Source organism: Streptomyces sp. NPDC107654, from assembly GCF_055639035.1.
In genome coordinates this window covers 56,032-168,602 of sequence record NZ_JBVKBI010000004.1, presented here as the reverse complement: position 1 = coordinate 168,602, position 112,571 = coordinate 56,032, and the positions used below count along the sequence as shown (strand labels likewise).

Annotated in this window: 98 protein-coding genes, 1 pseudogene and 2 riboswitches (2 of these 101 only partly in view); of the genes and pseudogenes, 40 read left to right on the top strand and 59 right to left on the bottom strand. The window is 73.2% G+C overall.

Annotated features, from left to right (window positions below; translation table 11 throughout):
* The 3 genes in view from ACZ7N4_RS09025 to ACZ7N4_RS09015 are tightly spaced (at most 23 nt apart) and all read right to left on the bottom strand, a layout consistent with a single transcriptional unit that may run on beyond the window.
* On the bottom strand, positions 1-335 hold the start of the coding sequence (locus ACZ7N4_RS09025) for an N-acetylneuraminate synthase family protein (protein WP_471355446.1). Its footprint begins 604 nt before the window's first position; only the first 335 of its 939 coding nucleotides appear in the window; the start codon lies at positions 333-335; its stop codon lies beyond the left edge, outside the window.
* Positions 336-347: 12 nt separating this feature from the next.
* On the bottom strand, positions 348-1,571 hold the full coding sequence (locus tag ACZ7N4_RS09020) for a cytidylyltransferase domain-containing protein (protein ID WP_471355443.1): 1,224 nt from the start codon (positions 1,569-1,571) through the stop codon (positions 348-350).
* A gap of 23 nt (positions 1,572-1,594) precedes the next feature.
* Positions 1,595-2,932, bottom strand: a complete 1,338-nt coding sequence (locus tag ACZ7N4_RS09015; protein ID WP_471355440.1) for a DUF6716 putative glycosyltransferase — start codon at positions 2,930-2,932, stop codon at positions 1,595-1,597.
* Positions 2,933-3,130: 198 nt separating this feature from the next.
* On the opposite strand from ACZ7N4_RS09015, the gene ACZ7N4_RS09010 reads away from it, so the two are divergent.
* The 3 genes from ACZ7N4_RS09010 (at position 3,131) to ACZ7N4_RS09000 (ending at position 6,874) form a co-directional block, all read left to right on the top strand.
* Positions 3,131-4,108, top strand: a complete 978-nt coding sequence (locus tag ACZ7N4_RS09010) for a glycosyltransferase family 2 protein (RefSeq protein WP_471355438.1) — start codon at positions 3,131-3,133, stop codon at positions 4,106-4,108.
* Positions 4,105-5,439, top strand: a complete 1,335-nt coding sequence (locus ACZ7N4_RS09005) for an alpha-2,8-polysialyltransferase family protein (RefSeq protein ID WP_471355436.1) — start codon at positions 4,105-4,107, stop codon at positions 5,437-5,439. Before ACZ7N4_RS09010 ends, ACZ7N4_RS09005 begins: the two co-directional genes overlap by 4 nt.
* 379 nt (positions 5,440-5,818) lie before the next feature.
* A complete protein-coding gene (locus ACZ7N4_RS09000; protein ID WP_471356156.1) occupies positions 5,819-6,874 on the top strand; it encodes an acyltransferase family protein in 1,056 nt (351 codons plus the stop codon).
* On the opposite strand, the gene ACZ7N4_RS08995 is transcribed toward ACZ7N4_RS09000, so the two are convergent.
* On the bottom strand, positions 6,867-7,517 hold the full coding sequence (locus ACZ7N4_RS08995) for a TetR/AcrR family transcriptional regulator C-terminal domain-containing protein (protein WP_471355434.1): 651 nt from the start codon (positions 7,515-7,517) through the stop codon (positions 6,867-6,869). The genes ACZ7N4_RS09000 and ACZ7N4_RS08995 overlap by 8 nt on opposite strands.
* A 78-nt stretch (positions 7,518-7,595) precedes the next feature.
* Here ACZ7N4_RS08995 and ACZ7N4_RS08990 point away from each other — a divergent pair, with 78 nt between their 5' ends.
* The gene (locus tag ACZ7N4_RS08990; RefSeq protein WP_471355431.1) at positions 7,596-8,987 is read left to right on the top strand and encodes an FAD-dependent oxidoreductase; all 1,392 of its coding nucleotides are present in this window, start codon (positions 7,596-7,598) and stop codon (positions 8,985-8,987) included.
* 28 nt (positions 8,988-9,015) lie between these two features.
* Here the strand turns inward: ACZ7N4_RS08990 and leuE are convergent, their stop codons facing one another.
* Entirely contained in the window at positions 9,016-9,666 is a 651-nt protein-coding gene (leuE, locus tag ACZ7N4_RS08985; RefSeq protein WP_471355428.1) for a leucine efflux protein LeuE, read from the bottom strand.
* Positions 9,667-9,708: 42 nt separating this feature from the next.
* Positions 9,709-11,301, bottom strand: a complete 1,593-nt coding sequence (locus ACZ7N4_RS08980; protein ID WP_471355426.1) for an acyl-CoA mutase large subunit family protein — start codon at positions 11,299-11,301, stop codon at positions 9,709-9,711.
* A gap of 94 nt (positions 11,302-11,395) precedes the next feature.
* Between ACZ7N4_RS08980 and ACZ7N4_RS08975 the strand changes: the two genes are divergently transcribed.
* Positions 11,396-12,223, top strand: a complete 828-nt coding sequence (locus ACZ7N4_RS08975; RefSeq protein ID WP_471355424.1) for a L,D-transpeptidase family protein — start codon at positions 11,396-11,398, stop codon at positions 12,221-12,223.
* Between the two features lie 253 nt (positions 12,224-12,476).
* On the opposite strand, the gene ACZ7N4_RS08970 is transcribed toward ACZ7N4_RS08975, so the two are convergent.
* From ACZ7N4_RS08970 to ACZ7N4_RS08935, 8 genes are all read right to left on the bottom strand, one after another.
* Complete coding sequence (locus tag ACZ7N4_RS08970; protein ID WP_471355421.1) at positions 12,477-13,766, bottom strand: hypothetical protein; 1,290 nt, start codon at positions 13,764-13,766, stop codon at positions 12,477-12,479.
* Positions 13,766-14,428: an RNA polymerase sigma factor gene (locus ACZ7N4_RS08965; RefSeq protein WP_471355419.1), complete on the bottom strand. Its 663-nt coding sequence runs from the start codon at positions 14,426-14,428 to the stop codon at positions 13,766-13,768. The genes ACZ7N4_RS08970 and ACZ7N4_RS08965 overlap by 1 nt, the downstream gene beginning before the upstream one ends.
* 258 nt (positions 14,429-14,686) lie before the next feature.
* Positions 14,687-15,505 (bottom strand): hypothetical protein, encoded by an 819-nt coding sequence (locus tag ACZ7N4_RS08960; protein WP_471355416.1) that lies wholly within the window; start codon positions 15,503-15,505, stop codon positions 14,687-14,689.
* 169 nt (positions 15,506-15,674) lie between these two features.
* On the bottom strand, positions 15,675-16,298 hold the full coding sequence (locus tag ACZ7N4_RS08955; protein WP_471355414.1) for an RNA polymerase sigma factor: 624 nt from the start codon (positions 16,296-16,298) through the stop codon (positions 15,675-15,677).
* Positions 16,299-16,447: 149 nt separating this feature from the next.
* A complete protein-coding gene (locus ACZ7N4_RS08950) occupies positions 16,448-16,789 on the bottom strand; it encodes a hypothetical protein (protein ID WP_471356153.1) in 342 nt (113 codons plus the stop codon).
* A gap of 203 nt (positions 16,790-16,992) precedes the next feature.
* Positions 16,993-17,610 carry a hypothetical protein gene (locus tag ACZ7N4_RS08945; protein ID WP_471355411.1) on the bottom strand — a complete coding sequence of 206 codons (618 nt, stop codon included), beginning with the start codon at positions 17,608-17,610 and terminating at the stop codon, positions 16,993-16,995.
* A gap of 92 nt (positions 17,611-17,702) precedes the next feature.
* Entirely contained in the window at positions 17,703-18,410 is a 708-nt protein-coding gene (locus ACZ7N4_RS08940) for a DUF4328 domain-containing protein (protein WP_471355408.1), read from the bottom strand.
* Positions 18,411-18,556: 146 nt separating this feature from the next.
* Positions 18,557-20,227: a beta-N-acetylhexosaminidase gene (locus ACZ7N4_RS08935; protein WP_471355406.1), complete on the bottom strand. Its 1,671-nt coding sequence runs from the start codon at positions 20,225-20,227 to the stop codon at positions 18,557-18,559.
* 154 nt (positions 20,228-20,381) lie between these two features.
* Between ACZ7N4_RS08935 and ACZ7N4_RS08930 the strand changes: the two genes are divergently transcribed.
* From ACZ7N4_RS08930 to ACZ7N4_RS08880, 11 genes are all read left to right on the top strand, one after another.
* The gene (locus tag ACZ7N4_RS08930) at positions 20,382-20,930 is read left to right on the top strand and encodes a 2-oxo-4-hydroxy-4-carboxy-5-ureidoimidazoline decarboxylase (protein WP_471355403.1); all 549 of its coding nucleotides are present in this window, start codon (positions 20,382-20,384) and stop codon (positions 20,928-20,930) included.
* Positions 20,931-21,121: 191 nt separating this feature from the next.
* Complete coding sequence (gene sdhC, locus ACZ7N4_RS08925; RefSeq protein WP_467926951.1) at positions 21,122-21,502, top strand: succinate dehydrogenase, cytochrome b556 subunit; 381 nt, start codon at positions 21,122-21,124, stop codon at positions 21,500-21,502.
* Between the two features lie 5 nt (positions 21,503-21,507).
* On the top strand, positions 21,508-21,990 hold the full coding sequence (locus ACZ7N4_RS08920; RefSeq protein ID WP_467926953.1) for a succinate dehydrogenase hydrophobic membrane anchor subunit: 483 nt from the start codon (positions 21,508-21,510) through the stop codon (positions 21,988-21,990).
* A gap of 19 nt (positions 21,991-22,009) precedes the next feature.
* Entirely contained in the window at positions 22,010-23,764 is a 1,755-nt protein-coding gene (sdhA, locus tag ACZ7N4_RS08915) for a succinate dehydrogenase flavoprotein subunit (protein ID WP_471355399.1), read from the top strand.
* Positions 23,764-24,543, top strand: a complete 780-nt coding sequence (locus ACZ7N4_RS08910) for a succinate dehydrogenase iron-sulfur subunit (protein ID WP_471355397.1) — start codon at positions 23,764-23,766, stop codon at positions 24,541-24,543. Before sdhA ends, ACZ7N4_RS08910 begins: the two co-directional genes overlap by 1 nt.
* A gap of 118 nt (positions 24,544-24,661) precedes the next feature.
* A complete protein-coding gene (locus tag ACZ7N4_RS08905; RefSeq protein ID WP_471355393.1) occupies positions 24,662-26,029 on the top strand; it encodes an FG-GAP and VCBS repeat-containing protein in 1,368 nt (455 codons plus the stop codon).
* 90 nt (positions 26,030-26,119) lie between these two features.
* On the top strand, positions 26,120-26,530 hold the full coding sequence (locus ACZ7N4_RS08900; protein ID WP_471355391.1) for a VOC family protein: 411 nt from the start codon (positions 26,120-26,122) through the stop codon (positions 26,528-26,530).
* 80 nt (positions 26,531-26,610) lie between these two features.
* Positions 26,611-27,018, top strand: coding sequence for a hypothetical protein (locus tag ACZ7N4_RS08895; protein WP_471355389.1), 408 nt, complete (start codon positions 26,611-26,613; stop codon positions 27,016-27,018).
* A 5-nt stretch (positions 27,019-27,023) separates the two neighbouring features.
* A complete protein-coding gene (locus ACZ7N4_RS08890; protein WP_471356151.1) occupies positions 27,024-27,590 on the top strand; it encodes a thiol-disulfide oxidoreductase DCC family protein in 567 nt (188 codons plus the stop codon).
* Between the two features lie 11 nt (positions 27,591-27,601).
* Positions 27,602-28,342 (top strand): TetR/AcrR family transcriptional regulator, encoded by a 741-nt coding sequence (locus ACZ7N4_RS08885; protein WP_471355386.1) that lies wholly within the window; start codon positions 27,602-27,604, stop codon positions 28,340-28,342.
* Positions 28,343-28,432: 90 nt separating this feature from the next.
* Positions 28,433-29,050 (top strand): Uma2 family endonuclease, encoded by a 618-nt coding sequence (locus ACZ7N4_RS08880; protein ID WP_471355383.1) that lies wholly within the window; start codon positions 28,433-28,435, stop codon positions 29,048-29,050.
* Here ACZ7N4_RS08880 and ACZ7N4_RS08875 read toward each other — a convergent pair whose 3' ends face one another.
* Both ACZ7N4_RS08875 and ACZ7N4_RS08870 read right to left on the bottom strand, forming a co-directional pair.
* Positions 29,051-30,595: an ABC transporter substrate-binding protein gene (locus ACZ7N4_RS08875; RefSeq protein WP_471355380.1), complete on the bottom strand. Its 1,545-nt coding sequence runs from the start codon at positions 30,593-30,595 to the stop codon at positions 29,051-29,053.
* Positions 30,596-30,776: 181 nt separating this feature from the next.
* The gene (locus tag ACZ7N4_RS08870; RefSeq protein ID WP_471355378.1) at positions 30,777-31,016 is read right to left on the bottom strand and encodes an SCO4848 family membrane protein; all 240 of its coding nucleotides are present in this window, start codon (positions 31,014-31,016) and stop codon (positions 30,777-30,779) included.
* A 91-nt stretch (positions 31,017-31,107) separates the two neighbouring features.
* Between ACZ7N4_RS08870 and ACZ7N4_RS08865 the strand changes: the two genes are divergently transcribed.
* Positions 31,108-32,346: a D-alanyl-D-alanine carboxypeptidase family protein gene (locus ACZ7N4_RS08865; RefSeq protein ID WP_471355375.1), complete on the top strand. Its 1,239-nt coding sequence runs from the start codon at positions 31,108-31,110 to the stop codon at positions 32,344-32,346.
* On the opposite strand, the gene ACZ7N4_RS08860 is transcribed toward ACZ7N4_RS08865, so the two are convergent.
* A complete protein-coding gene (locus tag ACZ7N4_RS08860) occupies positions 32,294-33,217 on the bottom strand; it encodes a YihY/virulence factor BrkB family protein (RefSeq protein ID WP_471355372.1) in 924 nt (307 codons plus the stop codon). The two genes, ACZ7N4_RS08865 and ACZ7N4_RS08860, sit on opposite strands and share 53 nt — an antisense overlap.
* An 85-nt stretch (positions 33,218-33,302) precedes the next feature.
* On the opposite strand from ACZ7N4_RS08860, the gene ACZ7N4_RS08855 reads away from it, so the two are divergent.
* On the top strand, positions 33,303-34,058 hold the full coding sequence (locus ACZ7N4_RS08855; protein ID WP_471355369.1) for a decaprenylphospho-beta-D-erythro-pentofuranosid-2-ulose 2-reductase: 756 nt from the start codon (positions 33,303-33,305) through the stop codon (positions 34,056-34,058).
* A gap of 37 nt (positions 34,059-34,095) precedes the next feature.
* Here the strand turns inward: ACZ7N4_RS08855 and ACZ7N4_RS08850 are convergent, their stop codons facing one another.
* The 3 genes from ACZ7N4_RS08850 to ACZ7N4_RS08840 all read right to left on the bottom strand — a co-directional run bounded on the left by ACZ7N4_RS08850 (position 34,096) and on the right by ACZ7N4_RS08840 (position 37,414).
* Positions 34,096-34,680, bottom strand: a complete 585-nt coding sequence (locus ACZ7N4_RS08850; protein WP_471355367.1) for a 2'-5' RNA ligase family protein — start codon at positions 34,678-34,680, stop codon at positions 34,096-34,098.
* A 134-nt stretch (positions 34,681-34,814) separates the two neighbouring features.
* Positions 34,815-35,825, bottom strand: coding sequence for a tryptophan--tRNA ligase (trpS, locus tag ACZ7N4_RS08845; protein WP_471355365.1), 1,011 nt, complete (start codon positions 35,823-35,825; stop codon positions 34,815-34,817).
* A gap of 134 nt (positions 35,826-35,959) precedes the next feature.
* Positions 35,960-37,414 (bottom strand): glycine hydroxymethyltransferase, encoded by a 1,455-nt coding sequence (locus tag ACZ7N4_RS08840; RefSeq protein ID WP_471355363.1) that lies wholly within the window; start codon positions 37,412-37,414, stop codon positions 35,960-35,962.
* A 33-nt stretch (positions 37,415-37,447) separates the two neighbouring features.
* A riboswitch (ZMP/ZTP riboswitch) is annotated at positions 37,448-37,536 on the bottom strand.
* Positions 37,537-37,639: 103 nt separating this feature from the next.
* Between ACZ7N4_RS08840 and rocD the strand changes: the two genes are divergently transcribed.
* Complete coding sequence (gene rocD / locus ACZ7N4_RS08835; RefSeq protein ID WP_471355360.1) at positions 37,640-38,848, top strand: ornithine--oxo-acid transaminase; 1,209 nt, start codon at positions 37,640-37,642, stop codon at positions 38,846-38,848.
* Here rocD and ACZ7N4_RS08830 read toward each other — a convergent pair.
* A pseudogene (locus ACZ7N4_RS08830) lies at positions 38,849-39,061 on the bottom strand (DUF1348 family protein); the annotation flags it as partial.
* A 31-nt stretch (positions 39,062-39,092) separates the two neighbouring features.
* On the opposite strand from ACZ7N4_RS08830, the gene ACZ7N4_RS08825 reads away from it, so the two are divergent.
* Positions 39,093-39,656, top strand: a complete 564-nt coding sequence (locus ACZ7N4_RS08825) for a TetR/AcrR family transcriptional regulator (protein ID WP_471355358.1) — start codon at positions 39,093-39,095, stop codon at positions 39,654-39,656.
* Here the strand turns inward: ACZ7N4_RS08825 and ACZ7N4_RS08820 are convergent.
* Together ACZ7N4_RS08820 and ACZ7N4_RS08815 are read right to left on the bottom strand one after the other, a co-directional pair.
* Complete coding sequence (locus tag ACZ7N4_RS08820; protein WP_471355355.1) at positions 39,653-40,837, bottom strand: glutathionylspermidine synthase family protein; 1,185 nt, start codon at positions 40,835-40,837, stop codon at positions 39,653-39,655. The two genes, ACZ7N4_RS08825 and ACZ7N4_RS08820, sit on opposite strands and share 4 nt — an antisense overlap.
* Before the next feature lie 13 nt (positions 40,838-40,850).
* Positions 40,851-41,282 carry a hypothetical protein gene (locus tag ACZ7N4_RS08815; RefSeq protein ID WP_471355352.1) on the bottom strand — a complete coding sequence of 144 codons (432 nt, stop codon included), beginning with the start codon at positions 41,280-41,282 and terminating at the stop codon, positions 40,851-40,853.
* A 118-nt stretch (positions 41,283-41,400) separates the two neighbouring features.
* Between ACZ7N4_RS08815 and ACZ7N4_RS08810 the strand changes: the two genes are divergently transcribed.
* Positions 41,401-42,222 carry a DMT family transporter gene (locus ACZ7N4_RS08810; protein ID WP_471356149.1) on the top strand — a complete coding sequence of 274 codons (822 nt, stop codon included), beginning with the start codon at positions 41,401-41,403 and terminating at the stop codon, positions 42,220-42,222.
* Positions 42,223-42,228: 6 nt separating this feature from the next.
* Here ACZ7N4_RS08810 and pdxR read toward each other — a convergent pair whose 3' ends face one another.
* Positions 42,229-43,620: a MocR-like pyridoxine biosynthesis transcription factor PdxR gene (pdxR, locus tag ACZ7N4_RS08805; protein WP_471355349.1), complete on the bottom strand. Its 1,392-nt coding sequence runs from the start codon at positions 43,618-43,620 to the stop codon at positions 42,229-42,231.
* A gap of 46 nt (positions 43,621-43,666) precedes the next feature.
* On the opposite strand from pdxR, the gene ACZ7N4_RS08800 reads away from it, so the two are divergent.
* Positions 43,667-44,167, top strand: a complete 501-nt coding sequence (locus tag ACZ7N4_RS08800) for a carboxymuconolactone decarboxylase family protein (RefSeq protein WP_471355346.1) — start codon at positions 43,667-43,669, stop codon at positions 44,165-44,167.
* Positions 44,164-44,889: an isocitrate lyase/PEP mutase family protein gene (locus tag ACZ7N4_RS08795; protein ID WP_471355342.1), complete on the top strand. Its 726-nt coding sequence runs from the start codon at positions 44,164-44,166 to the stop codon at positions 44,887-44,889. The genes ACZ7N4_RS08800 and ACZ7N4_RS08795 overlap by 4 nt, the downstream gene beginning before the upstream one ends.
* Before the next feature lie 6 nt (positions 44,890-44,895).
* Here the strand turns inward: ACZ7N4_RS08795 and ACZ7N4_RS08790 are convergent, their stop codons facing one another.
* From ACZ7N4_RS08790 to ACZ7N4_RS08770, 5 genes are all read right to left on the bottom strand, one after another.
* Complete coding sequence (locus ACZ7N4_RS08790) at positions 44,896-45,849, bottom strand: ABC transporter substrate-binding protein (RefSeq protein ID WP_471355340.1); 954 nt, start codon at positions 45,847-45,849, stop codon at positions 44,896-44,898.
* A gap of 1 nt (position 45,850) precedes the next feature.
* The gene (locus tag ACZ7N4_RS08785) at positions 45,851-47,788 is read right to left on the bottom strand and encodes an ABC transporter permease (RefSeq protein ID WP_471355337.1); all 1,938 of its coding nucleotides are present in this window, start codon (positions 47,786-47,788) and stop codon (positions 45,851-45,853) included.
* Positions 47,788-49,029, bottom strand: a complete 1,242-nt coding sequence (locus tag ACZ7N4_RS08780) for a quaternary amine ABC transporter ATP-binding protein (RefSeq protein ID WP_471355335.1) — start codon at positions 49,027-49,029, stop codon at positions 47,788-47,790. Before ACZ7N4_RS08780 ends, ACZ7N4_RS08785 begins: the two co-directional genes overlap by 1 nt.
* Complete coding sequence (locus tag ACZ7N4_RS08775; protein WP_471355332.1) at positions 49,026-50,564, bottom strand: GMC family oxidoreductase; 1,539 nt, start codon at positions 50,562-50,564, stop codon at positions 49,026-49,028. Before ACZ7N4_RS08775 ends, ACZ7N4_RS08780 begins: the two co-directional genes overlap by 4 nt.
* Before the next feature lie 99 nt (positions 50,565-50,663).
* Positions 50,664-52,184 carry an aldehyde dehydrogenase family protein gene (locus ACZ7N4_RS08770; RefSeq protein ID WP_471355330.1) on the bottom strand — a complete coding sequence of 507 codons (1,521 nt, stop codon included), beginning with the start codon at positions 52,182-52,184 and terminating at the stop codon, positions 50,664-50,666.
* A 200-nt stretch (positions 52,185-52,384) separates the two neighbouring features.
* Here ACZ7N4_RS08770 and ACZ7N4_RS08765 point away from each other — a divergent pair, with 200 nt between their 5' ends.
* Positions 52,385-53,125, top strand: coding sequence for a hypothetical protein (locus ACZ7N4_RS08765; RefSeq protein ID WP_471355328.1), 741 nt, complete (start codon positions 52,385-52,387; stop codon positions 53,123-53,125).
* Here the strand turns inward: ACZ7N4_RS08765 and ACZ7N4_RS08760 are convergent.
* Complete coding sequence (locus ACZ7N4_RS08760; RefSeq protein WP_471355326.1) at positions 53,108-54,028, bottom strand: LysR family transcriptional regulator; 921 nt, start codon at positions 54,026-54,028, stop codon at positions 53,108-53,110. The genes ACZ7N4_RS08765 and ACZ7N4_RS08760 overlap by 18 nt on opposite strands.
* Positions 54,029-54,129: 101 nt before the next feature.
* Between ACZ7N4_RS08760 and ACZ7N4_RS08755 the strand changes: the two genes are divergently transcribed.
* A complete protein-coding gene (locus ACZ7N4_RS08755; RefSeq protein WP_471355324.1) occupies positions 54,130-55,530 on the top strand; it encodes an MFS transporter in 1,401 nt (466 codons plus the stop codon).
* 62 nt (positions 55,531-55,592) lie between these two features.
* Entirely contained in the window at positions 55,593-56,411 is an 819-nt protein-coding gene (locus ACZ7N4_RS08750; protein WP_471355322.1) for a serine hydrolase domain-containing protein, read from the top strand.
* Positions 56,412-56,659: 248 nt separating this feature from the next.
* On the opposite strand, the gene ACZ7N4_RS08745 is transcribed toward ACZ7N4_RS08750, so the two are convergent.
* The 6 genes from ACZ7N4_RS08745 to ACZ7N4_RS08720 form a co-directional block, all read right to left on the bottom strand.
* Positions 56,660-57,649, bottom strand: a complete 990-nt coding sequence (locus ACZ7N4_RS08745; protein WP_471355320.1) for a malate dehydrogenase — start codon at positions 57,647-57,649, stop codon at positions 56,660-56,662.
* Positions 57,650-58,051: 402 nt separating this feature from the next.
* Positions 58,052-59,593 carry a helix-turn-helix domain-containing protein gene (locus ACZ7N4_RS08740; protein WP_471355318.1) on the bottom strand — a complete coding sequence of 514 codons (1,542 nt, stop codon included), beginning with the start codon at positions 59,591-59,593 and terminating at the stop codon, positions 58,052-58,054.
* A gap of 102 nt (positions 59,594-59,695) precedes the next feature.
* Positions 59,696-60,361 (bottom strand): response regulator, encoded by a 666-nt coding sequence (locus ACZ7N4_RS08735; protein WP_471355316.1) that lies wholly within the window; start codon positions 60,359-60,361, stop codon positions 59,696-59,698.
* 36 nt (positions 60,362-60,397) lie between these two features.
* Positions 60,398-61,567 (bottom strand): sensor histidine kinase, encoded by a 1,170-nt coding sequence (locus ACZ7N4_RS08730; RefSeq protein ID WP_471355314.1) that lies wholly within the window; start codon positions 61,565-61,567, stop codon positions 60,398-60,400.
* A 214-nt stretch (positions 61,568-61,781) separates the two neighbouring features.
* Entirely contained in the window at positions 61,782-62,285 is a 504-nt protein-coding gene (locus tag ACZ7N4_RS08725; RefSeq protein WP_471355312.1) for a DUF3017 domain-containing protein, read from the bottom strand.
* Entirely contained in the window at positions 62,275-63,129 is an 855-nt protein-coding gene (locus ACZ7N4_RS08720) for a bifunctional methylenetetrahydrofolate dehydrogenase/methenyltetrahydrofolate cyclohydrolase (RefSeq protein WP_189298337.1), read from the bottom strand. Before ACZ7N4_RS08720 ends, ACZ7N4_RS08725 begins: the two co-directional genes overlap by 11 nt.
* Before the next feature lie 270 nt (positions 63,130-63,399).
* Here ACZ7N4_RS08720 and ACZ7N4_RS08715 point away from each other — a divergent pair, with 270 nt between their 5' ends.
* Positions 63,400-64,005: a hypothetical protein gene (locus tag ACZ7N4_RS08715; RefSeq protein ID WP_471355310.1), complete on the top strand. Its 606-nt coding sequence runs from the start codon at positions 63,400-63,402 to the stop codon at positions 64,003-64,005.
* A gap of 230 nt (positions 64,006-64,235) precedes the next feature.
* Here the strand turns inward: ACZ7N4_RS08715 and purH are convergent, their stop codons facing one another.
* Both purH and purN read right to left on the bottom strand, forming a co-directional pair.
* The gene (purH, locus tag ACZ7N4_RS08710; RefSeq protein WP_471355308.1) at positions 64,236-65,798 is read right to left on the bottom strand and encodes a bifunctional phosphoribosylaminoimidazolecarboxamide formyltransferase/IMP cyclohydrolase; all 1,563 of its coding nucleotides are present in this window, start codon (positions 65,796-65,798) and stop codon (positions 64,236-64,238) included.
* Positions 65,795-66,433 carry a phosphoribosylglycinamide formyltransferase gene (purN, locus tag ACZ7N4_RS08705; RefSeq protein WP_471355306.1) on the bottom strand — a complete coding sequence of 213 codons (639 nt, stop codon included), beginning with the start codon at positions 66,431-66,433 and terminating at the stop codon, positions 65,795-65,797. The genes purH and purN overlap by 4 nt, the downstream gene beginning before the upstream one ends.
* 295 nt (positions 66,434-66,728) lie before the next feature.
* Here purN and ACZ7N4_RS08700 point away from each other — a divergent pair, with 295 nt between their 5' ends.
* The gene (locus ACZ7N4_RS08700; RefSeq protein WP_471355304.1) at positions 66,729-67,826 is read left to right on the top strand and encodes a hypothetical protein; all 1,098 of its coding nucleotides are present in this window, start codon (positions 66,729-66,731) and stop codon (positions 67,824-67,826) included.
* 6 nt (positions 67,827-67,832) lie between these two features.
* Here ACZ7N4_RS08700 and ACZ7N4_RS08695 read toward each other — a convergent pair whose 3' ends face one another.
* Positions 67,833-69,719, bottom strand: coding sequence for a cell division protein PerM (locus tag ACZ7N4_RS08695; protein ID WP_471356146.1), 1,887 nt, complete (start codon positions 69,717-69,719; stop codon positions 67,833-67,835).
* On the opposite strand from ACZ7N4_RS08695, the gene ACZ7N4_RS08690 reads away from it, so the two are divergent.
* A complete protein-coding gene (locus tag ACZ7N4_RS08690) occupies positions 69,666-70,823 on the top strand; it encodes an RNA polymerase sigma factor (RefSeq protein ID WP_471355302.1) in 1,158 nt (385 codons plus the stop codon). The genes ACZ7N4_RS08695 and ACZ7N4_RS08690 overlap by 54 nt on opposite strands.
* Positions 70,824-71,103: 280 nt before the next feature.
* Here ACZ7N4_RS08690 and sucD read toward each other — a convergent pair whose 3' ends face one another.
* The 5 genes from sucD to ACZ7N4_RS08665 all read right to left on the bottom strand — a co-directional run bounded on the left by sucD (position 71,104) and on the right by ACZ7N4_RS08665 (position 78,901).
* The gene (sucD, locus tag ACZ7N4_RS08685) at positions 71,104-71,988 is read right to left on the bottom strand and encodes a succinate--CoA ligase subunit alpha (protein WP_361481037.1); all 885 of its coding nucleotides are present in this window, start codon (positions 71,986-71,988) and stop codon (positions 71,104-71,106) included.
* Positions 71,989-72,015: 27 nt separating this feature from the next.
* Entirely contained in the window at positions 72,016-73,197 is a 1,182-nt protein-coding gene (gene sucC, locus ACZ7N4_RS08680; protein WP_471355299.1) for an ADP-forming succinate--CoA ligase subunit beta, read from the bottom strand.
* 483 nt (positions 73,198-73,680) lie between these two features.
* Positions 73,681-74,913, bottom strand: a complete 1,233-nt coding sequence (locus ACZ7N4_RS08675; protein ID WP_471355297.1) for a VWA domain-containing protein — start codon at positions 74,911-74,913, stop codon at positions 73,681-73,683.
* Positions 74,910-77,774 (bottom strand): DUF5682 family protein, encoded by a 2,865-nt coding sequence (locus tag ACZ7N4_RS08670; protein ID WP_471355295.1) that lies wholly within the window; start codon positions 77,772-77,774, stop codon positions 74,910-74,912. Before ACZ7N4_RS08670 ends, ACZ7N4_RS08675 begins: the two co-directional genes overlap by 4 nt.
* Positions 77,771-78,901, bottom strand: a complete 1,131-nt coding sequence (locus ACZ7N4_RS08665; RefSeq protein ID WP_471355293.1) for an ATP-binding protein — start codon at positions 78,899-78,901, stop codon at positions 77,771-77,773. The genes ACZ7N4_RS08670 and ACZ7N4_RS08665 overlap by 4 nt, the downstream gene beginning before the upstream one ends.
* Before the next feature lie 132 nt (positions 78,902-79,033).
* Here ACZ7N4_RS08665 and ACZ7N4_RS08660 point away from each other — a divergent pair, with 132 nt between their 5' ends.
* Positions 79,034-80,389 carry an SWIM zinc finger family protein gene (locus ACZ7N4_RS08660; protein WP_471355291.1) on the top strand — a complete coding sequence of 452 codons (1,356 nt, stop codon included), beginning with the start codon at positions 79,034-79,036 and terminating at the stop codon, positions 80,387-80,389.
* A gap of 88 nt (positions 80,390-80,477) precedes the next feature.
* Positions 80,478-82,154, top strand: coding sequence for a DUF5691 domain-containing protein (locus ACZ7N4_RS08655; RefSeq protein WP_471355289.1), 1,677 nt, complete (start codon positions 80,478-80,480; stop codon positions 82,152-82,154).
* Here ACZ7N4_RS08655 and ACZ7N4_RS08650 read toward each other — a convergent pair.
* A complete protein-coding gene (locus tag ACZ7N4_RS08650; protein WP_467927022.1) occupies positions 82,130-82,552 on the bottom strand; it encodes a cobalamin B12-binding domain-containing protein in 423 nt (140 codons plus the stop codon). The two genes, ACZ7N4_RS08655 and ACZ7N4_RS08650, sit on opposite strands and share 25 nt — an antisense overlap.
* Before the next feature lie 222 nt (positions 82,553-82,774).
* On the opposite strand from ACZ7N4_RS08650, the gene ACZ7N4_RS08645 reads away from it, so the two are divergent.
* Positions 82,775-83,626, top strand: coding sequence for an esterase/lipase family protein (locus ACZ7N4_RS08645; protein WP_471355287.1), 852 nt, complete (start codon positions 82,775-82,777; stop codon positions 83,624-83,626).
* 403 nt (positions 83,627-84,029) lie between these two features.
* Complete coding sequence (locus tag ACZ7N4_RS08640; RefSeq protein ID WP_471355285.1) at positions 84,030-85,499, top strand: M23 family metallopeptidase; 1,470 nt, start codon at positions 84,030-84,032, stop codon at positions 85,497-85,499.
* A 40-nt stretch (positions 85,500-85,539) separates the two neighbouring features.
* On the opposite strand, the gene pcrA is transcribed toward ACZ7N4_RS08640, so the two are convergent.
* Positions 85,540-88,029: a DNA helicase PcrA gene (gene pcrA, locus ACZ7N4_RS08635; protein ID WP_471355283.1), complete on the bottom strand. Its 2,490-nt coding sequence runs from the start codon at positions 88,027-88,029 to the stop codon at positions 85,540-85,542.
* A gap of 262 nt (positions 88,030-88,291) precedes the next feature.
* Positions 88,292-88,461, top strand: a riboswitch (cyclic di-AMP (ydaO/yuaA leader).
* A gap of 10 nt (positions 88,462-88,471) precedes the next feature.
* Between pcrA and ACZ7N4_RS08630 the strand changes: the two genes are divergently transcribed.
* Complete coding sequence (locus ACZ7N4_RS08630) at positions 88,472-89,854, top strand: C40 family peptidase (RefSeq protein ID WP_471355281.1); 1,383 nt, start codon at positions 88,472-88,474, stop codon at positions 89,852-89,854.
* A gap of 19 nt (positions 89,855-89,873) precedes the next feature.
* On the opposite strand, the gene ACZ7N4_RS08625 is transcribed toward ACZ7N4_RS08630, so the two are convergent.
* A complete protein-coding gene (locus tag ACZ7N4_RS08625) occupies positions 89,874-90,227 on the bottom strand; it encodes a hypothetical protein (protein WP_471355279.1) in 354 nt (117 codons plus the stop codon).
* A 400-nt stretch (positions 90,228-90,627) separates the two neighbouring features.
* On the opposite strand from ACZ7N4_RS08625, the gene ACZ7N4_RS08620 reads away from it, so the two are divergent.
* Complete coding sequence (locus ACZ7N4_RS08620; RefSeq protein WP_471356143.1) at positions 90,628-91,695, top strand: C40 family peptidase; 1,068 nt, start codon at positions 90,628-90,630, stop codon at positions 91,693-91,695.
* 39 nt (positions 91,696-91,734) lie between these two features.
* On the opposite strand, the gene ACZ7N4_RS08615 is transcribed toward ACZ7N4_RS08620, so the two are convergent.
* Entirely contained in the window at positions 91,735-92,487 is a 753-nt protein-coding gene (locus tag ACZ7N4_RS08615) for a LuxR C-terminal-related transcriptional regulator (protein ID WP_471355277.1), read from the bottom strand.
* A complete protein-coding gene (locus tag ACZ7N4_RS08610; RefSeq protein WP_471355275.1) occupies positions 92,484-93,773 on the bottom strand; it encodes an ATP-binding protein in 1,290 nt (429 codons plus the stop codon). The genes ACZ7N4_RS08615 and ACZ7N4_RS08610 overlap by 4 nt, the downstream gene beginning before the upstream one ends.
* A gap of 221 nt (positions 93,774-93,994) precedes the next feature.
* Between ACZ7N4_RS08610 and ACZ7N4_RS08605 the strand changes: the two genes are divergently transcribed.
* Together ACZ7N4_RS08605 and ACZ7N4_RS08600 are read left to right on the top strand one after the other, a co-directional pair.
* Positions 93,995-95,437, top strand: a complete 1,443-nt coding sequence (locus tag ACZ7N4_RS08605) for a PspC domain-containing protein (protein WP_471355273.1) — start codon at positions 93,995-93,997, stop codon at positions 95,435-95,437.
* Positions 95,424-95,639, top strand: a complete 216-nt coding sequence (locus ACZ7N4_RS08600) for a hypothetical protein (RefSeq protein WP_471355271.1) — start codon at positions 95,424-95,426, stop codon at positions 95,637-95,639. The genes ACZ7N4_RS08605 and ACZ7N4_RS08600 overlap by 14 nt, the downstream gene beginning before the upstream one ends.
* Here the strand turns inward: ACZ7N4_RS08600 and ACZ7N4_RS08595 are convergent.
* The 3 genes from ACZ7N4_RS08595 to ACZ7N4_RS08585 form a co-directional block, all read right to left on the bottom strand.
* Entirely contained in the window at positions 95,630-96,157 is a 528-nt protein-coding gene (locus ACZ7N4_RS08595; RefSeq protein WP_471355269.1) for a DoxX family membrane protein, read from the bottom strand. The genes ACZ7N4_RS08600 and ACZ7N4_RS08595 overlap by 10 nt on opposite strands.
* Positions 96,158-96,703: 546 nt before the next feature.
* Positions 96,704-97,984, bottom strand: a complete 1,281-nt coding sequence (locus tag ACZ7N4_RS08590) for a hypothetical protein (protein ID WP_471355267.1) — start codon at positions 97,982-97,984, stop codon at positions 96,704-96,706.
* A 374-nt stretch (positions 97,985-98,358) separates the two neighbouring features.
* Positions 98,359-99,153: a class II aldolase/adducin family protein gene (locus tag ACZ7N4_RS08585; protein WP_471355265.1), complete on the bottom strand. Its 795-nt coding sequence runs from the start codon at positions 99,151-99,153 to the stop codon at positions 98,359-98,361.
* Positions 99,154-99,292: 139 nt separating this feature from the next.
* Here ACZ7N4_RS08585 and ACZ7N4_RS08580 point away from each other — a divergent pair, with 139 nt between their 5' ends.
* Positions 99,293-99,769, top strand: coding sequence for a pyridoxamine 5'-phosphate oxidase family protein (locus ACZ7N4_RS08580; RefSeq protein ID WP_471355263.1), 477 nt, complete (start codon positions 99,293-99,295; stop codon positions 99,767-99,769).
* A gap of 19 nt (positions 99,770-99,788) precedes the next feature.
* Here the strand turns inward: ACZ7N4_RS08580 and guaA are convergent, their stop codons facing one another.
* Positions 99,789-101,369 carry a glutamine-hydrolyzing GMP synthase gene (gene guaA / locus ACZ7N4_RS08575; protein ID WP_471355261.1) on the bottom strand — a complete coding sequence of 527 codons (1,581 nt, stop codon included), beginning with the start codon at positions 101,367-101,369 and terminating at the stop codon, positions 99,789-99,791.
* Between the two features lie 277 nt (positions 101,370-101,646).
* Here guaA and ACZ7N4_RS08570 point away from each other — a divergent pair, with 277 nt between their 5' ends.
* The gene (locus ACZ7N4_RS08570) at positions 101,647-102,012 is read left to right on the top strand and encodes a chorismate mutase (RefSeq protein ID WP_471355259.1); all 366 of its coding nucleotides are present in this window, start codon (positions 101,647-101,649) and stop codon (positions 102,010-102,012) included.
* A gap of 761 nt (positions 102,013-102,773) precedes the next feature.
* On the opposite strand, the gene ACZ7N4_RS08565 is transcribed toward ACZ7N4_RS08570, so the two are convergent.
* The 4 genes from ACZ7N4_RS08565 to ACZ7N4_RS08550 all read right to left on the bottom strand — a co-directional run bounded on the left by ACZ7N4_RS08565 (position 102,774) and on the right by ACZ7N4_RS08550 (position 108,340).
* Positions 102,774-104,579, bottom strand: a complete 1,806-nt coding sequence (locus ACZ7N4_RS08565) for a GMC oxidoreductase (RefSeq protein WP_471355257.1) — start codon at positions 104,577-104,579, stop codon at positions 102,774-102,776.
* A gap of 69 nt (positions 104,580-104,648) precedes the next feature.
* Positions 104,649-106,262: a succinic semialdehyde dehydrogenase gene (locus ACZ7N4_RS08560; protein ID WP_471355255.1), complete on the bottom strand. Its 1,614-nt coding sequence runs from the start codon at positions 106,260-106,262 to the stop codon at positions 104,649-104,651.
* Positions 106,263-106,411: 149 nt separating this feature from the next.
* Positions 106,412-107,368 (bottom strand): serine/threonine-protein kinase, encoded by a 957-nt coding sequence (locus ACZ7N4_RS08555; RefSeq protein ID WP_471355253.1) that lies wholly within the window; start codon positions 107,366-107,368, stop codon positions 106,412-106,414.
* Between the two features lie 69 nt (positions 107,369-107,437).
* Positions 107,438-108,340 (bottom strand): MBL fold metallo-hydrolase, encoded by a 903-nt coding sequence (locus ACZ7N4_RS08550; RefSeq protein ID WP_471355251.1) that lies wholly within the window; start codon positions 108,338-108,340, stop codon positions 107,438-107,440.
* A gap of 71 nt (positions 108,341-108,411) precedes the next feature.
* Between ACZ7N4_RS08550 and ACZ7N4_RS08545 the strand changes: the two genes are divergently transcribed.
* Positions 108,412-109,323: an AraC family transcriptional regulator gene (locus tag ACZ7N4_RS08545; RefSeq protein WP_471355249.1), complete on the top strand. Its 912-nt coding sequence runs from the start codon at positions 108,412-108,414 to the stop codon at positions 109,321-109,323.
* Here ACZ7N4_RS08545 and ACZ7N4_RS08540 read toward each other — a convergent pair.
* Together ACZ7N4_RS08540 and ACZ7N4_RS08535 are read right to left on the bottom strand one after the other, a co-directional pair.
* Positions 109,310-111,112 (bottom strand): serine/threonine-protein kinase, encoded by a 1,803-nt coding sequence (locus tag ACZ7N4_RS08540; protein WP_471355247.1) that lies wholly within the window; start codon positions 111,110-111,112, stop codon positions 109,310-109,312. The genes ACZ7N4_RS08545 and ACZ7N4_RS08540 overlap by 14 nt on opposite strands.
* 53 nt (positions 111,113-111,165) lie before the next feature.
* On the bottom strand, positions 111,166-112,571 hold the 3' portion of the coding sequence (locus tag ACZ7N4_RS08535; protein ID WP_471355245.1) for a serine/threonine-protein kinase. It continues 331 nt past the right edge of the window; 1,406 of the gene's 1,737 nt are visible here — the last part of the coding sequence; its start codon lies off the right edge, out of view; the stop codon is at positions 111,166-111,168.

Sequence of the window (112,571 nt, the reverse complement as noted above, 5' to 3'; positions counted from 1 at the left end):
GCGAACCAGTCGATCCCCTTCTCCTTGCAGTACGCGTCGATCCGGCGGTACTCGTTCTCGCCGAACTCCACCCGGTGGCGGTAGTCGATGTAGGTCATCCGGCCCCAGGGGGTGTCGCGCTCGATGTCCCACTGGTCGCGCGGGGTGCAGATCTCGGGGGTGCGCTTCTGGAACTTGACGGCGTCGCAGCCGGCCTCGGCGGCGACGTCGATCAGCTTGAATGCGTTCTCCAGCTCACCGTTGTGGTTGATGCCGATCTCGCCGCAGATGTAGACGGGCCTGCCCGGGCCGACCTCGCGGGAACCGAACGTGCGCAGACGGGAGTTGGTGCTCATCAGGGGGTGTCCTTACTTGGGGAGGGAATCGAGAGAGGGGCCGAGGATCCAGCTGGCGATCTCTCGGATCGCGCCGTCACCGCCGGGGACGGTGGTGACCGCGCGTGCGGCGCCGCGTACGACGTCGTGAGCGCTCGCGACCGCCACGGGCCAGCCGACGAGGGCGAAGCACGGGAGGTCGTTGACGTCGTTGCCGACGTAGAGCACGCGCTCCGGCGCGATGCCCTGCTCCTCGCACCACTGCTTCAGCGCGAGGTCTTTCCGGTCGATGCCGTGCAGCACGGGGATTCGCAGCTTCCGTGCGCGGGCGGCGACGACCGGGTTCTGTTCCGTGGACAGGATCAGCAGCTTCAGGCCGCTCCTGCGGAGGGCCGCGATGCCGAGCCCGTCGCCGCGGTGCACGGCGACGAACTCCCGTCCGTCGGAGTCGACCAGCACCCGGTCGTCGGTCTGGGTGCCGTCGAAGTCCAGTACTACGGCGTCGATGTCGTCGTAGGAGGGCAGCGAGCCGGGGCGGTCCGCGTCGAAGAGCGGGGCCAGGGCCCGGGCCCGTGCGAGGTCGTGCGGGTCGTCGATCTCCAGCACCCGGGCCGGGTCGGTGCGGACCAGCTCGGTGTGGCCGAAGAAGCGGTGGTGGTGCTCGCGGAAGCCGGCCGCGTCCATGGCGTAGGCGGCGCCGGTCTCCAGGAAGTCCTGGGGGCGGTCCTGGCGGCGCGGGCGGTAGGACTTGTCGTGGTTGACGCCCGCCCCGCCCTCGCCGTCGGCCTCCCGCCAGACGAAACCGTGGAAGGGGGCCACGGTGACGGCGGTGTCGGCGCCGTTCTCGGCGACCGCGGCGGCCACCGCGTCGATGTCCTCGCGGACCAGGAAGGGGCTGGTGCACTGCACCAGCAGGACGACGTCGACGCAGGTGCCGTGCAGCGTCTCGTGGGTGTCCATGGCGTGCAGGACGGCCGCCTCGGAGGTGGCGGTGTCCCCGGCGATGGCGGCGGGCCGCAGCACGACCTCGGCGCCGGCCTCCCGGGCGGCGGCGGCGATGGCCTGGTCGTCGGTGGAGACGACGACGTCGGTCACCAGCCGGGTCGCCCGGCACTCGCGGACCGCGCGGACGACCAGCGGGACACCGCCCACGGGGGCGAGGTTCTTCGCGGGGACGCCCTTGGAGCCGCCGCGCGCGGGGATCACCGCGAGCACCCGGCGCAGCGATGTGCCCGGGCCCGCTTCCGAGTGGGACATGGGGTGTACTCCTTGGAGTGAGGTCACAGCTCGCCCATCCGCCGGATCACGGGGGCGACGCGCTGGACGCCGTGCCGGTAGGCGCCGCGCGCTGCCCGGCGCACGATCTGCCGGACGGGGCCGGGCGCCTTGTCGGCGGCGGGTGCGCCGGGCAGCGGGACGCCGTCGGGGCCGAGGTGGTGGCGGGCGAGGATGCCGGGCAGGTAGCCGGGCGCGGTCTCGGGGGTGTAGTAGGGCATGAGGGGCGGCAGTCCGCCGGGCCGGTCCAACAGCTTGGCGATGCGCTCGCGGGCCGCGTCGAACGCGGTGGCGTACGAGCCTCCCCCAGAGGGGGTACCCCCAGCGGCGACGCCCTGCCGGGCCACCCACTCCTCGTCCGGCACCGGCCGGTGCCCGGCGTCGAGCTGGTCCCAGGAGGCGAGGCAGCCGGAGCCGGTGAAGTGGTGGTTGCCGAGCGCCTCGCGGACACCCAGGTCGGTGAGGACGGCCGTGGGGACACGGCGGTGCAGGGCTTCCAGGGCGGCCGTGGAGCTGACCGTGACGAGCAGGTCGGTGCGGTCCAGCACCTCGCCCATGTGCCCGTACACCAGGCGGAAGTTGGCCGGCAGGCCGGTGCCCTGGGCCAGCTTCTGGTACGGCAGCTCCTCGATGTGGGTGGTGTGCTCGCCGGGCTTGGAGCGCAGCTTGAGCAGCACCTCCCGCTCGGGGTGCTTGCGGGCGTGCTCGATGAGGCGGTTCAGCAGGTAGGTACGGTCCCGGCGGTTGTCCGGCACGGACGGCTGGGCCGCGAACACCACCGTGTAGGGCTCGTGTTCACCGGTGTAGGGCGCCCCGCCCAGGAAGGGCAGCGCGACCTCGGTGACCGAGGAGGCGTCGGCGCCGACCCCCTCGTACACGGCCCGGAACCGGTCCGCGTCGTGACGGGAGTTGGCGAGGACGAGGTCCGCGCCGTGGCGCAGCAGCAGGCCGTCGGTGAGCTTCTCGTAGACGACACCGACGTAGCCGGTGACGACCACGGGACGCCTCCCGGACCCCCAGGCGGCGCGCAGTCCGTGCAGCATCGCCTGGACGCCGCCGCCGACGAGGGCGAGGACGAGCACGTCGTACGGGCCGTCGGGGGCCTCGCTCATCGCGCGCAGGAACTCGAGGCCGGTGACCTCGCGCAGGGAGTCGGCCCGGACGCCCACTTCCTGGAGCTGGCGGGTGGTCGGGGTGGCGCGTCCGCGCAGGAGGTAGCCGTCGAGCCGGACCTCGGCAGCCGCGGGAGTGAGTCGCCGCGCGGTGAGCGCGCCCCACTTCCAGCGGGTGTCGGAGTCCGCGAGGACGGCGACCCGCAGGGAGTTCGTAGCACTTGCTGGCACGTCGAAGACGCTAGGAAGCGAGGGAGAGGTTCCGCCCAACCCGAATCCAACAAACGGTTAACAGCACACCGCCGAATGGCGAATCGGGCCGTGAACGCGCCGGAATCCAGCCTGGTTCACGGCTTCGCCACGTGTCGTTCACCGGGTGTCAAGCAGACCGTCAAGACGAATGACGGGCCGCGCCCTAACGTCCCTGACGTGGTCAAGCTCTCCGTCATCGTGCCGTTCTACAACGTGCAGCAATACGCGCCCGACACGCTCAGGAGCCTCAGGTCGAACGCGCGTGAGGACTTCGAATTCATTCTCGTCGACGACTGTTCCCGCGACGGGACGCCAGAGATTCTCGCGCGCGCGGAGCGCGAGTTGCCGGGCGCGGTGCTCGTCCGGCACGAGCAGAACGGAGGGCTGGCGACCGCGCGCAACACCGGGATCGACCGGGCGCGCGGCGAGTACCTGACCTTCCTGGACGGCGACGACTGGCTCGCCCCCGGCTACCTCCCGCGGCTGCTCGCCGCCGCCGAGGAGCTGGGCTGCGACTTCCTGCGCACCGACCATGTGCAGTGCACGGCGCGCTCGCGCAGTGTGCACCGGGTGCCGGTGGGCCGGCGGAACACGGTGCTGGACCCGCGCGGGGCGATCCTGCCCGCCGACCGGTCCACCTCGGTGGACTACGCGTACGCGTGGGCCGGCATCTACCACCGCCGGCTGCTGGACCGGGGGGTGCTGCACTTCACCGACGGGCTGCGCACGGCCGAGGACCGGCCGTGGATCTGGAAGCTGCACCGGGAGGCGGAGTCCTTCGCCGCGGTGAGCCTGCTCGGCGTGTTCTACCGGCGCGGGGTCGCCTCCTCGCTCACCCAGATCGGTGATGTGCGGCAGCTGGACTTCATCCGGGCGTTCGACCAGGTCGTCGCGGAGACCGCCGCCGACCGGGACGCCGGGGTGCTGCTGCCGAAGGCCGTCCGCACCTACTGCGCGATCATCTCCCATCATCTGGGATCCATCGAAAGGTTCGAGCCGGCGGTGGCGAGGAAACTGAAATCCCTGAGTGCCGCGGCCCTGCGGCGCATGCCGCAGGACGTGCTGGACGAGGCACTGGACTCCATGGACCTCCAGCGCGCCACCCGGCTGCGCCGGCTGCGCCGCCGTCCCGCCGCCACGGGGGCCGCCGCGTGACGACCCAGATCTTCCAGGCGTCGACGCTGTACGGCACGGCCACGCTCGCCGCCGCCCTGGACTCCGGCTGCTTCCGCCCCGCCGACCGGCGGATCCTGCTGGTCTGCAACAACGCGGCCACGCCCGAGACCACGCCCTCGCTGGACGGGATGCCGGGCTTCGAGCGGCTGCGCGACCGGTTCGACGACGTGGTGTCGTACAACGAGGCCGTCTTCCCGTTCCACCCCGGCGGCTGGTCGCCCCGCGGAGACGACCTGCCGCTGTGGGAGCGGTACTTGCGGCACGAGTGGGCCCTCGGCGCCGACGACGTCGAGCTGGCCGTCGAGTCGATCCAGGTGAACCCGTCGCTCGCGCTCGCCCAGATCTTCACCGGCGCTCCGGTCACCGTCTACGCCGACGGCCTGATGAGCTACGGCCCCACCCGCAACAAGATCGATCCGCTGGTCGGCACCCGCGTGGACCGGGTCCTCCACCTGGACCTGGTGCCGGGTCTGGAGCCGCTGCTGCTCACCGAGTTCGGGGTGCCCGGCGAGATCGTGCCGACGCACGCCTTCACGAAGGTCCTCGCCTCACTCGCCCCGCTCGGCGACGAGCCGCCGGCCGTCGAGGAGCCCGCGCTGCTGCTCGGCCAGTACCTGTCCGCGCTGGACATCCTCACCCCCGAGCAGGAGGAGGACCTGTATGTGCGGATGCTGAGGGGCGCGGTCGCCCTCGGTCACACGAAGGTGGTGTTCAAGCCGCACCCGTCCGCGCCGGCCCGCTTCGCCCGCTCACTGGAGCGGGAGGCGGAGAAGCTGAAGGCCGAGCTGACCGTGCTGGACACGCCGGTGCTCGCGGAGGTGCTGTACCAGCGGATGCGTCCCGCGCTGGTCGTCGGCTGCTTCTCCACCGCCCTGCTCACCGCGTCCGCGCTGTACGGCCTGCCCGTCGCCCGGGTGGGCACCGAGCTGCTGCTGGAGCGGCTGACGCCGTACGAGAACAGCAACCGCGTCCCGGTCACCCTCGTGGACGGGCTGCTGCCCGAGCTGACCGACCGGGCGGCCGTCACCGAGCAGCGGCGGGGCATGGACGTGGAGGCGCTGGGCGCGCTGGTGCGTGCGGTGGGCTTCGCGATGCAGCCGAGGATCCTGCCGGGGCTGCGCGGGGAGGCCGAGGCGTGGCTGGCGGAGAACCTGAACGACCGCACCCAGCGCTACTTCAAGCGCCGGCGGCTGACGTCGCTGGCGCTGCCCGGCGGGGTGCCGGCCCAGCTGGGGTTCATCCCGCGCAACGCGACGGTCCGCCGGGTGGCGCGCAAGGCGCGCAGCCTGCGCAGGGCGGTGCGGGGCTGAGTGGGCCTCACGGCGGGGCGGCCCGGGTCCGGGGCCGCCCCGCCGGGCATGGTCGCGCCCGGTGGCCGGCGGCCGTGTCCTGTGTTTCTCCGAAGCGGGGGACGGTCGGAGAAATCGGAAAGAGAAAAGGAATCGCAGGTGAACGGGCAGGGGTGGACGGGTGAATTGTCGGCTCGCCGGCCATGCCATTTCCTGCATTTACGCAGGTGGCGCGGGAACAGCCGTTCCGCGCAATGACTTTCACACAATACGGCGAGATGATCGACGCCACTTCGGGTAGGCACCGGGCACCATGTCTGCTTCCTCCCCTCCTCTTGCCGCCGTGCCCGCTCCCCTCATCCGCGGGACGGCCATCGAGCGCCGGGGCCGCCTGCTCGCCCTGGACGGCCTGCGGCTCGTGGCCGCGCTGATGGTCTGCCTCTACCACTACGCCGGACGCGGCGGCCCGGTCTCCACCTCCTGGCACCAGACCCCGGCCACGGTCTTCCCGTCCCTGTCCCAGGCGGCCGTCTACGGCTGTCTGGGGGTGCAGTTCTTCTTCGTCATCAGCGGCTTCGTCATCTGCATGAGCAGTTGGGGCCGTACCCTGGGCGACTTCTTCCGCTCCCGGGTGGCCCGCCTCTACCCCGCCTACTGGGTCGCCCTGGTGCTGGTCACCGCGGCGGCCGTCGCCCTGCCCGCGGTCGTCCACCCGGTCCGCCCCGACGAGTTCCTGGTCAACCTGACGATGCTGCAACAGCCCATGGGCGCCACCCGGGTGCTGGGGGTGTGCTGGACGCTCTGGGTGGAGGTCCGCTTCTACGCCCTGTTCGCCCTGTGCGTCGTCCTGTGGGGTGTCACCTACCGCCGGGTGGTCCTCTTCTGCTGCGTGTGGACGCTGGCGGCGGTGGTGTGCCGCACCTCCGGCAACGCCCTCACCGACCAGCTGGTCATGCCCGAGTACGCGCCCTTCTTCGTCGGCGGCCTGGCCCTGTACCTGATCCACCGCTTCGGCAGTGACCTGCTGCTGTGGGGCATCGTCGCGGTGTCCTGGCTGCTCGGGCAGAGCACCGCCACACAGGCCCTGTGGCACGCGGGCGCGCGGGGCGACTTCCACCGCGACCCGTACGTCATCATCGCCGTCGTCACCCTCGCCTTCGCCGCCGTGGCCGCGGTCGCGGTGGGCTGGACCCGCTGGGCCTCCTGGCCCTGGCTGGCCACGGCCGGCGCGCTGACGTACCCGTTCTACCTGGTGCACGAGCACCTGGGCTGGTTCGTCATCCGGGTCCTGCACCGGGGGCTCGGCCTGCCGCCGTGGCCCACGCTGGCCGCGACCGTGCTCGGCATGCTGCTGCTGGCCGGGCTGATCCACCGGTACGCGGAGAAACGGTTCGGCCCCCGTCTGAAGAGGGCCCTGAAGACGGCGCGTACGCCGGGGAGGTCCGCCCTCAGCTGATCCCGTACCGCGCCCCGACGCCGGCGACCACGACCGCCAGCCCCTCCTCGAACTGCCGGTCGTAGTCGTCGAAGAGCAGCGTGCCGGCCTCGGCGGCGAGCGGGAAGCCGGCCAGGCGGCGAGCGCGTTCCTCCACGTCGAACCCCTCCCGGTGCTCACCGCCGTGGGGGCGCACGCCCTGCTCCTCGGTGACGAAGCCGAGGGTGTACATGGTCGCCGTCCGGCCCGCGTCGACGGCCTGGGCGAGCGTGAACCCCGCCGCTGTCAGCAGCCGCAGGTTCGCCTCCAGGGCGGGCGCGTGGTCCGTGCCCGTGAAGCGCGAGCCGCTGAAGACCTTGGCGCCGTCGCGGTAGCCGAGCAGAGCGGCCCGCAGTCCGCGGTTGGTCTTCAGCAGCCGTTCCTGCCAGGTGTCGGCGGGGTCGAGCGCCGCGCCGGCGAGCATCCGCCGGTACATCTCGGTCGCCATCTCGTCCAGCAGCGCCTGCTTGTCCTTGAAGTGCCAGTAGAGGGCGGGCGCCTTGACGCCCAGCTCCCTGGCGATGGCGCGCAGGGTCAGTCCCTCCAGGCCGGCCTCGTTCAGCAGCCGCAGCGCCGTGTCGGCGACCCGCTTGCGGTCCAGCGGCGCCCTTCGTTCCGTGCTCACGCCGACAGCTTGACACCTTAACGCCGTTAAGGAGATGCTCGGGAGCGACAGGACTTAACAACGTTAAGGGGAATTGTCATGGATGTTCTGATCGTGGGCGCCGGCCCCACGGGTCTCACCCTCGGTATCGACCTGGCCCGGCGGGGCGTGGACGCCCTGGTGGTGGAGGGCGCCGACGGCCTCTTCCCCGGATCGCGCGGCAAGGGCCTCCAGCCGCGCACCCTGGAGATCTTCGACGACCTCGGGGTGGTGGACGCGGTCCTGGCGGCTAGCGGGCCCTACCCGCTCCGCATGGTGTGGAAGGACGGCGTGCGGCAGGGCGAGCAGTCGATGTTCGAGAAGGTGGAGGGGGACGAGGGCACGCCGTACCCCGATCCGCGGATGATTCCGCAGTGGCGGACGCAGGAGGTGCTGTACGCGCGGCTCACGGAACTGGGCGGGCGGGTCGCCTTCGGGCGGCAGGCGACGGCCCTGTCGCAGGACGCGGACGGCGTGACCGTGGAGTTCGCCGACGGTACGACGCTCCGCGCGCGGTACGTGGTCGCCGCCGACGGCGGACGCTCGGCGGTCCGGCGCGCCCTGGGCATCCGCCTGCGGGGCGAGACGGTCGACCCGGCGGCGTTCGTGGTGGCGGACCTGCGGCTGACGGGTCTGGACCGGGACCACTGGCACGCGTTCCCGGGGGAGGACGGCGACGCCCTCGGACTGTGCCCGCTGGCCGGCACGGAGGACTTCCAGCTCCAGGCGCGCCTCGCGCAGGACGCGGAACCCGACCTGTCCCCCGACGGCATCCGCGAACTGGTCGCCCGCTGCACGCACCTGACCGCCGAAGACGTGACGGAGGTGCGCTGGGCCTCCGGTTTCCGGCCGCGAGCCGCCCTGGCGGACCGGTTCCGCGCGGGCCGGGTCCTCCTCGCCGGCGACGCCGCGCACGTGCACTCGCCGGCCGGCGCCCAGGGCCTGAACACCAGCGTGCAGGACGCCTACAACCTCGGCTGGAAGCTGGACGCGGTCCTGCGGGGCGGCGCGCCGGACGCCCTGCTGGACACCTACGAGGAGGAGCGGCGGGCGAACGCGGCAGCCGTGCTGGAGCTGTCGACGGGCGTCCACCGGGGACGGGTGCGGCGCGGCAGGGCGACGGTGCAGCTCGGCCTCGGGTACCCGGAGTCCTCCCTGAGCGAGGAGACCCGCACGGTCACCGGCCCGGTGCGGGCGGGCGACCGCGCCCCCGACGGCACGGTGGGCCGGGTACGGCTCTTCGACGTGTTCCGGGGGCCGCACTGGACGGTGCTCGGCGCGACGGTGGCGGGCGTCCGCTCACTCCCGGCGGCCCCGGAGTCGTACGGCGAGGGCGTGTTCCTGATCCGCCCGGACGGTTACGTGGGCTGGGCGGGGGCGACGACAGCGGGACTGCGGGAGTACGCGGAACGAACGGGAGCCGTAGCGAGCCCTTGGGGCGAAACCCCCTGAGGGGCGCGCGGCCGGAGGCGGCGAGGCGTCACGCGCCGGCCAGCGACAGCTTCACCGCGAACCCCAGGAACAGCACCCCCGCCGCCGACGTGGCCGTCGCCGACAGCCGCTTGCGCCGGCGGAAGGCGGCCGCCAGCCGCGTGCCGCCGAATATCAGGGCGGTGAGGTACAGACAGCTGGCCGCCTGCGCCAGGGCGCCGAGGACGACGAAGGAGAGGGCCGGGTAGGCGTAGTCCGGGTCCACGAACTGCACGAAGAAGGCGACGAAGAACAGGATCGCCTTGGGGTTGAAGAGACTGACGACGAGGGCACGGCGGAAGGGCCGCTCGTCGGCGCCCTGGGCGGGCGCGGCGTCCTCGACGGCCCGCTCACGCCGGGTCCGCCACATCCGCCGGGCGCTGCGCAGCATCCCGACCGCCAGCCAGCTCAGGTATCCGGCGCCGGCGTACTTCACGATCCCGAAGAGCAGGGCGTTCCCCTGGAGCAGCGAGGCGACGCCGGCGGCGGACAGCGTCATCAGCACGGTGTCCCCGCACCACACGCCGGCGGCGGCGGTGTAACCGGCGCGCACACCGCGGCGGGCGGCCACGGAGAGGACGTAGAGGGAGTTGGGGCCGGGCAGCAGGACGATGAGGACCAGGCCCGCGAGGTAGGTGGGGAGATCGATGACGCCGAACATGGGAGGAGTGTCGCACGGGGGTCCTCGCGACGGTCACCGGCCTCAGAACACCTCCGACGGCTCGTACGCGCCCCACACCTCCCGCAGCGCGCCGCACACCTCCCCCACCGTCGCCCGCGCCCGCAGCGCCTCCTTCATCGGATACAGCACGTTGTCCTCCCCCCGCGCCGCCTTGCGCAACGCGTCCAGTGCCGCGTCCACCGCGCCCCGGTCCCGCCCGGCCCGCAGCTCGGCCAGGCGGCGCGCCTGGCGTTCCTCGATGGCCGGGTCCACGCGGAGCGGCTCGTACGGCTCCTCCTCGTCCAGCCGGAAGCGGTTGACGCCCACCACGACCCGGTCCCCGGCGTCCGTCTCCCGTGCGATCCGGTAGGCGTTCCGCTCGATCTCGCCCTTCTGGAAACCCCGCTCGATCGCCGCGACCGCCCCGCCCAGGTCCTCCACCCTGCGCATGAGGCCGGCCGCGGCCTCCTCCACCTCGTCCGTCATCCGCTCGACCGCGTAGGAGCCGGCGAAGGGGTCCACGGTCGCCGTGACGTCGGTCTCGTGCGCGAGCACCTGCTGCGTGCGCAGCGCCAGCCGCGCGCTCTTGTCCGTCGGCAGCGCGATGGCCTCGTCGAAGGAGTTGGTGTGCAGGGACTGGGTGCCGCCGAGGACCGCTGCCAGGGCCTGGACGGCGACCCGGACCAGGTTCACCTCCGGCTGCTGTGCCGTCAGCTGCACGCCCGCCGTCTGGGTGTGGAAGCGGAGCATCAGCGACCTGGGGTCGCGGGCGCCGAACTCCTCCCGCATCACCCGCGCCCAGATCCTGCGGGCGGCGCGGAACTTGGCGACCTCCTCCAGCAGGGTCGTACGGGCCACGAAGAAGAACGACAGGCGGGGCGCGAAGTCGTCCACGTCCATCCCCGCCGCCACCGCCGTACGGACGTACTCGATGCCGTCGGCGAGGGTGAAGGCGATCTCCTGGACGGGCGACGCGCCCGCCTCGGCCATGTGGTAGCCCGAGATGGAGATCGTGTTCCACTTCGGGATCTCGGCGGTGCAGTACCGGAAGATGTCCGCGGTCAGCCGCAGGGAGGGCTTGGGCGGGAAGATGTACGTGCCCCGGGCGATGTACTCCTTCAGCACGTCGTTCTGGATGGTGCCGGTCAGCCGGTCCGCCGGTACGCCCTGTTCCTCCGCGACCAGCTGGTACAGCAGGAGCAGGAGGGCAGCGGGCGCGTTGATCGTCATGGACGTCGAGACCCGGTCCAGCGGGATGCCGTCGAACAGCACCCGCATGTCCTCGACCGAGTCGATCGCCACGCCCACCTTGCCGACCTCGCCGTGCGCGAGGGGCGCGTCGGAGTCGTGGCCCATCTGGGTGGGGAGGTCGAAGGCGACGGACAGGCCGGTGGTGCCGTGCGCGATGAGCCGGCGGTAGCGGGCGTTGGACTCCGCCGCCGTGCCGAAGCCCGCGTACTGGCGCATGGTCCAGGGCCGGCCGGTGTACATGGTCGGGTACACCCCGCGCGTGAACGGGTACGCGCCCGGCTCTCCGAGCTTGCGGTCCGGGTCCCAGCCGGTCAGGTCGGCCGGCCCGTAGACCGGCTCGATGGGCAGGCCCGACTCCGACCGGCGTGCCGACTCCTGTGCCATGACTGCCTCCGCCGTACGACCGACTCCGCTGTTCCCGGCTCTCCTCACCATGCCCCGTAGTTCGGCGCCGGTCACGCGGGGGAAGCATCCGGGCATGAGGATCGCGGGGAGAACCGCCGTACTGCTGCTCGCCTCGGCCGTCACGCTCGCCGCGCTCTGCGGGTGCACCGTGCGGCCGGCCGGCCCCGACGGCAAGCGCGGCCTGCCGGTGCGGGTCCAGGCGCCGGGCAGCACCGGCACCGCCCGGCCGGCACCGGCCGCCCCGCCGGCGACGTCCGCGGTCCCCGCGCCGCGGGTGCTGTGGTCACGCGGGGACAGCGGGCCCGCCGTACGGGAACTCCAGGCGCGGCTGCGCCAGCTGGCCTGGCTGACCGTCGCGCCGACCGGGTCGTACGGCGAGCTGACCGAGCGGGCGGTCCGGGGCTTCCAGGGCAGGCGAGGGCTCCCGCGGACCGGCGCGGCCGACGCCGTCACCTGGCAGCGGCTGGTGACGATGACGCGTACGCCGGACAAGTGGGAGCTGTACGTGATGGGCGGCCAGCCGGCCGACGCGCCCGATGCACGCTGTCTGACCGGGCGGGTGCTGTGCATCAGCAAGAGCAGCCGGACGCTGCGCTGGATGGTCGACGGACGGACCCTGTCCACGATGGCGGTGCGCTTCGGCGCGCAGTACACCCCGACCCGCGAGGGTGTGTTCCGCGTCTACTGGAAGTCACGGCACCATGTGTCGACCCTCTATGACGCGCCGATGCCGTACGCAATGTTCTTCAGTGGCGGCCAGGCGGTGCACTACTCGTACGACTTCGCGGCGCGCGGGTACGCGGGCGGTTCGCACGGCTGTGTGAACGTGCGGGACGAGACGGCGATCGCCCGGCTGTTCGCCCAGGTGAGGGTCGGCGACAAGGTCGTCGTCCACTGGTGAGGTCGCGGGGGGAGCGGGTGCGCTCGCGGTGGGCTCTGCGGGGCGCGGGCGGGACCGGGGGAACGTGTCCCGCCCGCGCCAGGTGCACGAGCCGCGGGTACGGGGGGAACCCCGGCTCAGTGCTACGGCCGATGACCAGTCGGCTCACTCATTACTGCGTCACGGGCTCCAGAAACGTCACACCTCGCGCCGAAAATTTTTGGGCGACTTCAAAACCGCAGGTCACACGGGGTGTCGCCGGTGATGCTGCCGGTCAGTGCGCGGGGTGGGCCGCGGACGGCGACGGGGCCGCGAGGGCGCCTGCCGGTGCGCCGGAGTGCGCCGGGGCGGAAGCCGAGGACGCCGAGGAAGCGGAGGCAGGGGTGGCGGCGGAGGCGGGGGCTGCGCCGTCGCGGTGCCGGCCGCCGCCCTTGCCGCCGCCCTTGCCGCCGCCCGTACCACCGTCCTTGCCGCCGCCCTTGCCGCTGCCGGGGTGGGAGCCGGAGCCGACGGACCCGTGGCCGCCCTTGCCCTTGCCCCGCCCCGTGCCGGCGTGCCCGTGGCCGTGTCCGCGCCCGTGACCGCCCCCGTCGTGGTCCCCGCCCTTGTCCCCGTCCTGGTCGCCGCCCTTGTCCTTGCCCCCGCCCTTGTCCTGGCCCTTGCCCTGGTCCCTGCCCTGTCCGCCGCCGGTGGCGCCCCCGGCCTTGCCGCCCGTGCCGCCGTTCTCCTTGCCGGAGCCGGAGTCACCGGGGGCCAGCAGGACCTTGCAATAGGTGGTCACGCGGGTGGAGCCGCCCGCCAGGTGCTCCAGCGCGCGCCGGCGGCCGGCGTCCAGCTCCTTGCCGTCCCGCAGGGCACGGCAGGCGGAGGCGGCACCGGCCCAGCCGGTGCCGGACGTCGCGGAGGGGGTTGCGGAGCCGGGGGCGGTGGTACGGCCCTTGCCGTGGTCCGCGCCGGAGGCCTCTTCGTCGGTGCCGCCGCGGCGACCGTCCGGGCCGCCGTCCGACGGACCGGTGCCCGTCCCCTGCCCCGGTGTGGCCGGCGCGGAGCCGGAGCCGAGCGACTGTCCGGTGGACGTGCCGGCGGGGACCGAGGCGGTGGGGCGGGAGGGCTCGTCGTCGAACGGCGTGGGCAGCACCCCGGTGCCCGCGGCCATGGCGGCACCGCCGAGCGTGCCCACGGCCGCCGCGGCGGCGAGCGCCAGGCGCACCGGGCGGGCCCAGCGGGGGCGCCCGACGCGGATTCCGGTACGGGCCCGGGCGGCGATGCGGACCAGACCGGCGTCGGTGCCGGGTGCCGGGGTGCGGTCGGCGGCGGGGGTGTGGGCCGCTGCGGTGCGCTCCGTGTCGGCGGCCTCGCGGGCCTTGCGGAACGCGGCCAGGGCGGCCTGTTCGCCGGGGAGTTCACCGGGTGCGGGGGCCGCCTCCGCGGACAGCGCGCCGAGCGCCTGGGAGAGGCGTTCTGCCTGGTCACGAGCGGAGGCGTCGACGGCTTCCAGTGACTCACCGCGCAACAGGCGTTCCGCCGTCTCCCGGTTCAGCCACTTGTACTGCTCGTCGGCCATCACATGTCCTTCTGCGTCCGCGCACGCGTATGCGTCACAGTTGCGGACGTCACCGCACGGCGGCGCGGTTCTCTCTGCGGCGGGAGTGCGTCGAGTCCGCCCGCGGATTCCGGATCGTCCCCGATCAGCTCCGCGAGCCGCTTCAGACCTCGATGCGCGGCGGTACGGACGGCGCCCGCGCGTTTGCCGAGGGTCTCGGCGGCGGTCTTGGCGTCCAGGCCGACCACCACCCGAAGGACGACCGCCTCGGCCTGGTCCTGCGGGAGCCGGGCGATCAGGGAGAGGGTGCTGTCGGTGGCCAGGGCCTCGATGGCCTCGCCCGCCGTGTCGGACTCGGCGGCCCGGCCGGTCAGCTCCGTCTCGTCACCGCCTATCGCGGGACGGCGACCGCGCATGCGTATGTGGTCCAGGGCGCGGTTGCGGGCGATCCGGGCGGCCCAGCCGCGGAACCGGTCGGCGTCACCGCTGAACCGGTCCAGGTCGCGGGCGATCTGCAGCCAGGCCTCGGACGCGACGTCCTCGGCGTCCGCCTCACCGACCAGCGTGCGGACGTATCCGAGCAGCCGCGGGTGCACCGAGCGGTACACCGTACGGAACGCGGTCTCGTTCCCGTCCTGTGCCGCACGCACCGCGGCGGTCAGCTCCGCGTCGTCCCCCAGCACCGTACTCCCTTTACGCCTGTCTTCGGTCGGCGCGAAAGGCACGTTACGGCGTGAAAGCGGTGCTCGTCCATGTCTGTAGAAGATGCAACTAACTCGTGACCGGGTCCGGGTGTGCGCAGGGTGAGATCCGGTGGTGGCCGGGTGTGACAGAAACCGCACTCACGGCGCTGAAGAGAGTACGGGCCGCGCGCGGCCCGCCCGCGCGACGGCCGGGGCCTCTCCTGTGGGGGGTGGCGGCCCCGGCCGTTGCCTCGGGCGTCACGGCTTGCCGCCGGCCGGCTTGCGCTTCCCGCCGCCCCTGCTCTCGCTCCGGCCGTTGCCGGGCCCAGCCGTCTCCTTCGTGTTCCCGCTCTTCGCGCGGGCCGCCTGGGCGGTGCAGTAGGCCGCTACCGCGTCCGGACCGCCCGCCGCCGTGACGAGTCGCCGCCAGGCCGTCGAGTCCAGGGCGCCGCCGCGCTTCCCGGCCTGTGCGTAGGCGTGGCAGTGGGCCAGGGTGTCGCCGGCGGGGGCCGGGTGTGGGGGACGTCCGGAGGCGGACGATGCGGAGGAGGCGGCGGGCGAAGGCGTGTCCGCGTGTCGGGCTTCCGGGGGTGCGGGGTCCGCGGAGGTGGAGAGGGCGGACGGGACGGACGGGGCACTCGGCGAGGAGACGCGCGCGGGTCCGGGGGCGTGCCGGCCGTTGTCGTCCGGCCCGGACCGGGCCGAGCCGATCGCCGCGACGGCGGCTCCGCCCAGCGTGAGACTCGCCAGCGCCAGCGAGAGGGTGGTGCGCAGGGAGCGGCGGACGCGGCGGGGGCGGCCCGGCCGCCAGTCGTCCCGGGACCGGGTCCGGGCGTCGTGGGCGCCCGCCGCGCGGGCGGCCCGGAAGGCCGCCACGGCGCCGCGCTCGGCCACGGGGTCGACGCCGTCGGCGCGCAGCGCGGCTGCGAACCAGGTCTCCGGCTCCCAGGCCTCCGGGGACGTGCCGGTCTCCGGCTCCCACGCCTCCGCGAGCCTGTCGGCCGGCGCGGCCACGGTGCCGTCAGGGTGCCCGCGCCGACGGCCGGCCTGACCGCCGCCGCCGTGCCGTTCACCCATGCCCGTTCCCGTCCTCATCCGTCCCGCCCGGCCCTCCGCACACCGACTCACTCCTCACGCCCGCCCGTGCCCGTCCCCCCAGACCCGCGCATCCGGCGGCACGCTCCCCCCGCCGCCGGGCTCCGGGCTCCGGTGTACGCGGGTTCATACGTGCCGCGCCCGGTGGTGTTCATCCCGGCTCGCCGGGCGTCGGCATACCGGTGTCCGTCGCGCCGTCGGCGGTGGGGCCCAGTTGGCGGGCCAGGCGGCGCAGGCCCCGGTGCGCGGCGGTGCGGACGGCGCCGGGGCGTTTGCCGAGGACCCGGGCGGCGGCCGGGCCGTCGAGGCCGACGACCACCCGGAGCAGCACCGCCTCGGCCTGGTCCCGCGGCAGCGCCCGCACCAGTTCCAGCGCGCGTTCCGTGGAGAGCGTCTCCAGGGCCTGGTCGGGCGTGTTGTGCCGGCCGGGAAGTTCCAGCGCGTCCTGTTCCAGCCGCGTCGCCCGGGGACGGCTCCGCTGCCGGCGCAGATGGTCCAGCGCGCGGTGCCGGGCGATGGTCGCGGTCCAGCCGCGGAACCCGGCGCCGTCGCCCCGGAACCGCCCGAGGTCGCGGGCGATCTCCAGCCAGGTGTCGGAGGCGACGTCCTCCGCCTCCTCGCCGACCAGGCCCCGCAGATAGCCGAGCAGGCCGGGCTGCACGATCCGGTACGCCACCGCGAAGGCGGTCTCGTCACCCTCCTGGGCCCGCGCCACGGCCGCGCCCAGCTCCCCGTCCCGCGGCTGCGGGCGGCGGGGTACCCCTCCCTGGCCCAAGACCGTCCTCGTTCGTGCCGAGTTGCTGGCCACTGCGTGGCGCTTCCCTCACGGTGCGACACGCTCCGGCCGTGTCTCCGCCCTCCACGATCATCAGCGTCGGCCCCGACGGAAGTGTCACAGCCGGGGGGCGGCTCCGGGCGGCCCGCTCAGCCGGAGGCGGTCGCGTCCCGGCACAGCAGGCGCAGCGAGCCGTGGCCGCCGTAGCAGCGGCGGGCCTCGTCGATGGGGTCCCACAGCCGGCCGTCGGGCGTACGCAGCCAGTGCTCGCCGCCGGTCGCCCACCACTCGGCGCCGGTCTGCCGGGCGATCACCTCCCCGGCGTACGCGCCGAAGCCGCGCAGCACGCTCTCGACGGCCGCGTACGGCGGGCCCTCGCGGCGTATCTCCTGGATCATCCGGTCCACCCGCCACAGACTCTGCGCCGAGTAGTCGAGCCGCACCCGCGCGCCCTCGCGCATGGTCGCGACCGCGTCCGCCGCCCACCGCACGGGTTTCGCGGCGGCCTGCGGCCTGGTCTCCTGCCGTGCTGTCCCGTACCGGGCCGTCACATGAGCTGTCAGATCGGCTGTCACATAGGGGAGAGCGAGCGGGGGCGCCGTTCCGTCACTGGGTTCCGGAACGTTTCCCCAAACGTCCCGCCAACCGTCGCAGGACCACCCCACCCCCACCGCACGACGGTCACACGGCCGGGTCAGGCCCCCGGTTCCGCGGCGCTGCGGGCCCGGCGTGAGACCACGGCGCGCAGCACCCGGCGGCCCTCCACCGACACGTCCAGCGCCCGGCGCAGCCCCTGCGCGCCATGGCCCGCGAGGAGGTCCAGCACCGCGGACTGGCGGCGCAGCTCGGCGGCGACGAGCGGCGGCAGGTCCGCGGTGTCGCCCGCCCGCCCGGCCTCCGGATCGGCCGGCCCCGGACCACCGGCCGGGCCGGCCGATCCGGGGCGACCGCCGACGGGGGCCGGACCGTCGTCGGCGGCGGGGTCGAGGAGCCGGTGGACGCGGAGGGAGGCGACCGAGCAGGCGTCGGCCCAGGGCCGTAGCGCGTCGGCGGTGCGCTCGGCCGGGGCCGACTCCAGCATCCGGCGGGTGAGCCGCGCGGCCTCGTCGTCGGCGGGGTCGGCGGGGCCGAGCGCCTCCCGCACCCGGGACAGGTCCCCGGCCCAGTCGGAGCCGTCGGCGAGGCGCGCCCACAGCGGGCGCAGCAGCTCGTCGTCGCCGCCGAGCAGCGGCAGACACCGATCCAAACAAGCCAACCCGCCGGCGGCCAGTCCGCGTTCGTCGGCCTGCGCGATCTGTTCCACCAGGCTCATGAATGTCTCCCTCGCCAGGGCACCGACCGATACGGAGCCCGCACTTCCCCTTACTGCGTGCGACGGGGCGGGAGTGTCACAGTCAGGTGTTTTCAGCCAACCGCGGGGATCGGCAGCAGCTCGCCGGAGAGCACCTTGCGCTCCTGCATCCGGGTCAGCCGGACGACCACCACGACGGCGAGGACGGCGGACACGATGTCGAAGGCGTCGGAGAAGAGCATCACGTGCGCGGCCTGGCGCAGTTCCTCCGCCGTCTCGGCGTGCCGTGAGGTGGTGTCCGCGTACCGGCCCACGACGATGCCGACGATCCACAGCGTCCACCAGGCGTTGACCGGTGTGTGCCCGGACCGCGAGCCCCAGGGCGCGCTGGCGTCCCAGCTGTCCGCGACGATCCGGCGCGGGAACCACAGGTTCACGACCGGGCAGAACCAGGCGCCGATCGTCCAGCCGCGCTTCATGCTGTGCCGGGAGGCGTCGAACACCTCGGCGTTCACCCGGATCCGCCACAGCCAGCACAGGTAGACGACGGCCGTGGCCACCAGGGCCACGCCCTGCGAGACGCCGGCGGCGCTGTAGAGCGTGTCCGCGTGGTCCGCCCGGTCGATCACCCCGGCACCGGTGGCGCCGCCGGCGATGTCACCGGTGACGCTCGCCTCCAGCAGGTCGGCGTAGCAGGCGAACAGGTCGGTGGCGATGACCAGCCCGAACAGCACGGTGGTGGCCCGGCCGAGCGCGGCCGGCGAGCGCAGCCAGGCACCGGGCGGGGCGGGATACGGCGGCGCGGGCATGGGTGTGGTCATGAAGGAGGTCCCCCGAGTGAGATCTGAGACGGCGTACGGCTCTCCCCGAACCGGACGCGCGGACACCGGAACATACGATCGGACGCCATCGCGCGTCCACTCGGTTCTCGGCGCTCCCCGGGGGTCCTCGGGGTGCGCCGCGGTTCTCAGCCCAGCCGGTCCGCCAGCTTTTTGAAGTCCGCCCAGCTCAGCGCCGGTTTGCCCGGGTCCCACAGCTTTTGCACGGTGGCCCGCAGCGGCATCCGGATGCCCGCGGCGACCTGCGCCTCCGTCTGCGCGTGCGGGAAGTCGCACCAGACCGCGAACGACCCGCCGGGGATCTGCCCGTCGTAGCGGGCCGGAACGGCGGTCGTGCCGCGCAGCACCCGGGGTGTCCACTGCTCGTAGATCCGCTGCCCGGTCGGGTAGACGAAGGTCTGCGGCTGCCCGAGGACGTAGTAGAGGAACTCGTCGTTGTAGTTGAGGACCTTCCGCCCGGCGGCCAGGTACTCCGCCGGCGGCCGGGCGCCGATCTCCTTGCCGGTCCAGTAGGCCACCCGGATGTCCTGGTCGGGCTGGACGGAGGTGCCGCGGAAGAAGCCGTCGTTCCAGGCCCGGACGGTCCGGTCGTGGGCGCGGACGGTGGCGGCACGGTCGTTGAGCCAGCCGGTGGCCAGGTCGGCCACGGTCCCGCCGGAGCCGAAGCGCTGCCGGGCGGCGGCGGCCAGCTGCGGGTACGAGGCCTGCGGGTCCCGCACGGTGAGCGCCTGGTACTCGTCCCCGCCCAGGTGCCACTGGCTGCCGGGGAAGAGGCCGGCGTACTCGTTCAGCAGGTCGTCGACGATCTGCGCGGAGGCCGGCTTGGAGATGTCGACGGCGCCCCGGATGGCCGCCCCGTTGACGTTGCGCAGCTGCAGATCGGGGTGGGCGGCGATGACGGCGCCCAGGTGCCCCGGCGAGTCGATCTCGGGTACGACGGTGATGTGGCGGCTCTCGGCCAGCGCCACGATCCGCCGGACCTGCGCCTTGGTCAGGTGATCCTTGGAGACGATCTCCGGGTGGCTGGCGGACTCGATCCGGAAGGCCTGGTCGTCGGAGAAGTGCAGGCCCAGCTCGTTGTACTTCAGGTCCCCCAGCTCGCGTATCCGGTCCTCGATCCAGGACTCGCCGAACGGTTTGCGCGCGATGTCCAGCATGAAGCCGCGCACCGGCTTGGCCGGCTCGTCGCGGACGACGCCCTCCGGGGCCGTACCGCCCCCGTGGACCTCCTGCTTCAGGGTGCGGGTGCCGTAGAAGACGCCCGCCTCGCCGGGCCCGCTGATGTCGACCCGCCCGCCCCGGACGGTCATGGTGTACGACTCCTGGTTCCCGCCCCCGCCGCCGAGCGCGAGCCGTACGTCACCCGCCCGCACGTCGCTCTTCCGGCCCGCGTAGGTCAGCCCCAGCTCCCCGGCTATCAGCCGCCCCTCGTCGGCCAGCCCGGCGTCGTTCACCACGACCCGCCCGCCGTGCCGCGGCTTCCAGCCGGGGCCGCGCGCCGGGGTGTGGGAGCGGACCGCCGGTATCGTGCGCGGGGTCCGCGAGAGCGGATACGACCTGCTCGGGCTGGGGCTCGCCGCCGACGGCGTGCCGGGTTCCTCCGGGTCGGCGCCGGTCCCGGCCACCCTCCCGGACGACGACTGCCGCGCGCTGCCCCCGGGCGACCCGCCGCCGCCGTCCGACGAGGCCCACACGCCGACGCCCGTGCCGAGCGCGACCGTCCCGACGAACGCGGCGGTCACGACCGCCCGCTTCCGTATCACCTGCCGCGCCGAGTCCCGGCGCCTGTGCTGGGTCACCCTGCCAACGTACGACCGTTCCGCGGTTCGTCCGTCACCCAGGCGGTCCCAAACTCTCCCGTCCGAGTGAATTTCAGGTATCCCTCGGACACAGCGTGACCACTCTCGATAATCTGGCGACACACCTTTCACAGCATCCCCTGCCACACCACATGTGACGCGAGGACCCACGCTGCCCGCCCACCGTCTGCCGTATCTCCCCACACCTCTCGACGCCTTCAACACCGCCCGCGCCGACGAGGCCCGCACCCTTCTCCTGCACTGCCTGCGCAGCGTGCGCTGGGCCCACCGGCTGGCCGACCACCGGCCCTACCCCGACCTGGACGCCCTGCTGGCCGCGGCGGACGAGGCGGCGTACGACCTCTCCCCCGCCGATCTGGCCGAGGCCCTGGCCGGCGAGTCCCTGCCGGAACTGCCCGAGGGCACCTACTCGGCGGCCCACATGGCCCTCGGTGCCGCCCACGCGGCCTACGAGGCCAGATTCGGACACGCGTTCGTCATCTACCTGGGTGACGTGCCCCCGGACGAGGTCATCGACCACCTCCTGGAAGCGATCCGGTCACGATTGGCGAACGATCCGGAGGAAGAACGGGTGGTGGCGGCCGAAGAGGTGCGGCGCCTGGCGCGGGGACGACTGGTGGCCCTGCTGAGGGGTGCGGGAAGCTGCGCGAACAGCACAAACACCCCCGCACCGGGCAAATAACCCGACATTCCACCCCGGTAGCCGCACCGCGATAGCCCATCCGATGCCACTTTGATCACACCGGTAGGCCCCCCGTAAAGCACGGCGCGGCGCCTCGCTACGATGCAGAGGGCCGGTGGACCGTACCCGGCCGGGCCCGACCGACAGTGAAGCCGGCGCGGCCCTAGTCCCCGCTCCCGGAGGGTTCTTCCGTGCCGGCTGGAACGCTGTACCGCGGCCGGGAAGGAATGTGGTCCTGGGTGGCTCACCGAGTCACCGGCGTCCTCATTTTCTTCTTCCTGTTCGTTCATGTGCTGGACACCGCTCTCGTGCGTGTCTCCCCCGAGGACTACGACAAGGTCGTAGCCACGTACAAGACGCCGATCGTCGCGCTGCTGGAGTACGGCCTCGTCGCCGCCATCCTCTTCCACGCGCTCAACGGCCTGCGCGTCATCGCCGTCGACTTCTGGTCGAAGGGCCCGCGCTACCAGAAGCAGATGTTCTGGACCGTGATGGGTGTCTGGATCGTGCTGATGGCCGGGGCGATCTACCCGGTCCTCGGTCACGCCTACCGTGTCCTGTTTGGGAGCTGACGCCGATGTCCACGACTGAAACCGCGGCCTCCGGAGTCGGCCCCGTCGAGGGCGCCCCCGTCTACTCCGTCGACAACCCGGCCCCGCTGATCGAGGCCCCGCGCAAGCGCACCAAGAAGTCCCCGAAGTCGACCCGGGGCAACTTCGAGCTGGCGGCCTGGCTGTTCATGCGCCTGTCCGGCATCGTGCTGGTCGTCCTCGTGATCGGCCACCTGCTGATCCAGCTCGTGCTGGACGGCGGCGTCTCCAAGATCGGCTTCGCCTTCGTGGCGGGCCGCTGGGCGTCCCCGTTCTGGCAGGTCTGGGACCTGCTGATGCTGTGGCTGGCGATGCTGCACGGCGCCAACGGCCTGCGCACGGTCATCAACGACTACGCGGAGCGCCCGAACAGCCGGCTGTGGCTCAAGGGCCTGCTCTACACCGCCACGGTGTTCACCATCCTGCTGGGCACGCTGGTGATCTTCACCTTCGACCCGAACATCCGCTAGGCACGGGGCTGCGAGAAACATGAAGATCCACAAGTACGACACCGTCATCGTCGGCGCCGGCGGCGCGGGCATGCGCGCCGCCATCGAGGCGACGAAGCGCAGCCGCACCGCGGTCCTGACCAAGCTCTACCCCACCCGCTCCCACACGGGCGCCGCGCAGGGCGGCATGGCCGCCGCGCTGGCCAACGTGGAGGAGGACAACTGGGAGTGGCACACCTTCGACACGGTCAAGGGCGGTGACTACCTGGTCGACCAGGACGCCGCCGAGATCCTGGCGAAGGAGGCCATCGACGCCGTCCTCGACCTGGAGAAGATGGGCCTGCCGTTCAACCGGACCCCGAACGGCACCATCGACCAGCGCCGCTTCGGCGGTCACAGCCGCAACCACGGCGAGGCCCCGGTCCGCCGGTCCTGCTACGCCGCGGACCGCACCGGCCACATGATCCTCCAGACGCTGTACCAGAACTGCGTCAAGGAGGGCGTGGAGTTCTTCAACGAGTTCTACGTCCTGGACCAGCTGATCACCGAGGTCGACGGCGTCAAGAGGTCGGCCGGTGTCGTCGCGTACGAGCTGGCCACCGGCGAGATCCACATCTTCCAGGCGAAGGCCGTCATCTACGCCTCCGGCGGCTGCGGCAAGTTCTTCAAGGTGACGTCGAACGCCCACACCCTGACCGGTGACGGCCAGGCGGCGGTCTACCGGCGCGGGCTCCCGCTGGAGGACATGGAGTTCTTCCAGTTCCACCCGACCGGCATCTGGCGCATGGGCATCCTGCTCACCGAGGGCGCCCGCGGCGAGGGCGGCATCCTGCGCAACAAGGACGGCGAGCGCTTCATGGAGAAGTACGCTCCCGTCATGAAGGACCTGGCGTCCCGTGACGTCGTGTCCCGCTCCATCTACACGGAGATCCGCGAGGGCCGCGGCTGCGGTCCCGAGGGCGACCACGTGTACCTGGACCTCACGCACCTGCCGCCGGAGCAGCTGGACGCCAAGCTCCCGGACATCACCGAGTTCGCGCGCACCTACCTCGGCATCGAGCCGTACACGGACCCGATCCCGATCCAGCCGACCGCGCACTACGCGATGGGCGGCATCCCGACGAACGTCGAGGGTGAGGTCCTGGCGGACAACACCACCGTCGTCCCGGGCCTGTACGCGGCCGGCGAGGTCGCCTGCGTCTCCGTGCACGGCGCCAACCGTCTCGGCACCAACTCGCTGCTGGACATCAACGTCTTCGGCCGCCGTGCGGGCATCGCCGCCGCCGAGTACTCGGCCAAGGCCGACTACGTCGAGCTGCCGGAGAACCCGGAGTCGTTCGTCGTCGAGCAGATCGAGCGGCTGCGCAACTCCACGGGCAGCGAGCGGGTGGCGACCCTGCGCCGTGAGCTGCAGGAGACCATGGACGCCAACGTCATGGTGTTCCGCACCGAGCAGACGATCAAGACGGCCGTCGAGAAGATCGCCGAGCTGCGCGAGCGCTACCAGAACGTGGCGATCCAGGACAAGGGCAAGCGGTTCAACACGGACCTGCTGGAGGCCATCGAGCTGGGCAACCTGCTGGACCTGGCCGAGGTCATGGCCGTCTCGGCGCTGGCCCGCAAGGAGTCCCGCGGCGGTCACTACCGCGAGGACTACCCGAACCGCGACGACGTCAACTTCATGCGCCACACCATGGCGTACCGCGAGGTCGGCGCCGACGGCTCGGAAACCGTCCGTCTCGACTACAAGCCGGTCGTCCAGACCCGCTACCAGCCGATGGAGCGTAAGTACTGATGGCTACCCCTGTTCTGGACAAGGCGGACGCGGCCGGCCAGCCCGAGCCCGGCTTCGCCGACTCCCCCTACATCACCGTCACCTTCCGGATCCGCCGGTTCAACCCGGAGGTCTCGGGCGAGGCGGTCTGGGAAGACTTCCAGCTGGAGATCGACCCGAAGGAGCGTGTCCTCGACGGCCTCCACAAGATCAAGTGGGACGTCGACGGCACCCTCACCTTCCGCCGCTCGTGCGCGCACGGCATCTGCGGCTCGGACGCGATGCGGATCAACGGCAAGAACCGCCTTGCCTGCAAGACGCTGATCAAGGACATCAACCCCGAGAAGCCGATCACGGTCGAGCCCATCAAGGGCCTCACGGTCCTGAAGGACCTGGTCGTGGACATGGAGCCGTTCTTCCAGGCGTACCGGGACGTCATGCCGTTCCTGGTCACCAAGGACACGAACGAGCCGACCCGTGAGCGGCTGCAGTCCGCCGAGGACCGCGAGCGCTTCGACGACACGACGAAGTGCATCCTCTGCGCGGCCTGCACCTCCTCCTGCCCGGTGTTCTGGAACGACGGCCAGTACTTCGGTCCGGCCGCGATCGTGAACGCCCACCGGTTCATCTTCGACAGCCGGGACGAGGCGGGCGAGCAGCGCCTGGAGATCCTCAACGACCGCGACGGCGTGTGGCGCTGCCGCACGACCTTCAACTGCACGGACGCCTGCCCGCGCGGTATCGAGGTCACGAAGGCGATCCAGGAGGTCAAGCGCGCGCTGATCACGCGTCGCTACTGATCGCCGTACGGCTACGGCTTCTGGGCCCCGCCCCCGGTCACGCACCGGGGGCGGGGCCTTCGCCGTACAACTGTCCGACCCTCTCGTACGTCTCCTGTGTACGCGATCAAGGAGACACATGCGCACGCACAGAAAGCTCGCCGTGGCGACGGCCACGGCCCTCTCGCTCACCGGCGGGCTGCTCGCCCTCACGGCCGGCCCGGCCGCCGCGGCGGCCCCCGCCAAGTACGCCGACGACTTCAACGGCGACGGCTACCGGGACTACGCGTCCGGCTGGGGCGGCGAGGTCACCGTCACCTACGGCACCGCGACGGGGCCCGGCCCGAAGACCGTCCGCTTCACCCAGGACAGCCCCGCCATCCCGGGCAAGGCGGGCGACGCCGGCGGTTACGCCGACGGCTTCGGCGACCAGGTCGCCACCGCCGACCTCAACCGGGACGGGTACGCCGACCTCGCCGTCGCCGACAGCAGCGAGAAGGTCGGTACGAAGGCCGGGGCGGGCGCGGTCACCATCCTGTGGGGTGCCAAGGCGGGCCTCGGCGCGAAGGCCACGCGGATCCCGGCCAAATCCACGATCGCGTTCGGCGCGGCCCTCGCCGCCGGCGACTTCAACGGCGACGGCAAGCCGGACCTGGCCGTCGCCGACGTCACCGGCACCCTCTTCGTCTACCGGGGCGGCTTCTCCCAGAGCGGCGCGACGGGCGGCGTCAGCAAGCTGGAGGTCAGCCCCAGCGGCGCCCACGTGCTGGAACCGAGCATGATCGTCGCCGGCAGGGTCACCAAGGACAAGGCCACCGACCTCTACGTGCTGGGCCAGGGCTACGAGCACGGCAAGATGGTCCAGGCCGCGTGGTTCGTGCAGGGCGGCTCCACCGTCAAGCGCGGCACGTACACGACGTACAACGCCTCGCAGGTGGACTTCCAGGCCACCGGGGTGATCGCCGACTTCGACAAGAACGGCTACGGCGACCTGGCCGTCAGCGACAAGCCGTACAACAAGGGCGCGGGTTCCGTGGTGGTGCTGCGGGGCGGCGCGAGCGGCCCGGCCGGCTCCTACCGGCTGACCCAGTCCACCTCCGGAGTGGCGACCGCGGCCACGAAGAACGACCGGTTCGGCTACGCGCTCTCCGCCGGCGACACCAACCGCGACGGCTACCCGGACCTCGCGGTAGGCGTACCCGAGGAGGAGTCCGGCTCGGTGCCGAACGCGGGCGGGGTGCACGTCCTGCGGGGCGGCAGGAGCGGCCTGACCGGCACCGGCTCGCAGTGGTTCACCCGGGCCACGGCGGGTGTGCCGGGCAGCCCGACCGACTCCGAGATGCTCGGGCTGTTCGTCCGCCTGCGCGACTTCGACCGGGACGGCGACGCGGACCTGCTGGTCTCGGGCGACCTCTACCGCCCGGGCGTGCTGCTGCGCGCGACCGCCAAGGGCATCACGACGAGCGGCGCCTCGGTGTCCGGTCTGGACCCGGCCTTCCCGCAGTGAGCCGCTGAAGGGTCCCCCCGACGAGCCCCACCGGAATCCGCTCCGGTGGGGCTCCTCGCTTCCCGGGACCACTGCTCTTAATCTGACGACATGTCAGACGAAGAGTCGTACGAACTGCTCGGTTTCGACAACGTGCTGCTCCCCGTCGGCGACCTCGGCGAGGCGGTCGCCTTCTACGAGCGGGCCGGGTTCGCCGTGGGCTTCCGGTTCGACGAGGCCGGGATCGCCCAGCTGAAGGTCGGCGCGGAGACGCCCGGCATCCTGCTGCGGGCCGAGGAGGAGCTGCGGCACCGGACGCCCCCCTGGCCCTCGCCGCGGATCTGGCTGGAGGTGCCGGACGCCCGGGCGGCGGCGCGGGAGCTGGCCGCCGCGGGGATCGAGCCCCTGGACGAGATCCACCAGGCGGCCACGGGCTGGACCGTGGAGATCGCCGATCCCTGGGGCAACATCCTCGGCTTCACGGACTACACCAAGCGCCCGGCGCTGGCCCGCAGGACCTGACCCCTTTGGTTGAACGCGTTCAAAAACAGCGCTACAGTCATCCTGTCAGCGTTTTGAACGCGTTCAAGAAGGGGTGGGGCATGGACCGCACCGTCATCGCCTACGTCATCTACCTGGTCGTCAGCGTCGCACTGACCGTCTGGGTGGCCCGCACGCTCAGCCGCAACGGCCGGATCTTCCTGGCCGACGTCCTGCGCGGCAACGAGAAGCTCGCGGACGCCGTGAACCACCTCCTGGTGGTCGGCTTCTACCTGGTCAACCTGGGCTTCGTGGCGCTGTACCTTGGGGACGACGAGACGATCGAGGACACCCGCGGCATCTTCGAGGCCCTGTCGACCAAGCTGGGCGTGGTCCTGCTGGTGCTCGGGGTGATGCACCTGGGCAACGTGTACGTGCTCAACCGGATCCGCCGGCGCGGGGTCATGGAGCGGGAGCAGCTGCCCCCGGTCGGACCGCAGGAGTGGATCGCCCCGACGGCCGGGGCGTGACGGCCGTGACCGGCAAGACCACCGCGGCCACCGTGGCCGGCCGGGGCGCCGCGGGCGTCCCGGTCCGGGGCCTGACCGTTCTGTACGACGCCCACTGCGTCCTGTGCGGGCACCTGCGCGACTGGCTGGCCCGGCAGTCACAGCTGGTGCCGCTGGAGCTGCTGCCGGCCGGTTCGGCCGAGGCCCGGGCCCGCTTCCCGGGGCTCGACCACGCGGCCACCCTCGACGAGGTCACCGTCGTCGGCGACTCCGGCCAGGTCTACCGGGGCTCGCGCGCCTGGATCGTCGTCCTGTGGGCGCTGCGCGAGCACCGCGGGCTCGCCCACCGGCTCGCCACCCCGGCGGGCGCCAAGCTGGCCCATGGGGCCGTGCTCGCCGCGGCGAAGTGGCGGGACGCGCAGCGGTGGTACGGGCAGTCGCGGGGCGGGCAGGGACAGGGCGGGCAGTGGGCAGGGCAGGTCTACCGGCGGGCGGACGGCTGGTCGTACCACCCCCGCACGGGCTGGACCCACTCCCCCACGCCGTCCTGCTCCACGCCGTCCTGTTCCGGGGCCGCTTCCCCCAGTCGTTAGGCTCTTCTACCGTGCCCGCGAAGAACGACGGCCCGGAAGCGGCCGGCCCCCAGAGCAGCAAGTCCGAGCAGACCCGTGCGCTGATCCTGGAGACCGCCATGCGGTTGTTCCAGGAGCGCGGGTACGACAAGACGACCATGCGGGCCATCGCCAAGGAGGCCGGGGTCTCGGTCGGCAACGCCTACTACTACTTCGAGGGCAAGGAACACCTGATCCAGGGTTTCTACGACCGGATCGCCGCCGAGCACCAGGCGGCGGTCCGGGAGATCCTGGACCGGGAGACGGACCTGGAGGCGCGGCTCGCGGGTGTACTGACCGCCTGGCTGGACATCGCCCGGCCGTACCACGAGTTCGCCGTCCAGTTCTTCAAGAACGCCGCCGACCCCGACAGCCCGCTCAGCCCCTTCTCCCCGGAGAGCGAGCACGCCCGCGAGCAGGCCGTCAGCGTGCACCGCGAGGTGCTGGCCGGCTCGAAGTCCAAGGTGGCCCCCGAACTGCGGGACGTCCTCCCCGAGCTGATGTGGCTCTCGCAGATGGGCCTGGTCCTGTACTGGGTCTTCGACCGCACGGAGGGGCGCGAGCGCAGCTACCGGCTGGCCCGGCGGGGGGCCCGGCTGACCGCCCGGGGTGTCTCCCTGGCCCGGTTCCGGGTGCTGCGCCCGCTGGTGCTGGAGGTGCACGAGCTGTTCACGGACTTCCTGCCGGGGATGACGAAGGTGCTGCCGGATCCGGGGCGCAAACGGGAGGAGTGATCACTTTCGGGTGAAGGCGCGGGAACGGGACACCTGGGCTTCCCGCTGCCTACGATGATGCTCTCGACACCAGCCCCTAGGAGGCACGCGATGTCCGCTGCATCCGTCGAGCAGCCGTTCGACGCCGACGAGCCGTTCTCCCTGACGGCCATCGCCGACGAGATCATGGAGCGCCATCCGGGCTACCGCGTCGAGATCATCGGAGGCCACCTCCTCGTGACCCCTTCACCGGATGCCCCCCACGCCCGCGCGCTGACCAAGCTCATGCGTCCCTTCATCGCCGCTGGCTTGGACGACGGCGAGACCGAGGTTCTCCAGAGCGTCGCAATCAAGCTCCCCACCGGCGACGAGGACTACTGCATCCCCGATCTTGTGGTCGTGGACGCCGACATCGACGACCATTTCATCGAGAACAACGCCTACGACCCGGTCTGCTTCCGCCTCGTCCTGGAGGTCACCTCCGGTAACTGGCGGGACGACCTGAAGACCAAGGTCGGGGCGTACGCCGGGGCGAAGGTGCCCGTCTACCTCGTGGTCGACCGCAAGCACCAGCGCCTGCACGTGCTCACCGAGCCCGAAGGGAGCGAGTACACGAACCACCGTGTCCACGCTCCCGGGGAGACCGTCACGCTGCCCGACTCCATCGGCGCCAAGGTCACCCTGGACGTCGAGCAGATCATCAAGGCCGGGCAGAAGAAGGCCGACTGATCAGATCCAGTCCAGCCGCCACAACCGGAACACCCCCGTACCGTCCGTCAGGTACTGCCCGCCGCCCACGTCCTCCGTGCTCACCACGTACTCCTTGCGCTGCCACAGCGGGATCAGCGGGACGTCCTCGGTCACGGCCGCCTGGATGTCCTTGAAGTCCTTCGCGGCCCGGCCGCGGTCGGCGAACTGCTGGCTGTCGAGGACGAGATGGTCGACCAGCTTGTTGCTGTACCCGGTGCTCATGGTGGAGCCGGTGCCGACGAGCGCGGCGCCGAAGGTGTCCGGGTCGGGATAGTCCGCCACCCAGCCGACCGCCCACGCGTCCATCTTCCCGGCGGACCAGCGCTTCTGGAAGTCGGTCCACTCGTATCCCCTGACGTCCACGTGGAACAGGCCGCTCGCCTCCAGCTGCCGCTTCAGCTCGGCGGCCTCCTCGGCGCCCTCGCCCCGGCCGGCGCCGTAGCCCAGGGTGAAACGCACCGGCAGGCTCACCCCGGCCTCGGTGAGCAGCTCGCGGGCCTTCCGGGCGCTACGCGTGGGGTAGTTGTCGAAGAACGACGTGGTGTGGCCGGTGATACCGGTCGGGATCAGCGAGTACAGCGGATCGACCGTGCCCTCGTAGACCGTCGCGGCCAGCCGCTCGCGGTCGACCAGCCAGGCCATCGCCCGGCGCACCCGCGGGTCGTGCAGCGGGGAGCGGGAGCGGGTGTTGAGGTACAGGTTGCGGGTCTCGGCGCTGTCGGACTCGGTGACCCGCTGCCCGGGGTCGCTCGGGTTCAGCTCGGCGAGCACGTGCGGCGGCAGGTTCCGGGTGGCGACGTCGATCCGGCGGGCCCGCCAGGCCTGGTCGAGCTTGGCGGAGTCGGCGTAGTAGCGCAGCTCGACGGGGCGGCCGGTGCCGCTCAGTGCGCCCGTGTAGTGCTTGTTGGGGGCCAGTTCGGCCTTCTGGTCCTTCGTGTACGCCGTCAGCGTGTACGGTCCGGTGCCGTCGACGGCGGTGTCCGTGCGCAGGGCGTCGGCCGGGTACTTCTCCCTGTCCACGATCGAGCCGGCGCCGGTGGCGACCTTCAGCGGGAAGGTGGCGTCCGCGGACGAGAGGTGGAAGGTGACGGTGTGCGCGTCGTCGGCGGTCACCGAGGCGAGCGTGCCGAACAAGGACGCCGGGCCGACCTTGGAGTCGATCGCCCTGACCCGCTCGAAGGAGTACTTCACGTCCTCGGCGGTCATGGCGCGCCCGCTCGGGAAGGTGATCCCGGAGCGCAGGGTGCACCGGTACGTCTTCAGGCCACTGCCCTCGAAGGCGCAGCTCTCCGCCGCGTCCGGGACCGGTTCGGCCCCGCCCGGCTCGAAGGTCAGCAGCGACTGGAACACATTGCTGAACAGCGCCCAGGAACCGGCGTCGTAGGCGCCGGCCGGGTCGAGTGCGGTGACCGCGTCCGTCGTGCCGACGGTGATGGTCCGGTTCTTGTTCCCCTGCGACGGCAGCAGCTGCCAGCCGCCGATCCCCACGACGGCGAGCACGAGCAGTGCCACGAGAATCCGCATGCGAACAGATCGCATGGTGACGCCCTCCCCAGCCACTTCCCCTTGAGTGACGCGGCTCACCTAATCACACGGGTTTCACCGTGCGGAAGGGCTTTCTGTCCAGTTGTGGGGAAACGGTGGGTAAGGACCTGGTCACGCGGGTGTGGCGGCCGGTTCGATCACCGGCACGGTCGGTTCCCCGCTATGACTTCCCGCGCAGTGCGCGCAGCCCGCGCAACCCGATGACCCCGATGACCGTCCCCCATACGAAGGAAACGACGGCCAGCAGCAGGTGCACCCAGAAGTACGCGGTCGGGTGGCCGTCGTCGAAGGCGAGCCCGCTGCTGTCCTTGGCCAGGTTCTTGATGAAAGTGATCCAGATGATCCAGCTCCACACCCCGAAGGCGAGCAGGAACCAGGAGACGGGGCGGCTGAGCTTCATGCGTCCAGTATCGCCGTCCGGGGTTCGGGCCCGTGTCGGGGGTGGGGCCGGAGACGGGACTTCGCGGTCCGGTGCGGGTACGTTCTCGACCGTGCCCGCACCGAAGACGACCGGCCGCCGAGCCCTGCTGGTCTCCTGCGCCACCCTGCTGTCCCTGTCCGTCACCGCGCCCGCCGCGCTCGCCGCGCCGACCCCCTCCACGAACCCGACGGCCACGCCCCCGGCCCGGATGTCCGCCGTGGGCGGCGCCCGGCTGGGGATGCCGGGCACCCAGGTCGACCTCGCGCCCGGTGTCCCCGTGCTGCCCAAGGACATCACCGCGCGCTCCTGGATCGTGTCCGACGCCGAGTCGGGCGAGGTCCTCGCGGCGCACAACGCGCACTGGCCGCTGCCTCCGGCGAGCACGCTGAAGATGCTGTTCGCGGACACCGTGCTGCCCCGCTTCCCGCAGGGCACCCGGCACAGGGTGGTGCCGTCGGACCTCAAGGGCGTGGGTGCCGGCTCCAGCGTGGTCGGGATAAAGGAGGGCAGCAGCTACTCCGTCCACGACCTGTGGCTCGGGGTGTTCCTGCGCTCGGGCAACGACGCGGTGCACGTGCTGTCCGCGATGAACGGCGGTGTCCGGCAGACCGTCCAGGACATGCAGGACCACGCGGAGGAACTCCAGGCGAGGGACACGCGGGTGGTCTCGCCGGACGGCTACGACGCACCGGGGCAGGTGTCGTCGGCGTACGACCTGACGCTGTTCGCCCGTTCGGGGCTGCAGAAGAAGGACTTCCGGGACTACTGCTCGACCGTCAGCGCGAAGTTCGGTTCCGGTGAGATCCGGAACACCAACCGGCTGCTGAGCGGCGACAGCGACGTCCCCGTCTACCAGGGGATCGCGGGCGTGAAGAACGGCAACACCACGCACGCGGGCGCCACCTTCACCGGGGTCGCCGAGCGGGGCGGCAAGGTGCTGCTGGTCACGGTGATGAATCCGCAGAAGCACGAGCACAACGAGGTCTACAAGGAGACCGCGAAGCTGTTCGACTGGGGTTTCCAGGCGGCCGGGAAGGTCGGTCCGGTGGGTGAGCTGGTGCCGCCGAAGAGCGCCGCGCCGGGCACCGCGCAGCCCGGCGCGACCGCGTCGGCGCACGCCGGGCAGGTGGAGGGCGGCGGATCGGGCGGGAAGGCGGCGGCGAGCGCCTCCACCGGGTCCGGTGCCGGCGGCGCCGGGATCGCCCTGGCCGTCGCGGGCGGGCTGCTGGTGCTGCTCGGCGGCGGGGCGTTCCTGGTCAACCGCCGGTGGCCGCTGCCGGACCTGATGCGCCGTCGGACCCGTCCCTGACCTCCGCCTCCTCGGCCTCCGCCGCCTTGCTGCCCGTCGCCGTCCAGGAGGCGCAGAACAGGACCAGTTTGCAGGTGAAGTTGATCCACAGCAGCAGCGCCACGGGCACTCCGAACGCGCCGTACATGCTCTTCGCGGCGACTCCCTGGACGTAGCTGCTGAGCAGCAGTTTCAGCAGCTCGAAGCCGACCGCGCCGAGCAGGGCGGCGACCAGCAGGCGGCGGCGCGGCGGCTCGGCGCCGGGCAGCAGGGTCAGGGCGTAGAGCAGGACCAGGAAGTCGGCGAGGACGGCGACGGCGAACGCGGCGACCGTCAGCAGCGCGCTGCCCCAGCCGTGTTCTTCGAGGCCGATCCGCCCGGACAGCCAGCCGACGGCGGCGGAGGCGAGGGTGGACGCGGCGAGGGTGACCAGCAGGGCACCGCCGAGGCCGAGCAGGATGCCGGCGTCCTTGGCCTTGGTGACGACCGGGTTCTCCTCGCGGTCGGGCAGTTCCCACACCGCGCGCAGGCAGTCCCGCACCTGGCCGACCCAGCCGATGCCGGTGAACAGCAGCACGGCGCCCGCGATGACCCCGACGGTGCCCGCGTTCTGCACCAGGGAGGTGAGGTCCAGCTGGTCGGCCAGGCCCGGGAACTGGTCGGCGATCCGCTGTTCCACGGTCTTCTGGCGGGCCGGGCTGAGCGTGGCGGCGGTGATCGCGGCGGCCACGGTCAGCAGCGGGAACAGCGCGACGAAGCTGACGAACGTCATGGCGGCGGCCAGCCGGGTCCACTTCACCCGGTCCAGGCGCTCGTAGGACCGCCAGGCGTGGGTGGCGGTCAGCCGGGTGACGATCGGCCCGATGCCGGGCAGCTTCTTCAGCCAGTCCATGATCCGACTCTGCCCGCTGCGCGAGAACGCCAACACCGCGTTTCTCCGCCCGAACGGTCATATGGGGGCGATACGGTCAACTGTCATGAAGGATGCCACCGAACTGCCCCAGTCCCTGCTCGTCCTCGGCGGCACATCCGAGATCGCGCTGGCCACCGCGCGCCGGCTGATCGCCCGCCGCACCCGAACGGTGTGGCTGGCGGGCCGCCCCTCCCTCGCGCTGGAGAACGCCGCCGGGAGCCTGCGGGCGCTCGGCGCGGACGTCCACACCCTCGCCTTCGACGCGCTCGACCCCGCGTCCCACGAGACCGCCCTCGGCAAGGTGTTCGCCGAGGGGCCCGTCGACATGGTGCTGCTCGCCTTCGGCATCCTGGGCGACCAGGCGCACGACGAGCGTGACCCGGTCCGCGCGGTCCAGGTCGCCCAGACCAACTACACGGGGGCCGTCTCGGCGGGCCTGGTCGCCGGTCGCGCCCTCCAGGCCCAGGGCCGCGGTTCCCTCGTCGTCCTGTCCGCCGCGGCCGCCGAGCGCGCCCGCCGCGCCGACTTCATCTACGGCTCCAGCAAGGCCGGCCTCGACGCCTTCGCGCAGGGCCTCGGCGACGCGCTGCACGGCACCGGCGTGCACGTGATGGTCGTACGCCCCGGCTTCGTCCGGACGAGCAGGACGGCCGACCGCTCACGCACCCCGCTCGCGACGACGCCGGAGGCGGTCGCCACGGCCGTCGAACTGGGCCTGCGCCGCTGCTCGGAGACGGTCTGGGTGCCGGGGGCGCTGCGCCCGGTGCTGTGGGTGCTGCGGCACGCGCCCCGGGCGGTGTACCGGAGGCTGGCGGTCTGACGGGGCCCGGCGGCGGCCGATCGTGCCCCGTGCCGGCCTACCGGCGGGCGATCGTGCCCCGTTCGACCCCCGCGTGGCCCGGCTGGGGCGGTACGACGGATCCCCCGAACGTGTACTCGCGCAGCTTGCGCCACACCCCGTCGGCGCCCTGCTCGTACAGCGCGAAGCCGGTGCACGGCCACTCGGCCTCGAAGCCGGCCAGTTCCTCGAAGGCGCGGTCCATCGCCGCGTCCTCGATGCCGTGGGCGACGGTGACATGCGGGTGGTACGGGAACTGCAGCTCGCGCGCCACCGGTCCGGAGGTGTCCCGGATCCGCTGCTGGAGCCAGGCGCAGGTGTCGGCGCCCTGCACGACCCGCACGTAGACCACCGGCGACAGGGGCCGGAAGGTGCCGGTGCCGGACAGCCGCATCGGGAACGGCCGGCCCGCCGCGGCGACCTCGCCGAGGTGCGCGTCGACGGCCGGCAGGTCGGCCTCCTCCACCTCGGTCGGCGGCAGCAGCGTGACGTGTGTGGGGATGCCGTGAGCAGCGGCGTCGCCGAAGCCCGCGCGCCGCTCCTGGAGCAGGCTGCCGTGAGGCTCCGGGACCGCGATCGACACGCCGATCGTTACGGTCCCCACGTCGTCTCCTGTCGTCGTGTCTGTTTTCTGCTCTGCCGTCGGCTATGACTGTACGGCCATGAGTGTCCTGTGGGCAGGCGCAGCGGAAGTGATGTGCAGCGCTCCGCCCGCGCGGACCCGTGCGGTCGTACGCCTCAGTGTTTGGCCGGGAGGAAGCCCACGCGGTCGTACGCCTGCGCGAGGGTCTCGGCGGCGACGGCGCGCGCCTTCTCCGCGCCCTTGGCGAGGATCGCGTCGAGGGTCTCGGAGTCGTCCAGGTACTGCCGGGTGCGCTCCCGGAACGGCGTCACGAACTCGACCATGGCCTCGGCGAGGTCGGTCTTGAGCGCGCCGTACATCTTGCCCTCGTACTGCCGCTCCAGCTCGGCGACCGACGTGCCGGTGAGGGTGGAGTAGATGGTGAGGAGGTTGGAGATGCCCGGCTTGCTCTCGGGGTCGTAGCGGATCACCGTGTCCGTGTCGGTGACGGCGCTCTTGACCTTCTTCGCCGTGGTCTTCGGCTCGTCCAGGAGGTTGACGAGGCCCTTCGGCGTGGACGCCGACTTGCTCATCTTGACCGTCGGGTCCTGGAGGTCGTAGATCTTCGCCGTCTCCTTGAGGATGTACGGCTTCGGGATCGTGAAGGTGTCGCCGAAGCGGCCGTTGAAGCGCTCGGCGAGGTCGCGGGTCAGCTCGATGTGCTGGCGCTGGTCCTCGCCCACGGGCACCTCGTGGGCCTGGTACAGCAGGATGTCCGCGACCTGGAGGACCGGGTACGTGAACAGGCCGACGGAGGCCCGGTCGGCGCCCTGCTTGGCGGACTTGTCCTTGAACTGGGTCATGCGGCCGGCCTCGCCGAAGCCGGTGAGGCAGTTCATGATCCAGGCCAGCTGGGCGTGCTCGGGGACGTGGCTCTGCACGAAGAGGGTGCAGCGGTCCGGGTCCAGGCCGGCGGCCAGCAGCTGTGCGGCGGCGAGGCGGGTGTTGGCCCGCAGCTCCTTCGGGTCCTGCGGGACCGTGATCGCGTGCAGGTCGACGACCATGTAGAAGGCGTCGTGGGACTCCTGCAGGGCCACCCACTGGCGGACGGCGCCGAGGTAGTTGCCGAGGTGGAACGAGCCAGCCGTGGGCTGGATGCCGGAGAGCACGCGAGGTCGGTCAGCCATGCTCTTTATTGTCGCAGAGAGTGTGAGGGGTTCGGTGCGTGGGGAACCGCGGGCCGGCTGTGGTCGCTCGCGCCCGCGCGGCGGGGCCGCATGCCGCATGCCGCGTGCGGCCCCGCGCCCGTGCCGGGGGCGATTCAGCCGAGGTCGACCTGCGGGTAGAGGGGGAAGCCCGCGACCAGGTCCGTGGCCCGCTGGGAGATCTCCCGTGCGACCTTCTCGTCCAGGACGTGGGCCGCCTTGGAGGGGGCGCCGGACTTGGTGGTGCCCGGCTCGGTGGTGGTGAGGACGCGGTCGATCAGGGCGGCCACCTCGTCCATCTCGGCCGTGCCGAGGCCGCGGGTGGTGAGGGCCGGGGTGCCGACGCGGATGCCGGAGGTGTACCAGGCGCCGTTCGGGTCGGCCGGGATGGAGTTGCGGTTGGTGACGATGCCGGAGTCCAGCAGGGCGGACTCGGCCTGGCGGCCGGTGAGGCCGTAGGAGGTGGCGACGTCGATCAGGTTGAGGTGGTTGTCGGTGCCGCCGGTGACCAGGGTGGCGCCGCGGCGCATCAGGCCCTCGGCGAGGGCGCGGGAGTTGTCCACGATGCGCTGGGCGTAGTCCCGGAAGGAGGGCCGGCGGGCCTCGGCGAGGGCGACGGCCTTGGCGGCCATGACGTGCGGGAGGGGGCCGCCGAGGACCATCGGGCAGCCGCGGTCGACCTGGTCCTTCAGGGAGTCGTCGCACAGGACCATGCCGCCGCGCGGGCCGCGCAGGGACTTGTGGGTGGTCGTGGTGACGATCTGGGCGTGCGGGACCGGGTCGAAGTCGCCGGTGAGGACCTTGCCCGCGACCAGGCCGGCGAAGTGCGCCATGTCGACCATGAGGGTGGCGCCGACCTCGTCGGCGATCTCGCGCATGATCCGGAAGTTCACCAGGCGGGGGTACGCGGAGTAGCCGGCGACGATGATCAGCGGCTTGAACTCGCGGGCCTGGGCGCGCAGGGCCTCGTAGTCGACCAGGCCGGTGGCGGGGTCGGTGCCGTAGGAGCGCTGGTCGAACATCTTGCCGGAGATGTTGGGACGGAAGCCGTGGGTGAGGTGGCCGCCGGCGTCCAGGGACATGCCCAGCATGCGCTGGTTGCCGAAGGCCTGGCGCAGCTCGGCCCAGTCGGCGTCGGACAGGTCGTTGATCTGGCGGACGCCGGTCTTCTCCAGGAAGGGCGCCTCGACGCGGTCGGCGAGGACGGCCCAGAAGGCGACGAGGTTGGCGTCGATCCCGGAGTGCGGCTGGACGTAGGCGTGGCGGGCGCCGAAGAGTTCGCGGGCGTGCTCGGCGGCGAGGGCCTCGACGGTGTCGACGTTGCGGCAGCCGGCGTAGAAGCGGCGGCCGATGGTGCCCTCGGCGTACTTGTCGCTGAACCAGTTGCCCATCGCGAGCAGCGTGGCCGGGGAGGCGTAGTTCTCGGACGCGATCAGCTTGAGCATCTCGCGCTGGTCGGCGACCTCCTGGCCGATGGCGTCGGCGACACGGGGCTCGACGGCGCGGATGACGTCGAGGGCGGCCCGGAAGGCCGTGGACTCGGTGGAGAGGGGGGCGGAATTCTCGGGCATCGGGGACCTCCGGACGGTGTGCGTGCAGCGTTCACGTTCGGCCCAGGCGCACGGCACTCTTCCCGCTCGGGCCGCTCCCTGATGGTCCGTCCCATCCCAGCGCGCCAGTCACGGCCCGCTCGTCAGATTACCGGGCGCGCCGGACGGCGCAGGTCCCGCGTCCACCATGCGAGCGAGGATAGGAAGGGGTTCACCGTCGTTTTCCGGTCGTACTCGGGAGTGGCCGTGACCGCTGCAGAAGACCTCATCGCCGCCGCCGACGCGCACTGCGCGCCCACCTACCGTCCGCTTCCGGTGGTGATCGCCACGGGTGAGGGGGCGTGGCTGACGGATGTGGCGGGGCGCCGGTACCTGGACCTGCTGGCCGGCTACTCGGCGCTGAACTTCGGGCACGGCAACCGGCGGCTGACCGAGGCGGCCCGGCGGCAGCTGGACCGGCTGACGCTGACCTCCCGCGCCGTCCACCACGACCGGTTCGCGGCCTTCTGCACGGAGCTGGCCGAGCTGTGCGGGATGGAGATGGTGCTGCCCGTGAACACGGGCGCGGAGGCGGTGGAGAGCGCGGTGAAGACGGCCCGGAAGTGGGGGTACCGGGTGAAGGGGGTGCCCGCGGAGATGGCGAGGATCGTCGTGGCGGCCGGCAACTTCCACGGCCGTACGACGACGGTGATCAGCTTCTCGACGGATCCGGAGGCGCGGGCGGACTTCGGTCCGTACACCCCGGGGTTCGAGATCGTGCCGTACGGCGACCTGACGGCGATGCGGTCGGCGCTGACGGAGAACACGGTGGCGGTGCTGCTGGAGCCGGTGCAGGGGGAGTCCGGGGTGATCGTGCCACCGGCCGGTTATCTGGCCGGGGTGCGCGAGCTGACCCGCGAGCGGAACGTCCTCTTCGTCGCCGACGAGATCCAGTCCGGGCTGGGCCGGACCGGGCGGACCTTCGCGTGCGAGCACGAGGGGGTCGTGCCGGACGTGTACCTGCTGGGCAAGGCGCTGGGCGGCGGGATCGTGCCGGTGTCGGCGGTGGTGTCGAGCGCGGCGGTGCTCGGGGTGTTCCGGCCGGGTGAGCACGGCTCGACCTTCGGCGGGAACCCGCTGGGCTGCGCGGTGGCGCTGGAGGTGATCGCGATGCTGCGGACCGGGGAGTACCAGGAGCGGGCGGCGCGGCTGGGCGAGCGGTTGCACGGGGTGCTGGGCGAGCTGTCGGGTGCGGGCCGGGTGACGGCGGTGCGGGGGCGCGGGCTGTGGGCCGGGGTGGACGTCCCGCGGGCGGCCGGCACCGGGCGCGAGGTGTCCGAGCGGCTGTTGGCCCGCGGGGTCCTGGTCAAGGACACCCACGGGCCGACCGTCCGGATCGCGCCGCCGCTGGTGATCGGGGAGGAGGACCTGGACTGGGGGCTGGAGCAGCTGCGGGAGGTGCTGTCCGGGGCCTGATCAGCGGAGCGGGATGTCGGTCCCGTGCCGGCCGGCGGGCCGGGGCCCGAAGATGCGCCGGTCGCTCTCCTCGATGGGGACGTCGTTGATGCTCGCCTCCCGTCGGCGCATCAGGCCGTGCTCGTCGAACTCCCCCAATTCGTTGCCGTAGGAGCGCCACCACCGGCCGTCGGTGTCACGGCACTCGTACTGGAAGCGGACGGCGATGCGGTCGTCGCCCGTTCTCGACGTCAAGGAGCCACCGATGCCGTCCCCGATCACCGAGGAACAGACCCGCCTGGACCGTGAGGCGCTCCTGGACGCGGCGGAGGCGCTCTTCTACGCGCACGGCATCCAGGCGGTCGGGATGGACCGGGTCCGCGAGGCCTCCGGGCTGCCCCTGAAGCGGATCTACCGGCTCTTCGCGACCAAGGAGGACCTCGTGGTCGCCGTGCTCCGGCGACGCGACCGGCGCTGGCGCGCGAGCCTGGCCGCGCACGTGGAGGGCGTCCCGGACCCCCGCGGACGGGTGCTGGCGGTCTTCGACTGGCTGGCCCGCTGGTTCGCCGAGCCCGGCTTCCGCGGCTGCGCCTGGATCAACGCCCACGGCGAACTCGGTTCCGCGTCCGAGCCGGTGCCGGCCGAGGTCCGCGCCCACAAACAGGCCTTCCGCGACCAGCTCGCCGCCTGGGTCCACGCCACGGGCACGGCGGCTGCCGAGTCGGTCTTCCTGCTCGCGGAGGGGGCCGTCGTCACCGCCGGCATCAGCGGCGACCCGGCCCCGGCACGGCACGCGCGGGAAGCGGTGGAGAGGCTGCTCGGGGGCTAGAGGATCACGTGGGGCAGGAAGCGGGCGTACTCGTCGGTGACCAGGCCGGCGGACTCGCGGATGCCGAGGCCCGCCGGTTCGTCCCGGACGACCCAGGCGCCGAGGACCACGTGGTTGCCGTCGAACGCGGGAAGGGGGGCCAACTGCTGGTAGCAGCAGGGCTCCTCACGCGGGACGGCCGGTGCGCCCGGGGGGTGGATCGTGACGCCCTCGCCCTCCCGGCCGAGGAGGGGCTTGGCGACGTAGCCGGTGGTGCCGGCCAGGTCTCGGGGGCCGTCCAGGTAGGCGGGGAGAAGGTTGGGGTGGTCCGGGTACAGCTCCCAGAGGACCGGCAGCAGGGCCTTGTTGCTCAGGAGCATCTTCCAGGCCGGTTCGATCCACAGGGTGCTGCCGGTGCCGCCGCCGTTGTCCAGGGTGTCCAGGACGTGCCCGCCGAAGGCGTCGGTGGTGAGCCACTCCCAGGGGTAGAGCTTGAAGATGCCCCGGATGAACCGGAGCTGGTTGTCCACGAAGCGGCCGGAGAGGCCGTCCCAGCCGATCTCCTCCATGGCCAGCCAGTCGGTGGCCAGCCCGGCCTGCTCGGCGGTCTCCTTGAGGTAGGCCACCGTCATCAGGTCCTCGCCGAGTTCGTCGGCGGCGGAGTGCGCGAAGTGCAGCGGGCCGCCCGGCGGGAGGAGCCCGGACTGGGCGCGCCAGGCCTCCACCAGGCGTTCGTGCAGGGAGTTCCACTGGTCGGCGCCGGGGAAACGCTCCTCCATCCAGAACCACTGCGGGGAGGCGGCCTCGACCAGGGAGGTGGGGGTGTCCGCGTTGTACTCCAGCAGCTTCGCCGGGCCCGTGCCGTCGTAACGGAGGTCGAAACGGCCGTAGAGGGACGGGAGTTCGGCACGGCGGTGCCAGGCCTCGGTGACCGCCGCGGCCACCCGCGCATCGGTGATGCCGAGGTCGGCGAGCCGGTTCTCGGCCACGATGTGTCCGGCCGCGGCGAGGCACATGCGGTGCAGTTCCCCGACGGTCTCCTCCAGCGCCTCGACCTCCTCCAGGGAGAAGACGTAGCAGGCGCTCTCGTCCCAGTACGGGCGCAGGGAGCCGTCGGGGTGACGGGTGAGCGGGTAGACCAGGCCCTGGGCCTCGACGGTCCGCTGCCAGCCGGGGCGGGGGGTGAGGGTACGGCGTTCCATGGATGCGTTCCGGTCAGCCGCCGGAGCTGCCCTTGCCGCCGCCGAAGCCGCCGCGGTGCACTCCGCCGACCCCGCCGTGGTGGTCGTCGTCATCGTCGTACGAGCCGCTGCCCGAGCCACCGCCGGGCTTGGTGAAGGAGCCGCCGTCGACCCAGCCGTCCTCCTCCTCGCCCTCGTAGTACCAGGCGGCGTCGGCCTTCTTCCCCAGGGTCTTCTTCCCGCCGGTCGTCTTGCCGGGCTTGCTCGTCGTCTTCACGGAACCGCTCGTCGTCGTCCTGCAGTTCTTGTCCGCGACGACCTTGTAGCCCTTGGCGAGGTGGTAGCTGTCGCGGTCGACGCAGCGCTTGTCCGGGTCGGACGAGCAGGCGGTGAGGGCGGCGGCCAGCAGGCCCATGCCGCCCAGGACCACCGTGCCGGACCGCAGGGGCCGACGTGTGCGCTCCATGGTTTCTCTCCCCCGTCGGATGTCGTGTACCGGCCGTCAGCCTAGAGACCGGTGCGAGTACCCCCGGCAGGGGGGCGGCCGTCGGCCGCTCCCCTAGAGTCGCTTCGTGCTCTTTGGAATGGTGTGTGCCCTGGGTGCCGCGGTCTGCTTCGGTACGGCGACGGTGTTGCAGGCGGTGGCGGCGCGGACGGCGGGCGCCGAGAGCGGTGACGGCGGGGACGCGGCGCTGCTGCTGCGGGCGCTGCGGCAGTGGCGGTACCTCGCCGGACTCGGGCTGGACGGGCTGGGGTTCGTGCTCCAGGTCGCCGCCCTGCGGTCGGTGCCGATCTACGCGGTCGGCGCGGCGCTGGCGGCGAGCCTCGCGGTGACGGCGGTGGTGGCGGCGCGGCTGCTGCGGGTCCGGCTGAGCGGTCTGGAGTGGGGCGCCGTCGCGGTGGTCTGTGCGGGGCTCGCCCTGCTGGGGCTGGCCTCGGGCACCGAGGGCGACCGGAGCGGGCCCGACTGGCTGCGGTACGCGATGGTGGCCGCCGCGGTGGCCGTGCTGCTGCTCGGCGGGGTCGGCGGGCGCCTGTCGGGGCGGGGGCGGGCGCTGCTGCTGGGGCTCGGCGCCGGGTTCGGGTTCGGGGTGGTGGAGGTGACGGTACGGCTGGTCGACTCGCTGCGGCCGGCGGACCTGCTGGCCGACCCGGCGGTGTACGCGCTGCTGCTCGGCGGTGCCGCCGCGTTCCTCCTGCTCACCTCGGCCCTCCAGCGGGGGTCGGTGACGACCGCGACGGCCGGGATGGTCCTCGGCGAGACGGTCGGGCCGGCCGCGGTGGGGATCGTCTGGCTCGGGGACCGCACGAGGGACGGGCTGGCCTGGGTCGCGGCGCTCGGGTTCGCCGTGGCGGTGGTGGGGGCGCTGGCGCTGGCGCGGTTCGGGGAGGCGCCGGCGGAGTAGCCGACGCTACGGCAGCACCCGGCACAACGCCTCCAGTGCCCCCGCCCACGCGCTGTCCGGCGGGGTGCCGTAGCCGACGACCAGGGCGTCGAGCGGCTCCGTGAGGGCCTGCGGGTGGCGGTGGACGGAGAGGCCGTGGAGGGCCAGGCCCTGCCAGGCCGCCGCCTGGACCACCGACTCCTCCGTGCCGGGCGGGAGACGGAGGACCGCGTGCAGGCCGGCCGCGATGCCCGTGACCCGTACCTCCGGTGCGCGTGTGGTGACGGCGGTGGTGAGGGCGTCGCGGCGGTGCCGGTAGCGCAGGCGGGAGGAGCGGACGTGGCGGTCGTACGCGCCGGAGGTGAGGAACTCCGCGAGGGTGAGCTGTTCGAGGGCGCCGACGGTGTCGGCCTGGCCCTTGGCCGCGACCGCCTCCGCGGCCAGGTCCGGGGGCAGCACCATCCAGCCCAGCCGCAGCCCGGGCGCGAGCGACTTGCTGGCCGTGCCGAGGTGGACGACCCGGTCGGGGGCGAGGCCCTGGAGCGCGCCGACGGGCTGGCGGTCGTAGCGGAACTCGCCGTCGTAGTCGTCCTCCAGGACCAGCCCGCCGGTGCGGCGTGCCCAGGCCACCACGGCGGCCCGGCGGTCGGGGTGCAGGGGCGTGCCCATGGGGAACTGGTGGGCGGGGGTCAGCAGGACCGCGCCCGCCTCGCCCGGCTCGCGGGGATCCGTGCCGAGGTCGTCGTACGGCAGCGCGGGCGTGGCGAGGCCCGCGGCGCGCAGCAGCGCCCAGTGCACGTCGAGGCCGTACGACTCCACCGCCACCGTCCGCACCCCGCGGGCCCGCAGCACCTTGCCGAGGACGGTCAGGGCGTGCGAGAAGCCGGCCGTGATCACGATCGTGTCGGGGTCCGCGCGGACGCCGCGGGCGCGGGCGAGGTAGCCGGCGAGGGCGGTGCGCAGTTCGGGACGGCCGCGCGGGTCGCCGTAGCCGAGGGCGTGGAAGGGGGCCGTGGCCAGGGCGCGGCGGGCGGCCTTGAGCCACTCGGTGCGGGGGAAGGCGGAGAGGTCGGGGGTGCCGGGGATCAGGTCGTGGCGGGGGCGGGCCGGGGTGCGGTGGGGGGCCGCGGGGGCGGCGCTCGGGGGCGTGGGCACGCCGGCCGCCACCCGGGTGCCGGACCCCTGGCGGGCGGTGAGCCAGCCCTCGGCGACCAGGTCGGCGTAGGCCTCGGCGACGGTGTTGCGGGCGATGCCGAGGTCGGCGGCGAGGGAGCGGGAGGAGGGCAGCCGGGTGCCGGGGGCCAGGCGCCCGGTGCGGACGGCGTCGCGCAGGGCGTCGGTCAGGCCGCGGCGCAGGCCGCCCGAGCCGCTCGGTTCGAGGTGCAGGTCGACGCCCAAAGTGGCCCAGGATCTCGCCATGGGAATGGACCATACTCCTGGGCTGCCCGGTGCCTAGGGTCGAGGCATGAGCACTGCACAGGAAACCGTCGAGTACGCCGCCGAAGAAGCCCCGCGCCTGCGCTGGGCCGAGCACACCCCCGAGGTCTACAAGGCGATGATCCGCCTGGACAGCGCGGCCCGGCAGGGCCTGGACCCCACGCTGTACGAGCTGGTGAAGATCCGCGCCTCGCAGCTCAACCACTGCGCGTTCTGCCTCGACATGCACACCAAGGACGCCCTCGCGGCCGGGGAGAGCGTCGAGCGGATCGTGCAGCTGAGCGCGTGGCAGGAGTCGCGGCACTTCTACACGGAGAAGGAGCTGGCGGCGATCGAGCTGACCGAGGCGGTCACCGTGCTGACCGACGGGTTCGTCCCGGACGAGGTGTACGACAGGGCCGCCGAGCACTTCGAGGAGGAGGAGCTGGCCCGGCTGGTCGCCGCGATCACCGTGATCAACGCCTGGAACCGGTTCGGCGTGACCTTCCGGATGACGCCGGGGCACTACCAGCCCGGGCAGCACAAGTGAGCAAGGCCGAGGCGTTCCGCGCGCTGCACCAGGGGCGGACGCCCGACGACCCCCTGGTCCTGCCGGGGCCCTGGGACGCGGCCAGCGCGCGGGTGTTCGCCGCCGCCGGGTACCCGGCGCTGGCCACGCCGAGCGCGGGGGTGGCCGCCTCGCTCGGGTACGAGGACGGGGCGACCCCCGCCGACGAGATGTTCGCGGCGATCGCCCGGATCACACGGGCCGTGGACGTGCCGGTGTCGGCGGACGTCGAGGGCGGATTCGGGCTCGCGCCGAAGGAGCTGGTCGAGCGGCTGCTGGAGGCGGGGGCCGTGGGCTGCAACCTCGAGGACTCGGAGAACGGGGGTGTCCTCAAGGACCCGCACGCACACGCCGAGTTCCTCGCCGAGGTACGGGCCGCCGCCGGCGACCGGTTGTTCGTCAACGCCCGCGTGGACACCTTCGTGCACGGCGACGGCGATCCCGAACGGGCCGTCGAACGCGCCGCGTCGTACGTCGCGGCGGGCGCGGACTGCGTCTATCCGATCCTCGCGCCGCCCGCCGTACTGCCCCTGCTGCGGGCCGGGATCCAGGGCCCGCTGAACGCGCTGGCCCGCCTGGACGGGGACGGCCCCGGGCCCGCCGCGCTCGGCGGGCTCGGGGCCACCCGGATCACCTTCGGGCCGGGCCTCCAGCGGCGGGCCGCGGCCGCCCTGCGGGAGATCGCCGGCGGGCTCACGCCCTGAGCGGGCTCAGGACAGCCACTTCTTCCACACGCCGGGGTGGCTGTCCACCCACTTCTTCGCCGCCTCCTGCGGGTCCAGCTTCTGCTGAGCGATCATCAGGGAGACCTCGTTCTGGTCCTCCGTCGTCCACCGGAACCTCTTCAGGAAGGCAGCGGCCTTCCCGCCGGACTTCGCGAAGTCGGCGTTGAGGTACTTCTGCAGCGGGGTGTGCGGGTAGGAGCAGGCGACCTTCGCCGCGTCCGCGTCGCAGCCGTCCTTGTACGGCGGCAGCTTCACCTCGGTCATCGGCACCTTCTCGAACAGCCACTGGGGTGAGTACCAGTAGGTCAGGAAGGGCTTCTTGTCCTTCGCGAACTGCTTCATCTGCGTGATCTGGGCCGCCTCGGAGCCGGCGAAGACGACCTGGTAGTCCAGCTTCAGGTTCTTCACCAGCGCCTTGTCGTTGGTGACGTAGGACGGGGAGCCGTCCATCAGCTGGCCCTTGCCGCCGCTCTCCGCGGTGCGGAACAGCGGGGCGTACTTGTTCAGGTTCCGCCAGTCCGTGATGTCCGGGTGCTGCTTGGCGAGGTACGTCGGCACGAACCAGCCGATGTGGCCGGTCACCCCGAGGTCGCCGCCGCGCGTGATCGTCTTCTTGTCGGTGACGTACCGCTTCTCCTGGTCCGGGTGGCCCCAGTCCTCCAGGAGGGCGTCGACCCGGCCCTGGCTGAGCGCGTCCCAGGCGGGCACCTCGTCGACCTGGACGGTGTCGACGCGGTAGCCGAGCTTGTGCTCCAGGATGTACTGGGCGACGGCCGTGTTGGACTGCGCGCCCACCCAGGACTGCACGGACAGGGTGACGGTCTTGGAGCCGTGCGCGTTCGCGAACGGGCTGGCCTGCTTGGTCATGTCGGCGGCGCCGCAGCCGGTGGCCAGGGCCAGGACGGCGACGGCGGCCGGGACGGTCGTACGAAGGCGCATGTCAGGCTCCCTTCCCCGGACGGTGCCCGGTCGGCTGGGTCACCCGGTCCAGCATCAGGCCCAGGCAGACGATGGCGGCACCGGCGACCAGGCCGGTCGCGAGGTCGCCCTGGGCGAGGCCGAAGGCGACGTCGTAGCCGAGGGCGCCGCCGCCGACCAGACCGCCGATGATGACCACGGCGAGGACCAGGACGACACCCTGGTTGACGGCGAGCAGCAACGACCGCCTGGCCAGCGGGAGCTGGACCTGCCACAGCTGCTGGCGGCCGGTCGCGCCGAGCGAGCGCGCGGACTCCAGCGCGGCCTGGTCGACCTGGCGCAGGCCCTGCGCGGTGATCCGGACGACGGCCGGGAGGGCGTAGACGACGGCCGCGGCGACGGCCGGGGCGCGGCCGACGCCGAACAGCGCGACGACCGGGATCAGGTACACGAACTGCGGCATGGTCTGGAAGACGTCCAGGACCGGGCGCAGGGCGCGTTCGACGCGGTCGCTGCGGGCGGCGGCGATGCCCGTGGCGAAGCCCAGCACGAGGGTGACGGCGACGGCGGCCAGCACCTGGGAGAGGGTGTCGAGCGACGGCTCCCACACGCCGAGCACGCCGATCGCGGCCATGGCGAGGACGGCGGTCAGCGCGGTGCGCCAGGTGCCGATCAGCCAGGCCAGGGCGGCGACGATGAGCAGCACCGACCACCAGGGCAGCCACTGCAGACCGTCGCGGACGGGGTCCAGGACCCAGGTGGTGAAGTGGCCCGCCCAGTCCGCGGTGCCGCCGATCACGGGGACACCGGAGTACAGGTGGCCGGTCATCCAGTCGACGGCCCGGTTGACCGGCCCGGCGATGTCCAGCGTGCCGCCGGCGGGCCAGTCGAGGGCGCCGAGGAGGCGGGTGGCGAGGGCGACGGCCACGGTGACGGCGAGGGCGTACGGCCAGCCGATGGTGCGGGAGCGGGTCCCGCCGTCCCCGGCCGCCGCGGTCACGCGGTCCAGGACCACCGCGAGCAGCACGATCGGGATGCCGGCCGCGAGGGCCGCGCCGACGTCGACCGAGGCGAGGGCCTGGTAGACGCGGTCACCGAGGCCTCCGGCGCCGATGACGGCGGCGATCACGGCCATGGACAGCGCCATCATGATCGTCTGGTTGAGGCCGAGGAGGAGTTCCTTGCGGGCCAGCGGGATACGGGCGGTCAGCAGCCGCTGGCGGCGGGTGGCACCGAGCGACTCCACGGCCTCCAGGACTTCGGGGTCGGCGCCGCGCAGGCCGAGCGCGGTGAGGCGGGCCATCGGCGGGGCGGCGTAGACGACGGTGGCGAGGACGGCCGCGGGGACGCCGATGCCGAAGACCAGGACGACGGGGAGGAGGTAGGCGAAGGCCGGGAGCACCTGCATGGTGTCCAGCACCGGGCGCAGGGCGCGGTCGAGACGGTCGGAGAGGCCGGCGCCGAGGCCGAGGAGGGCGCCCACGGCGACGGAGGCGAGGACCGCCACGACCATCAGCGCGAGGGTCTGCATCGTCGGCACCCACATGCCGAGGGCTCCGCAGGCCAGGAAGGCGACGGCCGTGCCGGCGGCCAGGCGGACCCCGGCGACGCGCCAGGCGAGCAGGGCGGCGAACGCGGTCACGCCCGCCCAGCCCGCGGCGAGGAGGGTGAGGTAGACCACGCGGACGGCCCAGATCACGGCGTTGCTGACGTAGCCGAAGAAGTACAGGAACAGCGGGTGGCTGTCCCGGTTGTCGATGACCCAGTCGCTGGCCGTGGAGAGGGGCTTGTCGAGGTGGACGGTGAGGGCGTGGGGCCAGCCGGCGCCGGGCCAGTGGCCGGACGCCCAGGGGGCCAGCACCGCGGCGAGGAGGGCGAGCAGGAGGAGCTTGCCCGCGGCCCGGCTCCTCAGGACGCGGGGGGCGCGGACCTTCGCGGTCGGGACGGTGAGCGTTGCCATCAGACGGCCTCCCGGGTGGTGCGGGGGCCGGGAGGGGTGGCGGCGCGACGGCCCGTGGCCGCGCCGGGTGCGGCGGGTGCGGCGGGTGCCTCCGGTGCGGCCGGTGTGCCGTCCGCGGTCGCGGGGGCGTCGGCGTCCGGCGCCACCGCACCGGCCTCGCCCGTGGCCACGGCGTCCACGTCCACGCCTGCCACCACGCCCAGCAGCTGCTCGTGGTCCACCACACCGAGGCAGCGGCCCTCGTTCATGACGCGGGCGGGGGCGCCGGAGCGGGCCACGGCCTCGATGGCCTCGGCGACCGTGGCCTCGGGGCGTACGGCGGGGCCGTTGCCCATCTCGTCGGCCGACGCCGGGCGCATGGCCGTACCGACCGTCAGCACCTGCTCGCGCGGCACGTCCCGGACGAACTCACGGACGTAGTCGTCGGCCGGGTTGCCGACGATCTCCTCGGGGGTGCCGAGCTGGACCACCCGGCCGTCGCGCATGAGGGCGATGCGGTCGCCGAGTTTGAGGGCCTCGCTGAGGTCGTGGGTGATGAAGACCATCGTGCGGCCCTCTTCCCGGTGCAGGCGGGTCACCTCGTCCTGCATGTCGCGCCGGATGAGGGGGTCGAGGGCGCTGAACGGCTCGTCGAAGAGGAGGACCTCCGGGTCCACGGCGAGGGCGCGGGCGAGGCCCACCCGCTGGCGCTGGCCGCCGGAGAGCTGACCGGGGCGGCGCTTCTCCATGCCTTCGAGGCCGACCTTGGCGACGAACTCGGCGGCCCGCTCACGGCGTTCCGACCTGCCGACGCCCTGGATCTCCAGGCCGTAGGCGACGTTGTCGAGGACCGTGCGGTGCGGGAGCAGGCCGAAGTGCTGGAAGACCATCGCGGCCCGGTGCCGGCGCAGCTCGCGCAGCCGTCCCCGGTCCATCGCGCGGACGTCCTCGCCGTCGATGGAGATGGTGCCCGCGGTCGGCTCGATCAGCCGGGTCAGGCAGCGGACGAGGGTGGACTTGCCGGAGCCGGACAGGCCCATGACGACGAAGACCTCGCCTTTGCGGACGTCGAAGGAGACGTCCCGGACGGCGGCCGTGCAGCCGGTGCGGGAGCGGAGGTCGGCGGCAGAGAGCGCGGCCAGCTCGGGGTCGGCCGGGACACGCTCCGGCTTCGGGCCGAACACCTTCCACAGCCCGGACACCGAGAAGACGGGGTCGCCGGCGCTGGTGGGCGGCTTGCGCGTGGGGACGGTGAGAGTCATCGGGGATCGCCTCCGATCAGGTCGACGGCCTTCTCCCCGACCATGAGCACCCCGATCATCGGGTTCACGGCGGTCATGGTGGGGAAGACGGACGCGTCGGCGATGCGAATGCCGTCGAGACCGCGGATCCTCAGTTCCGGGTCGACCACGGCGTGTTCGTCGTCGGCGGCGCCCATCCTGCAGGTGCCGGCCGGGTGGTAGACGGTGTGCGCGACCTTGCGGGCGTACTCGCTCAGCTCGGCGTCGCCGACGGCCTCCGGGCCGGGGCACACCTCGCGCTTGAGCCAGCCGGCCAGCGGCTCGGTCTTCGCTATCTCACGGGCGATGCGGATGCCGTCGACCAGGGTCCGGGCGTCGTAGTCGTCCTCGTCGGTGAAGTAGCGGAAGTCCAGGGCCGGCTTGACGGAGGGGTCCGCGCTGGTGAGGTACAGGCGGCCGCGGCTCTTGGGCTTGGGGATGTTGGGGGTCATGGAGACACCGAACTCCGGCCGCTCGTAGCCCAGTCGCTCCGGGTTGTCGGTGAACGGGATCTGGTAGAAGTGGAACATCAGGTCCGGGCCCGGGTGCTCGGGGTCCCGCTGGACGAACAGGCCCGCGTCGGAGTCCATCGCGGAGTTCTCCGGGATGGGGCCGTGGGTCTCCCAGACGATGACCGACTCGGGGTGGTCGAGCAGGTTCTCGCCGACGCCGGGCAGGTCGTGGACGACGGGGATGCCGAGCGCTTCGAGGTCCCGGCGCGGGCCGATGCCCGAGTGGAGCAGCAGCCGCGGGGAGTCGACGGCGCCGGCGCACAGCACGACCTCGCTGCGGGCGCGGACCAGCAGCTCCTCGCCGTCCTTGGTGCGCACGTGGACGCCCTCGGCGCGGGTGCCGTCCAGCTCCAGCCGGTACGCCCAGGTCTCCAGCAGGATCGTCAGGTTGGGGCGCTCGTCCATCACCGGGTGCAGGTAGGCCACGGAGGCGGAGGACCGCTTGTTGTTCTCGGGGTGGTAGGCCAGGTCGAAGAAGCCGACGCCCTCGGTGAACGGCTTGCGGTTGAAGCCCTCGACCCTGGGTACCCCGAGTGCCGACCGGGCGGCGTCGACGAAGTCGCGGGCGATGGCGTTCCGGTCCTTCTCGTCGACGGAGACGATGTTGTTCTTCAGACGGGCGAAGTAGGCCTCCATGGGGACGGCGCCCCAGCCCTTGGCGCCGGCGGCCTCCCACTCGTCCCAGTCCGAGGGCAGGGGCTTGAAGGAGATGAGGGTGTTGTGCGAGGAGCAGCCGCCGAGGACGCGGGCGCGGCTGTGCCGGATGTGGGAGTTGCCCCGGGGCTGCTCGACCGTGGGGTAGTCGTAGTCGAGTTCGCCGCCGAGCAGGCCCATCCAGCGGCGCAGGGTGAGGACGTCGTCGCGGCCGACGTCGCTCGGGCCGCCCTCGATGACGGCGACGGTGACGTCCGGGTTCTCGGTGAGGCGGGAGGCAATGACGGAGCCGGCGGTGCCGCCGCCGACGACGACGTAGTCGTAGACGTGCTCGCGGGGGGTGTGGGACATGGGGGTACTACTCCAGGAGGCTCTTCTGGGGGCGGTGGGCTCTTCCGGCCGCCGGGGCCCGGGGATCGGCCGGTACCGGTGGTCGCGGGGGCCCGGGGATCAGCCGGCGAACCAGCGGACGGGCTTCGGGGCGAGGTTCTGGTAGACGTGCTTGGTCTCCCGGTACTCGGCGAGCCCGGCGGGACCCAGTTCGCGCCCGGTGCCGCTCTTGCCGAAGCCGCCCCACTCCGCCTGCGGCAGGTAGGGGTGGAAGTCGTTGATCCAGACGGTGCCGTGCCGCAGCCGGGCGGCGACCCTGCGGGCCTTGGAGGCGTCGGCGCTCCACACGGCGCCCGCGAGGCCGTACTCGGTGTCGTTGGCCAGCGCGACCGCCTCCTCCTCGGTCCGGAAGGTCTCGACGGTGAGGACCGGGCCGAAGACCTCCTCGCGGACCACCCGCATCTCGCGGTGGCAGGCGTCGAGGACGGTCGGCTCGTAGAACCAGCCGGACTCCGGCCGCACGTCGGAGGGTTCGGGCCGCTTGCCGCCGCAGCGGAGCACGGCACCCTCCGCGAGCGCGGAGGCGACGTACGCCTCGACCTTGGCGCGCTGCTGTTCGGAGACGAGGGGGCCGCACTCGACGCCGTCCTCGGTGCTGCGGCCGAGCCTGATCCGCTGGGCGCGCCGGGCGAGTTCGGTGACGAAGCGCTCCCTGACGGACTCCTCGACGATGAGGCGGGCGCCGGCCGAGCAGACCTGGCCGCTGTGGATGAAGGCCGCGTTGAGGGCCTGGTCGACGGCGGTGTCGAAGCCCTCGTCGGTGGCGCAGGCGTCGGCGAAGACGACGTTGGGGTTCTTGCCGCCGAGTTCGAGCGCGACCTTCTTGACGGTGGGCGCGGCGGCCTGGGCCACCTTGGTGCCGCTGGCCAGGCCGCCGGTGAAGGAGACCAGGTCGACGTCGGGGTGCTCGGCGAGCCGGGCGCCGACGGTGTGGCCGGGGCCGGTGACGAGGTTGGCCACACCCGCGGGCAGGCCGGCCTCGGCGAGCAGTCCGATCAGGGCGATCGTCGTCATCGGGGTGATCTCGCTGGGCTTGATCACGAAGGTGTTGCCGGCGGCGAGCGCCGGGGCGATCTTCCAGCTGGCCTGGAGCAGCGGGTAGTTCCAGGGGGTGATCAGCGCGCAGACGCCGACCGGTTCGTGGACGACCACGCTGTGGATGTCCGGCGAGCCCGCGTCGACGACCCGGCCGGGTGCCTCGGCGGCGACCAGGTCGGCGAAGTAGCGGAAGGCGTCGGCGACGCAGTCGATGTCGACGCGGCCCTCCTCGACGGTCTTGCCCGCGTCCCGGCTCTCCAGCAGGCCGAGTTCCTCGCGGTCGCGCACCAGGAGGTCGGCGACGCGGCGCAGCAGCGCGGCGCGTTCGGCGACCGGGGTGCCGGGCCAGGGGCCGTGGTCGAAGGCCTGCCGGGCGGCGGCCACCGCACGCTCGGCGTCCTTCTCGTCGCCCTCGGCGACCACGGCGAACGGCCGGGCGTCCGCGGGGTCGAGGATCTCCCGGGTCGCGCCGGAGACCGCCGTGAGCCACTCGCCGCCCGCGTGGATGGTCGCCTGGACCTGTCGTTCCGTTCTGTCCGCCATGATCGGTGTTGCCTTCCGTTCCTGTTCCGTGCCCTTACGTGACAGGGGTGCCTCGCGTGGGGACCGTCGCCGCCTGCCCAGGCCCTTCGCGTTGCATGCGGAATCGGTGGCCGAAAGTGCGCTGCGTCACTGAAAATGCGGGAGAAATCGGGCGAAATTACGCTGTAGAGGGGCGCTTGCGGCGATCACGGAGGTGCGGGATGGCCCGGAGATCCCTGATCTGCGCGGGGGTGAGCGTGCTTCTGGCCCTCTCCCCGGCCCTGGGCACGGCGGCCGCGGCGGATGACAGCGGTGATCCCCAGGCCCGTGCACTCGGCCGGGAGGCGCAGCGGAACCTGCGGGACGCCGACTCGCTCCGGCTGACGCTGACGGACCGGACCGCGTCCGGCAGCCGCGACAAGCTCGCCTGGATGGACATGACCCTGGACCGCCGGGGCGACTGCGTCGCCTCCTTCCGGATGGGCGCGAAGGGCGGCACCTTCGACATCGTCAAGCGCGGCGACGAGGTGTGGATGAAGGCCGACCGGAACTACTGGAAGTCCCAGCTGCCGGGCGACGAGAGCGAGGCGGCCGACCTCGTCCACGACCGCTACGTGCACGGCACCACGAACGAGAGCGCCTTCAAGGGCTTCGCCGACGCCTGCGACCTGAAGGCCTTCCAGAGGGACGTCACCGTGGACGTGACCTCCAGCGACGGACGGACCACGCTCGACGGCACGGACGTGTACCGGCTGCGCGGCGAGGAGGAGGGCGTCCCGACCACGGTGTTCATCACGGTGGACCGCCCGCACCTGCTGATCAGGTCCGACCAGAAGGGCGACGGCACCGACAGGACGGCGGGCGTCTCCGGCTACGGCAAGCCGGTGCCGTCCGGCACCCCCGGTCCGCGTGAGTCGGTGGACCTCTCGGACCTGGAGAAGGAGTCAGGACAGCCGGGCTGACTCGTCCCGCATCAACTCCCGTACGCAGTCGCGCAGCCAGGCATGGGCCGGGTCGGCGTCGTGGCGCGGATGCCAGGCGAAACCGAGCCGGACCGACGGCAGCCGGAGCGGGATCTCGAACGCGACCAGGCCGAGCATGTCGGCCAGCGGACGGCCCCACCGGCTGACCAGCCCGATCAGATCGGTCTCGCGCAGCACGAACAGCGAGGCCGGGTAGGTGCCGACGCTGCCCACCACCCGCCGCTCCAGGCCCAGTTCGGCGAGGGCGTCGTCGATCGGCCCGTGCTGCCTGCCACGCCGGGACACGACGAGGTGCCCGGCCGCCCCGGCGAACCGCTCGGGCGTCACCTCACCCTCCAGCAGCGGATGTCCGGCGCGGACGACGCCGAGCATGCGGTCCTCGTACACCGTCTCCACCCGCACCTCGGGCGCGGCCGTGTCGATCACCCCGACCTCCAGGTCGGCGGTGCCCTGGCGCAGGAACGGCGCGTCCACGTGGCTCTCGCTCAGGAAGCGCAGGCGGATGCCGGGTGCCTCGCGGGCGGCGCGGGCGAAGAGGGCGGCGCCATGGGTGGCGGCGATGGCGTCGTGGCCCATGATCGTGAAGGTGCGGGTCACCTCGCGCAGGTCGGTGTCACGGCCCGGTGCGAACAGGGCGCGGGCCCGCTCCACTACCGCGCTGACCTCGGCGCGTACGGCGAGCGCGCGCGGGGTCGGCACCATCCGCCGGCCGGCGCGGACCAGCACCGGATCGCCGAGCGCCCTGCGGATCCGGCCGAGGGTGCGGCTCATCGCCGGCTCGGACAGGTGCAGCCGCCGGGCGGCGCCCTGCACGCTCTCCTCCTCCAGCAGCACGTCCAGCGCGACCAGCAGGTTCAGGTCCAGGCCCGTGGATTGCGTCATGTGCAGGTGTTCCTTGCGAAGGTTGCACTGGAAAGCAGGTCAGGGGCGAGCCTACGGTGAGAGCGCATCCCACACCACTTCCAAGCTCCGGGGGAGGAGCCGTGCCCGCGCACGCCCTGAAACGCTCGACCCTGCTGACCCTGTGCGCCTGTGTGCTGGTCGCGCAGAGCATGGTCGCCGCCATCAACCTGCTGATCCCGCAGCTGGCCTCGTCCGGTCTGCACCCCTCGCACACCCAGGTCCTGTGGACGGTCGACGCCTACGTCATCGTCTTCGCGGGCCTGCTGATCCCGGCGGGCGCGCTCGGCGACCGGTACGGCCGCAAGGGCGCCCTGCTGTGCGGTCTGGCCCTTTTCGCCGCGGGCGCCACGACCAGCGCGCTCGCGGCCGGACCGGCGCTGCTGATCGCCGGCCGGGGCGTGTCCGGGGCCGGGGCCGCGCTGATCACCCCGGCGACGATGTCGATCCTGGTGCGGCTGGCCGGACCCGAGCGGCGGGCCCAGGCGATGGCGTCCTGGACGCTGGCCATCGGGCTGGGCGGCATGGCCGGCAACCTGGGCGGCGGTCTGGTCGGCCAGTACCTGTCCTGGCGGGCGCTGTTCGCCGCGATGGTGCCGCTGGCGGCCGTGCTCGCCGCCGCGGTCGCGGTGACCACCCCGCGCACCGGCCGCTCCGCGCAGGGCAGCCCGGACCCGGTCGGCACCCTGCTGCTCACCGCGGGCCTGGTCGCCGTGCTGTTCGGCATCATCGAGGGCCCCGGCCGGGGCTGGGCCTCGGCGCGCATCCTCACCGCGTTCGGGGCGGGCGCGCTGCTGGTGGCGGCGTTCACCGTCCACGCCCTGCGCTCCCGCGCCCCGCTGTTCGACCCGCGCGTCTTCCGTGCCGCCGGGCTGCGCGCGAGCACGCTGGGCCTGGCGACCGGCTTCTTCGGCCTGTTCGCGCTGTTCTTCGTCAACTCGCAGTACCTCCAGGAGGTCAAGGGTTTTGGACCCGCGCTCACCGGGGTCGCGATCGTGCCGCTGATCGTCGGCATGGCCCTGGTGCCGAAGTTCGCGGCCCGCTGGTCGGCGCGTCCGCGTCCGGTCGTCGGCGCCGGGCTGGCGCTGATCGGCCTCGGCCTGCTCGCCGCGTCCACGGCGGACGCGGGCACCCCCTACCCGCTGTACGCCTGCTGGCTGCTGGTCATCTCGGCCGGCACCGGCCTGGCCATGCCCGCCCTCACCCTGGGCGTGGTGGTCTCGCTCCCGCCGCACCAGGCGGGCCTCGGCTCCGGGCTCGGCACTTCGGCGCGGGAGATCGGTGCCGCCCTCGGTGTCGCCGTCGCGGGTACGGCGCTGGCGGGCCACGCCGACTTCGCGGGCGGGATGGGGCCCGCGCTGCGGACGGTCGGCGTGGTGGTCCTGCTGGCGACGGCCCTGGTGGTGGCCGGCTTCCGCCCGGCCGCCCGCCGCACGTCCCCTACGGCTTCGGGGGCGCCGGCGGTCAAGGAGCCGGCGGCCTGAACCCGTCGGCGGGTCCCGGCCGGCACCGCAGAATGCGGACGACGACCGAGAAAGGACCTCCGGTGAGCCGTATCCCGACCTGTGTACTGAGCGACGCGTGCCCGCCCCGGACCAGCGGCGGGCACGCGGTGGACCGCTACGTCGAGATCGGGTCCCTGACGAAGGCGTTCACCGGCACGCTGCTCGCCCGGCTCGCGGAGGCGGGCACGGTCCGTCTCGACGACCCCGTCGAACGGTGGCTCCCGGCGCCGCCCGGCACGGGCATCACGCTGCTCGGCCTCGCGCGGCACACCTCCGGACTCCCCCGGCTGCCGCCCCGCGTCGGGCGCCGGGACCCGTACGCGGGCTTCGACCGGGCGGAGTTGCTGCGGCTGGTACGCGGCCTGGACAGCCTCGCCGTACGCCCGCCGGGGGACGAGGAGTACTCCAACCTGGGGTACGCCGTCCTCGGCGCGGCCCTGGCGGCGGCGGGCGGGGCCGGCTACGAGGAACTGCTGGAGACCCACGTCCTGCGCCCGCTGGAGGTCGGCGAGGTGACGGCCCGTCCGCCCGCCGGACGGCGACTGACGGCGCCCGGGCTGCTGCCCGGCACCCGCCGCAGGCCCTGGACGATGGACGGGGCGATCCTCCCGGCGGGCGGGCTGTGGGCCACGCCCCGCGCCGTCGCCGACCTCGTCGTACGGCTGCTGGTGGAGCGGCGGCTGGGCGAGCCGGCCGTCAGCTGGCGGACGGCGGGTGCGCTGCGCTGGCACAACGGCGCCACCGGTGACGCGTCGGTGTTCGCCGGGGCGATGGCGGACGGGCGCTGGGTGGTGGTCCACCGGCTGGGCGGACGGTCGGAGGACACGGACCGCACCGCCGTACGGCTGATGGCCCCCTGAGGACCCCTCACGGACCTCAGGCCCCTCAGGCCCCGATACGACGAGGTCCCCTCCCGCGATCGCGGGAGGGGACCTCGTGTGTGGAGCGCCGGGCAGGCCTTGCACCTGCATCTCCCCGCAGGAAGCGGGGCGTCTTTCCTTGGACCACCAACGCATCACCTGGTGCCGGTTTCCCGGCGGCCGGTGCGTGATCAACTATAGCGCACCGGCGCCGGGTGACACCACGTCGGATCGGCCGGGGCGTCGGATCAGATGAGGCCGAGACCGCGGACCGCTTCGCGCTCCTCCGCCAGCTCCTGGACGGAGGCGTCGATGCGGGCGCGGGAGAACTCGTTGATGTCCAGGCCCTGGACGATCTCGTACTTGCCGTCCTTGCAGGTGACCGGGAAGGAGGAGATCAGGCCCTCCGGAACGCCGTAGGAGCCGTCCGACGGGATGCCCATGGAGGTCCAGTCGCCCTCGGCGGTGCCGTTGACCCACGTGTACACGTGGTCGATGGCGGCGTTGGCGGCGGAGGCGGCGGAGGACGCCCCACGGGCCTCGATGATCGCGGCACCGCGCTTGGCGACGGTCGGGATGAAGTCCTCGGCCAGCCACTTCTCGTCGTTCACGACCTCGGCGGCGTTCTTGCCGGCGACCGTGGCGTGGAAGATGTCCGGGTACTGGGTGGCGGAGTGGTTGCCCCAGATGGTGAGCCGCTTGATGTCGGCGACCGTCGAGCCCGTCTTCTTCGCCAGCTGGGTCAGCGCGCGGTTGTGGTCCAGGCGGGTCATCGCGGTGAAGCGCTCGGCCGGGACGTCCGGCGCGGCGGCCTGGGCGATGAGGGCGTTGGTGTTGGCCGGGTTGCCGACGACGAGGACCTTGATGTCGTCCGCGGCGTGGTCGTTGATGGCCTTGCCCTGCGGCTTGAAGATGCCGCCGTTGGCCTCCAGCAGGTCACCGCGCTCCATGCCCTTGGTGCGCGGGCGGGCGCCCACCAGCAGGGCTACGTTCGCGCCGTCGAAGGCGACGTTCGGGTCGTCGGTGATCTCGATGCCCTGGAGCAGCGGGAACGCGCAGTCGTCCAGCTCCATGGCCGTGCCCTCGGCGGCCTTCAGCGCCGGGGTGATCTCCAGCAGGCGCAGCTTGACCGGCACGTCCGCGCCGAGCAGCTGGCCGGAGGCGATGCGGAAGAGCAGGGCGTAACCGATCTGGCCGGCCGCGCCGGTGACGGTGACGTTCACGGGAGTGCGGGTCATGGCGTTCTCCGTATGACAGCTGGCGGTGGGGCGTCCCTGCCCCGGGCGGATGATCGATCTCTTGGCATCAAGAGAGATCAGCGGTCAGGCTATCGCGCATCCGGCAGGTGAGACGTGCGGGGCCGTGTGGCTCACCCCACAAGGGGATCAGCAGGGACGTATCGCCGCCGGAGCGGGGCGCGAAGGGCGCGGGAGAAGGGCACGGAGAGGGGAACGGGAAAGGCGGCCGCCCGTCCGGGAGAGGTGGGACGGAGGCGGCCGCCGATGGGGGGTACCGGCTTGCCGGACTCCCGTGGGGGTACGTTTCGCGTGCCCAGGATTCCGGCCGGCTATGCGCGGCGAGCGGAATTTCCCCCACCTCTTTTCGTTCCGCCCTTCACTTCGCGCCGCCAGGCCCGCGCGTCACTCCGTGCAACCCGTCTGGCCGGTGGCGAGCGTGGCGCACGCCCGGGCCCGCGCGGGGTTCCCCACGGCGACCATCGGGGTGTAGCCGATGGTGTCGCCGGCGGCCGTGATGTCGCCCGCCTGCCGGGCCCTGCCCACGGTCACCCGCACGGTGTCGCCCGGTGAGCCGCCGGTGATCCGGCCCCAGGCCGTGCCGCACGCCTTGCTGTAGCGGACCTCCAGGGTGGTGGTGCCGACGGTGGCGGTCTTGGCGGTGGTCACCAGCTCGCCGCTGCAGCCCATGGCCTCCGCGTCCTTGCCGGTGCAGGCGGTGCCGGTGCACCTCACGCCGGGGGGCGGGCTGGTCCGGGACGACGCCGACGGTGCGGCCGCCTTCCCGGCGCCCGCGCTCTCGTGGCCGTCGCCGCCCCGGTGGGTGAAGAGGAACACCCCCGCGATGAGCGCGCCGACGCCGACCAGCCCCGCCAGGAACATCACCACCTGTTGCCGCTCCACGCGCCACCGGCCCGACGGGGCCGGTGACCGGGCGCCCTGGGGAGCGCCGGCGTCGGAGGTGCGGGCGGGGGCGTCTGGGGTGCGGGCGGGCGTGCCTCGGGTGCCGGTGGGTGCGGAGGGGGCGCCGGCGAGGCCCGGCGGAGTCTCGGCGCCGGCGGGCGGGGTGCCGGCAGGGCTCGCAGGAGTGCCGGCAGGGCTCGCAGGAGTGCCGGCAGGGCTCGCAGGGGTGCCGGCACGGCCCGGCGGCGTGTCCGCACGGCCCGACGGAGTGCCGGCACGGCCGGGAAGGGCGTCGGCACCCCGGGAGGTGTCGGCGCGGCCCGCAAGGGCGTCGACGCGGCCCGGCGGCGTGTCGGCGCGGCCCCAGGAGATGTCCGCACGGCCCGTTCCGGTGCCGGGGCCGCCGGCCGCGGGGCGGGGTGCCGGGCGGGCGCTCGCCTGGGACGGGCCCCGGTAGCCCGCCAGGCCCCAGGAGTTCCTGGGGGGAGCGTCGGCAGGAGTGGAGCCGGTACGGGAATCGCCGTCCCCGCTGCCCTTGCCGCGCGGCACGCTGTCCCGGACGTCGGCGTCCGAGCCCGTCGGCTGGGCCGGGATCGCCGGCTGCGCCGGGGCCGTCGGGGGGTCACCGGCGGGACGGGCGGTCCCCGCCGCCGTGCCGGCACGGCCCCCCGCCCTCGCGGACGCACCCTCCCCCGCCGCTGCCGCCAGGTCGCCGAGGGCCGCCCGGGCCTGCGCCACGCGGAGGGCGTCCATCGTGTGGTCGTGACGCGACTCCGCCCGGTTCCAGGCGCGTTCGGCCAGCTCCCACAGGGTGGTCAGGTGGCCGGTGTGACCGCCGGTGGCCTCGGCGAGTGCGATGACCGCGCCCTTGGGCGCGAGCAGCCGGCCGTCCAGGTACCGCTCCCAGGACGTCCTGCTGTAGCCCGTGCGGTCGGCCAGAGCCGCGATGCCCAGGCCACTGCGGTCCACCAACTCCCGCAACTGGCCGGTGAACTCCTTGATCTGCGGTTCCAGATCCCCCGGCAGGGCCTTCCAGCGAGGCATCGCCTACCCCCTCTTCCCCTTCTTCCCCCGTGTTCCTTGCCGCGCGTTGTGCGCTGACCAAGGATCCCAGTTCCGGAAGGGGCGGCGCACCGGAGCGGGTGGTCAGCCGCCCGGGGTGACCAGTCCGGTCTCGTACGCCAGCACCACCGCCTGCGCCCGGCTGCCCAGGTCGAGCTTGGTCATGGTGCGGTTGAGGTGGGTCTTGACGGTGGCCTCGCTGATGTACAGGCGGTCGGCGATCTCCAGGTTGGACAGGCCGCGGGCGGTGAGCTTGAGGACCTCCACCTCGCGCGAGGTGAGGACGCCCAGGTCGGGCGGGGGCGCGGTGTCGGCGGGTTCCTGCTGCCGGGCGAAGGCCTCCACCAGGCGCCGGGTGACACTGGGCGCGAAGAGCGCGTCACCGCCGTCGACCGCCGTGACCGCCGCCAGCAGCCGCTCGGGGCCGGAGTCCTTCAGCAGGAACCCGGAGGCTCCGGCGCGCAGTGCCCCGTACACGTACTCGTCCAGGTCGAAGGTGGTCAGCACGAGGACCCGGGGCGGGCGGTCGGCGGCCTGGGCGAGGATCCGTTCGGTGGCCTCGATGCCGTTCACACCGGGCATCCGGATGTCCATGAGGATGACATCGGGACGGGTTTCGGCGGCGAGCCGTACCGCCTCCTCGCCGTCCCCCGCCTCGCCCACCACCTCGAAACCGGGCGCGGCGTCCAGCAGGCCGACGAGTCCGGCGCGGATGAGGAACTGGTCGTCCACGACGAGCACTCTGGTCATTCCGTACGGTCGTCCCCCTCGGCCGTGCGTCGACCGTCACCGCTCCGCGTCCGGGGCACCCCCTCGGCCGCGTTCGGCGGCCGAGGTCGGCAGGGTCAGCCGGACCTGGTAGCCGCCCTCGGAGCGTGGGCCGACGCTGATCGTCCCACCGTAGAGCTTGGCCCGCTCGCGCATGCCGATCAAGCCATGGCCACTGCCTGTCGGCACTCTGGCCGGATCGGCGCCCTCGCCGTCGTCGGTGACCCGGACGGTCAACTCGTGTGATCCGTAACGGAGTTCGACGCATGCGTGTGCGGGACCGGCGTGTTTGAGGGCGTTGGTGAGGGCCTCCTGGACGACGCGGTAGGCACACAGTTCGACGCCGGGCGGCAGCGGGCGGGCGGTGCCCTCGACGGCGAGGTCCACGGGCAGGCCGCCGGCCCGGACCCGGTCCACGAGCTCGCCGAGCCGGGCCAGGGTGGGCATGGGGGCCCGCTGGGGGGCCTCGGGGTCCTCCTCGCGCAGCACCTGGAGCATGCGGCGCAGCTCCTCCAGGGCCTCGCCGCTGGTGTCCGCTATGGTGCCGAGCGCGCCGCGCGCCTTGCCGGGGTCGGAGTCGAAGACGAACCGGGCGAGGCCGGCCTGCACGGAGATGACCGACATGTGGTGGGCGACGACGTCGTGCAGTTCGCGGGCGATCCGGCCGCGTTCCTCGGCGACCGCTCGCCGGGCCCGCTCGGCCTGTTCGGCGCGCAGCCGCCGGGTGAGTTCGGCGGTACGGCGGGCCAGGTGCCCGAACCAGACCAGCACCGAGCAGTACAGCACGGCCTGCCCGAACACGGAGGCCATGGACGGGCTGTGGCTGACCACGCCGGCGTAGACCCAGAGCGCGGCCAGGCAGCCGGCGCAGGCCAGGGCGGTGCGCACCGGGCGGACCGAGGCCACCGTGTACAGGGCGAGCATGGCGCCGAAGGTGCACACCACCGGCCAGTAGCCGAGGGTGACGAAGGCGGCCGCGGCGGCCTCGACGACGGCGAAGACGATCAGGGGGCCGCGGCCGCGCAGGGCGACCGGGAGGTGGGCGAGCGCGACGAGGGCGTAGGCGCGGGCGTCGAGTTCCGGCCATCCCTGTGACCGGGACTCCTGTCCGAGCAGAACGGCCACCACGGTCATCGCCACCGCGATCAGCGCGTCCACGACCAGCGGGCGGGGGGTCCTCAGTCGCATCGCCGCAGGGTAGCCCCCATGCTCGTGCCCCGCAGTCAACCGGCGGAGTACCGCGGAAGTTGCAGCGCCCGGGCGACTACCGCGCACGGTGGTACGGCCGTTCAACCCGGGGGCGGAGGCGGCGCGCGACGGGCGGCCGTAGCGTCGGAGAGGGGGATACGGCGGTGGCCCGCGTCCCCGGGGGAGGCGCGGGCCACCTGCCGTACGCGGCACGCTACTTGGCGAGTGTGAAGTGCAGGATGTCCTTCAGGAACGGCATCTTCAGCAGCGGGTCGGGCTGGATCATCAGCGCGAGCAGGGAGATCACCAGGCCGAGGACGCCGTAGGTGGCGATGTCCGTGAAGCGGGAGCGGACGGCGAGCATGCCGACGCTCGGCAGCATCCAGCGCAGCACCGCGCCGGCCAGCAGGGCGGCGCCTATCAGGAGGGTGCCGATGCGGAGCATGTCGAGCGCGGTCAGCAGCAGGCCGAGGGCGACCGCCGACAGCACCACCAGCATGGGCCACTGACGGGCGGGCGCCGGGGCGTCGCCGGCCGCGGCCCGGCCGCCGCCCTCCGGTCGGGCGGTGTCCCTCGTGAACAGCGGGAAGCGGCGGGTGACGCGGCGCGGGCGTCCCTGCGCGTCCGGGGCGCTCACGGCGTCACGCACGGTCGGTTCCGCCTGCTCGCGGGTGTCCTGTTCCCGGGTGTCCTGCCCGCGGGTGTCCTCAGCCGGCACTGCGCTCCGCCGCCTCGACCACGTTGACCAGCAGCTGCGCCCGGGTCATCGGGCCGACACCGCCGGGGTTCGGGGAGATCCAGCCGGCCACCTCGGTCACGTCCGGGTGGACGTCGCCGACGATCTTGCCCTCGGCGTTCCGGGAGACGCCGACGTCCAGGACGGCCGCGCCCGGCTTGACGTCCTCGGCGCGGATCAGGTGCGGGGAGCCGGCCGCCGCGATGACGATGTCGGCCCGCTTCAGGTGGGCGGAGAGATCACGGGTGCCGGTGTGGCACTGGGTGACGGTGGCGTTCTCGCTGCGCCGGGTGAGCAGCAGCGGCATCGGGCGGCCGATGGTGACACCGCGGCCGACGACCACGACCTCGGCGCCCTTGATCTCCACGCCGTGGCGGCGGAGCAGGGTGAGGATGCCGTTGGGGGTGCAGGGCAGCGGGGCCGGCTCGTTCAGGACCAGGCGGCCCAGGTTCATCGGGTGCAGGCCGTCGGCGTCCTTGGCCGGGTCCATCAGCTCCAGGACGCGGTTCTCGTCGATGCCCTTGGGCAGCGGCAGCTGGACGATGTAACCGGTGCAGGCCGGGTCCTCGTTCAGCTCGCGGACGACCGCCTCGATCTCCTCCTGGGTGGCGGTGGCCGGCAGCTCGCGCTGGATGGAGGCGATGCCCACCTGGGCGCAGTCGCGGTGTTTGCCGGCGACGTACTTCTGGCTGCCGGGGTCGTCCCCGACCAGGATCGTGCCGAGGCCGGGCGTGACGCCCTTCTCCTTCAGCGCCGCCACGCGGGCGGTCAGATCGGACTTGATCTCGGCTGCGGTGGCCTTGCCATCGAGAATCTGGGCGGTCATGGTCCCATCCTCGCGGATGACCCGGCCCCGGTTCCAATCCGGGTGTCCCCCGATCCCACGGCGGACGTCACAGCCGATGTCACAGCATGATCAGCGATGTTGCACTTGCACAACACCCGACCTTCCGGCTGGACAAGTAAGAGCCTGTTAAAGAACGATGAGCACACAGTGCCGCGGGCAGTGCCGGGGGGACGGACCGCATCTGTAGAACTTTCCTCCGAACCGTGCTGCGCGTCGTCCCCGCACTTGAGCAAACGGAGGAAGACCGCCATGAGCTTTGGCGACCCCAACAACCCCTACGGTGCGCCGCAGGGCCAGCAGCCCGGTTACCCGCCGCAGCAGCCGCAGGGCCAGCCGGGGTACGGCTACCCGGCCGCCCCGCAGGGCCAGCCCGGTTACGGCTACCCGGCCGCCCCGCCGCTCGGGCAGCCCGGCTACGGCGTCCCGATGGAGATGCCCGGCCTGATGAAGACGGCGCGGGTGCTGCTGTTCGTCCTGGCCGGCTTCCAGCTCCTGTTCGGCCTGCTCGTGGGCGCCCTCATCGGCGCTGCCCAGGACGTGTCCAACGGGGTCGGCTCCGGCGACAGCACCGACGGCCTGGCCGGTCTCGGATTCCTCCTGGTGGGTCTGCTGCTGGCGCTGGGCGCGCTGTCGATCTTCCTGGGCGTGAAGTTCAAGAACGGTGGCAACGGCATCCGCGTCACCACGATCGTCTACGCGGCACTGATGATCCTCGGCGGCATCAGCAACATGGTGAGCGGCGGCAACGGTTCCGCCACCTTCGGCGGCCTGATCTCGCTGGCGATCGCCGGCATCATCCTCGCGTCGATGGTCACCAGCTCGGCCTCCGCCTGGTTCAACCGCCCGCGGTACTGAGCCGCGGGGGGCGCCTGCACACTCCAGGGCCGCGTTCCGTCCGTCCGGACGGGGTGCGGCCCGGTGTGTTTCCCGGGCCGGACGGTCGCCGATGCGCTTGGCGACGGCCTTCTCGGTGACGAACAGGGCTTGGGTGGCGCCCGCGTGGGAGCGGCCGTACGCAAAGGCGTGGTCCCGCCCGTCGGAGGACGGGCGGGACCATACGGAGGCGGCGGGGCCGCTCGGCGGGATCAGTGGAAGAAGTGGCGCGTGCCCGTGAAGTACATGGTCACGCCCGCCTTCTTGGCGGCCTCCACGACCTGCTCGTCCCGGATCGAGCCGCCCGGCTGGACGATCGCCCGGACACCGGCGCCGATGAGGATCTCGGGGCCGTCGGGGAAGGGGAAGAAGGCGTCGGAGGCCGCGTAGGCGCCCCGGGCCCGCTCCTCGCCGGCCCGCTCGACGGCCAGCTTGCAGGAGTCGACGCGGTTGACCTGGCCCATGCCGACGCCGACCGAGGCGCCGTCCTTGGCGAGCAGGATCGCGTTGGACTTCACCGCGCGGCAGGCCTTCCAGGCGAAGGCGAGCTGCCGGAGCTCGTCCGCGCTCAGCGCCTCACCGCTCGCCAGCGTCCAGTTGGCCGGGTCGTCGCCGTCGGCCTGGAGCCGGTCGGCGGCCTGGAGCAGCGCGCCGCCGTCGATCGGCTTGACCTCGACCGGGTGGGCCGGGGCGTCGGGGCAGCGCAGCACGCGGATGTTCTTCTTCTTGGTGAGGGCCTCCAGCGCGCCCTCCTCGTAGTCCGGGGCCACGATGACCTCGGTGAAGATCTCCGCGACCTGCTCGGCCATCTCCTTGCTGACCGGCCGGTTGACGGCGATCACACCGCCGTACGCGGAGACCGGGTCGCAGGCGTGCGCCTTGCGGTGCGCCTCGGCGACGTCCGCGCCGACCGCGATGCCGCAGGGGTTGGCGTGCTTGATGATCGCGACACAGGGCTCGTCGTGGTCGTACGCGGCACGGCGGGCGGCGTCCGTGTCCGTGTAGTTGTTGTACGACATCTCCTTGCCGTGCAGCTGCTCGGCGGCCGCGAGTCCGCCCTCGCCGGAGGTGTAGAGGGCGGCGGGCTGGTGCGGGTTCTCGCCGTAGCGCAGGGTGTGCGCGCGCTCCAGGGTGGTGCCGATGAACTCGGGGAACGCGGAGTCGTCGGCGGGGGCGTACGCGGAGGCGAACCAGGAGGCGACGGCGATGTCGTACTCGGCGGTGTGCCGGAAGGCCTCGGCGGCCAGGCGCTTGCGGGCGGCGAGGTCGAAGCCGCCGTCCTTCACCGCGGTGAGGACGTCGGCGTACCGCTGCGGGCTGGTGACCACGGCGACGGACGGGTGGTTCTTGGCGGCGGCGCGGACCATCGAGGGGCCGCCGATGTCGATCTGCTCGACGCACTCGTCGGGCGAGGCACCGGAGGCGACGGTCTCCCGGAACGGGTAGAGGTTGACGACGACCAGGTCGAACGGCTCCACGCCCAGCCCGGCGAGCTGCTCGCGGTGGCTGTCCAGACGCAGGTCGGCGAGGATGCCCGCGTGCACCTTCGGGTGCAGGGTCTTCACCCGGCCGTCCAGGCACTCGGGGAAGCCGGTCAGCTCCTCGACCTTGGTGACGGGGACACCGGCGGCGGCGATCCGGCCGGCCGTGGAACCGGTGGAGACCAGCTCCACACCGGCCTCGTGCAGCCCGCGGGCCAGCTCCTCCAGCCCGGTCTTGTCGTAGACGCTGACGAGCGCGCGACGGATGGCCCGCTTGTTGCTCTCGGCGGTCACTGGATAACTACCTTTCGTCCCTCAATGCGATAGCCGTTGCGGGCGAGCCGCCCCACGACCTCTACGAGCAGCCTTCGCTCGACTTCCTTGATGCGCTCGTGCAGCGCGCTCTCGTCGTCCTCGTCCCGGACCTCGACCACGCCCTGCGCGATGATCGGGCCGGTGTCGACGCCGTCGTCAACGAAGTGGACGGTGCAGCCGGTGACCTTGGCGCCGTACGCGAGCGCGTCACGGACGCCGTGGGCGCCGGGAAAACTGGGGAGCAGGGCGGGGTGGGTGTTCACGAAGCGTCCGCCGAAGCGGGCCAGGAACTCCTTGCCCACGATCTTCATGAAGCCGGCGGAGACGACGAGGTCGGGCTGGTGGGCGGCCACGGCTCCGGCGAGCGCGGCGTCCCACTCCTCACGGGAGCCGTGGTCCTTCACCCTGCACACGAAGGTGGTGATCCCGGCGCGCTCGGCGCGGGCCAGCCCCTCGATGCCGTCGCGGTCCGCGCCGACGGCCACGACCTGGGCGCCGTACGCCTCGGCGCCGACGGCGGCGATCTCGTCCAGGAGCGCCTGCAGGTTGGTACCGGATCCGGAGACCAGCACGACGAGGCGCTTGACCGCTGGGCCAGGGGTGGTGGCGGCCACGATGGGGCCCTTTCTCGGGTTGCGATCCGTGCACGGCCGTCGCCGACCGGGCGGTTTGTACAGTCGTACGAATGCTTCGCGCCCCGTTATACGGGGAAGTCTACGAAGCGGCCGACCGCCAGCAACGATACCGGCACTCGGGAAGGGCCCCTCGGGACGGGTGTCCGGCCGGACGGTAGCGTTCGCGAGGAGTCACGAAGGAGCATCCTCGGGAACGCGGTGGCCGTGCGGTGCGTTCACGGGGTGGAAGCTCATGACGGACTGCCGTAGTCACCTAGGGGAAGACGCTCTTTTGATGCCCGATCGCAGCCTGCGACTCCTCACGTTCCCGCCGCGCCCGGCCCAGGGGGGCGAGGCCGGCGCAGCCCTGCTGCGGGAGCGCCCGACCTCCCCGCCGACGGACTCCCCCCGGGGCGGATCCGCCGGGGGTTCCGGAGCGGGCGCCCCGGGTGGTTCCGGGCGGGGCGGCTCGGACGGTGCGGGGCGAGGCGGCTCCGGGAGCGGCGGTCGGCGGCAGGACGACAATCCGTTCGCGCCGCCGCCGGAGGATGCGCCGGACCGTCCGTGGCAGCCGCGCCATCCCGGGGGCGCGGGCCAGGGGCAGGGTGCGGGCTGGGGTCCGGGGTACGGATCGGGTCGGGGGTACGGATCGGGTCCGGGGTATGGCGCCGGTCCCGGGCAGTGGCACGGTCAGGGACACGGACAGGGTCAGGGACACGGCCAGGGACAGGGACAGGGACACGGTCCGGGTCAGGGTCAGGGACACGGTCCGGGGCACGGTGGCGGTCAGTGGCCGGGTAACGGCCAGGGACAGGGGGGCGGTCAGTGGCCCGGCAACGGGCAGGGGACCGGTGACGGTCAGGGACCGGGTGGCGGCTCTCCCTGGGGCGGTCAGTGGAGTGACCAGCAGCCCGGGCGCTCCCCCGGCGGCTTCGGCGAGCGGCCGGGCGGTGGCCCGCAGGGGCCCGGCGGACCGGCCGGCCCCGGCATGCGCTGGGACCCGACGGACCCGGCCCAGCGCCGCGCGCGGTACGCCCTGCTCTCCGGCATGTGGGCGGTCTTCTTCGCCCTGTTCAGCTGGCCCTACGTAGCGCTGCTCCTGGGCGCGCTGGCCCTGTACTGGGGCAGCAGCGCGCTGCGTGCCAAGCCGCGCCGACCGGCCCCGGACGCCCCGGCGGCCGCGCCCGGCAGGCCCCAGACGACAGCGGCTGTCAGCGGCCTGGTCACGGCGTCCCTGGCCCTGGTCCTGGTGGCGTCGACGTTCACCGTCCAGCTCGTGTACCGCGACTACTACACCTGTGTGGACGACGCCCTCACCCACGAGGCCAAGCAGTCCTGCGAGACCCTGCTGCCCCGGGAGCTGCGCGGCGTACTGGGCGTCGAGAACGGCTGAGGTCGCTCACTCACCGGAGTCCGGACGCGGATCGGGGCGGGAGTCCGGGCCCGTATCCGTGCCCGGGCTCGTGCCTGGGTCCGCGCCGGGCTGAGGCTCGGTGGCCGCCGCCTCCTTCAGGGCCGCCCAGCGGGAGGCCCGGGCGACGTCGTCGTGCCAGCCGGCGGGGAACGGCTCGGTGAACGAGGCCGGGAAGCGCGCCGGGAACATGGACGGGAACGCGTCCTCGGCGGGGAGTGCCTCGTACGGTTCCTCCTCGGCCGCGTATCCCGCCCCGCCCGCGACCCCCGCCCGGACGGGCGTACCCCCCTTGCCGGCGTTCCTGCTCCTCCCCCGCAACGAGAGATGGGACGCGCTTCCGTCGTCGGCCGGCTCCGCGTCCGGCACCGTGGCCGCCCCCGCTCCGGCGCCTTTCCGCTCACCCGCCCGGGCTGACTTCCCCACCGACTCCCCAGCCGCCGACGTCCCGGCCACCGGCTCCCCAGCCGACGCCTCCGCGGACAGCGCCTGCGCAGACGACGACTCCGCGGACAGCGCCTCCGCAGACGACGACGTCTCCTCTGCGGCGGTAGCCGCTTCCGTAGCCGCCGAGGGTGCCGAGGGTGCCGTAACCGCTGCCGCCGTCGTCGTCCCGGCCGCCGCCTTCCCGCCCCGCGTCCCCTTCGGGGCCGTACCCGCCGCCCCACCCGCCGTCTCCATGCCCTGCGCCGGGAGGCCCTCGGAGTGCCGGCGCCGGCCGCGCAGCCTCCAGACCCGCGCGCCCAGTGCCACCGGCAGCGCGAAGACCAGCGTCCAGGCACCGGCCGCGCCCCCGGTCCGCCACCACATCGGGCCGAGGCGGGCCAGCGCGGCCACGCCCAGCGGGCCGCCCGCCAGTTCGGCGAGCAGGGCGAGTGCCGCCGCGCAGAACAGTGCCGTCAGCAGCACCACCCCTGCGGTCCGGCCGGCCGACCAGCGGGCCCGCGCCGGCGCGCCGGACTCCCGCCGTACGGCCGCCCGCGCCACGAACCACCCCGCCGTCATCCCGGCCACCGCCGGGATCACGCCCGCCGCCCAGTTCTGGGGCGTACCGGCACCCGGGTCCGGCACCGCGGCCAGCAGCGGGAACGGCGGCAGCAGCGGCGCGGGGTCGGAGGCGAGCGGGTCGACCAGGTGCCCGGCGCCGAGGAGGAAACCGGGGCCGAGCGCGTAGGACGCGGCCCAGACCGCGGCGTTGGGAACCAGGGCGATGCCGAGCAGCAGCACCGCGAAGCGTCCCGTCCAGCCCTCGGTCAGCTGCAGGAAGGACGCCCGCGCCGGCTCGCCGTGCCACACCAGGGACACCCCGACCAGCAGCGCGCCGCCCCCGAAGAGCACCGTCGTCGCGGCACCGGCGGCGCGTACGGCCGCACCCAGCCGGGCCCGTGCGTCCGTGCCGAACACCAGCCGCCGCACCGGACCCGGCAGCGCCCCCAGCACGCGGCGCAGGGGCTGGTGCGGACGGCCGTGCGCCGACCAGGCCCCGGCGCCGGCCGCGCTCGCCGCGAGGAGGGGCAGACACACCGTCACCCCGGTCCACTGCGGGCGCAGTTCGCCGCTGGAGCAGTACAGCGCCGCGGCGGCGCCCACACCCAGATAGCCGAGGACCACGCCCGTCCACGCGGTGCGCGCCCGTACCGGCGGAGGGCCGTCCGGCTCGGCCGACGCCTCGGTGGCGTCCCGCGCCGCCCGGTACACCAGCCACAGCGGCAGGGCGAGCAGCAGCAGCGGGGTGACGCCGACGGGCATCGGCACGCCGGAGAGCGTGTCGGTGCGGACCAGTTCCACGCCGTGCGCCAGCAGCCACAGGGCGGCGGCGATGTGCAGCGCCCCGTCCGGTCCGCTGTCCGGGTACGGCGAGCTGACCCACAGCATCATCACGAGCACCGCGAAGGAGGCGAGGCCCAGTCCGGCCGCGACGGCACCGCCCAGCAGGCCGGCGCCGAGTCCGGGCGAGCGGTCGCGCATCCGGGAGAGCAGGGGCGGGGACGACGGGCGGCGAGCGGTCATCTGGATCACGCACGCCATGCTCCCAACGACACGCGCTTTCCCGTCGTAACAGGCGAACCCCCGCTGTGTCGCTCAATATACGTTTATGTTCTTTTTCGTACGGAAGGGTGCATGGTGACGACGACACAGAGCCCCGAGCCGACGGCCTCTCAGCAATGCTCGGAACTGGTGAGCCTGACGCCCGCTCAGGCCTTCGACGCGCTGTACGCGTTCTGCGCCCCCGCCCTCGTACGGCAGACCTATCTGCTCACCGGGCGCCGGGAACTGGCCCGCGAGGCCGTGGAGCAGGCCTTCCAGCTGGCCTGGCAGCGCTGGCCGGAGGTGGCCCGGGACCGGGACCCGGCCGGCTGGGTACGGGCGGTGGCGTACGACTGCGCCCTCTCCCCCTGGCACCGCTTCCGCCCCCGCCACCGGTCCCCGGAACCCCCGCCCGCCGACCCGGCCCACTGGGAACTGCTGCACACGCTGCTCGGGCTGCCGGCCCCGTACCGGCGCACGCTCGTCCTGTACGACGGGGTGGGGCTCGACCTGCCGGAGACCGCGGCGGAGACGGAGGCGAGCACCCCGGCCGCCGCCAACCGGCTGACCCACGCGCGCGAGGCGGTGGCCGCGCGGCTGCCGGAACTGGCCGACCCCGCCGAGCTGCACCGCCGACTGCGCGAACTGGCCTCGGCCGAGCACCTGCGCGCGACCGGGCCGACGCTGGTGCGCACCGGGTGCGAACGCCGGAACGTCTTCTGGACCCGGGCCGCCATCGCCTTCACCGTCACGATCATCGGCGCGACGGCCCTCACGCTGCGCACGGCGCCGACCCGCTACGAGGCCCCGGTGGCCCCGGCCCAGGCGGTGCAGGGGGTCCCGCCACCGGCCGGCCTGGGACCGCTGTCCCGGTCGGAGCTGGCCCTGCGCGCCAAGCTGCACCGCTCGGAGTCGAGCGGCCCGGAGCGGGTGTTCCCAGAGGGGCGGTGAGGGGGCGGGCGCAGTGAGGGGGCCGGCGCTGTGTGCACCGGGCGTGGGCGGCACGTGAGCAGCGGGGCCCCGGAACGCCGGTAGGCCCGTCCCGGCGAAGGGACGGGCCTACCCGTGGCGGGACCGGCCTGCCGACGGCGAGCTGCGACGCTCAGACGGCGGAGCCGCGAAGCTCGGACGTCAGGCGTTGCACCTCCGACGCCCAGACGCCCAGACGCTCAGGCGCTCAGGCGCTCAGGCGCTCAGGCGCTCAGGCGCTCAGGCGCTCAGGCGCTGATCCTCAGGCGCTCAGGATCTCGCGGGCGAGCTTGGCGGTCTCGGTCGGGGTCTTGCCGACCTTGACGCCCGCGGCCTCCAGGGCCTCCTTCTTGGCCTGGGCGGTGCCGGAGGAGCCGGAGACGATGGCGCCGGCGTGGCCCATGGTCTTGCCCTCGGGCGCGGTGAAGCCCGCGACGTAGCCGACGACCGGCTTGGTCACGTTCTCCTTGATGAACGCGGCCGCGCGCTCCTCGGCGTCGCCGCCGATCTCACCGATCATCACGATCAGGTCGGTGTCGGGGTCGTCCTGGAACGCGGCCAGGGCGTCGATGTGCGTGGTGCCGATGATCGGGTCGCCACCGATGCCGACGGCGGTGGAGAAGCCGATGTCCCGCAGCTCGTACATCATCTGGTACGTCAGCGTGCCGGACTTCGACACCAGACCGATGCGGCCCGGCTTGGTGATGTCGCCCGGGATGATGCCGACGTTCGACTGGCCCGGGGTGATGATGCCGGGGCAGTTCGGGCCGATGATCCGGGTCTTGTTGCCCTTCTTGCCGGCGTACGACCAGAAGGCGGCCGTGTCGTGCACGGCGATGCCCTCGGTGATCACGACGGCCAGCGGGATCTCGGCGTCGATGGCCTCGACGACCGCGTCCTTGGTGAACTTCTCCGGCACGAAGATGACGGAGACGTTGGCGCCGGTCTTCTCGATGGCCTCCTTGACGGTCCCGAAGACGGGTACCTCGGTGCCGTCGAAGTCCACGGTCTGACCCGCCTTGCGCGGGTTCACGCCGCCCACGACCTGAGTGCCGTCACCGAGCATGAGCTTGGTGTGCTTCATGCCCGTGGCGCCGGTCATGCCCTGGACGATGACCTTGCTGTCCTTGTTGAGCCAGATAGCCATGGTGTGTTGTGTCCTCGTCCTGAGTGCTTACTTGGCGGCGTGGGCCAGCTCGGCGGCCTTGTCGGCCGCGCCGTCCATGGTGTCGACGCGCTGCACCAGCGGGTGGTTGGCGTCGGTGAGGATCTTCCGGCCCAGCTCGGCGTTGTTGCCGTCGAGGCGGACGACGAGCGGCTTCTCGACCTTCTCGCCGCGGTCCTCCAGGAGCTTCAGGGCCTGGACGATGCCGTTGGCGACCTCGTCGCAGGCGGTGATGCCGCCGAAGACGTTGACGAAGACGGACTTGACGTCCGGGTCGCCCAGGATGATCTCCAGGCCGTTCGCCATCACCTGGGCGGAGGCGCCACCACCGATGTCCAGGAAGTTGGCGGGCTTCACGCCGCCGTGGTTCTCACCGGCGTACGCGACGACGTCCAGGGTGCTCATGACGAGACCGGCGCCGTTGCCGATGATGCCGACCTCGCCGTCGAGCTTGACGTAGTTGAGGCCCTTCTCCTTGGCGGCCGCCTCGAGCGGGTTGGCGGCGGCCTTGTCGTGGAGCTCCTCGTACTCGGGGTGGCGGAACTCGGCGTTGTCGTCCAGCGACACCTTGCCGTCGAGGGCGATGACCTCGCCGGAGGCGACCTTCGCGAGCGGGTTGACCTCGACCAGGAGGGCGTCCGACTTGATGAAGGTGTCCCACAGCTTGACCAGGACGTTGACGACCTTGTCCGCGACCTCGGCCGGGAACTTGGCGGCCTCCACGATCTCGCGGGCCTTGGCCTCGTCCACACCGTCGATCGGGTCGATCGCGGTCTTGGCGACGGCCTCCGGGCGGGTGGCCGCCACCTCCTCGATCTCCACGCCGCCCTCTACGGAGGCGATGGAGAGGAAGGTGCGGTTCGCACGGTCGAGGAGGAAGGAGACGTAGTACTCCTCGAGGATCTCCGGAGCGGTCTCGGCGATCATGACCTTGTGGACCGTGTGGCCCTTGATGTCCATGCCGAGGATGTCCGTCGCGCGGGCGACGGCCTCGTCCGCGGTGGCGGCCAGCTTGACACCGCCGGCCTTGCCGCGACCACCGACCTTCACCTGCGCCTTGACGACGGACTTGCCGCCCAGACGCTCGGTGATCTCGCGCGCCGCCTCAGGCGTGTCGATGACTTCACCGGCCAGCACCGGTACATCGTGCTTGGCGAAGAGGTCCCTCGCCTGGTACTCGAACAGGTCCACGCGCTTCCGTCCCTATCAGTGATCTCGCGGTTCGTTGGATGCGTGGGCGTGCCGCGAAGGGCAACGTGACGTCCGCTTGTCACAAGGGAGGCGCACACGGTGTCCGAGCGCGCGGCATGTCCGTCTCGCAGGTTATCGCCGCTTGCGGGGGCTCCCTAAATCGAGGGTCACACGTGAGCGGTGATACCTGTCACATGATGCCGGGTTCCCTGGCACAGAGTGCCGTCCTATGGGTCCGGTACGGGCGGTGTGCGAGGCCTCACCGGGCTGGGGTCGACCCGGTGAGACTCCCTGGCGGCCCCGGTCGGCCGGGGCCCCGGGGCGTTTGATCCCCACCCCAACGGGGACCACGTGCCCCCGTCCGCGCGGCTCCGCCCGGACGGGCCGACGGCTTTCGACCGCCCGGGGCCGGTCACCCCGCGGAGTTGTTCCCGGGCGCTCGGCCCGGCTGCCCACCGGGTGCCCGCGCGGCGCCGGTTCCACTCACGCCGTGTCGGGTACCGGGAGCGGTCGTCTCTCCAGCGCGGCGGCCATCACCTCCGGGAACAGGTCGGGCGTGCAGGCGAAGGCCGGTGCGCCGAGCGCGGCCAGCGCCGCCGCGTGCTCGCGGTCGTAGGCGGGTGCCCCCTCGTCCGACAGCGCCAGCAGCGCCACGAACTGCACCCCGGACGCCTTCATCGCCGCGACCCGCTTCAGCATCTCGTGGCGGATGCCGCCCTCGTAGAGGTCGCTGATCAGCACGACGACGGTCTCGGCCGGCCGGGTGATCTGCGCCTGGCAGTAGGCGAGCGCCCGGTTGATGTCCGTACCGCCGCCGAGCTGGGTGCCGAAGAGCACGTCGACGGGGTCGTCCAGCTGGTCGGTGAGGTCGACGACCGCCGTGTCGAAGACGACCAGCCGGGTGCTGATCGACCGCATCGAGGCGAGGACCGCGCCGAACACGGACGCGTACACCACGGACGCCGCCATGGACCCGGACTGGTCGATGCAGAGCACGACCTCCTTCTTCACCGACCGCGCGGCCCGCCCGTAGCCGATGAGCCGTTCCGGTACGACCGTGCGGTGCTCGGGGAGGTAGTGCTTGAGGTTGGCCGCGATGGTGCGGTTCCAGTCGATGTCGTGGTGGCGCGGGCGGGTGACGCGGGCACTGCGGTCCAGGGCGCCGGTGAGGGTGGCCCGGGTGCGGGTGGCGAGCCGCTTCTCCAAGTCCTCGACCACCTTGCGCACGACCGCGCGGGCCGTCTCCTTCGTCGTCTCCGGCATCGCCTTGTGCAGCGAGAGGAGCGTGCCGACCAGGTGCACGTCGGCCTCCACCGCCTCCAGCATCTCCGGCTCCAGCAGCAGGGAGGCGAGGCCGAGGCGGTCGATGGCGTCGCGCTGCATGACCTGGACGACCGAGGACGGGAAGTAGGTGCGGATGTCGCCGAGCCAGCGCGCCACGGACGGCGCCGAGGCACCGAGCCCCGCGGACCGGTCCCGGCCCGACCGCGGTTTGTCGCTCCTGCCGTAGAGCGCGGCCAGCGTGCCGTCCATCGCCGCGTCCCGGCCGGACAGCGCGCACCCCGTGCCGTCGGCCTGGTCCCCGCCGAGCACCAGCCGCCACCGCCGGAGACGCTCCCGGGCGGGGTCGGTGGTACCTGTGGTGACGGTGGTGTCGCTCGTGTCCCGGGTGTCCCTGGTGTCCCTGGTGTCGGCCGCGTCCGGTCCGTGTGTCATGTGCCCACCCCCGCGAGGCGGTCGCCGTGTGTCGTCCTGAGCGTCGCCTCGCGCGCCGCCGTGTGTGCCGCCTCGTGCGTCGTTTCGTATGTCGTGTCGTGCACCGCTGTGTGTGCCCTCCTGTCGCCCGTGTCCAGGCCGAGCAGCAGCCGCAGCACCGGCAGGACGGCATCGGCGCGCCCGGTGTCCGGTTCGGCGGCGAAGCCCGGGACGGCGGCAGCCTGGGCCGCGGCCCCGCCGGGCCGCGCCTCCGGCCCGCGCCGGATCAGCTCGCCGAGGGTTCTGCGCACCCCCGGCTCGTACGCCGCGAAGGTGCGCCGCAGCAAGGGCAGTACGTCCGTGAAGGCCTCGGCCGGCACCCCGGTCAGCCAGCTGTCGAGCAGCCCGAGCAGCCGCTCGTCGTGCACCAGCAGCAGTCCGCCCCCGCCGCCGGCGAACCCCTCGACCCAGGCGGCGGCAGCGGCGGGCGGCGTGCCCGGCGACAACGCCAGCCCCATCAGCCGGGCCACCTCCCCGGGCGGCAGCGCCCCCTCGTCCAGCAGCAACCGCACGGCTCTTCCCCGGATCACCCCGGGCGCGTTCTCCCGCACCGCCAACGCCCGCAGCACGCCCCGCCAACGCTCCCGCAGTCCCCCTCGCGCCGGGTACGGACCGTGCCCCTGGCGGGCCTTCCCGTCCGCACCCGGTCCTCTCCCGGCTCCGGTCCCCGCTGCGGGGCCGCCGCCATCGCCTTCCACGGAGGGCCGGGCTTCGCCCTCCCCCGTCCCGGCCCCCTCCGCCGAGGCACCGGCACCGGTGTCTCCGGTCACCCCGTCGGCACCTACCGGTTCCCCCTCCCCCGACACCTCCGCGCCCTCACCTCCGCCGAACACAGACGCACCGTCAGCAGCCCCGTCACCCCTCGTCGACGCACCGGCGGCCGTCCGCTCACCGCCCGCCGACGCCCCCGCCAAGCTCTCCGCCAGCAGCCCCACCGCCGTGTGCACGGCGTCCACATGACCGCGCATCTCCTCCGCCGCGTCCGCGTCGAGTGCGACGCAGGCGGGAGGCAGGCCGACGAAGACGCGTTCGGCGAGGCCTGCCGCGACCTCGGCCAGCGCGCGGATGTCGGTTCCGCGCACGTCGCCGTAGCGCAGTGAGCGGACCAGGGCCGGCAGTGCCTGGGCGAGGTGGCCGACGTCGGTGTCCAGGGCCGCCCGGTCGGCGAGCACCCGCATGACCACGGGCAGCGCGTCCGTCAGACCGGCCAGCAGGCACTGCTCGGCGAGCGCGGTCACGTCGGCCAGGGCGCGCGCCGCCGCCGCGTCGGCCTCCGCCTTGGCCCGTGCCGCCGCCTCCACGGTCGTCCCCCACACGCCCGCCTCGGCGACCCGCACGGACAGCTCCGGTTCCCAGCACAGCCGCCAGGTCTCCCGGAAGGTGCCCGTGCTCCCCCGCGACCGGGCCGGCTCCCCCCAGCCGACGCCGAGCAGCCGGAGCCGGTGCAGCAGCCTGCTGCGGCCGGCGTCGGTGTCCCCGCGCAGGTCCAGCTCCAGCTCGCGCTCCAGCGCCTCGGGCTTGAGCCGGAGAGAGCGCTGCTGCCGGGCCAGGTCGCGCTGCAACGGCACCGCGGGCGCCGACTCCGGGACCTCACCGAGGACGTCGCCGACCACCAGCCGGTCGTGCACCAGCGCCAGCGGCACCTCCGAGCCCTCGCACAGCACCGCGCGCACCGCGTCCATGGTCTCGCCGAGGCCCGGCAGCGGGCGCCCCCGCAGCGCCGCCAGGGTCTCCGCGAGCCGGACGGCCTCGATGACGTGCGCGGAGGACACGATCCGGTCCTCCTCGCGCAGCAGCCCGGCCACCTTGGTCAGCCAGCGCTCGACCGGCCGGTCAGGGGCCCGGAACAGGTGCCCGTACCAACCCGGCGAGTCGATGCCCGCGCCGTATCCGCCGGCCCGGGCCAGCCTGCGGTGCGTCCACGGCACCCAGGTCAGGTCGGTCCTGACCTTCGGCAGGCCCCGCAGCAGCGCCCGGTCGGCGGTGACCTTGGTCTTCTCGCGCAGCGCGGGCACGTGCCAGGCGCCGCACACCACGGCCACGGCGTCCCCGAACTCCCTGCGCGCCTCGCGCAGCCGGAGCCGCATGCACGCCTCGCGGACCAGGTCCCGGTCGCGTTCGCCGACGCCGTGCCGCTCGCGCAGCGCGGCCATCGCGTCCGCCACCGCGGCGAACGGCGCGAAGGGATCGAAGGGGCCGCCGGCACCCGGCCCCCGGTGCTCGACGACGTCCTCCCACCAGCGTTCGGGGTCGTCGTACCCGGCGGCCCCGGCGAGCACGGCGAGCGGGTCGACACGGACCGCCTCGTCCCCGCCGCCCCTCCCCCCGGCCCCGCTGCCACCGTCGTCGCTCCCTTCCCCGGCCCCGGAGTCTCCGCCCCCGTCGCCCCGTTCTCCGTCCCCGCTGTCTTCCCCCTCACCGACCCCGTCCCCGTCCCCGCCCCTCTCGCCCGGCGCGGGCGCGTCCCGCTCCCACGCGAGCGTGTGCGTGGCCGGCAGGTCGATGAAGCGGGCCGGGACACCCTGCTCCACGGCCCAGCGGACGGCCACCCACTCGGGGCTGAACTCGGCGAACGGCCAGAATGCCGAACGGCCGGGCTCGTCCACGGCGTGGGCGAGCAGGGCGACCGGGGGCTTGAGGCCCGGGTCGGCGGCCAGCGGGATCAGCGCGTCGGCCTCCGGTGGACCCTCGATCAGCACGGCGGCCGGACGGGCGGCCTCCAGCGCGGCCCGCACCGCGCGCGCGGAGCCGGGCCCGTGGTGCCGTACTCCGAGCAGCAGCGGCCCGGAGCTGTACGCCGTGCTCCCGTCGGTGCCGGTCATGCGCTCACCTCGCGGCAGGCTCGGTAGAAGTCGGTCCAGCCCTCGCGCTCGCGGACGACGGTCTCCAGGTACTCCTGCCAGACGACCCGGTCGGCCGCGGGGTCCCGGACGACGGCGCCGAGGATGCCGGCGGCGACGTCTCCCGGCCGCAGCACACCGTCGCCGAAGTGGGCGGCGAGCGCGAGGCCGCCGGTGACGACGGAGATCGCCTCCGCCGTGGACAGCGTGCCGCTGGGCGACTTCACCTTCGTACGGCCGTCGGCGGTGACGCCGTCGCGCAGCTCGCGGAAGACGGTGACGACGCGGCGGATCTCCTCGATGCCGTCGGGCGCGGCCGGCAGGTCCAGGGAACGGCCGAGCTGCCCGACCCGGCGGGTGACGATGTCGACCTCGGCGTCGGCGCTCTCCGGCAGGGGCAGCACCACGGTGTTGAAGCGGCGGCGCAGCGCGCTGGAGAGGTCGTTGACCCCGCGGTCGCGGTCGTTGGCGGTGGCGATGAGGTTGAAACCGCGGACCGCCTGGACCTCCTCGCCCAGCTCGGGTACGGGCAGGGTCTTCTCGGACAGGATGGTGATCAGTGTGTCCTGCACATCGGCCGGGATGCGGGTCAGCTCCTCCACCCGGGCCGTCATGCCCTCGGCCATGGCCCGCATGACGGGGCTGGGCACCAGGGCGTCGCGGCTCGGGCCGTGGGCGAGCAGCCGCGCGTAGTTCCAGCCGTACCGGATCGCCTCCTCCGGGGTGCCCGCCGTGCCCTGCACCAGCAGGGTCGAGTCGCCGCTGACGGCGGCGGCCAGGTGTTCGGACACCCAGGTCTTGGCGGTGCCGGGCACGCCGAGCAGGAGCAGGGCGCGGTCGGTGGCGAGCGTGGCGACGGCGACCTCGACGATGCGGCGCGGACCCACGTACTTGGGTGTGATCACCGTGCCGTCCGGCAGGGTGCCACCGAGCAGGTACGTCGCCACGGCCCACGGCGACAGCTTCCAGCGGGCGGGGCGCGGGCGGTCGTCCTGCGCGGCGAGCGCGGCGAGTTCGGCCGCGAAGGCGTGCTCGGCGTGCGGTCGCAGCGCCTGCGCGGTCTCGTCGCGGTCGGGTGCGGCGGTCGTCGGTTGCACGGACACAGACATGGCTGAGGCCCCCTCCAGCTCGGCCGGTTCGAATCTGGCATCCACCGTGCACCACGCCACTGACAATCGATCTGACCTGCACGAACGCGCTCGCCGGGCCGATTGTCAGTGGCGGGACCTACCGTCGGTGGCATGACTGAGCAGGGGGTGCGCTGGACCGCGGACCAGGTGCTGGCACTGGCGCCTGACACCGCGTCACGCAAGGCGGGGAGCAGGCTCGGCGCGGCCGGGCCGTGGTCGGGGACCGGGTACGGAGAGGGGGCGGTGTGGGGGCTGTGCAAGGGCAGTGGCAGCAGGCCCTACCAGACGGTGGTGGACCTGGCCGAGGCGGCCGGGCCGGCGTACCGGTGCGGTTGCCCGAGCCGTAAGTTCCCGTGCAAGCACGCGCTCGGGCTGCTCCTGCTGTGGGCGGGGGACGACGGCGCGGTGCCGGCCGGCGCGCGGCCGCCGGACTGGGCCGGGCAGTGGCTCGCGGGCCGGCGCGGACGCGTCGAGGCGAAGAGGGCACGGGCCGAGGGGGGTCCGGTCGCCGCGCCCGCCGATCCGGAGGCGGCCCGGCGGCGGGCCGAGCGCCGGGCCGAGCGGGTCACGGCGGGCGCGAGCGAGCTGGAGCAGCGCCTCTCGGACCTGCTGCGCGGCGGCCTGGCCGCGGCCGAACAGGCGGGGTACGGCCTGTGGGAGGAGACGGCGGCCCGCATGGTCGACGCCCAGGCGCCGGGGCTGGCCGCGCGGGTGCGGGAACTGGGGGCGATTCCGGCATCCGGTCCCGGCTGGCCGGCACGCCTGCTGGAGGAGTGCGCGCTGCTGCACCTGCTGGACCAGGGCTGGCTGGGCCGGGACCGGCTGCCCGAGGCCCTCGCGGCCACGGTCCGCTCCCGGATCGGTCTGCCCGCCACACCGGACGGCCCGCCGGTGCGCGACCGCTGGCTGGTCCTCGCCCAGTACGACACGGCGGACCCGAAACTGACGACGCGCCGGACATGGCTGTACGGCGCCGAGTCCGGCGGGACCCGGCTGCTGCTGTCGTACGGCGCGGCGGGCCGGGCTCCGGAGCTGTCCCTGCCGGTCGGCCTCGCCCTGGACGCGGAACTGACGGCGTATCCGGGTTCCGGCCCGTCCCGTGCGGCCCTTGGCGAGCGGTTCGGCCCGCCGGCCCCGGCCGCGTTCCGCCCGCCGGGTGTGGACGCCGCTCAGGCGGTGGCACGGTACGGCGAAGCCCTGCGGGAGGATCCGTGGCTGGACGCGGTCCCGGTCACCCTGGGCCGGGTGGTACCGGTCCCGGACGGCGACCGGTGGCAGCTGGCCGACGCGGACACGGACACGGCCCTGCCGCTGAGCCGGACCGCCCGGTCCCGGCCCGGTCTGTGGCGGCTGGTCGCCCTGTCCGGCGGCGCACCGGTCACGGTCTTCGGCGAGTGCGGCCACCGCGGCTTCACCCCGCTCACGGCCTGGCCGGAGGGGGCGGGCGAGGCGGTGCCCCTGTGCTGACCGAGGTCGGGACCGACCGAACAGACAGTCACGCGCACCAGGCGAAACCCGGGGACAACCCAGGGAAGACCCGGCGAAAGGGGAAGGGATGAACGGGACACCGACCGGCGGCGACGCCGCGCCGGAAAGCTCCTGGGAGGAGTTGGTCACCACCGCGCTCCTCGGCACCGACCGGCGTCCCCCTGCCGAGACCGCGCCCGGCCGCCCGGCCCCGGTGGCGCTGCTCGACGCGGCTGCCGTGGCGACCGTACGGCGGCGGGCCGGACTGCGGCCGGCGCGCGCGGCACGGCGGCCCGAGCGGGCGCCCGCCGACCCCCGCCCGTCCCTGCCCGCGATGGCGGCACGGCGGCTCGCCACCCTGCTGGCCGACCGCTCCGGGGGCGGGTCCGGCGGCCGCCGGGGCGGCTCACCCGACCTGGTGGAGCTCCTGCCGCAGTGGCTGGCGGCGGCCAACGCGCACGGGTACGCGGCACCCCCGCAGGCGCTGCCCGCGCTGCTGGACGCGGCCCGGGGCCGTACGGATCTGCGCCCCGCGGCACTGGCGTTCGGGGGCCCGCGCGCGCTGTGGCTGGCCCGGCTGAACCCGGACTGGCGGTTCGCCCTGCGCGCGGCGCCCGGTGGCGGTGCCGCGCTGCCCGATCCGGAGGACGCCGGGGCGGTGCGCCGGCTGTGGCAGGAGGGGCTGTTCGCCGAGCGGGCGGCACTGCTGGGCGCGCTGCGCGCCCGTACGCCCGCGCTGGGCCGCGAGCTGCTGGTGTCGACCTGGGCGACGGAGCGGGCGGAGGACCGCCTGATGTTCCTCGACTCGTTGCGCGCGGGTCTGTCGCACGCGGACGAGCCGTTCCTGGAACAGGCGTTGGGCGACCGCAGCCGCAACGTCCGGGCGACGGCGGCGGAACTGCTGTCGGCGCTGCCGGACTCGGCGCTCGCCGCACGGATGGCCGTACGGGCCACGGCGTGCGTGGCCCTTGACCGCACCGGGGACGCGCCGGCGATCGCGGTGGAGGCGCCGCTCGAATGCGACCCCGGCATGGAGCGGGACGGAGTGGTGGCGGCCCCGCCCGTGGGCCGTGGGGAACGGTCGTGGTGGCTGGGGCAGTTGGTGGAGGCCGCTCCGCTCGGCACCTGGCCGGGGCGGCTGGGTGGGCGGACGGCCGAGGAGATCGTGGCGCTGCCGGTGACGGACGGCTGGCAGGGCGAGCTGCACGCGGCCTGGTGCCGGGCGGCGGTACGGCAGCGGGACGCCGCGTGGTCGCGGGCGCTGCTCGGCTCGCCGTCGGCGCCGGAGGCCGGCGGTCCGGGCGCGGTGTCCCTCGCGGAGCGGGCGAAGCTGCTGGCCGCGCTCGATCCGGCCGAACGGGCCGCGTGGGTCGCCGGGTTCATCGCCACGCACGGCCTGTCGGAGGCGTTCCAGCTGCTCGGGGTGTGCGCGGTCCCGTGGGCGCCGGAGTTGGGACAGGCGGTCGTGGACGCCCTGAACATCGCGCGAGACGCGGGCAGTTACCCGTGGAGCTTCAGCGGGGTGATGGGGCTGGCCGAGCGCTGCCTGGACCCGGCGGACGCCGTACGGCTGGAGGCGCTGCTGGCGATACCCGACGAGCGGGAGGACGCCGCTCCGGGGGCCGGCGGTTACTGGGCGGAGGCGTTCCAGCGGCTGGTGACGACGCTGCGGCTGCGGGCGGCGATGACACGGGAACTCGCCCCGTCCGCACCACCCGCCGAGCAGACGGAAGGAACCGCTCAGCCGCCGGACGCGGCCGGCTGACGGACGTTCTCCCGGACCCAGTCCACGATCGACGTGGTCGTCGCCCCCGGAGTGAAGAGCTCCGCGACGCCCTTCTCCTTCAGCGGCGGGATGTCCTCCTCCGGGATGATGCCGCCGCCGAAGACGAGGATGTCCTCGGCCTCGCGCTCCTTGAGGAGGTCGATGACCGCGGCGAACAGCGTGTTGTGGGCACCGGAGAGGATGGACAGGCCGATCGCGTCGGCGTCCTCCTGGATGGCGGTGTCGACGATCTGCTCCGGGGTCTGGTGGAGCCCGGTGTAGATGACCTCCATACCGGCGTCGCGCAGGGCACGCGCGATCACCTTGGCCCCACGATCGTGACCGTCGAGCCCCGGCTTGGCGACGACCACGCGGATCGGACCGGCTGCCACACCCATCACTGCCTCCATCAAGCGACCCCGGAAGCGATCGGCTTCCGTCCGTACCGACAAGTACCGCACTTTTGGCGCGTTCCGCCACCGTCGGAAGTGAACGAACGTTATCCCCAGCATCCCGCACCCGGCAGTTTTACGGGGCGCGGCGAGGGGGAAATCACATGGTGGGACATGAAGGCACACGGGGGACCGAGCCGTCCTCCGCGTGCCGACGGGAGGTCGGCCATGAAGGTCACCGGAGTATTGCCGCTCTTTCTCCCGCTCTGCCGCCGTCTGTGGCCCGGCAGGATTGCCGGACTGTCGATGACGCTGCTCAGGGCGACGGCCCTGGACGCCGCGATCCTGGCCGGTCATCTCCTGCTGTATCCGACGGGCCTGATCCAGGAACGCCGCTGCGGCGGCGGACCGGACGGGGACGGCGCCGTCCGGCTGCCGGTCCGCCCGGCGCCGCCGGTCGTCCTGCTGCACGGCTTCATCGACAACCGTTCGGTGTTCGTCCTGCTCCGCCGCGCCCTGGCCCAGCACGGCAGGCACCGGGTGGAGTCGCTGAACTACTCTCCGCTGACCTGCGACATACGCACCGCGGCCGAGCTGCTCGGGCGGCACATCGAGGAGATCTGCGAGCGCACCGGCTGTGCCCGGGTCGATATCGTCGGGCACAGCCTCGGCGGCCTGATAGCGCGCTACTACGCTCAGTGTCTGGGCGGTGACCTGCGGGTACGCACGCTGGTCACCCTCGGCACCCCCCACGCCGGGACGCGGGTGGCGCCGCTGGCGGACGCGCATCCCATCGTGCGGCAGATGCGGCCGGGATCGGCGGTGATCGAGGAGCTGTCCCGGCCCGCGCCGGGCTGCCGGACGCGCTTCGTGAGCTTCTGGAGCGACCTGGACTCCCTGATGGTCCCGCTGGAGACGGCCTGCCTGGACCACCCCGACCTGGACGCGTGCAACGTCCGGGTGACCGGCATCGGTCATCTCGCCCTTCCCGTGCATCCCGCCGTGGCGGCCGGGATACGCGACGCCCTCGACGTCCCGCACCCCGGGGACCGGTCCGCCGACGGCCTGACGGTGGCCTGAGGCCGGCCGGTCCGGACGGGGCCGGAAGGGGCCGGGCGGGGCCGGGACCGCGGCAGGGGCCCGCATCAGGCTCAGCCGGACCCGCAGCAGGCCCGCGCATGACCCGCAGCAGGGACACGCACGGGCAGCGGCAGGGGACGTGTCAAAGGCAGGGCACAGTCTCGGCACAGTCGTCACAGAGCGGCCATATTGCCGCCAAACATCGAACATTCTTCGAACGCAAGGCCAAGGTCCGGTCCGGGGCCCGCCGAAACACGGCCGAATGCCCGTTTCCGGCCCACGCGAAACCGGCCGAAGATTGTCGCGCCCAGGTACCGCCGGGTACAGTCGCCGCACTGCTCTGGCAGCCCCTGTTGTCGAGGCGAAAGAGAAGTTGGTGAACGACCGTCACCCGTCGGGGAGCATGACCACCCCGGCCCCGGCTTCCGACGCCTCCACCACGCACTACGCGGCGTACGGGGCACAGGAAGCCCCTTACGACGACCTCACCACGTACGGCGGTTACGACGCCACTGGTTTTGCCGACGGTTCCGCCGGGGCCACGGCCTTCCACAGCGACCCGCTCTTCGGCAGCCTCCCGGGCGACGAACAGCCCACCGGTGCCTACGACACCACGCAGTGGCAGACCGGAACGGTCCAGGCCCCGGCCTACGACCCGTACGCGGCCCAGCACCACGCCGCCTACGACTCCGGCGTCTACGACAGCACCGCCTGGTCCCTCCCCGCGCAGTCCGCCGGGAACGACGTCAGCGGCCAGTGGGACGCCAACTCCTGGCTCCAGCCCGACCAGTCCGGCGGCGCCGACGCCACCCAGCAGTGGGAGTGGGGCGCCCAGACCTTCGATACGGGCGCGTACGACGCCACGCAGTGGAACTCCGCCGGGCAGAACGCGCCGGAGCAGCCCGAGCAGACTGGCGAACCGTTCGACCAGATGCCCACCGCGACGTTCGAGGCGGTCGGTGACGCGTCGGCCGCCTTCGAGCAGATGCCGTACGAGGACGCCGACTTCGGCGACCAGCCCGCCGACGGGGGCGAGCCGGACTCCACCGGTGAACTGCCCGCCGTGACCGGCCTGCTGGACGGCCAGGAGGAGTTCAGCCCGGCGCCCGCGACCCGCGCGGGCTCGCGCAGCGGGGCGCGCTCCCGGCGCCGCACACCCGCCAAACGCTCCGCGCTGCTGACCGTCGCCGTGCCGTCGGCCTGTGTCATGGGGGTCGCCGGGATCGCCGCCGCCTCGGTCGGCGCGCTAACCGACGACTCCAAGGACACCTCCACCAGCGCTGCGGACGCCCAGCCGGTCAAGCCGTCGGTCGCCAACAGCAAGCTGGACAGCCAGCTCAAGACGCTCTCCGCCGGCGCCACCGACTTCGCCGACCGGGCGAGCCGCACCCAGGAGCGGATCGACCTCAAGGCGCAGCAGGAGCTGGAGAAGAAGAAGGCGGCCGCGGAGGCCGCGCTCAAGGAGCGGCTGCGCCCCAAGTTCGCGCTGCCGGTGGCGCAGCACGGACTGAGCGCCTACTTCGGCCAGGCGGGCATCAACTGGATGTCCGTGCACACCGGCATCGACTTCCCGGTCTCGTACGGCACCACGGTCATGGCCGCCACCGACGGCACGGTCACCACGAAGTGGAACAGCGCCTACGGCAACATGCTGATCCTGACGGCGAAGGACGGCACGGAGACCTGGTACTGCCACCTGTCGAGCTACCGCGTCGCCTCCGGTGCGACCGTCAAGGCGGGCCAGCCGATCGCCTACTCCGGCAACTCCGGCAACTCCACCGGCCCTCACCTGCACTTCGAGGTACGTCCTGCGGGCGGGGCGGCCATAGACCCGCTGCCGTGGCTGCGGAGCCACGGACTGGACCCCACCTAGACCCCCGGGCCCCGCTCTCCAGCGGGGCCCTTTCGGTCCGCTACAGCTTCTCCACCGGCGCGTACCGCAGCAGCAGCCGCTTCGGCTTGGCGTCGCCGAAGTCGATCGTCGCCTCCGCGTTGGCGCCCGTGCCCTTCACCGCGACGACCGTGCCGAGCCCGAACTGGTCGTGCGTGACCCGGTCGCCGACGGCCAGCCCGACCACCGGTTTCTCCGCCGTGCGCCGCGTGGCGAACCCGGACGCGCCGGACGCCGAGGAACGCGACCGCGTCGAGGACAGCGAGGCCGCGATCCCGGACGCCGGCCCGGAGGACACCGGCGCCGCCGCCCCCGTCCGCTTCCACTCCACGTGGGTGGGCGGGATCTCCTCCAGGAAGCGGGAGGGCGGGTTGTACGACGGCTGGCCCCAGGCGCTGCGCATCGCCGACCGCGTGAGGTACAGCCGCTCCCGCGCACGCGTGATGCCGACGTAGGCCAGGCGCCGCTCCTCCTCCAGCTCCTTGGTCTGGCCGAGGGCGCGCATGTGCGGGAAGACGCCGTCCTCCATGCCGGTCAGGAACACGACCGGGAACTCCAGGCCCTTCGCGGTGTGCAGGGTCATCAGGGTGATGACGCCGTCGCCGTCCTCCTCGTCGGGGATCTGGTCGGAGTCGGCGACCAGGGCGACCTGCTCCAGGAAGTCGGCGAGCGTGCTCTGCTCGCCCTCACCGCGCTCCTGCTCGAACTCCAGGGCGACGGCGGCGAGTTCCTGGAGGTTCTCGATCCGGGTCTCGTCCTGCGGGTCGGTGGAGGCCTGCAGTTCGGCCAGGTAGCCGGTGCGTTCGAGGACCGCCTCCAGGACGGTCGCCGGACCCGCGCCGGACTCCACGATGGTGCGCAGGTCCTCCATCAGGGTGTTGAACCGCTTGACCGCGTTGGTGGAGCGCGCGGCCATGCCGTACGCCTCGTCCACCCGCTTCAGGGCCTGCGGGAAGCTGATCTTCTCGCGCTGGGAGAGGGCGTCGATCATCGCCTCCGCGCGCTCGCCGATGCCCCGCTTGGGCACGTTGAGGATGCGGCGCAGCGGCACCGAGTCCTCCGGGTTGGCGAGGACGCGCAGGTAGGCGAGGACGTCCCGGACCTCCTTGCGCTCGTAGAAGCGGACCCCGCCGACGACCTTGTAGGGCAGGCCGACGCGGATGAAGACCTCTTCGAAGACACGGGACTGGGCGTTGGTGCGGTAGAAGACGGCGACGTCTCCCGCGCGCGCGTCGCCCGCGTCGACCAGGCGGTCTATCTCCTCGGCGACGAACTGGGCCTCGTCGTGCTCGGTGTCGGCGACGTACCCGGTGATCCGGGCGCCCTGGCCGGCGTTGGTCCACAGGTTCTTCGGGCGGCGGGACTCGTTGCGCTCGATGACCGCGTTGGCGGCGGACAGGATGGTCTGCGTGGAGCGGTAGTTCTGCTCCAGAAGGATCGTCGTCGCGTTTGGGTAATCCTCCTCGAACTGGAGGATGTTGCGGATCGTCGCGCCCCGGAAGGCGTAGATCGACTGGTCCGCGTCACCCACGACGCAGAGTTCCGCGGGCGGGACGTCGTACTCGCCGGGCGGGGTGTCGGCGTCCTCCGCGGCGCGCTCGCCCGTGCCGACCAGTTCGCGCACGAGCGCGTACTGGGCGTGGTTCGTGTCCTGGTACTCGTCCACCAGGACGTGCCGGAAACGGCGGCGGTAGTGCTCGGCGACGTCCGGGAATGCGCGCAGCAGGTTGACCGTCGTCATGATCAGGTCGTCGAAGTCCAGCGCGTTCGCCTCGCGCAGCCGCGACTGGTACATGGCGTAGGCCTGGGCGAGGGTCTTCTCGAAGCCGTCCGTGGCCTGGGCGGCGAAGTCCTCCTCGTCGATCAGCTCGTTCTTCAAATTGCTGATCTTGGCGCTGAAGGACTTGGGCGGGAAGCGCTTGGGGTCGAGGTCCAGGTCGCGGCAGACCAGGGCCATCAGGCGCTTGCTGTCGGCGGCGTCGTAGATCGAGAAGGACGAGGTGAAGCCGAGCTTCTTGCTCTCCCGGCGCAGGATGCGCACGCACGCGCTGTGGAAGGTCATCACCCACATCGCGTTCGCGCGCGGGCCGACGAGCTGCTCGACGCGTTCCCTCATCTCGCCCGCGGCCTTGTTGGTGAAGGTGATCGCGAGGATCTGGCCGGGGTGGACGTTGCGCTCCGCGAGCAGGTACGCGATGCGGTGCGTCAGCACGCGGGTCTTGCCGGAGCCGGCACCGGCGACGATGAGCAGCGGGGAGCCGGCGTGCACGACCGCGGCGCGCTGGTTCTCGTTCAGCCCCTCCAGGAGTGCCGCCGGGTCGAGCGCGGGACGGGGGGCGCCGTCGCGGTAGTACGCGTCCCGGTCCGGTGGCACGTCGAACTTCCCGCCGAACAGGTCGTCCGGAACCCGCTCCGGAGCGTGGTCGTCCTCGGGCGGCGGCGGGGGCTCCTCCTCGTGCCCGCGAGGGGCCTGGAGGTCCGCCAGGAAGCTGTCGTCAAAGAGGCTGCTCATCGCTCTCCGAGTCTAGGGCGCCCCACCGACAACCGGTCCCCGTCCCCGGAACCCGCCACCGTCGCCGGAGCGTCCGTCTTCCCGCCTACGACGCCTTTCCCCTGCTCACGCACGGGAAGCACCCGGTCACGGACACATGAAACCGCCTCGAGGTCACGGAAATGTATCGGACATACCGCGCACCAACCTTCACAGAAGACACACGAGTTGGCTAGGTTGCCGTCAGGCCGCACGACCCCTCTCCGGCGAACCTCGCCGGGCCGCGCGGCCTCCGCCGAGTCCGGCGCGCCCCGCACGGTGCCCGGAGCCGGGGACCCACCGATCCTGGGGTGAATCGGCCGACTCCCGCCCGGGACGACGCCGTAGGGCAACCCTTCCGAGCATCCCGCCCGAACCCGACAGCTAACCCGGTAGGCGGCAGCACGGGAAGGAGTCGCCTCCCTTGGCGTCGCACCGCAAGCCGCGCCCCGGCGGAACCCCGGGAGCGGGCATCCGCACCCCCGCCCTCGCGGGCCCCGCCCTCGCCACCGCCGCCCTCACCTCGGTGGCCGTCCTGTCCCAGACCGCCGAAGCCGCGCCGGCGGCCGGTGACGGCAGGCCGAGCCTGGAGGAGGTCGAGCGCAAGATCGAGGATCTGTACCGCAGAGCGGAGTCGGCGGCCGAGGCGTCCGCCGCGGGCCGGGAGTGGGGCGGACGGTCGGACCGGGGGGCCGCCCGCGCGGAGCGCGGGACCGGGCGGACGGAACGCGGGACCGGGCCGGATGGGCGAGGGAACGGACCTGCTCAAGGGGCCGAGCGCGGGACCGGGCGGACCGAGCAGGCCGAGCGCCGGGCCGGGTGGGTCGAACGGTCCGGCGGGCGGGGTGCGCGGGGCGACCGGGTCGCGGAGGGCGCCGGGGCGGCCGGGGCGGACGTTCCTCGGCACGGCGCCGACAGCCTTCAGCGGCTCCGGGACGAGGTCGCCCGGCGCGCCCGGCACCGCGCGCTTCCCGGCCTGCGCGGCATGATCCCGGCCCAGCGAGGCACCGGCCGGGACGAGGACGGCCACGCTGCGGCCGCAGGCACCACGGCCGCCGGGGCCACGCTCGCCGGCGGAACCACGCGCACCGGGGGTACGGCTCTCACGCCGCCTGTTCGCCGTACGCCCGTCGCTCCGCCCGTGCCGGACACGGCCGCCCTCGCACCCGTGGGAGCCGGCAGCCTCACCGCCTCCGCCGACGCCCGCGACGCAGCCGTATCGGCCGCCCCACCCGCTCAGGCCACCCGGACCACCAGGGTCGTCGCTCAGGCCGCCGAGGCCGCTCACGCCCGCCACACCGCGGCAGCCCCCGCCCCCACCACCCCGCAGGGCGCCGGCGCCGGCCCCAAGGCGGCCAAGGCCGCCGTGCGGAAAAAGCTCGCCCACGCGCGCGTGCTGCTGTCCGAGCGAATCGTCCAGGCCGCCGCCGCGCCCTCGGGGACGTACGCGACCAAGGCCAGGAAGGCCATCGCGTTCGCCCGCGCCCAGCTCGGCAAGCCGTGCGTGTGGGGTGCGGCGGGTCCGGATTCCTACGACTGCTCGGGCCTCACCCAGGCCGCCTGGAAGTCGGCCGGCGTCACCCTGCCGCGCACCGTCCGCGAGCAGGCCGGCGCCGGGACCCCGGTCGCGCCGGCCGACGCCCGCCCCGGTGACCTCGTCTTCTTCCACGACGACGCCCGCCATGTCGGGCTCTGCACGGGTGACGGCATGGTGATCCACGCGCCCAGGCCGGGCGCGTACGTCCGCGAGGAACCGGTGTCGGGCACCGGCGAGCCGGCCGTCCACAGCGTGGTGCGGCCGGGCTGAGACGGGGGCGCGTCGAGGATCAGGTCCAGAGGACGGCGATGAAGATGTTGGCCGTGGTGAGCAGGCCGACCAGCCCGAAGAGGCCCTTGTCGACCCGTTCCTCGTCGCGCTTCACATAGACCAGGCCGAGGATCACGATCAGCAGGGCCAGCTTCACGCCGATCTTGACGTTGTTGACGTGGTGGTCGTCGGCCTGGTTCAGGCCGACGAGGGCCACGCCGGTGACCAGCATGGTCAGCGCGCCGTGCAGCATCCCGGGCACGAACCGGGCCGTGCCCTGGCCCATCGCCTTCATCTGGGTGAGGAAACCACCGAGCAGCGCGGCGATACCGATGATGTGCAGGCCGACGAAGAGATGGGTGAGTGCGTCCATGGAGCCGGAGCCTAACCGTGAGCCACCGGGCCTCCGCCACCGGGCCGGAACCTTGCATAAATCCGCCCCTTAGCACCCCACAGCACACAGCAGTCCCACTTTCCGCCCTTCGGTCACCACGCACAGTAAATGCGACGACTGCCACCCACCGACGCGGACACATCCGGTCACTTCAGGGACCGTCCGCACCACTTCCGCACACTGCGTTACCAAGTCGTCACTCTCCGGCCTAGCGTCCTCCCCCAGGTGACCGCCTCCCCCACCGCCGTCGGACCGGGAGCGGCAGTCGGTCACCACCGCCGAGAAAGGCCCGGCGACGGCCCGCTCCCCCTGTGCGGGGCCGCCACGGAGCGCTGACCGCTCGGTCACAGGAGACGTACGGAAGGACGTGACGGTCCAGGTGGCATCCCACCGCAAGCCCCCGCAACGCCCGCTCAGCGGCCATACGGCCCGGACGGCGGCCACGCTCGCCCTGGCGGGCGCGGCCGCCGCGACGGTCTTCGACGGGACGGGTCACGCCGAGCCCCGGCTGACGCCGGCGCAGGTGAAGGCCAAGGTGGACACGCTGTACCGGGAGGCCGAGGCCGCCACCGAGAAGTACAACGGGACCAAGGAGAAGGCGGACGCGGCCCAGCGGCGGCTGACCACGCTCCAGGACGAGACGGCCCGCGAGCGGACGAAGCTCGACTCGGCCAGGGAGGCGCTGGGTTCGTTCGCGGCGGCGCAGTACCGCGACGGCGGCATCGACCCGGCCTGGCAACTGGCCCTCTCCAGCGACCCGGACCGGTATCTGGACGGCGCCGCGTTCGCCGAACGGGCCGGTGACCGGCAGGCCGCCGCGGTCTCACGAGTGCGCCGGCAGCTGCGGGAGATCGAGCGGTTGCGCGGTGCCGCGCGCATCGAACTGAGGTCGCTGCGGTCCCGGCAGGCGGAGCTGAACCGGCAGAAGAAGACCGTCACCGGCAAGCTGGACGAGGCCCGGCGGCTGCTGGCGCGGCTGACCCCGCGGCAGCGGACGGAGGTCACCGGTGCCGATGGCGCGGGCGGGGCACACGCCTCACGGTCGGCCGCGGACCCCAGGAAGCCCCTGGAGCGGGCCGGGTCCGCACCGGCCCCCACGGCACGCGCGGCGGCGGCCGTCGCCTACGCCTACGGCAAGCTCGGCAGCCCCTATGTGTGGGGCGCGACCGGCCCGAACGCCTTCGACTGCTCGGGCCTGGTCCAGGCCGCCTACCGCTCCGCCGGCATCTCCCTGCCCCGCACCAGCTACGCCCAGATCAACGCGGGCCGGCGGGTCTCCCGCTCCGAACTCCAGCCGGGAGACCTGGTGTTCTTCTACTCCGGGATCAGTCACGTCGGCATCTACGTGGGCAACGGGCAGATGATCCACGCCCCGAACCCCTCGGCACCGGTGCGCCTGGCCCCGATCGACCAGATGCCGTTCGCGGGGGCGACCAGGGTGGCGTGAGGGTCCGGTGAGGGCGGGGCGAGGGCAGGGCCGTAGGGGTCAGACCAGCCGGCGCGCGGTCGCCCAGCGGGTCAGCTCGTGCCGGTTGGACAGCTGGAGCTTGCGCAGGACCGCCGAGACATGGGACTCGACCGTCTTCACCGAGATGTACAGCTGCTTGGCGATCTCCTTGTAGGCGTAGCCACGGGCGATCAGCCGCAGCACCTCGCGTTCCCGCTGGGTGAGGCGGTCCAGGTCCTCGTCCACCGGCGGGGCGTCGGTGGAGGCGAAGGCGTCGAGGACGAACCCGGCCAGCCGCGGTGAGAAGACGGCGTCGCCCTCCTGGACACGGAAGATCGAGTCGATCAGATCGGTGCCGGTGATGGTCTTGGTGACATAGCCCCTGGCGCCGCCGCGGATCACCCCGATCACGTCCTCCGCCGCGTCCGACACCGACAGCGCGAGGAAACGGACCGGTTGCTCGGCGTCCGTCATCAACGCGGCGCACCGGCGCAGCACTTCGACTCCGCCGCCGCCCGGCAGGTGGACGTCGAGCAGGACCACCTCGGGCCGGGTGGCGGTGATGACCGTGACCGCCTGGTCGACGTCCGCGGCCTCGCCGACCACCTCGACCCCGGTCTCGGCGGTCTGGCCGATCTCGGCCTGGACGCCGGTGCGGAACATCCGGTGGTCGTCCACGAGCACCACGCGTACGTGCCGCCCGCCCGCGCCGGCGTCGGGCCGGCCGGACTCGGCCGCCTCCGCGGCTCCCCCCGCTCCCGTCGTGCCGTTCGCCTCGGTCGCGTCACTCATGACGTCTTCTCCGCCCTCTCCATCTCCAGCTCGACCTCGGTGCCGCCGCCCGGCACCGCCCGCAGCCGGGCCGTACCGCCGTTGCGCTCCATGCGGCCGATGATCGATTCTCTGACACCCATGCGGTCGGCGGGTATCGCGTCGAGGTCGAAGCCGGGGCCACGGTCCCGCACGGACACGAAGACCGTCCTCCCCTCGACTTCGGCGTAGACCTGTACGGCACCGCCCTCGCCACCGTACTTGGCGGCGTTCACCATCGCCTCGCGCGCGGCCTGCATCTGCGCGGTGGTCCTCTCGTCGAGCGGGCAGTCGCCGACGATCACGACCTCGATGGGGACGCCGTGCTTGTCCTCCACCTCGGCGGCGTTGCGCCGGACCGCCTCGGCGACCGTGTCCGGCTCGTCGGCCTCGTCCTTGCCGGTGCCCTCCGGCTTGTAGAGCCAGGTACGCAGGTCGCGTTCCTGGGCGCGGGCGAGGCGGCGCACCTCTCCGGCGTTGTCGGCGTTGCGCTGGATCAGAGTGAGGGTGTGCAGCACGGAGTCGTGGACGTGGGCGGCGACCTCGGCGCGTTCCTGGGCGCGGATACGCATCAGCCGCTCCTCGGACAGGTCCTGGGTCATGCGGACCAGGTAGGGGCCGGCGAGCAGGGTGATGCCGACGAGGACGGCGAGCGCGGCCTGCAGGACCGCACCGAGGTGGGCGGCCGACCCCTGCAGGACGAAGATGGCGGTGACACCGGCCGTGACGAGCAGGACGCCGCCGGCCGCCCGGAGCAGGGTGAGGGTACGGCGCCGGCGGCCGGCCTCGACCCAGCGGGCCCGGCGGGCGTTGTCCGCCTGCCGCCAGACGAGGGCGACACCGGCCGCGACGAGCACGGCGGGCACCAGATACGCCTTGGCGGCGCTGCCCAGGTTGACACTGCCCACGAAGACCATGGACACGATGACCATGAGGATCAGGGCGACGATCTGGCCCCGGTCCGGCTTGCGGGCCACGAGTCTGCGGCGGCCGTCCGGCGAGGTCCCCGTGCCCACCAGCGAGGGTTTCTGGTCGCCGACGCCGCCGACGCCGAGCGGGACGAAGAACCAGAACGCGGCGTACAGCAGCGCTCCGAGGCCGTCGGCCAGGAACAGGCCGGCGAAGACGAGCCGCACCCAGACGACGGGCAGCCCGAGATGACCGGCGAGGCCCCGCGCCACTCCGCCGAGCCAGCGTCCGTCGCTGCTGCGGTAGAGCTTGCGCGGCGGCCGCGGGTCGTCGAGTGGCAGGCTTGCGGCTTCCGGCATGCCAACGATGGTCACACGGCCGGACGGACGGAGCATCAGGGTCGGTCCCCGAGACGCCCCTGATCTTCCCTCGAGGCCGCTCCGGGTGGGCGGGCCGGCCGGTGTTCCGCGGCGGTTCGCGCCGGTCGAACGCTTCCCCGCCCCGTCTCAGGGCCGATTTCAGGGTTGGCCCAGGGTCGTCCCGACTGCCGCGGCGGCGGCCGGGCCGTCACCATGGACGCATGACGGATCACGAGCACGCCGCGACGGGTCCGGGACCCGGCACCGGCCCGCGCCCGGCCCCGGGCACCGGGCCGACGGATGCCGCGCCCGCCGCGACGGAGGAGACGGGAGCGGCCGGCAGCGGCACGCACTCCCCCGCCGACGAGCCCGGGCAGCGGGACGGCGCCGGGGTTTCCGACCGGTTCCGGCGCGACCGCGGGCACAAGATGATCGCGGGCGTGTGCGCGGGACTGGGCCGGCAGACCGACATGGACCCGGTGATCTTCCGGGTCACGCTGGCCGTGCTGTCCGCGACCGGCGGTCTCGGCCTCATCTTCTACGGCTTCGCCTGGCTCCTGGTGCCGTACGAGGACGAGGAGGAGAACGAGCTGCGCAAGCTCTTCACCGGCCGGGTCGACGGCCAGGCGCTGGCCGCCGTGCTGTTCGCGCTGGTCGGCTGCGGGATCTTCCTGACGATGCTGAAGAACGGCGGGGTGCTGGCGTTCGCCACGGTGCTCTCGCTGCTGCTCGCGGGCGCGGGGTACTGGTCTCGGCGCCGTGGCGCCCCCGACCCGGATCCGCTGGCCGCGCAGGCCGCCGCCGACGCCCCGCCGGAGGCCCAGGCGCCGCCGGTGGTCACCACCTATCCCTCGTGGTGGCGGGACCCGATCGTCAAGGACGGCACCCATGTCGGTGGCACCGGCTATCTGTGGGGGCCGGGCGACGCCCGAGACCGGGGCCTCACGTCGGCCCTGGACGTCGGCATCGCCACCCCGTGGGCGCCCCACGGGGTGGCACAGCCGCCGCACTCCGCGCCTCCGAGACCGCGCGGCCCACGCTGGATCGGCGGCTGGGTGTTCCTCACAGCCCTGCTGGCGGGCGGGTTGGGCGCCGGGATCAACTGGCACACACAGCCGTTGGGCACCAGCCTGCAGACCGGTCTGGCGTGCGCGCTGGCCGTGTTCGGTCTGGGCATCACGCTCAGCGCGGTCCTGGGACGGACGGGGGCCGGGACGGTGTTCCTCGCTCTGCTCACGGCGGCCCTCCTGGCCGGGGCGGCGGCCCTGCCGCGGGACATCACCGCCGACTGGCGGGAGACGTCCTGGAAGCCGGCCGCGGCGGCCGGGGTGCGGTCCGCGTACGACCTCGGCACCGGGCGGGGCACCCTCGATCTGACCCGGGTGCACCCGGCGAGGGGACAGACGGTCTCGACGGACGCCCGGGTGGGCGCGGGACAGCTGAAGGTGGTCGTGCCGGCGGACACGCGGGTGCGGATGAGCATCGATGTGGGGGTGGGCGACATCCGGTTGCCCGGGGACAGCGGAAAGGACGTGGATGTGCAGCCGGGCAGGCACCGGGAGGTGACGCTGGCGCCGGCCGAGGGCGCCGCGAAGGGCGGCACGCTCGATCTCACGCTCGGCGTCGGAGTGGGACAGGTGGAGGTCAGCCGTGCTGCGTCATGAGTTCCAGCCGGGGAAGCTGGTCGCCGGACTCTTCCTCACCGCCACCGGCGCGGTCTACGCGGGGGACGCGGGTGGTCTGTGGGACACCCCGTGGTTCGTGGCCGTTCCGCTGGTCGTGGGTGGGCTCTGTCTGGCCGGGGCGACGGCCGCGCTGGCCCGGGGGATACGCAGACGGGGTGGTGCGGAGGAGGGTCAGCGGTAGCCGCCGGTCCGTCGCCGCCGGGTCCGCCAGGCCGCGTCCACGGAGAGGTAGGGGGCGCCGGCGAGGACCAGGGGGAGCCAGGCCATCAGGTAGGCGAGGTCGTTGCCGTAGTAGTAGGGGGTGGTCGCCCAGCTCACCGTCAGCCAGAGGCTGAGCGAGATCAACGCGCCGCCGAGGGCGGCCAGCCGGCCGAACAGCCCGAGCAGGGTGCCGAGGCCGACGGCCAGTTCACCGAGGGCGATGCCGTAGCCGAAGCCGACCGGACTCTTCAGCGCCAGGTCGACCAGGGCCGGGATGGCCGCGGAGTCACGGGCCGCGCGCATGGTCTCGCCGATCGAGCCGGCGCCGCCGGACTGCATGAACGCGCTGTCGGTGAGCTTGTCCAGGCCGGCGTAGACGAAGGTGACGCCCAGGAAGAGGCGCAGCGGCAGCAGGGCGTAGTGGGAGGCGGTGTCACGCCAGGTGCGGGGGCTGCTCAGCCCGGTGGTGTGTGTCTCCGTGCGCATGCCGTAAGTCATCGCTGCAGCCGCCTCTCGCCCGCCGTACCCCCTTCACTGACCATACGTATGACGAAGGGGACAGGTTCAATCCTCTCCGGACGATTTTCCGGATTCCGGCGCCCGGCGCGAGCGGCGGCCGTGCAGACGGGGGTGGGGACGAGCGGGCGAGGACCGGTCGTGCGGGAGAGGACTGTCCTCGCGTGGGAGGGGGCTGGCTCTACCGGAGGGACTCGGCCCTGCCGGAGGGGCCTGGGCCGACGGCGAAGTTCAGGGCCACGACGGGTAACAGCGCCGCCGGCCGGGATCAGGACCGCGGCGAGGACCGGCCTCCGGGGTGTGCGACGGCTCCGCCCGCGGTGGTCGGTTCAGCGGCGGTGCGGAAGGGGCCGTCTTCCTGGTCGCTCCGCCGTCTCCCGGCCGCTCCCCGCTTCCGAATCGCCCCACCCGGGCCCAAGGTCGCCCCACCCGGGCCCAAGGTCACCTCGCCCGGCCCAAGGTCGCCCCACCGGGGCCCAAGGTCACCTCACCCGGCCCCCGCCCCCGGCCCGCGGCCTCCCGGCCTCCTCACTCGGTCACCTGGACGGTGTACCGGTTGGTCGCCACGCCGGCCGCGGTCACCACCTGGACCTCCACCGCGCCCGGTTCGACCTCGGCCGGCACGGGGACGGTGAGGGCGTTGTCCGTGGGGTTGCGGAAGCCGCCGGTGACGGGGACCAGGGGGACGTGGACGTCGACCGCGCCGATGCGGACGACCGTGCGGGAGAGCCGGTCGGCGGTCTGGGCGCCGGGCGGGACGAAGCCGCTGCCGCGGATCTCGATGTCGTCACCGGTGCGGACCGGGCCGTCGAGGTCACCGGGTTCGCGGGCGCGGACCACCGAGTGGATCGCCGGCCGGCCGCCCTCGGCGTACTTGCCGGCCAGGTAGGTCGCGGCCGAGATCAGCACGACGACGGCCAGACCCCAGGGCAGGTCGGGCAGTTGGTCGGGGCGGCGGGCCAGCCGTACGGCGGCGAACAGCAGGGCGACGGCGCTGATGGCGACGTACTGGATGTCGGCGAAGGCACCCCGGCCGGAGTCGTCGGTGAGCAGGTCGGCGGCGCGCGGGCGGTGGGCCGGGACCTTCTGCAGCCGCTGGGCGGTGATGCGCAGGCCCACCACCCGGCGGACCAGGACGGCGATGCCGCAGACCACGGCGAGCACGGTGACCACGCCCGCGCCGCGCGCGAGATCGAGACCGGAGATCAGCGCGTCGCGCTCGGCGTGGCCGGAGGCGGCGGCGAGGCGGGCGGCCAGCAGCAGGACGGCGTAACCGACGAACAGGACCCAGCAGGCGGCGACGGCACGGGAGGTGGACATGCGGTTGTCCTCGCCGATGACCGGTGCGAGCGCTCCGCCGCGTGCCCGGTGGAGGAAACAGGCGGTGGTGAGGGCACCGGCGACGGCGAGCGCGGCGAGGAGGGCCGCGGTGCGGGCGCCGGTCCAGCCCGCGCCGATCGCGGTGAGGGCCTCGGCGAGCAGCAGCGCGATGACCGTGCCCCATACGGCGCACACCGTCCGCAGCCAGAGCCGGGCGAGCCGGGCCGCGCCCTCGGCCCGGCCCTGCTCGGCGACGGCTTCGGCCCGCTGGGTCAGTTCCTCGGAGACCCACTGGCGGGACGCCGAGGCGGAGTGCGCCACGGCCGTCGGCAGTCCCCGTCCGGCGGCGAACTCGTCACGCCGGCGCAGGAACGCGGCGACGGCCCGCCGGTGTCCCTCCCGGGCGCCGTGCGGGCAGTCCCCGCAGGTGCAGCCGCCCTCGTGGACGCCCTCGGCACCCGTGTCCCCTCTCGCCTCCTGCACCGCCACGCCCGACGCCCGCCTTCCCCAGGACCTGTTCCCCACGACCTGCCGATCCGGCCGTCGGCACCGCGGTGCGCGGGACGGCCGGGCAACGCGCCTGTGCTGCGAGCGAATTGTGCCCTACGCCGGGCCTCCCGGGGCGGCCGGACGGGGTCACCGGGGGTGAAGCGGGGACCGCCGTGTTGACCCGGCGCCGGACCGGTCCGGACCGCGCCGCAACGACAACACGCCGAACCGCGCCGCACCGCACCCGCACCGCACCGCGAAACACGGCACCACGGCGCGCTGCCCCACGCCTCACCGCGCTGCCCCACGCCTCACCGCGCCGCACCGCATAGCGCCGCACCGCTCCGGCACGTCAGCCGAGGAGGTCCGGCACGTCAGCCGAGGAGGTCCGGTTCGCTGCGGCTGATGTCCTGCCACAGGGGCTGGTAGTTGATCCAGGCGACCAGGTCTCCGCCGAGCTGTTCGCGGGTGGCGACGGCGAGCTTGTGGTCGATGAGCACCGGGCGGCCCGCGGCCTTCGCCAGCAGCTGCACCTGGCAGGACCGGTCCAGGGAGAGGAACCACCAGGCCGCCGCGTCCACCGAGTCGCCGACGGTGAGCAGTCCGTGGTTGCGCAGCACGAGCGCCTTGCGGGAGCCCAGCGCGGCGGCGATCCGGCGGCCCTCCTCGGCGTCCACGGTCACGCCGGTGTAGGCGTCGTAGAGGGCGAGGTCCTCGTAGAAGGCGCAGCTCTCCTGGGTGAGGGGGTCGATGAGGTCGCCGAGGGCGGCGAGGGCGCGGCCGTGCACGGAGTGGCAGTGGGCGACGGCGACGACGTCGGGCCGGGCGGCGTGCACCTGGGCGTGCACCGTGAACGCGGCCTGGTTGACGTGGTAGCGGCCCTCGACGACCTGCCCGTCCTGGTTGACGAGGACGAGGTCGCCGACGGTGACGTGCTTGAACGGCATGCCGAACGGGTTGACCCAGAAGCAGTCGGTGAACTCGGGGTCGCGGGCCGTGATGTGTCCCGACACCCCGTCCTCGAAGCCCGCCCGCCCGAAGATCCGCAGGGCGCCCGCGAGCCGCTCCTTGCGGTGCCGGCGTTCGTCCTCCACCGACTCGTGCATCGGCGGCATGGCGAACTGCAGCCGGTCGGTGGGCAGCGGCAGGGACGGCGTGGGCCCGTGCATGGATCCTCCCGTTCGGGGATTGCGGTACGGCCGGAAGGTACCGTCGGGAGACGCAAAAGGGCAGGGCTGTGCTGTAAAGATGCCGTGCGCTGCGCATACCCGACAGAAGATGTCGGGATTCCGCGGCAGGGTGGTCCGTATGACCCTTGTGAACTGGGCGGCCTTCGCGATCGCCGCACCCGAGTCGGCGAAGACCGTGGAAGAGCGGTTCGGCGCCTTCCGGCACCACGTCCTCGCGACCCTCCGCAAGGACGGCTCGCCCCGCACCAGCGGGATCGAGGTCCGCTTCCTGGGCGGGGAGCTGTGGCTCGGCATGATGCCGGGCTCCCGGAAGGCCCTCGACCTGCGCCGCGACCCGCGGTTCACCCTCCAGGCCAACCCGGGCGCGGGGACGGACATGGGCGGCGGCGACGTCCGGATCGGCGGGCGTGCGTACGAGGTCGAGGACGGTACGGCCAAGGCCGCGTACGTGAAAGAGGTGGAACCGCCGCAGCCGTTCCACCTCTTCCGCACCGAGTTGACGGAGGTCGTACGGACCTACGTCGAGGACGAGACGTATCTGGTCACCCAGGTCTGGAGGCCCGGAGAGCCGGTGCGTGCTCTCCGGCGGACCTGAGCGGCGGTCCCGGGGAGGACTACTCCCACTCGATCGTGCCCGGGGGCTTGCTCGTCACGTCGAGCACGACCCTGTTGACGTCGCGGACCTCGTTGGTGATCCGCGTGGAGATGCGGGCGAGGACGTCGTACGGCAGACGCGACCAGTCGGCCGTCATGGCGTCCTCGGAGGAGACCGGGCGCAGGACGATCGGGTGGCCGTAGGTGCGGCCGTCGCCCTGGACGCCCACGCTGCGGACGTCGGCGAGCAGGACCACCGGGCACTGCCAGATGTCGCGGTCCAGGCCGGCCGCGCTCAGCTCCTCGCGGGCGATGGCGTCGGCCTCGCGGAGCAGGTCCAGCCGCTCCTTGGTGACCTCGCCGACGATGCGGATGCCCAGGCCGGGGCCGGGGAAGGGCTGGCGCTGGACGATCTCCTCGGGCAGGCCCAGCTCCCGGCCGACCATCCGGACCTCGTCCTTGAACAGCTTGCGCAGCGGCTCGATCAGCTTGAACTCGAGGTCCTCGGGCAGGCCGCCGACGTTGTGGTGCGACTTGATGTTGGCGGTGCCGGTGCCGCCGCCGGACTCGACCACGTCGGGGTAGAGGGTGCCCTGGACCAGGAACTCCACGGCCGGGCCCTCGTCGGCGATGATCTCGGCCTGCGCCTGCTCGAAGACGCGGATGAACTCCCGGCCGATGATCTTGCGCTTCTCCTCGGGGTCGGTGACCCCGGCCAGCGCCTCGAGGAAGCGCTCCTCGGCGTCGACGACCTTCAGCTGGACGCCGGTGGCCGCGACGAAGTCCTTCTCGACCTGCTCGGTCTCGCCCTTGCGCATCAGGCCGTGGTCGACGTAGACGCAGGTCAGCTGGGAGCCGATGGCCTTCTGCACGAGGGCGGCGGCGACGGCGGAGTCCACGCCGCCGGACAGGCCGCAGATCGCGCGCTTGTCGCCGACCAGCGCGCGGATGGCCTCGACCTGCTCCTCGATCACGTTGCCGGTGGTCCAGTCGGGCTTCAGGCCGGCACCGCGGTAGAGGAAGTGCTCCAGCACCTGCTGGCCGTGCGTGGAGTGCATGACCTCGGGGTGGTACTGGACGCCGTAGAGCCTCTTGTCGTCGTTCTCGAACGCGGCGACCGGTACGACGTCCGTGGACGCGGTGACCGTGAAGCCCTCGGGGGCGGCGGAGCAGGCGTCGCCGTGCGACATCCACACGTGCTGCTCGTCCGGGGTGCCCTCGAAGAGGGTGGAGGAGTTCCTGGAGACGTGCAGGTCCGTGCGGCCGTACTCGCGGGCGCCGGTGTTGTCGACGGTGCCGCCGAGGCTCTGCGCCATGAGCTGGAAGCCGTAGCACATGCCGAAGACGGGGACGCCGGCCTCGAAGAGCTGACGGTCGAGGGTGGGGGCGCCCTCCTCGTACACGGAGGAGGGGCCGCCGGAGAGGATGATCGCCGCGGGGTTCTTGGCGAGCATCTCGGCGACCGGCATGGTGCTGGGCACGATCTCGCTGTAGACCCGCGCCTCGCGGACGCGTCGGGCGATGAGCTGGGCGTACTGCGCGCCGAAGTCGACGACCAGGACGGTGTCGGAGTTGGCGGCAGGCTGGGTCGCTGATGACACGGGGTGCCTTCTGGTGGTCGGGCGGGGGCCTGTACTTCGATTCTAACGGGGTGGACGCGACACCTCCGAGGGAAGCCACCGTGGCATACTGACCGCATGCGCAAGCACTCGACCTTCGTCTTTACCTATGGCACCCGGCCCGCCGGCTGCCATGGTCGTGCTGCTTGAGCGAACCGCCAAGCGACTTCCCAGGCGCCCCGGGCCGACAAGGCCCGGGGCGCCTGTCGTTTTCCGGGCCGTGCCGTTCCGGGGCACCCATCACACCGAGGAGCCCCACATGACCGCCACCGCACCGGAGACCGCACCGCACGGCGCACGCCGGACCGCACCGCAGACCCAGACCGCACCGCAGACCTCGCCGGAGACCGCACCCGGCACCGGCCCGGAAGCGGCCATCGCCCCGGAAGCGGTCATCGCCGGCGCCCGTGAGCGCATCGACGCGCTCGACGACCGGATCATCGGCCTCGTCCAGGAGCGGATGGCCGTCTCCGCGGTCGTCCAGCAGACCCGGATCGCCTCCGGCGGCCGCCGGGTGCATCTCTCCCGTGAGATGGAGATCCTCGCCCGCTACCGGGACGCCCTCGGCAAGCCCGGCACCGCCCTCGCCATGACCCTGCTGGAGCTGAGCCGGGGCCGTATCTGAGTTCGACCCCGTTCTCACCCGTACGGCGCCGTGACCGGCCCGTGCACCGCTTCGTTGAGGGGGTTGTCCGTGCCAGCCAGGGGCGGGCCCGAGAGAACCACGCGTGGCTCGCTGGAGCGATGAGGCGTACGGGTCGTGCCGTACGCCGTGGGACCTCGCTCCAGGAAGTGACCGGACGGCAGGGGACAGCAGCCCGGTCACCCAAGAGAACGGCCGGCTCCGGGGACGCCCGGGGCCGGCCGGCGGAAAACTGCAGACAGGCCACAGGGCACACGAACAAGCGGCGCAACCCCCCGGCGCCGCTCCCGGGCACCGGCGCTGCCCTGACGCCGGTGCTGACCCAGAGAAGGGCCCCGCGGCCTCTCCGCCCCGCGGGGCCCTTCGTCATGCCGGCGCCACCACCGTGCTCGCGACGCCGTCATGCCGGCGCTACGACCCGCGACCCCGCCATACCCCGCGACACCGCCATGCTCGCGACCCCGCCATGCTCGCGACCCCGCCATGCCCGCGCCCCCACCGTGCCCGCGACCCCGTCAAGCCGACGCCACCGGCCCGCCCGCGCCACCGCATGCCGTCACGCCCGCGGCTCCGTCTCGCCCGCGACCCGCGCTCCACCATCGGTGTGACTCGCCTCACACCAGAATCCCGGGCGCCCGAAGCAACCCTTCGCGCTGTTCGCTGATCAAACCTGCCGGATCGGTAAACGGTGTGAGGGACCTGCCTTCGGAGGGGGATGCAGGTCCCTCGGCATCGTCCGGCGGTCACTTCTTCGGCGGTACCGCCGGCATCCCCAGGAACGGCAGCCGCAGCGCGCCGAACGCGTCCGCCGGGACCGCCGGGGTCCGGGGCTCCACCGGCTTCAGCCGCTCGTACGCCGCTCCCGGCGCCGGCCGCGGGTCCTCCTCGCCCTTGTTCGGCCAGAACGACATCGCCCGCTCGGCCTGCGCGGTGATCGTCAGCGACGGGTTCACCCCCAGGTTCGCCGAGACCGCGGCGCCGTCCACGACCGAGATGCCGGGGTGGCCGTGGAGCCGGTGGTACGGGTCGATCACGCCCGTCTCCGGGGAGTCGCCGATGGGGCAGCCGCCGAGGAAGTGCGCGGTGAGCGGGGTGCCCATCAGCTCGCCGACGTTGCTGCCCGCGAAGCCGTTGATCTCGGCGGCGAGCGCGGAGGCGGCCTCGGTGGCGGCCTTGATCTGCTTGGGGTTGGGGGCGCCGTGCCCCTGCCGCGCGGTCAGCAGGCCCTTGCCGACGCCGCCGGGCTTCAGATAGGTGGTCAGCGAGTTGTCCAGGGACTGCATGACCAGGCCGATGATGGTCCGCTCCGACCAGCGCCGGTTGGACAGCGAGCGGGCGACCAGCATCGGGTGCCGGGCCGCGTTCGCCAGCCAGGCGAGGACGCGGGAGGAACCCTCGGCGTAGGGCACCTGGAGGATGGACAGGCCGCCCATCGAGTTGGAGCCCTTGCCGTAGCGGACCGGCTCGATGTGGGTGTTCTCGTCGGGGTGGATCGAGGACGTGATGGCGACGCCCCGCGTGAAGTCGGCCCGCGGCGCGCCGGTCGCCCTGCGGTAGCGGCGGTCGTCGGTCTGCGCGCCGACGAGCGCCTCGGAGTTGGTACGGGTCAGATCGCCGAGCCGGGCGGACAGGTACGGCAGCTGGCCGCCGGCCTTCATCCGGTGCAGCAGGGTCTGGGTGCCGTAGGTGCCGGCGGCCAGGACCACCCGGCGGGCGGTGAAGAGCCGGCCCTCGCCCTTCTTCCTCCGGTCCGTCGGCAGGGTCGCCACCGCGTAGCCGCCCCGCGAGTCGTCGGTGACGGACACGACGGTCGTCATCGGGTGGACGACCGCGCCCGCCTTCTCGGCGAGGTACAGGTAGTTCTCGTTGAGGGTGTTCTTCGCGCCGTGCCGGCAGCCGGTCATGCACTCGCCGCACTCGGTGCAGGCCTTGCGGTCGGGGCCGGCCCCGCCGAAGTACGGGTCGTTCACCTGCTCGCCGGGCCGTGCCCTCGTCTTCCCGTCGGCGTCCTTGCCGTCGCCGAAGAAGACGCCCACCGGTGCGAGGTGGAAGGTGTCGCCCACACCCATCCGCTGGGCCGCCGCCTTCAGGTGGACGTCGGAGGGGGTCATGGTGGGGTTGAGCCGGACGCCGAGCATGCGCTGGGCCTGGTCGTAGTACGGCTTCAACTCCTCCTGCCAGTCGGTGATGTGCCGCCACTGGGGGTCCTCGAAGAAAGGCTTCGGCGGTACGTAGAGGGTGTTGGCGTAGTTGAGCGAGCCGCCGCCGACGCCCGCGCCGGCCAGCACCATGACGTTGCCCAGCAGGTGGATGCGCTGGAGGCCGAACATGCCGAGTTTCGGGGCCCAGAGGTAGTTCCTCAGATCCCAGGAGTTCCTGGGCAGCGACGAGCGGGTGAAGCGGCGGCCCGCTTCGAGCACCCCGACCCGGTACCCCTTCTCGGTCAGGCGCAGCGCGGACACCGAACCGCCGAACCCCGATCCGACCACGATGACGTCGTAGTCGTACCCGTCCTCGTCCCGGGTCTGGACAGACTTCTCCTGCGACACGTGCTCTCCTCGTCGAGAACGGGTGTTTGCGAACGTGGTTCCGGCGAATACCTGGCGGAACCGGGGTGCCTAGCGGAACCGGAACGCCTTCATGAGCCGCAGACTCGTGCTCATGAACTGGGCGTACTTCTCGTCCGTCATGCCCAGTGACGGCGCCATCGGCAGCAGCCGCTGCTGGGCCACCGTCTGGGCCTCGGTGTACTTGAGGATGCCCTCGGCGCCGTGCCGGCGGCCGAGTCCGGAGTCCTTCATGCCGCCCATCGGGGACTGCACGCTGCCGTAGGCGGGCGCGTAGCCCTCGTTGACGTTGACGGTTCCGGTGCGCAGGCGGGCGGCGACGTCCCGGCCGCGGCGGGCGTTGGTGGTCCAGACGGAGGAGCTCAGACCGTACGGCGTGGCGTTGGCGCGCTCGACCGCCTCGTCGTCGCTCTTGAAGCGGTAGACGGAGACGACGGGGCCGAAGGTCTCCTCCTCGCACACGGACATGGAGGACTCGACGCCGTCCAGGATGGTCGGCTCGAAGAAGTAGGGGCCGATGTCCGGCCGGGCGACACCGCCCGCGATCACCTTCGCGCCCTTGGCGACGGCCTCCTCGACGTGCCGCCGCACGGTCGTCAGCTGGCGTTCGCCGACCAGCGAGCCCATGTCGGCGCCGTAGGCGAGGGAGTTGCCGAGGCGCATGGCCCGGGTGCGGGCGGCGAAGCGCTCCAGGAAGGCGTCGGCGACGGACTCGTGGACGTAGAGCCGCTCGATGGAGATGCAGAGCTGGCCGGCGGAGGAGAAGCAGGCGCGTACGGCACCGGCGGCGGCCTTCTCGATGTCGGCGTCGTCGAGGACCAGCATGGCGTTCTTGCCGCCGAGTTCGAGGGACACGCCGACCAGGCGGGAGGCGGCGCCGACGGCGACCTCGCGGCCGGTGCGGGTGGAGCCGGTGAAGGAGACGTAGTCGGCGTGCCTGACGAGCTCGGGGCCGACGACCGGGCCCTCGCCGAGCACGACCTGGAAGACGCCCTCGGGCAGTCCGGCCTCGATGAGCAGGTCGCGGGCCCACAGGGCGGTGAGGCAGGTCTCCGTGTCCGGCTTCATGACGACGGCGTTGCCGGCGGCGAAGGCGGGCAGGGCGTCGCCGACGGACAGTTCCAGCGGGTAGTTCCAGGGGGCGATCTGGCCCACGACCCCGCGGGGGTGGCGGAGTTCGGTGACCTTCGTGAGGGTGGGTATGGCGCCGGTGTGCCGCCTGGGCTTCAGATAGACGGCGGCCCGGCGGCCGTAGTGGCGGGCCGCGACGGCGACGGCCTGCACCTCCTCGTGCGCGTGCAGGCGGGCCTTGCCGGTCTCCAGCTGGATCAGGTCGAGGACCTCGGCCTGCCGCTGGAGCACCAGGTCGTGGAAGCGGAGCAGGACGGCGGCCCGCTGCCGGACCGGGGTCCTCTCCCACACGGCCTGGGCGGCGCGGGCCGCCTCGAAGGCCTTGCCGACGTCCTCCGGGGTGGACTCGGGCAGGTCGGCCAGCTTCTCACCGGTGAACGGGGTGTGGTTGGCGGTGCGGCCGGAGCCGACGATGCCCTTGGTGAGCTGGGCCACCAACTCCGGGGTGACCACGTCGGCGGCGGTGCGGGCGCCTTCGGGGGCGGGCGCGAGCGGGTTGGTACCGGCGATGTCCGGGGCCTGCGTGTCCGTCATGACGCGCAGGGTATGCCGCGGCGGAGCCTTTGTGTACCCGTCGGTAAGGGGGATTCACGGACCGCTCACACACTGCCAGTGATCACTGGCAGTGAATGCGCTGATCAGGGCGTTGAGAGGAGCGGGGGGAGGCCGGCACGGCCGGGCGATCAGTCGGCCTCGGATTTCCTTGCGAGGAGGAGACCGAGGGCGGTGAGAGGGGTGCGGCGGGGTGCCGGCGGGGGCGGGGGGACGGGGAGCGGATCGGCGGCCGGGGAGCCGGGCTCGCGCGGGGAGCCGGGTTCGCGCGGGGGCTCGGGGAGAGGGCCGGCGGCCGGGGGGTGGGGCTCGTGCGCCGGTGCCGGTGCCGGTACGGCGGTGAGTCCCAGGTGGGCGCGGAGTACGGCCTCGACCTCCGCCGCGTCCGGCCGCGCCGCCGGATCCTCGGCCTGGAGCCGGTCGAGCAGCGGGCCCGGCCAACCCGGCGCGCCGGGGTCGGCGTCCCCCACGGCGGCACGCAGCAGCGCGCCCAGGGACCACAGGTCGCAGGCCGGGCCGGCGCCGGGCCCCGCCGCCACCTCCGGCGCGACGAAGCCGGCGGGCGCGTCCTGCGCGTGCCCGTCGCCGATCCCGAAGTCGGTGAGGACGACCCGCCCGGTGCCGGACTCCAGCAGGACGTTGGCCGGCTTGACGTCCCGGTGCACGATCCCGACGGCGTGCGCGGCGCGCAGCGCGCCCAGCACCGCGAGCCCGATGCGCGCGGCCTCGGCGGCCGGCACCGGCCCGCGCTCCAGCACCTCGCGCAGGGACTCGCCGGACACCAGCTCCATGACGATCCAGGGGAGCCCGTCCTCGGTGACGACGTCGTACACGGTCACCGCCGAGGGGTGCCGCACCCGGGTGGCGGCCCGGGCCTCGTGGTGCAGCCGGTGCGCGATACGCCGGCTCTCCTCGTCGTCGGCCGGATCACCGGGCAGCAGCGGCTCCTTGACGGCGACCAGCGCCTCCCCCTGCTCGTCCCGGGCACGCCACACGGTCCCGGCCGGCCCGGACCCGAGACGTCCGGCCAGCCGGTAGCGACCGCCGATCAGACGTGCGTCGGGCGGGTGTTCGCCGTCTTCGGTCATGTCCCATGAGTACCGTGCGCACCGCACCCTTGTCGAAGCGAGCGGGTGGACGGGAGCGGCGACGGGCCGTCAGCCGGCCCACCGGTGCAGGCCGAAACCGTGCGACGCCCGGCGCACCTCCACCGCACCGGCCCCGCCGAAGTGGGCCGGCACCACCAACGCCCTTTCGTCCGCGGCCCGTTCGAGTACCCGGCGCCGGGTCCGGGCGGCCTGCGCCGGGTCGATGCAGAAGCAGCTGCTGCACTCGGGCCGCAGGATCTGCACCGGGCTGTGCAGCAGGTCGCCGACGAACACCGCCCGTTCCCCGCCGGACTCCACGCGCAGCACGGCGGAGCCCGGGGTGTGTCCGGGGGCCGCCTCCAGTACGAGGTGGCCGTCGATCCGGTGGGTGTCCTGCCACAGCACCGCCTGCCCGGCCCGGTGCACGGGCGCGACGCTGTCCTCGTAGACCAGCCGGTCCACCGGTCGGGTACCGCCGGCGTAACCGCCCGCCGGGCCGAAGTGGTGGTCGTCGGCGGCCGGGAGGAGATAGCGGGCGTGCGGGAAGGCGGGCACCCACTCGCCGCCGGCGTCCACGGTGTTCCAGCCGACGTGGTCGGCGTGCAGGTGGGTGTTGACCACGATGTCGACGTCCCCCGGCCGGACGCCCGCCCGCTCCAGCCGGCCGAGGAAGTCGCCCTGCCGCCGGTGGAAGAGCGGATTCCCGGGGCGCTCGCGGCCGTCGCCGACGCCGGTGTCGACGAGCACGGTCCGTCCGCCGGTCCGCAGCACCCAGGTCTGGAGCGCCACCACGGCCCGGTCCCCGTCCGCCTCCCGGTGCTCGGGAACGAGCTGCGCCGCATGGGCGTCCCACACCTCCGGCCCGCACTCCGGCACCAGGTCGGCGGCAGGCACGTACGGCCCCTGCCACTCGACGATGCGGAGCACCTCGACGTCACCGACCAGGAACCTCTGTACACCACTGTCCGTCATACCCCGGACCCTAGGGGCCGGCGGTGAGCGCCCCAATGCTTGACCGGCGCATTCGAATACGCTGACGTCTCATGGATGTGGTCAGTGACGCGATCGCCGCGGTCCGGGTGGGCAGCCCCTCCTCCGACCGGCTGCGGGTGGCCGGCACGTGGTGCGCCCGGCTCGCGCCGTACGAGGGGGCGGGCTTCCACGTCGTGCTGAGCGGCTCCTGTCTGCTCGTGCCGGACGGGGACGGCACGCCGGTGGCGCTCGGCCCGGGGGACGTGGTGCTGCTTCCGCACGGCGCCGGGCACGTGCTGGCGCACGCGGCGGCGGAACCGGCCGAGGTGCGGCGGGCGGTGCCCTTCGAGAAGGTGCGGGACACGGGCGTACGAGGCACGGGGCCCGGCCCCGAGGTGGAGTTGCTGTGCGGCAAGTACCGGCTCGACCGCAGCCGTACGCACCCGCTGATGGCGGAGCTGCCGCAGGTGGTGCATCTGCCGCACCGGGTCGGCGGCCACCCGGAACTGCGCGGGGCCGTCGACCTGTTGGCGCGGGAGCTGGCGGAACGCCGCCCGGGCGGCTGCCTCGCCCTGCCGAGCCTGCTGGACCTGCTGCTGGTCTACCTGGTCCGGGCGTGGATGGCCGAGGGCGGGACGGGCGCCTGGCCGACGGTGCTGAACGACCCGGTGACCACGGCCGCGCTGCGCGCCCTGCACTCCGATCCGGCGGCCCCCTGGACGGCCGGCCGCCTGGCCGCCGAGGCGGGCGTCTCCCGGGCCACCCTGGCCCGGCGCTTCACCACGCTGGTCGGCCGGCCCCCGATGGCGTACCTGACCTGGTGGCGGCTGACCCTCGCGGCGACCCGGCTGCGCGAGACGGACGCGCCGCTCGCGGTGGTGGCCCGCGAGACGGGGTACGGCAGCCCGTACGCCCTCTCGCACGCGTTCAGCCGGGAGTTCGGGATCACCCCGGGCCGTTACCGGGCGCTCAGGGCTTCGTGATCTCCAGATGGGCGATCGCCGCCTTGGCCACCTCACGGCCGTGGGCGGTGAAGTCGCCCTTGCCCGGGTAGCCGACGGCCAGTTCGTACATGTCGCCGGACCGGGTGCGGTAGTAGAAGATGCGCATCTCGCACGGGATGGAGTGCGTGGAGTCGGACAGGTAGGTGACGGTGTTCCCCGCGGCCTGACGGCCGTCGTAGGTGGCGTTCGTGTCCGGGACCGTCTTCGTGGCCTTCCCCATGTGCAGGGTGTAGTCGCCCTGGCTCTTGAACTTCTCGTTGTCGTCGTACATCTGGGCCCGGGCGCTGGACTTGATCCGGTCCGAGGAGTCATCGGACCTCCGGTCCAGGTGCAGCCGGATCCAGACGCTCTCGCTCCAGTCGTGGTACACCACCCAGTCCCGGTCGCTGTCGTCCTTGTCCGGCCGGCCGGTCCGGTAGCCGGCGGGGACGGCGAGGGTGGCGCCGAGCCCGGCCTCGGACCGCTCCCGCCAGCCGTCGGGCAGCGGGCCCGCGGAGGGGTCGGCGAGGACGAGGTAGGCGGTGACGGCCGCCGCGACCGCGACGGCACCGGCCGCGAGCCAGGCCGCCCGGCGCCGGCGGCGGGAGCGGGGGGCGGGCGCGGCGGGCACCGGGGGCGCCGTGGGGGCGGTGGGCGCCGGAGGGTTGGCGGCCTGTGTCAGCAGGGCGCGGACCCGGTCCGCCGTCGGGCGGTGCGCGGGGTCCTTGTGGAGCAGCCCGTTGATGACCTCGGCCAGCGGGCCGGAGGCGGACGCGGGCGGGGCCGGGACGGCGTTGAGGACGGACTGGAGGGTGGCCGGCGTGTTGCTGCGACGGAAGGGCGACACGCCCTCCGTGGCCGTGTACAGCACCACACCCAGGGACCACAGGTCGCTCGCCGGGCCGGGCCGCTGCCCGAGCACCCGTTCCGGCGCGATGAACTCCGGTGAGCCGACGAAGCCACCGGTGTCCGTCAGCCGCGTGTCGCCCTCGATCTGCGCGATGCCGAAGTCGGTGAGGACCACCCGGTCGTACCGGCCGAGCAGGATGTTCTCGGGCTTGACGTCACGGTGAAGGACGCCCGCCGCGTGCGCGGCCTCCAGCGCGCCGAGCACCTCCAGGCCGATCCGGGCGGCCTCCCGGGCGCCCAGCGTGCCGTCGCGCAGCACGCTGCCGAGGGTGCGGCCGTGCACGAGCTCCATCACGATCCAGGGCCGGCCGTCGACGACCGCGACATCGTGCACGTTCACCACGGCGGGATGGTCGAGCCGGGCCGCCGCCCGGGCCTCGCGGCGCATCCGCTCGAAGGCGTTGGCCTGTTCCCGTTCGGGAAGGTGGTCCGGTACGCGAGGTTCCTTGACGGCGACCTCGCGGTCCACCACCTCGTCCTTGGCGCGCCACACCGTGCCCATGCCGCCGTGGCCCAGCTTGCCGAGCAACCGGTAGCGGCCCGCGACGAGCCGGCCGGCGCCCGGGTCGGCGGGGGTCCCGGCGGCGGGCACCCGCTGCGGCACCGGCCCCGGCTGCGGGTACGGCTCCGGCTGCGGGTACGGCTCCGGCTGCGGCACCGGTCCGGACTGCGGGTGCGGCCCTGGCTGCGGCACCGGCCCCGGCTGCGGGTGCGGCCCTGGCTGCGGGTGCGGTCCCGGGTGCGACTGCGACTGCGACTGCGACCCGGAGTGTGACTGTGCCCCGGACCGCGGCTGCGGATCCGAACGCGGTCTGGGCGGTTGCAGAACAAAACTCGTCGTGTCGTCGGCCCTGCGGCCGGCTCCCCCGTCACTGCTCATACGTCATCTTTACCGCGCCCCCCGCGCCCCCAGCCACCGGGTGGGCGAACCGGTCACACACCCGTGACGGAGAACGTGTCGACGGCCACGTCGAAGTACTCCCGCGCCTCCCGCACCTGCCCGACCGGCGCCGACACCCACACGTCGTACAGCAGCCCGTTCTCCTCCCAGCACAGGTCGAAGGTGTGCCGGGGGCCCTCCGCCGCGCTGAAGCCGTCCCAGGTGAACTCCCAGAGGGCGGCCGGGTGTCCGCCGTGCGTGGTCCGGATGACCCGGCCGTCGTGGTAACCCGGATTGGTGGAGGGCCCGCCGGCGGCCGCGCGGCTCATCGCCCCCTCGGGACCGCCCGGCTGGGGCGCGCCGATCCGGACGCCCAGGCGGAAGGCCTCGCCCGGCGAGAGGTAGAAGACGCGCTGCCCCTGCGGGCTGCGGGTGAAGTCCTCCGGTACGGCGAGGGAGAAGCCGGCCGGGTCCCGGGCCGTGCGGTAACCGGAGGGCGCGGTGTGCGATCCGGTCGTACCGGAGGTGGGCGTCGGCGACGGCCGGGTGCCGGTCGGGGCGGGCGACAGGGCCGTCCTTCCGGTGCCGGTCGGGGTGGGCGACAGCGCCGTACCCCCCGTACCGGTCCGGGTGGCCGGGGCCGTCGCCGTACCGCCCGGGGTTCCGCCGCCGCCGTCGCCGTTCCGGTGCAGCAGCAGCGCCGCGGCCGAGACGCCGGCCCCGGCCAGCGCGGCGACGAGCAGGGCCGCCACGAGCAGTCCGCGCGGCGACGACCGCGCCGGGGCCGGGCCCGCCGGCGTCCGGACGGGAGCGGGCGGCGGTCCGCCGTACGGCAGGTCCAGCTGGGTCGGCGAGTACGGCGCCGGGGCCTTGGGGGTGCGGACGGCGCCGATGCGGTGGATGAGCCCGCCGCCGTGTGCGGCGGCCGGGCCGTCGCCGCCCGGCGCGTCCGGCGTCCTGCCGGTCTCCAGGTACGTCCGCAGCATCCGCTCGGCGTCCGCCGCGTCCAGCCGCCGGTCCGGGTCCCGCTCCAACAGGCCCCGTACGACGGGCAGCAGCGGCTCGGCCTCGGCCGGCGGGCGGATGTCGTCGGCGACGACGGCGTGCAGGATGCCGCCGAGCGAGTCGCGCCGGAACGGCGACTCACCGCTGAGCACCGTGCACAGCAGCGCGCCCAGCGACCACAGGTCGGACTCCGGCCCGGTGCGCAGCCCGGACATCCGCTCGGGTGCGGTGTACTCGGGCGAGCCGACGAAGGAACCGGTCTCGGTGAGCGTGGTGGCGCCCTCGACCTGCGCGATGCCGAAGTCGGTGAGCACGACCCGGTCGGTACCGGACTCGATCAGCACGTTCGCGGGCTTGATGTCCCGGTGCAGCACGCCCGCCTCGTGCGCGGTGCGCACCGCGCTGAGCAGGGCGACACCGATCCGCGCGGCCTCGACGGCGTCGACGGGGCCCT

What these genes read in the sequence shown, in the direction of transcription:
- ACZ7N4_RS09020 (WP_471355443.1), bottom strand. Translation starts at nt 1,571, where the DNA reads ATGTCCCACTCGGAAGCGGGCCCGGGCACATCGCTGCGCCGGGTGCTC.
- ACZ7N4_RS08990 (WP_471355431.1), top strand. Translation starts at nt 7,596, where the DNA reads ATGGATGTTCTGATCGTGGGCGCCGGCCCCACGGGTCTCACCCTCGGT.
- leuE (WP_471355428.1), bottom strand. Translation starts at nt 9,666, where the DNA reads ATGTTCGGCGTCATCGATCTCCCCACCTACCTCGCGGGCCTGGTCCTC.
- ACZ7N4_RS08980 (WP_471355426.1), bottom strand. Translation starts at nt 11,301, where the DNA reads ATGGCACAGGAGTCGGCACGCCGGTCGGAGTCGGGCCTGCCCATCGAG.
- ACZ7N4_RS08975 (WP_471355424.1), top strand. Translation starts at nt 11,396, where the DNA reads ATGAGGATCGCGGGGAGAACCGCCGTACTGCTGCTCGCCTCGGCCGTC.
- ACZ7N4_RS08970 (WP_471355421.1), bottom strand. Translation starts at nt 13,766, where the DNA reads ATGGCCGACGAGCAGTACAAGTGGCTGAACCGGGAGACGGCGGAACGC.
- ACZ7N4_RS08960 (WP_471355416.1), bottom strand. Translation starts at nt 15,505, where the DNA reads ATGGGTGAACGGCACGGCGGCGGCGGTCAGGCCGGCCGTCGGCGCGGG.
- ACZ7N4_RS08945 (WP_471355411.1), bottom strand. Translation starts at nt 17,610, where the DNA reads ATGAGCCTGGTGGAACAGATCGCGCAGGCCGACGAACGCGGACTGGCC.
- ACZ7N4_RS08940 (WP_471355408.1), bottom strand. Translation starts at nt 18,410, where the DNA reads ATGACCACACCCATGCCCGCGCCGCCGTATCCCGCCCCGCCCGGTGCC.
- ACZ7N4_RS08920 (WP_467926953.1), top strand. Translation starts at nt 21,508, where the DNA reads ATGTCCACGACTGAAACCGCGGCCTCCGGAGTCGGCCCCGTCGAGGGC.
- sdhA (WP_471355399.1), top strand. Translation starts at nt 22,010, where the DNA reads ATGAAGATCCACAAGTACGACACCGTCATCGTCGGCGCCGGCGGCGCG.
- ACZ7N4_RS08910 (WP_471355397.1), top strand. Translation starts at nt 23,764, where the DNA reads ATGGCTACCCCTGTTCTGGACAAGGCGGACGCGGCCGGCCAGCCCGAG.
- ACZ7N4_RS08905 (WP_471355393.1), top strand. Translation starts at nt 24,662, where the DNA reads ATGCGCACGCACAGAAAGCTCGCCGTGGCGACGGCCACGGCCCTCTCG.
- ACZ7N4_RS08900 (WP_471355391.1), top strand. Translation starts at nt 26,120, where the DNA reads ATGTCAGACGAAGAGTCGTACGAACTGCTCGGTTTCGACAACGTGCTG.
- ACZ7N4_RS08895 (WP_471355389.1), top strand. Translation starts at nt 26,611, where the DNA reads ATGGACCGCACCGTCATCGCCTACGTCATCTACCTGGTCGTCAGCGTC.
- ACZ7N4_RS08880 (WP_471355383.1), top strand. Translation starts at nt 28,433, where the DNA reads ATGTCCGCTGCATCCGTCGAGCAGCCGTTCGACGCCGACGAGCCGTTC.
- ACZ7N4_RS08875 (WP_471355380.1), bottom strand. Translation starts at nt 30,595, where the DNA reads ATGCGGATTCTCGTGGCACTGCTCGTGCTCGCCGTCGTGGGGATCGGC.
- ACZ7N4_RS08870 (WP_471355378.1), bottom strand. Translation starts at nt 31,016, where the DNA reads ATGAAGCTCAGCCGCCCCGTCTCCTGGTTCCTGCTCGCCTTCGGGGTG.
- ACZ7N4_RS08860 (WP_471355372.1), bottom strand. Translation starts at nt 33,217, where the DNA reads ATGGACTGGCTGAAGAAGCTGCCCGGCATCGGGCCGATCGTCACCCGG.
- ACZ7N4_RS08855 (WP_471355369.1), top strand. Translation starts at nt 33,303, where the DNA reads ATGAAGGATGCCACCGAACTGCCCCAGTCCCTGCTCGTCCTCGGCGGC.
- trpS (WP_471355365.1), bottom strand. Translation starts at nt 35,825, where the DNA reads ATGGCTGACCGACCTCGCGTGCTCTCCGGCATCCAGCCCACGGCTGGC.
- ACZ7N4_RS08840 (WP_471355363.1), bottom strand. Translation starts at nt 37,414, where the DNA reads ATGCCCGAGAATTCCGCCCCCCTCTCCACCGAGTCCACGGCCTTCCGG.
- ACZ7N4_RS08825 (WP_471355358.1), top strand. Translation starts at nt 39,093, where the DNA reads ATGCCGTCCCCGATCACCGAGGAACAGACCCGCCTGGACCGTGAGGCG.
- ACZ7N4_RS08820 (WP_471355355.1), bottom strand. Translation starts at nt 40,837, where the DNA reads ATGGAACGCCGTACCCTCACCCCCCGCCCCGGCTGGCAGCGGACCGTC.
- ACZ7N4_RS08815 (WP_471355352.1), bottom strand. Translation starts at nt 41,282, where the DNA reads ATGGAGCGCACACGTCGGCCCCTGCGGTCCGGCACGGTGGTCCTGGGC.
- ACZ7N4_RS08810 (WP_471356149.1), top strand. Translation starts at nt 41,401, where the DNA reads ATGGTGTGTGCCCTGGGTGCCGCGGTCTGCTTCGGTACGGCGACGGTG.
- pdxR (WP_471355349.1), bottom strand. Translation starts at nt 43,620, where the DNA reads ATGGCGAGATCCTGGGCCACTTTGGGCGTCGACCTGCACCTCGAACCG.
- ACZ7N4_RS08800 (WP_471355346.1), top strand. Translation starts at nt 43,667, where the DNA reads ATGAGCACTGCACAGGAAACCGTCGAGTACGCCGCCGAAGAAGCCCCG.
- ACZ7N4_RS08790 (WP_471355340.1), bottom strand. Translation starts at nt 45,849, where the DNA reads ATGCGCCTTCGTACGACCGTCCCGGCCGCCGTCGCCGTCCTGGCCCTG.
- ACZ7N4_RS08785 (WP_471355337.1), bottom strand. Translation starts at nt 47,788, where the DNA reads ATGGCAACGCTCACCGTCCCGACCGCGAAGGTCCGCGCCCCCCGCGTC.
- ACZ7N4_RS08780 (WP_471355335.1), bottom strand. Translation starts at nt 49,029, where the DNA reads ATGACTCTCACCGTCCCCACGCGCAAGCCGCCCACCAGCGCCGGCGAC.
- ACZ7N4_RS08775 (WP_471355332.1), bottom strand. Translation starts at nt 50,564, where the DNA reads ATGTCCCACACCCCCCGCGAGCACGTCTACGACTACGTCGTCGTCGGC.
- ACZ7N4_RS08770 (WP_471355330.1), bottom strand. Translation starts at nt 52,184, where the DNA reads ATGGCGGACAGAACGGAACGACAGGTCCAGGCGACCATCCACGCGGGC.
- ACZ7N4_RS08765 (WP_471355328.1), top strand. Translation starts at nt 52,385, where the DNA reads ATGGCCCGGAGATCCCTGATCTGCGCGGGGGTGAGCGTGCTTCTGGCC.
- ACZ7N4_RS08760 (WP_471355326.1), bottom strand. Translation starts at nt 54,028, where the DNA reads ATGACGCAATCCACGGGCCTGGACCTGAACCTGCTGGTCGCGCTGGAC.
- ACZ7N4_RS08745 (WP_471355320.1), bottom strand. Translation starts at nt 57,649, where the DNA reads ATGACCCGCACTCCCGTGAACGTCACCGTCACCGGCGCGGCCGGCCAG.
- ACZ7N4_RS08740 (WP_471355318.1), bottom strand. Translation starts at nt 59,593, where the DNA reads ATGCCTCGCTGGAAGGCCCTGCCGGGGGATCTGGAACCGCAGATCAAG.
- ACZ7N4_RS08735 (WP_471355316.1), bottom strand. Translation starts at nt 60,361, where the DNA reads ATGACCAGAGTGCTCGTCGTGGACGACCAGTTCCTCATCCGCGCCGGA.
- ACZ7N4_RS08730 (WP_471355314.1), bottom strand. Translation starts at nt 61,567, where the DNA reads ATGCGACTGAGGACCCCCCGCCCGCTGGTCGTGGACGCGCTGATCGCG.
- ACZ7N4_RS08720 (WP_189298337.1), bottom strand. Translation starts at nt 63,129, where the DNA reads ATGACCGCCCAGATTCTCGATGGCAAGGCCACCGCAGCCGAGATCAAG.
- ACZ7N4_RS08715 (WP_471355310.1), top strand. Translation starts at nt 63,400, where the DNA reads ATGAGCTTTGGCGACCCCAACAACCCCTACGGTGCGCCGCAGGGCCAG.
- ACZ7N4_RS08700 (WP_471355304.1), top strand. Translation starts at nt 66,729, where the DNA reads ATGCCCGATCGCAGCCTGCGACTCCTCACGTTCCCGCCGCGCCCGGCC.
- ACZ7N4_RS08695 (WP_471356146.1), bottom strand. Translation starts at nt 69,719, where the DNA reads ATGCTGTGGGTCAGCTCGCCGTACCCGGACAGCGGACCGGACGGGGCG.
- sucD (WP_361481037.1), bottom strand. Translation starts at nt 71,988, where the DNA reads ATGGCTATCTGGCTCAACAAGGACAGCAAGGTCATCGTCCAGGGCATG.
- ACZ7N4_RS08675 (WP_471355297.1), bottom strand. Translation starts at nt 74,913, where the DNA reads ATGACACACGGACCGGACGCGGCCGACACCAGGGACACCAGGGACACC.
- ACZ7N4_RS08670 (WP_471355295.1), bottom strand. Translation starts at nt 77,774, where the DNA reads ATGACCGGCACCGACGGGAGCACGGCGTACAGCTCCGGGCCGCTGCTG.
- ACZ7N4_RS08665 (WP_471355293.1), bottom strand. Translation starts at nt 78,901, where the DNA reads ATGTCTGTGTCCGTGCAACCGACGACCGCCGCACCCGACCGCGACGAG.
- ACZ7N4_RS08660 (WP_471355291.1), top strand. Translation starts at nt 79,034, where the DNA reads ATGACTGAGCAGGGGGTGCGCTGGACCGCGGACCAGGTGCTGGCACTG.
- ACZ7N4_RS08655 (WP_471355289.1), top strand. Translation starts at nt 80,478, where the DNA reads ATGAACGGGACACCGACCGGCGGCGACGCCGCGCCGGAAAGCTCCTGG.
- ACZ7N4_RS08650 (WP_467927022.1), bottom strand. Translation starts at nt 82,552, where the DNA reads ATGGGTGTGGCAGCCGGTCCGATCCGCGTGGTCGTCGCCAAGCCGGGG.
- ACZ7N4_RS08645 (WP_471355287.1), top strand. Translation starts at nt 82,775, where the DNA reads ATGAAGGTCACCGGAGTATTGCCGCTCTTTCTCCCGCTCTGCCGCCGT.
- ACZ7N4_RS08640 (WP_471355285.1), top strand. Translation starts at nt 84,030, where the DNA reads ATGACCACCCCGGCCCCGGCTTCCGACGCCTCCACCACGCACTACGCG.
- pcrA (WP_471355283.1), bottom strand. Translation starts at nt 88,029, where the DNA reads ATGAGCAGCCTCTTTGACGACAGCTTCCTGGCGGACCTCCAGGCCCCT.
- ACZ7N4_RS08625 (WP_471355279.1), bottom strand. Translation starts at nt 90,227, where the DNA reads ATGGACGCACTCACCCATCTCTTCGTCGGCCTGCACATCATCGGTATC.
- ACZ7N4_RS08615 (WP_471355277.1), bottom strand. Translation starts at nt 92,487, where the DNA reads ATGAGTGACGCGACCGAGGCGAACGGCACGACGGGAGCGGGGGGAGCC.
- ACZ7N4_RS08610 (WP_471355275.1), bottom strand. Translation starts at nt 93,773, where the DNA reads ATGCCGGAAGCCGCAAGCCTGCCACTCGACGACCCGCGGCCGCCGCGC.
- ACZ7N4_RS08605 (WP_471355273.1), top strand. Translation starts at nt 93,995, where the DNA reads ATGACGGATCACGAGCACGCCGCGACGGGTCCGGGACCCGGCACCGGC.
- ACZ7N4_RS08595 (WP_471355269.1), bottom strand. Translation starts at nt 96,157, where the DNA reads ATGACTTACGGCATGCGCACGGAGACACACACCACCGGGCTGAGCAGC.
- ACZ7N4_RS08585 (WP_471355265.1), bottom strand. Translation starts at nt 99,153, where the DNA reads ATGCACGGGCCCACGCCGTCCCTGCCGCTGCCCACCGACCGGCTGCAG.
- ACZ7N4_RS08580 (WP_471355263.1), top strand. Translation starts at nt 99,293, where the DNA reads ATGACCCTTGTGAACTGGGCGGCCTTCGCGATCGCCGCACCCGAGTCG.
- ACZ7N4_RS08570 (WP_471355259.1), top strand. Translation starts at nt 101,647, where the DNA reads ATGACCGCCACCGCACCGGAGACCGCACCGCACGGCGCACGCCGGACC.
- ACZ7N4_RS08560 (WP_471355255.1), bottom strand. Translation starts at nt 106,262, where the DNA reads ATGACGGACACGCAGGCCCCGGACATCGCCGGTACCAACCCGCTCGCG.
- ACZ7N4_RS08555 (WP_471355253.1), bottom strand. Translation starts at nt 107,368, where the DNA reads ATGACCGAAGACGGCGAACACCCGCCCGACGCACGTCTGATCGGCGGT.
- ACZ7N4_RS08550 (WP_471355251.1), bottom strand. Translation starts at nt 108,340, where the DNA reads ATGACGGACAGTGGTGTACAGAGGTTCCTGGTCGGTGACGTCGAGGTG.
- ACZ7N4_RS08545 (WP_471355249.1), top strand. Translation starts at nt 108,412, where the DNA reads ATGGATGTGGTCAGTGACGCGATCGCCGCGGTCCGGGTGGGCAGCCCC.
- ACZ7N4_RS08540 (WP_471355247.1), bottom strand. Translation starts at nt 111,112, where the DNA reads ATGAGCAGTGACGGGGGAGCCGGCCGCAGGGCCGACGACACGACGAGT.